Below are 114,316 nucleotides of genomic sequence, written 5' to 3'. Positions count from 1 at the left end.
TCCCGCACAGCGGCCGGTCGGCTGAGGCACGGTCCAGCTTTGAAAACCCGCCTCTCCAGCAGCACGATGGCTTGCTGGATGATCCAGTCCTCGTGTTGGGCAGCGGTGGCGGAAAGCGACTCCAGGCAGGAGTCGTTGACGACGAAAGACATGGCGAACCTCCAGACGGTGAGATCGGAGGGCGCGCGCCCTGGGAGGGCAAGCCCTCCTGGGGAACGAACAAGGTGCATCCATCACCGCGGCAGCGGTGATCGTTCGCGACCAGGATGCGAGGCGAACGGGTTGCGGTCAGCGCAGCGGACTGCGCCGTAGCCATGAAGACCGGGGCTACCTGGGCATGTCGCCGACGACGTCGGCAGGCATTTCGGATGGGGGTGTGCCGGTCGGACCATCAGCCGCCAGCATGTCCATGGCAGACAACAAGGCGTCGCCCTCGATCGGTCCCTGCAGCAGGATGGCCTGGCCCGTCTGGCGATCGAGCAGGCGCAGTGATGGAGTGGCGGTTACGCCGCTCTTGGTGGCTTCCGCAGCCTGGGCGCGGATAGCCGCACTGGGTCTTTCGCTTGACATGCACTGCTCGATGGCTGGCGTCGATTCGGGGTAGCGCAAGCCATCCGGCAAGCCCTGGCCGTCGCTGCGCGTGTGGGCATAGACCCATTCGACCGCCTGCCAGAACGCGGCATGCCCGCCAGATTCGGCTGCGCATTCGGCCAGACGTGCCTCGGCCGACGCAGCCGGCTCGTGCGCGGCCAGCGGCTGGTGGTGCCATTGCAGCGCCACGTCGGCGTTGGTGCCCACCCACCGCTTGAGCTGCGGGAAATACTCCCGGCAGAACGGGCACTCCAGGTCAGCATAGAGCGTCAGCGTGAAACGGCCTTTGGGGTTGCCCATTAGCCAGGGCGGCCCGGCCACCGGTGCCATGCTGACCGGCGTGGGCGGCTGCGGCGGGGATTCGCCGGGCGACCTCGACACAAGCCAGATCAGCAGCAGCGCGACCAGCACAGCAGCCAATGCCCAGGGCCAGCGGGGCCGCCCGTTGCGGCGGCGGAACGCCTGGACCTGCATCGGAATGGAAGGACGTTTCTGTTCCATGGCGTTCTCCGTCTTACGACAGTTCCAGGGCCGGCGACTCGATGCCGCGCGCCTGGTCGATCTTCTCGGCCACCTTGAAGGCCGCTTCCAGTTCGGTGCAGCCGTAGTGCTGCATGAGCTGGTAGCGCTCGGCCTTCTCTTCGGGTTCGGTCTGCGCCAACGCCAAGTACAGGCTGGGCGGCACGGCGCGGAACAGCACTTCCATGCTCTTGGAGAGGATGACGCCCTCGGTGAATTTCCCCGCCTCCTTGCGCGCAGAAAGCATCAGCGCTTTCTGCGCGGGTGAGAGTTCGCGGAAGCGTGCGATCTTCTCGACCTCATCGGGCGGCATCGACAGGCAGATCCACCACTCAATCATGTTGAGCATGGGCTCCGCGGCACGCGGCAGATCGTCGATATTTTGTGTAGCCAGCCAGAACCAGGCCCCTAGCTTGCGCCACATTTTTGTAATTTTTACGACGTAGGGCGCGAGTAGCGGGTTCTTCGTGATGATGTGGCCTTCGTCGGTCACATTGATGATCGGACGGCCCAGGTACTGGTCGCGCTCGGCGATGTTGTTCACCGTGCTGATCAGGCTGATGTAGGCGATGGAGAGCTGCGCGTTGTAGCCCTCCCGAGCATAGGTCGCGAGATCCACCAGCGTGATGTCGGCCTCGGGCCACGGCGTGCCATCGCGATCGAACATCTCGCCGTCCGTGCCTTGGCAGAACATGTCCATCGCGTCCGCCATCTCCAGCAGCCGCACGCGCCGCATCTCGGGCAGCGTCGGGTCCTGGCCGCGCGTGCGCAGCGCGTTGCGCACGTCGCGCGTGAGCACCGTGCGTTTCTCGGCCACGCAGTGCTCGGCGGCATCGAGGATGCACTGGCGGATCAGCGAGCGATCGGCCCGCGTCATCCGAGCTTCTTCCTTGTCCTCGCCGCCTGTGATCATCAGCCGTGCCGTGATCTCCAGTTCACCCAGCACGTCGCGCTGCTCGTCCTCCTCCATGACCGAGGAATCGGCTGGCAATTCTTCATCCAGTGCATCGGCATCAAGCGTCTGCACGTTGCTGGGCGTTTCGATCAGCCGGCGAGCGTCGGCGAACGGCGCCAGGCTGATGCCTGAGCCAGGAGCCAGCTTGACTCGGTTTACGGTCAGACCCAGGCGCTTGGCGAAGTCGCTGAACAAACCGAAGCTGTTGCCGGCTTCCACGATGAACAGCCGCGGCCGGTAGATGGCCGTGACCTGATTCAAGAGGTTGTTGAGCGTTGCGCTCTTGCCCGAGCCGGTGGGGCCGAATAGGAACAGATGGGCGTTCATCTGCCTGTCCAAGCGGTTCAGCGGATCAAACGTGATCGGCCCGCCACCGCGGTTGAAGAACGTGTTGCCCGGATGGCCCGTACCCTGGCTGCGACCCCACGCCGGCGAGAGATTCGCCACATGCTGGGCGAACATCAGTTGGGTGAACCAGTTCCGCCGATCCTGCGCAGGGTTGTAGCAGCACGGTAGCCAGCGCAGGTAGCTGTTGAGCGGCGCGACTTCATCGTCCTCGCGCACGGGCTGCAACCCCGCGTTGAGCATCACGTTGGCGAGGTCCAGGCCGCGCCTGTCAAGCTCGGCTTCGTCGCGTCCGCGCAGATAGAAGGCCAGCGTGCCGCGGTAGAGCTTGTGCGCGCTGCCGATGAGCGAGCGCGCCTCCTGCACATCCTTGAGCGTCTGCTCCGATGCCAGTGTTTCGCCGACAGCCTTCTTAGCCAGGTGATTCAGGTGCGATTCGAGGATGTCCTGGGGCGTCGCCACCATGGTCAGACACATCGTGGTGTCTTCGGGCATCTGATCGAAAAGCGTGTTGATCGCATCCCCCTTGCGGGTTTCGCCAGTCAGGTGTCCCGTACCGGGCGGCATGCGTAGTCGGTCGGTGACCAGCACACGGTGCGGCATGCCGTCGAAGTACCAGGTGCCGTGCCCGGCATCGGAGCGAGGCTGACCGAAGAACAGCCGTTGGCTGAAATCCCGACCACTCGCCAGCTCGATCTCGCCTTCCTCCACCTCGTCGGGATAGCGGGCCAGCGCATAGAAGCGCTCTCGATCCTCAGCGCTTGGCCCGAGCATCGTGGGGCGTGGGTTGAACCACCGCAGCAACCAGTCGTGAACATCGGCCGCGACCATGCGCCGGGCTTGGATGCCGGCGTTCGCCAGGCCGCCGCAAAGGCGATCGCAGACGATGTTCAGCATTTGCTCGGGTGTCTGGCCACGGCGGTTCGCCTGACCGGTGGCCCGGCGATAGACCACCATGCGCACGCGCCGCGTCTGGCCGCGCCAGCGCAACCGCGTGACCACCGTGTCCTCGAACAGGCCGCCGGGCTTGGCCACCGCGCGCAGGTGGTGGCCGAAGAAGCGAAGATAGAACTCGGTGAAGGCCGTGCCGCGAGCGCGCGGCTGCACGTAGTTGCGCAGGGTCTGCATGTACTGGTCGAAGCTGGGTTCGTCCTGGGCGTAGAGCTGGAGCACCCAGGGGTTCTCGTCCAGCTCATCGAACGAATCCTGGAGCGCGTTTTCGAGCGCGTCGCGGGCATGCGCGAGCCAGCCAGGCTCCCGACCTTCGGTGCCCAGCGGGACCAGCTCGTAGAAGGCTGCGACCGATTGCCCGTCCTCCAGCAGCATGGACTTCGACGGCGGCAGGAACTCCACCCACGGCAGCAGCTCCGCGAACGACTGCGCGACGTCGTACAGCGCCTGCTCGTCCGCCACGGTCGCCGGCTTGCGGCCCTGGATCGTCGCTCCGGGTTCGGCGATGCCGGCCTGGCGCAACGCCTCGACGTGGCGCTGCCAGCCGTCCGGCTGCTCGTCATTGCCACCATCGGATGCAGCCAGCTTCGGCCAAGGGAGTTTCCAGCGCATCAGTAGTCCTCCACGCGCTCGCCCGGCATGGCGTACTGCACGCGCTGGTACAGGGGGAAGACTGTCGTGTAGCCCGGAACCGGCACGGGGTCGGTACCCGCCAGGTGCGGGTACACATACATGACAAGGTCGGGGTTCGGCAGGCGGTGGAACTGGCGATAGACCTCGTTTCGCGCCGTGCGCGTGTAGCGCATCTGTTCGGCGGGTGCGGCCTCCACGTCGGCCTCGGTCAGCGGCCGGCGCAGGCTCTGGCGTGCATCGAGCAATTGCCTGCGCGCCACCTGGCCGGCGCCACCGCTGCCGTCGCCGGCGTTCTGCTGCCAGATGTCCATCATCGTGCTATCGCCGTGCGGGAGCAGCTTTTCCTTGCTGGTGGCACAGCCGCCGAGCACCGCGACGGCGAGGGCCAGCGCCAGGCCCTTATTCAAGTTCGAGAGCATGGCTTTCTCCTGCGCGGTGATCGACCTTGCGGCCTTCGGGATCGAAGTCGATGGCAAGCGGCTTTTCGAGGTGGACGGCGACCTTCGCGCCGGGCTGGACATAGACGGCGGCGAAGGCCTGGCCGTATAGCTTGTTCACCCAGTCGGCCATGTCGCGCACGCCACCGGCCAGGATGCGGCCCACGGCTTCATTGCCCGAGATGCCGACGCTGCCGATGGAGCCGTCGGCGCCGACGTAGGACATCTGGCCGCTGTCGCTGTCGATCAGCGAGGCGACGCCGGCACCGGCGGCGGTAATCAGGGCTTGCGAGCCAAGGTACTGCTGGGCGTTGCTGCGACGCTCCCCGCTGACGCAGGGAATGCCGTATGGGTCGCTGATCCAGCCCAGGCCTCCACTTTGAGAGTTCTGCTGCTGGTTGTTCTGCTGGTTGCCGTCGCGGTCTTCGGGGATGGTGCGGATCGTGCCGTCGTGGAAGACGAAGGTGATGCTGCGTACCTGGCCGCGCACGCACGAGAGCGTCCAGTCGCCCGATGCGGTGCCGCTGAACACGGCACCGGCCACGTCGGGAATGTCGATGCCATTGGCGGTCAGGTTGTCCGATCCGACCAACACCTTGAAGGGGTACGGATCGTTGACGGTTCCGTCGATCGGCACGCGGCCGATCAGCGCCGTCATCGCCACCGACCCCATCAGCGTCGAATTGGTCGGTACGGTATAGACCGCCTTGGCGCTCTTCACGCCTGCGGCGCGTGCGCCTGCGTTCGCCACGGTTTCCGCCGTGGTTTCCAACGTGCTCTGTGCGGGGCCGAAGCTCGTCGGGAAGCTCATGCCGCTACCCGTGCCACGACTGCTGTTGCGCCCCTCGACTTTCCTCGCATCGTCGGGTTCGACCCAGCGCACGCCGCCTTCCATGCCGGCCTCGTCGCCGTCACGCAGCCCCAGACCCACCGGCAGGTCGGCATGGCCGCCGCCACGTCCCCCGATACTGTCCAGGCGCCGTTGCAGGTCGGCAAGCAGCCCTTCGGTCTGCTGGCGCGCGCTGGCTGCCTGCTCTTGGTCGCGACGTAGGTTAGTGCGCTCGGAGTCGAGGGCCGAATTGATGCGCTGGTCAATGGAGTTCTCGCGCTGGCGCAGTCGCTGGTTTTCTTCGCGCTGGGATTTGTTGTCCGAGAGCGCGGTCTGAAGCTCGGTGCGCAACTGCTTCACTTGAGCAACGAGCGTCGCCACGGTGTCGCGCGGGGTATCGCCCTCGATGCCCAGCGCCTTCATTTCCGCTGGAGTGAGCTTGGCGCCGGCATCCGCGGTCGGTGGTGCCGAAGTGCTGCCACCCGAGAACAGCCGGATGGCGACGAACAGCACCAGCACGGCAACCGGGATCATCAGCCACTTCAGGAGTCCATTACTGCGCATGGCGGACCTCCTTGCGGTCGGTGCCATCCTGGGAACTGGCTTCCGGTTGTGGGAGATGCACGGCCGGGTCGAAGCGGTTGACCGCTGGTAGCAGCGATTGCGCCAGGCCACGCCCGCGCGTCACCAGGTACAGGACGGTCGTGTCCTCGGGCGTCCCGCGGGGACCAAGCGCCTCGTGTTGGAAGGTGGCGGTGAGGAAATCGCCTTGCAGCACGCGCGGGTCCAGGGTGATCCAGCCGCTGCTGCTGTTGGTCAGGCGCACGGCGGTCACCCACTGGTCTTCCAGACGCCACGACGCGAGCGCGACCGCGCGCACGGGCAGCGTCGGCATCAGCGTGCCGAGGTCGAGGTCACGGCGCAGGTTCACCCGCATGACGCTCGGCAGCGGCTCCACGGTGCGTAGCGGCGCGTAGAGGTTCTGTGCGGCGAAGCGCGTCAGGACAACCGGCACCGGGGTCTCGCGTCGCGCCGCTCGCGCGCCGGCCTGGTCCTGGGCGCGCGCCGGAGCTTCGTTGTCATCGCCGGGCTGATCGCCATAGCGCGCCGGGGTGCTGTTGCCCTCGACGATGCGCACTGGTTCCAGCTCGGCTTCCCCGTCCTTGGCTGGCTCCGCCGCAATGTCCAGCAGGATCAGCGCGCCCGTGTCGGCGTCCTGCAATTGCAGCCGCGTGGGTTCGATCGGCTCGCTGGCGCGCAGGTACACCGCACCGCCCGCGCTCTGCACCCGCAGGCGCTCGCCGACGCCCGCGGGCACGCCCACGCGGACGTTGCGGTCGATAAACACGACGCGCTCCTGGCCGACCTTCAGCGGCAACGCCAGCGGCATGCGTTCCCAGCGCAGGATCTCCACCGCCTGGACAGCGGGAGCCGCGGCCACTGCCAACAGCCCCAGCAACGTGAGTACAGGATGCTTCATGGGATTTCTCCTTGAGGCGCTTGCGGAGACAGGCCGCCAGACGCCGGGCGCGTCGGCTCCGGCGTGCTGATGCGCTGGGGCGCGCCCTCATAGCAGTCGAGCGCCAGGCCGAACGGGTTGCGGGCAGGATCGACGTCCACCCGCGTGACCTTCACGGGATAGCGCACCAGAGCGCGCTTGACTTGCTCGGCGCCGTAGTACTCGTCGGCGGTGATGTCCAGCGTCACTACCCAGTCGCGGTCGGAAACCACGCGCACGCGGGCCGTGGGGTCGTCGCCGTAGCCGCGGCCGGGGATTTCGTAGATACCGCGCACGCGCTGGCGCAGCTCGCCCGTGCTGCGGCGGTAGTCGTAGTCCGCGCGCAGGAAGGCCTGGCAGGACGGGGTGAGGTACGGCGAGAGCGTGTGGAGGTTGCGCGCGTAGTCCTCTTCGCCATTCGTCGGCCAGCGGTTGAGCGTCTGGAACACGTAGAACGTGAACGCATAGACCGATTCGGGCGGCACTTCCCACCACTTCCTGGTACTGCCGGAGCGCAGGTCAGGCGGAACGTGGATGGTCAGATCGCGCGGAGCGCTCCACCAGCCGCCACCCATGACCAGGGCGACGATGATCAGGGCACCAGTCCCCAGGCGAAGCGTCTTGATGTGCGCCTGCAGGTGGGTGATCTCGTTCTTGAAGCGGCTCATCGCGCGCTCCTTCGGGTGGTCCAGAAGCCGGAACGTGAGATCAGCACATGGCCGCCCACCCAACCCGCCATCAGTGGATGACGTGTCGCAATGCGCCATTGCAGTTGCCGATACAGCCAGGTGTCGGGACGCCCGCGCTTGAGGCGGCGGAGAATGCCGCCGCCGATAAACACGCCCAAGGCCACGCCCAGGACGACGAACGTGGGAGCTAGCGCGATCGTGCGGAACACCCACGACAGCGGCGCGCCGACCAGCAGGCCGGCGCCGCCGGACAAGCCGCAGCAGATCCACAGCTCGTCGGCGGTGAGGCCGCGCACGACAACGGGATGGCGGTTGAGCCGGTGCGGAAGGAACGTCACGGTCCCATCCGCACGGACGTGCTGCTGCTCGGACATACCAGCCTCGCTTACAGGATGCCGGTGGCTTCGGTGAGCAGCCAGATGCCGATCACGAGCAGGACGGCGCCGATGGCGACCGTGAGGCCGAACTGGCCCCACGTCTTGCGGCCGGTGTGGATTTCCGCGTAGGTCCCGTAGGCGTGGTAGCAGACGCCGATGAACATCGACGCCACGACCAGGAGGGCCACGAGCATGATGATGTCGTAGCCGTAGTTACGGATCGTTTCCATGATGCCGTTGCCCGTGCCGCGGGTCGGGTTCTCCAACTGCGGCAGACCCTGCGCGAACGACAGCGCGGGCAGCGCAGCGGCGCCCAAGGCCACGGCGGCGCGCTGGGCAAGACGGGAAGTGAGGATGCGGTTGTGCATGGTCATGCCTTTCAGGTCAGGAGAGGAGGAAGAAAGTCAGGACGAGGTACATCGCGACGAATCGGATGCAGACGCCGAGGAACTGGCGTTGGTTGAGGCGGCTCTCGGACCACCCCACGTAGGCCGTTCGCATGGCCCAAACGCCCCAGACGAGCAGGACCGCGAACACGACGCCGACCAGGACGGTCGCCATCGCTGAAGGTGCGATGCCGCTGTTGGCTTGAAATGCCGAGACCTGGGCGCCGTTCATGGCTTGCCCTCCGCGGTCGTCGGCGGTGATGGCGGGACGACCCGCTCCGTGCGGTAGTCGCCGGTCAATTCGGACGGGTCGCGCGGCTGGGCGCGCGACGGTGTGAGATGGGCCTGGATGCCGGCGCGCACGCGCGCCAGGTCAGCCAGCAGCCTCGGGTAGTCGAAGTGGTAGCGCTCGCCCGGCTGGATGGGGGCATGCGCGGCGCTGTCGGTGACCGTGTGCTCCAGCGCGTCGAGTTGGCGCAGCGCTGCGACCAGCTCCTGACGCTGCGCTGGGGACTCGGCCAACGCCATCGAGGACTGGCCCAACACAAGGACCGTCACGAGAAAAGTGGGCACGCCGCGATGCGCGGCGCGCAGCCAGATCGGAGCCAACATCGCGCCATTCCTGTGTGATCAGCAATGGCTAGATCGTGGAGATCAGGGCTGTTTCAGGCCGCAAACAATAGGAACCTGCGGATGACCGGATTGATCGGCTAGAGGTACTTCTTGAAGCTGCCCGCAGTCAGGCTCACGGCCAGTCCCAGCAAGGCGGCGCTCGGCAACAGGATCAGCAATGGATGCACCGAGATCGGCAGTGCCAGGTACGTGATCCACGGCAGCACGGCCAGGGGCATAAGGCTGGCTTTCGCGCGGTGGTAGATGAACCCGGATTCGCGGCCCGCGCCGAACCTGCGCACGTCGCGTCGTACCAGACCATCAATCAGACCGACGAAAGCGGCCGTGAAGATCAGCGGCAGCGTGAGCACCAGGACCAGCAGGCGCACTAGGAAGGTCAGCGTCGTGAAGGCCGCGGCGATCAGGTAGCTCTCGGCCCAGACATAGACTTGGCTGATGTAGTAGCGGAAGTTGCGCGCCTGCTCGTGGCTGGGTGCGCGGACGCGCTCGGCGGTCTGGCTCATGCGCGCCAGCAGCCCGGAGCGAACAAACACCCATTCGTAGCCTGTATCCACCAACTCGTGCGCTGTGCGCCCCGGCTCCTGCACGACCACGCTGCGCGTGAAGTGGCTGGACAGGTGTCCAAGCTCGTACTGCAACATCTGCTGGGAATGGCGCCAGCCCTGGTCCTTCCAGAACAGGTGCATGCCGACGCACTCCACCACGATCGAGAACAGCAGCGAGCCGATCAGCACTCCAAGCAAGCGAAACGGCAAGGTGACGGTGCCGACGATCAGGCCCTGGCGCTGGTTCTGCTCCCGCTGCGCGGTCGATGCGGCGTCCTTCATGGCGCGGCCTCGTCGGCATTGTGGTCGGTGGCGGTGGCCACCGCAGCAGACTCGGCTGGAGCCGCATCATCCAGCAGGTCATCGGGCAAGGCCGCATTCTGCAAGGTCGGGGAACTGGTGAACTCCCACCACTGCGTAGCCTCGCTGTAGCTCTGGCGCATGTACCCCGCCAGTTGTTGCAGGTCCGCCGGCATCACTTCATCCGGGTCTGGTATCGGCAGCGGCATGCGAACCTTCCAAAGCTGGCCGCCCTGCAGCAGCGCGAAGCACTGGCCTTTGGGCAGGCCGACTACGTGCGATGGCTCGATCATCGGCACGCTGGACATGCTGATGCGGTCCTGGGTGTTCGACGTGAAATCCGTCGCGCCGCGGATGTCCGAACTGTCGGTTGCCCCTGAGACGATGGTAGTGGTATAGACCTCGACCTTCGGCAACTGCCGCGTCAGCAGTTCGGCGGTGGCCGTCTCGCGCACGCGCAGCATGAACAGGTTGTTGAAGTTGCCGATCACCTGGCCAGCTTTCGCGCGGTTGCCGATGCGGGCCTCGATGTCCGAGAGGGTCTGCGTGTACGCGGTGACTTGCAGCCCGGCGCCGCCGCCTTTGTTGATAAGCGGCACGAATTCGTCACCCATGAGTTCATTGAATTCGTCCGCATGGACGTTGATCGGCACGCGCGCGCCAGCAGAGGCGTCCGGCAGGCCATCGTCGATCCCGTGCTTGTAGATATGGCCCGCCACCGAAACCAGGTCGGAGAACATGGAGTTCCCGACCGCTGCGGCAACCTCGGCGTCGGACAGCGCGTCCAGTCCCACATAGACGATGGCGCGCTTCCTGATGACTTGCATCCAATCGAAGATCGGGCGCGGGTCGGCCAGGTCGGAATAGTTCGGTGCCAGGAGCTGCGCGATCTTGCCGCTCGTGAGCTTTTCCAACAACGGCAGCAATGACGCGACGATCTTGTCGAAGTAGGTCTTGTCGTACCGAACTGCCGAGCGCAGTCCGTCGAGCACCGGGTCGTAGTTGCGCGCCTGGGAGAGATACTGCTCCAGCGCAACCACGCGCTTCTCGCGCCCGATCATGTTGCGCGGAATGTTCTTCTCGTTGAGCTTGGCCTCGATCTGGACGATCACCTCCCAGGCCTTGGGCTCGGTCTTGGCGAAGTAGTGCTGGGCGTACTCGATAAACAGCGCGTCGATGTTGATGACGTGCCGCTGGATCAGCATGTAGTCCGGGCGCTGTCCCAGTTCCACTAGGGCACGGGCAATGATGTTGACGAAGCGCCACGCGAACTCCCTGAAGGCCGCGCTATTGCCTTCACCGGAGAGTTGCCCTGCGATACGGGTGGCGACTTCCGAGATGCGACCGAATCGGCCCACCGCGTTGTAGCGGGCGCTAATCTCCGGCCAGCCCAAGTGGAAGATGTAAAACTCGCCTTCACGGCCCGCGCGCTTGGCCTCGACATACATGCGCTTCAAGAGGTCCGCATCCCCTTTGGGGTCGATGACGATCACGACTTCGTGTTCGCCGGCAGCGCTCTTGCGGCGGATGTCCTGGGTCACGAACAACTCGGCCAGTCGCGTCTTGCCCACGCGCGTGGTGCCCAGCACCAGCGAGTGCCCGACACGCTCGCCGAGCGGTAGGCTGACGTCCACCTCGTCCGGTTCGATGCCGTGCAGGCGTGGCAGGCCGCCCACAGGCGGCAGCGGACGCACCGGGTTGAAAGGCACATCCCAGCCCGTGAGCGCGGACAGCCGGGATAGCGGGAACGGCGCGAACTCCAGCCGCTCCTCCAGTCGCCGTGCCAGCCGGTAGGCAGGCGTCGGCTCGACGTATCGGCGGAACTCCGGCCGGTACGTCTGCATCAGCCTATGGGTGTGTTTTTGTTCCCACAGGAACCCGCGCCCGATGAAAAGCCGCTGCTGGCTGACGGGCACGTCCTTGCTCGTCATCACGTAGCGCGACAGGCGGCGGATGTTGCGCCGGTAGCGCAGGATCACGCGGGCATCGCGGTAGCGGATCGCGCCATAGGCGCCGAACGCCAAGGCGCTGCCGACGCCCATGGCCGGGCTCAGCGCGAGCGACCATGGGGCCACCAGGGACAGAAACGCGGCGCCTGCACACGCTGCGACGGTGTATAGCTCCACCGCTGGGCGTAGCAGAACCTCGACCGGCTGTTTCCCCGACATGGCTTCATTGCTCGATGCCGGTGGCCGTGATCAGCGCCGGGTAGTGCCGCAGGCCCAGGCGATCGGCCAGGTCGTCTCCGGCTACGGGCGCAAGCGGCACGCCCGGCACCAGGGCACGCAGCCGTGCCAGGCCCTGCGCGGTCTCGACATTGACCACCAAGCCGACCGCGCCGCGTTCGCGCAAAGCAACGCTGCGGCGCTGCAACCAGGCCCGGGAGGCGTCGTCGTCGCCGATGACCACGAACGGCCGCAGGCCGGGCGCTTCGATCACGCGCCGCGCGACGGTGCCGGGCGTGAGCTTGGCGCTGCGCACCGGCAGCATCGCTGTCTCGTCCGCGGGTGTGGCGGGAACCTGTGGCGTCGGAATGGGGGGACGGGCCGGGACATCGGCGCGCGGCTGGAGGTTGAGGGCCTCGTAGTACGGCAGCGCCGACGTGCCACCGCGATCTTCGACCACGATCAGCGGATCGCCGGCACGCGATGCCAGCGGCAGTCCTGCCAGCAGCACAAGCAGGCCCCGCAGGGCCAGATGGGATTTCGTCATGGGGAAGTCTCCTGGCGCGCGGCGAGCACCGCCGCGTTTGGACGTGCGCCCTGCACACGCGCGAGATGGCGCGACACGCTGCGCCGGTAGCGGGGGGGGGGGTGGCCGCCCCCAGGACGGTGGTAGCGGCCGATCGCGAGCAGCCAGTCTTCGCCGGACGTGTGCTGCTCGTTCAGGATTTCAGCGGCGATGGCGAGGTTGCGATACGGGTCCAGCAGGTCACACGCGCTGGTGAAGCGGTGCTTGTGGTAGCCGAGGTTGATCTGGCCCAGGCCTGCATCGATGCGCGTGTGAGGCGTGGCGCGCATTGCCTGTTGCAAGCCCGAGCAGGCATCGGCGCGCGTGGCAAAGCGGCGCGACTGGCCGGCGACATTGAGGGACCACGGCCACGGGACGATGCGCCCGTTGCGTCGAACTCCGCTCTCCTGCAAGGCCACGGCGTAGAGCACGGTCGAGGGGATGCCCGCCCGCTGGGCGGCGAGCTGGTAGGCGGGTGGCGGAATCTCCTGGGCATGGGCGGCGCAGGCGCACAGGCCGGTAGCGAGCACCAGTGCGCGCAAGAGCTGCGAGACGGAGGTGGCCGCTACGGCTGGCGCTGCCATTGGCCGTTCACCTCGCGCACAGTCGCGGGCAAGTCACCGGGCAGGCCCAGCGACAGCCAGCGGCCACCGTCGTGGTTGAGGGTAATGCTGCCGCTGCGCACGCGTGCCGGGTCGATCTGCGCGCGCTTGGCCCAGTCGCGGATGCGTGCGTCGTCCTGGCGGCTGCCCACCATATACAGGTCGAACTCGGCACCCGAGGATTGCAGCCGCTGCACGAGCTGCCCACAGACCGCGCAGCCGTCCTTGACGAACACCGCCATGCGACCGCTGCCGCGCGCGGTGCCGGTGCCCGGCCCGTCGTCGGGCAGGTTCACGCGCTGCATGCCGGGGTTCAGGCGCTGCCAGGCTTCGTCGTAGGCACGTTGGTAGGCGAGCAGCTTCTCGACGCGGCGTGCCTCGACTTGCACCTGCAGCTCTGCATAGCGCCGCCGTTCTTCGTCGGTGCGTGCCTCGATGCCTAGGGCAGACAGCGGGTCCAGGTTGGGCGAGTAGATGCCCAGCGGCCCATCCATCAGCTCGCGGTAGCGCGCCCATTCCTGGGGTTGGAGGCCCCAGTTGCTTGCTACTCGGTCGTCCAGGACGCGGGCGGCCAGCGGGCGCTCCTGGCTCTGCGCATTGCGGGCGGGAGCTGTGGCTGGCTGCTGCGCCCACGCGGGCCACTGGACTGAAGCCAGCAGGAGTGCGGAAAGGATGATCGACGGCTTCATGTCGTGTGCTCCGATCAGGGAATCGCCACGCGACGGGTCTGGTCGCCGGCTTGGAACACCGCGGCGCTGCCATCGATTGCCTGCAAGCGCCATGGACCGACCGCATCACCGGGCAGCAGCACCTGTAGCTGGTCGGGCGTAGAGTTTCCACTGCTCGGCACGACGGACACGCTGAGCTGGCCGGCGCGCAGTTCGGCGCCGACGATGCGGAACGGCAGTGGCGGCGGTTCAGGCTTGGCGGCGGGCTTGCTCGATGTGCGCGGCTGGGTGGGTGTTGCTGCACGCGCGGCGGTCTGGCGCGTCTTGATCTGCTCGATCTCCGCGCGCAGCGCCTGAAGGTCGTCGGCGGCTGCGTAGCTGCTCAATGTTTTCTCAACCTGGGAAGCGCGTGCTTCCAGGATTTGGCGGGTTTCTTTGAGGTCCGCCGCCGTTGCGACAGGCGGACGCTGCTGGATGGTTCCGATGGTCTCAGCCAGGGCCACCGTCTGCGCTTCGAGGCGTTGCAAACGGGAGTCGAGCCGTTTCTCGTCGGCCTGGTCGCTCATCGCCTGGTAGCCGAGGGCCACGATGACGCTGAGACCGAGCAGCCAGAGCCAGAGCAGGCTTTGCATCACCACGGCGACAGCCGGGCGCCGCGAAGATTGGGGAGTGTTCATGGCTGGCCGCCTGGAATGGAGGGCATCAGTGGGAAGGTCTGCACCGCATCGGCGGCGGCCGGTTCGGGCATTGGTTCGATGGCCACGCTGTCGCCGGGCCGCTCGAAGCAAATCTGTCGTGCGCGGTCATCCGCGTGCAGTTCCCAGGCCGGACCAGCCAGGGTGAGCAGCGCGTCGCGCAAAGTCATGGGACCGAGATGCAGGTGCGCCGCCGGCAGCGGCAGTGCATACAACTCGATCACGGCATGTGCTGTTTGACACAGGCTGTAGCCGCTGCGTTTGAGCACATGCCGCAGCCCATCGCCGACCGTGACGCGGGCATCCGCCGGCATCGAAACATCGATGGTCTGCAACAGCAGGTCGCGCTGCGCCGCCGTGGGGGCCAGCTCGACCAACGTGTAGCGCCCGTAGCGCACAACGGGGATGTACTCGGGTGCTTCGGGTTCGGGCGCGGTCGAGACTTCCTCGAAGGCATCGGGTGCGTGCGGTGCAGTCGTTGTCGCGCAGCCGCCAGCCAGTACCAACCAAAGCAGGCCGAGAAATCCCGCCAGCAGGCGGCGTTCGGGATGGTGAAACCACGGTGGAGAGGGGCACATGGCGCGTCGTCCTGAAACATCGAGCCCTCACCATCGCCGCTCGGGTCACGAGCAGCAGCAAACAATGCGAACCAGGCAGCGCCCGATTTCCCGACAGCCTCACTCCAAAGAAAAAGGCCCCCGAAGGGGCCAGTGAAAGCGCAGATCGGACTCTGCCGAATCAATCCCGAGCCAGCTTCAAGCCGGGATCGACCTGTGCCAGTTGGGCATGCGCCCAGCAGCGCACGAGCTGGCCGTTCTCGCCGAGCGGCCGGTCCGCCACCGCCGCCGAGTACTCGTCGGTGTCGCTGGTGTCGTAGCAGACGACCTTGATCTCGCCGGTGTCGCAGCGGATGGAGTGGATCTGGCCGTCGGTCATATCGACCACGACGACCTGCGGGGCAAGGCCCAGTTCGCGGGCGGCCGACAGGATGGGGCCATATTCGGCAGCGTCGAAGCAGACGAACGGCCCTTCGTACCGGGCTTCTTCGGCCAGATCCTTGGCTTTGTAGTAGTGGGCACCCTGATCGTATTCCTCCTGGGTGGTTCTGACCTTGAAGACCGGCATGTCGGGGGTGCCGGAAACATCGACGCAGGCAACAGCGACTTGCATCTCGATCTCGCCGCCGTCTGCGGGTTCGATCGAAGGGGTGTTGGTGTTCATGGAAATCTCCTTGAAATGAAAATGCGTAGCCATGCCCGCGAAGAACACGGGCATGGCTACGAGGTAGGAACAACAGAAAGCCGGCGGCACTAGGCCGGCGATGGCGTGGGGGTCAGGCGGCGACCAATTGCCGGGCCAGTGCGACCTCGACGGAATCACCGTCCTGGTTGAGCACATCCAGCCCCGATTCGGGCACGTCGCCCGAGGTGGACTGCGAGACCATGATCTTCTTGGCCATCAGCTCTAGGCAGGTCATCTGCGAGGAACCGGCGTAGCCGAGGTAGATCACGCGCACGGACAGCTTCTGCCCGATGCGCCAGGAGCGGCGTGCCGCCTGCTGCAGCGAGTACACGTTGTAGCCCGACTGCATGAACACGATCGTCGGAAACTCCAACAGGTCCAGTCCCGTTTTAACCAGCTCGGGGTTGGTGATGAGCACATCGATGCCACGGTCCAGTTGCTCGGCGATCCAGTCCTCGCGACGGCTGGCATCCACGCTTGCGCGCAGCACCGCCACCCGAAAACCTTCTTGCTCTAGCAGCACCTTCAACCGGCTGGTCGTGTCGCGTGTGCCGGTATAGACCGTGTAGGCCAGGACCTTGCGCCCCTGCGCCTTCTCCTCTTTGCAGATGTCGATCAGCTCGCGCTCTTTCGGCGTCAACTCGAACTCGTTGAACTGAGCCGGGACGAACGCCAAGGTGTTGCGCGTGCGCGGATGCACCACGGTTTCCGACCGGAAGCAGCAATCTGGCCAGGCCAGCAGCACGTTGAGCACCACACCCAGCAAAGTCGTATCGCGTCGTGCAAGAGCCTGTTTCAGCTCCGCGGTCAGCCGACCCGCCAGATCGCGGTAGGCCGCGGCTTGCGCCGTGTCCATCGCGACTTCTCGGAACTCCTCGTCATACGGCGGCAGGACGTTGCCGCCGATGTCCTTGAGCTTGAGGAAGATCGTGAACGGCAGGATGCAGCGCAAGACGCCCTTGGGGCCGAAGCCCGGGGCCTTGACCGTGCGCACCGATACCTTGGTGCCCTTGGCCGTCTTGTGCGCCGTGCCGGTGCTCTCGGAGTAGATGTCCTTCAAGACCCCGTGATCGCGCATGAACGCCATCGCGGCCGAGGTCATGCTGCCGCTCGTGGTCGGGCGGTAGCCGTCTTCGATCATCCGCCCCGGAAGGGCTCGGAACAGCAGGTAGAACAGGTCGTCCCCGTAGCCGCCCATCAGCGTGCCAGTCAGCAGCAAGGTCTTGCGAGCCTTCGCTGCCAGCACACCCATGGCCTGGCCTTGGGCACTGCCGCCGTTCTTGTACTCGTGCGCCTCGTCGGCGATGAGCAGGTCGAACGTGCCTTGCGGCAGGTAGTCGGGTAGGGACAGGCCATTGCTGGCCCATCCCCCCCTAAGAACCGTACGTGAGAGTTTCCCCTCATACGGCTCAAGCCTTTCAAAGCCCGCTTTCGCGGACCGGCTTCACCACCTTGAGACCATTGACGTGAATCTGGTTATGACAGTTTGGATGCACCATGATGAGATTGGTGTTCCCATCCTTTCCGCCATCGACCCGCCGAATGATGTGGTGGACATGCCACCCCGTCTCCTGCGTGATCAACTCTTGGCAGATCGGACAACGACGATCCTGTGCCAACCAGAGGTTGATGAGCTTCTTCCTGCCCCGCAGTGAGTTCTGCATCTTGAGGCTTACACGCTCCTCAAAGTACGTCTCCCACGTCGGGTCGAATGGATTGGCTTCCAACTTGATTGGCCGGTGTCGCCGAATGGGCGTATCCGTTGCCTTCCGCAGTGACGACAGGATGGGGTTCCCATCAGGGAACCTTTCACCCGTCGCCGCCGCAAACACCCAGTTACGGGTGCCTACGGAGTGGAAGTAGCGCTGCTTGATCCAGACGCTGCTTTTCTGCGGATGCCGACGAACGGCCCACTGCCACAACACACGCCAAATCTCATGATCGACACGCGCGAACGTCGCTTTGGACACGACGTGCTGGTGATAATTCGCCCAGCCTTGGATCATTGGGTTGAGCATCCGAATCAGCCGAGGCTGATCCAGCGCCTTATTGCCTTTGACCGCCGAGCGCACTTTCTCCAAAAAGGTCGCCACGTTCGCTTTCGACGGCTTGATCAACAGCTTGCCGTTGTACTTGCGCACGTTTTGCCCGAGGAAATCGAAGCCCTCGTCGATGTGCGTGATCTTGGTCTTCTCGGGTGAGAGCGTGAGCCCCCGTTCCCGCATGAAGTCCTCGATGATCGGCATGACCTCCTGTTCCAGTAGCTCTTTCGAGCGTCCTGTCACGATGAAGTCGTCCGCATACCGCACATAGTTGACCATCAAACGGGTCTGTACACCGTTGGCGTACCGCTTTCTTCCGAACGCAGCATCCAGTTTGGCTTCCAGCCCGTCGAGGACGAGATTCGCCAGAGTTGGCGAGATGATGCCCCCTTGCGGGGTACCAGCTTCTGTTGGAAAAAGTTGCCGATCTTCCATGTATCCGGCCTTGAGCCACTTCCTCAGAATCTCGCGATCCGTCGGTACATGACCCATGAGCCAGTCATGGCTGATGTTGTCGAAGCAGCCCTTGATGTCGCCTTCGAGAACCCACTGCGGTGCCACCTTCTTGGACAGTGCCGTGAAGCACTGTTCGATGGCGTCCGCCGTGGACCTCTCCGGTCGGAACCCAAACGAGCGTCCGTCCGCTGTGGTCTCGGCCACGGGTTCAAGAGCCAGCAGGTATAGCGCCTGCATCGCCCTGTCTCTCATGGTCGGGATACCCAGCGGCCGCATCTTCCCATTGGCTTTAGGAATATAGACACGCTTCAGCGGTTGGGGACGATACCCGCGCCGCTTGATTGACAACATGGCTTGAGACTTGGCTTCCGGGGTGGACCATGTGATGCCATCCACGCCCGGCGTCTTCTTACCTTGGTTCTCGGTGACTCGTCTGACGGCCAATGCTTTGCCGCTGAACGAGTGGGTCAGAATCCACTGCAGGGCTTTCACCTTGCCGTGTTTTCCTTCCCGAGTCGCCTTTACGATACGCGCCTGGAGCCTTCGCACTTCACGGTGACACGCAGCCCAGTCGATGCTGTGCCATGTGACCGATTCGTGTGAGGGCGCACCCGCGCAAGCAATTTCTTGCGTAGTCATCTGCAATTCCCTCTTGTAGAAGGTTGGACAAGTTTTCTCGTAGAGAAAGACCAAGTGGAAGTCTGCCCGCTTTCGCGTGGGATGATGTCGCCTTACGGCTCAACCCCTATCCGTCCCATTACAGGACGGCATTCGCTTTCTCCACATTCCTTTACCCGCACCACCAACAGCATTCCTTACGGTCTGCCTGCCCCGAAGGGCAGCGATACGGGCTTACCGTGTTTCGCTTGAGTAACGAGATGGGTTAGACCCTGCCTTTCCACCGGCGGTCATGATGTCCGTGTGCCCCCAAAACGGATAAAGAGCAACCGACCGCATACCTTTTGGTTCAAGCCTGTCAGCATCTTTGGCTTGTCATTCATAACGGTGTTTAACAGCAGTTCACTTGCGTTGGTCATACCACCCAGCCTAGCGCCGTACCCGCATTGATGCTCGCAGGTAACGCCTTGCCTCACGGCAGCGGCGCGGCCCGAAGGCCCAGCTACATTGTCCCGGCAGCTTCACACAAGACCGTTACCAGTCCTGCATGTGCCGGTAGGCTACTGATGACGGAACATCAGGTTCCTCGTCGGGGTTGCCCCCGTTGGAACAATTACTCAGGCGACTTCACGTCGCACGCGTTTGATGAACTCGGACGGCTGGTAGCCGCCTTCGCCAAAGCCGAACTCCATGTTGGCCATCGCACGTTCCATGCGGGTGGCCTGACGGTCGGAAAACACCAGCTCGCCGTTGCCGTCCATGAGATTGATGAACTCATGGATGTTGTCGCCGAGCATCGAGGCCAGGAAGCCGTCTCCGAACTTCTGCATCAGCTTCTGCGCGGTGACTGCCCCGATGGTCGGGATGCGCTTCAAGGCTTTCAGCACGGCCGAGGACTGGTCGTTGCCGGACAGGCTGCGTGGGCGGATCAGCGTCCACAGGGGCGCTGCGCAATGGCTGCACTTCCTGCGGTACTCCTCGGCTTCAAGCGCGACCGGGTTGACCGGCTCGCCGTCGAGGTCGGTGATGACCGTGCCGCAGTCCGGGCAGGCCGCCACGTCGCCGTGGCGGGTGCGCCGCTGGGTGAAGACAGGCTTCCAGTGGAACCCCATTCGCATCCTGACGCGCCCCAGGACAAAGAACTCCTGGCCGGTCGGCTGCACACCCAACTGCTCGCGCAGCTTGATGAGCTTGACCAAGGTATCGGGGCCGTTGAGCACCCAGACCTTCGCGCCCGCTACTGTCTCCTGGATCTCGCGCCGCCACTTGTAAACAAGGTGCGGGGGCGAGAGAACCAAGGTCCGGCGGTAGCCTTCGGCGTTGAGCACAGCGGCCGTGGCGATGCCGACGGTCGTCTTGCCGCAGCCCATCTCGCCATTGACGATCGCGGCGCGCTCGCCACGGTCAATCAGCAGCTCCGCGGCGGCGTGGACGACTTCGGCCTGGGCCTGGAATAGCTTGCGCTTGAGGCTGGCGACGATGAGCTGGCGATGTGCTTGCGGTTGGCCGGTATAGACCGGCGGGTTGGCGCTGTTGAGGGCGTCGAGCAGTTCGTCGCCGAACTCGCCGACGAAATCCTGAAGGCTCAGGGTCAGAGGGGAGGATTCCGCGTCGAGCAGTTCGCCCTGTACGGGCGCGGCTTCAGCGGCATTGGTTTCGAGATCGAGGGACATGGTGATGCTCCAAAGAAAAAGGGGCATGCACCACCCCCAGCGGGGCAGTGGCATGCCCCGTGGTGGGAAGTAAATCGACGCGTGGCCGACGGTGGTTGAAGGTGCTGGCCTGGGTGGCCAGCGGCTGAACCGTGCTCAGTCCTCGGACGGCAGAACGATGACGGTGGCGTGGCGCTCCGCGTCGGTAACGATGCGAATGGCCAGCCCCGGATGGATCACGTAGTGCGATGCCAGCGATGCGCCTGATTGAAGCGCGGTGCTGTTGGCCTGCCATTGCTGGACGTTGACGTCGCCCCAGTCGCCACGGGTGTGGCGCCTGAAGTACGGGATCGGGTCGAGGCGACCCGAGCGGACCAGGCGGTCAATGCCTTTGCTGAAGATAAGCGCCCCGATGGGGAACGCCAGGCTCTGACAGTAGGTTTCGATGCGATGTGATGCCATGGGCTCCTCCTTGATGAGTCATTGAGCCACGACACCCCTGCCGGAGTGAAGTGGCTCCGTCAGGAAAATGAGGATGACGATGTGGGGACGTCAGATCAGGTCCCGCTCTTCGGGAAGCTGGATCACCGTGGTCTCGTGGTCCTCGCTGGTCTTGACGATTAGCGCCAGGTCCGGCGTGATCCTGAACTGCGAGATCATCAGGTTGTCCTGTTGGATCGCCACGTCGTTGGCTTGGCGTGTGGCCTCATCGATCTCGCCCCAGTCCCCGCGCACATGGCGCTGGACATAGGCTAAGGGGTCGATCAGGCCTCTTCGGGCCAGCCAATGCACCTTCTCGCTCAACTTCAACGTACTCGGTGCGAACAACGGTTGCTTGTGCGGCGCTGGCCGCTTGAACGGATTGGGGAACATGGTGTTTCTCCTTCGATGTGGTACAGCAGGACGGCAGCGCGTCCGGTGGATCAGCGGATGGTTAACACCTCGCCCCGTGTCGCGGAGCCAGGCGTCATGTCCCACGCGCGGATGACGGGCACAAACTTGTCGGTGAGGATGCGGGTCTCGGCGATGGAGCCGTCTTCGCGTTCGGTGAATTCCCGCTGGAGCGTCTTGTCCTTGTGGGTGTCACCTTTGACGACGAGCACGCGCCCCGTCTGGGAGCGCACAACGCCGGAGATCGCGCCCGCGGCCAAGGCCAGGGCGAGATGCCAGTGGGACAAGGCTCGCGCCGGTGGACGCAGCGACTGCTGCGCGGCCCCCAAGTGCGTGTCCAGCGACGGCCAGAGGCCTTGCAGCCTGCCAACCTCGTCGGCGAACTGTTCGGGCTCCATCGTCACGCGGAAGAAATGCTCCGGCTCGGCCGGACTGGCGGGGATGATGTATGGCAAGAACGGCCACTCGCTCGGAAGTTCCTCGGCTTCGACTTCGCCAAGCCCAACCTGCAGCAGCAGGCTGCGCACGGCCTTGACGCCATCGGGGGCCTGCTCGCGCTGGCGCACCCTTCGGCCGAAGATCACCACTTGCTTGAACTGCGTCTCCACCGCTCGGTAGATCCGCAGATCGGTGTAGTGACGTGTCAGCCAGCCGACCAGCTCCGCGTCGAGCACGTAGCCGGGAACGATGAAGACCAGCACGCCGCCGTACTGCAACAGCGACAGCGAACGCTGATAGAACAGCTTTTCGAGGCGGGCACGGCCCTGGCCCTGGTATCCGATGTTGCCGTTGACGTCCTTGGACAGGTCGCCATACGGCGGGTTGAGCCAGAGCAACCCGAAGGACTGTTTGGAGACCATCGTGTCCATCAGGTCCGCGTGCAGGCAGTGATCGACCAGACCTCGGGCATGGCGTGCCCGCTCCGCGTCGAACTCGACGGCGAACGCCTTGGCCTGCTCGCGCCCGAGGGCATGGGCGGCTTCGGCGATCGCCACGCCTTCGCCGGCGCAGGGATCGAGGATGCACATCGGCCCGTCGCTGGGCATCAGTGCGTTGAGGGCTCTTTCGAGCGTGGGTTCGTCGGTCGGGTAGTACCCGTTCTTGGCGAAATTGCGGGCGAGCCGCGGGAACATGAGGGCCATGGAAGTCTCCTGGTTGGCGGGGATGAAACACGGAAGCACGCCAAGGCGTGCCTCCGTGGGTGGGTCAGGCCGCTACCACTTCCGGCGTCCAGATCTTGGCCGGGTATGGATAGGCGGTGAGCACGTCACTGCGGATCAGGGAACCCAGCGCCAAGGTCAGCGCCGGCACGTCGATGGCGAGCCGATGGCCTTCCAGCGGCCCGAGGGCGAACGGAAGGCGGGCCAGCATCTCGCGGCTTTGCAGCAGTTCCAGCACGGTCTCGCGCCAGTGGTCGAGCAGCGGCAACGGGCAGGTGTCCCGCACCAGCATCCACAGGCGGTCAAGCCGGTGGGCACTGTCGCGTGGCAGCAATGCCAATGCGCTGGCGTTGGCCTTGTCGGGCTTGACGCAGCGCCGGTCGAACAGCCACACGTTGGACAGCGAACCGAACAGCGTTCGCCGGTAAGCGCGGGTCATGCGCTTTTCCAGGCGATCGACGTTGCCGACGAACACCGGGACGCTGCCGCCCTGATCGGTGATGATGTGGAACTGGTCCAGTCCCTGCTCGTCGCGCCCGAGGGTCAGGCGAGCAAGGAACTGCTGGACGGCGGTGTCGCGCGCCCAGATGGACAGGAAGATCAGGTTGCCCTGGTCATCGCCGACACAGGCGTCGGCCATCACGTCCGGGCATTCGTCGATGCGGTACAGCGTGGAAGAAGTGTTTGCGGGCATGGTGGTGTCCTCGGATGAACGGGAACAGCACCGCCCCCTGGGGCAAGTACTGCCCCAGTGGGAAGAAAATCGCTCAGTCCGGCTCGAACTGCCGGGTGTGCGGGTTGAAGTGAAGCGCCTCGTCCACCGCCGTGATCGGCGTGAAGCCGTCCAGGTAGATGTTGTTGAGGTACTGGTCGCGGTAGGTCAGTGCCTGCCGTGCCTGTTCCTCGGTGAGGCCGTTGCTGATGAAGTACTCCAGCATCTCCTCGTCGGAGGACACTTCGTCGTTGGACAAACTTCCTTCAACGAGTGCCAGCAGCGAGGGTGAGAGCGCAGCCAGGATCGGGTCCATGTTGGTTCCTCCTGGCTCAGGCCATCAGCGTCGCGGCGGGAGCCGTGACAGCCGTGGGTGTGCGTCGCCGTGCGTGGTAGGCGCGAACGCCTGCACGCCAGTCGGCGGACTGCTCCGGTGCGAGGTCCAGATAGGACAGCGGGCACGAGTAGTAGTACGGGTGCATGGACTCTTCCAGCGGCTTGTAGCCCCACTGGTTGCCGCTGCGTTCCAGCAGATCGCAGCGGATGTAGCGCAGGGACTGGCCCGGCGCGAGATCACGATGCACACCCTCGACCTTGGCGGTCATTTCGACCACGGACCACAGCACGTTGCCGCGCAGTGCGTGAGCGATGACCTTCGCGCTGACGCGCTCGGTCTGCTGCGGTGCGATCAATTCCGCGATCAGCTCAGACCGCGATTGGGGAGAGAAATACCAGCCCATGAGAGGCCTCCTGGAAAAAGTAGAGTCGGAGGCCTCCCGCAGGGGGAGAACCCCGACGGGTGGTGAAAAGCCGATCAAGCGGCGATGACGTGTGCCGGACCTCAGTAGTCCGAATCGCAACCGGCCGGGCAATAACCCAGTTCGATTCCGTGCGAGCAATAGCCGTGTTCAGCGTTCCAGTCCTGGGCTTCCTGCCTTTCGGCCGGTGTCGCGTAGTCCCATTCCTGTGCGATCTGCAGCGCTTGTGCGCGTTGGTCTTCGGGCAATCGAGCAACTTGCTCGTCGATCGCGGAACTGAAGCGTTCGACGTAGTAGTCGTGAGACAGTCCGCACCCCTTGGTGGCTTGTGCGGCTTCCGTCTCGCAGAGAGCCCGCCAAGCGGGTTCATCCAGAGCGGAGCGAGGGGAATCGCAAGCGATGGTGGACATGATGGAGACCTCCAAAAAGGAGCCGAGGCCTCCCCCGCATGGGGAAGGAACCCCGGCGGGTGGATGAAGGACACCGCGGATGCGGCGCCCATGGTTACGCAGGTTGCAGTTCGGCCCGGCGGCTCCACTCCTGCGTCTTGAAGTCCAGCGCGTAGCCCAGTTCGTCCAGGCGGGCGATCTGCGCGCGCAGGGCGCGGCGGTCGATGGTCGAATCCAGCTTCACGGACTCGCCCAGCGGCCACAACAGGCCGAACAGTGCGGCGTCGCCATCCTCGGTGCTGCCGGGGGCAGCAGCCGTAGCAGGCGGCGGCGCGTCCACGCCGAAGGGCGTCGTATCGATCAGCGGGTCCGCGGAGGCCTGCACGGGTGCAGATTTGGCGGACCTGGATGCCTTGGAGGCCTTGACCGGCGTTGCCGCAGGCGGCGGCCCTTGCTCTTCATCGAGCGGATCGACTTCCTGTGGGGCGAAGCTATGTGCTTCGGCCTTGCTCAGCTTGTCGATGCCGAAAAGTGTCATGCCGTCCAGGTTGGCGCGCATCTCGAAACGCATGCTGCCGTCGCTGATCGGATAGCCTTTGAGGAAGATGTAGCGGAGGACGAATTCCCCTTGGTACTTGCCCTCGGGGTACTGCTCCAGTTCGGCATCTTTTATCGTGAACTTGCCGAGTTGGCATTCGAGCTTGCCAACGTTGAACTTTCCGTTGCGGCCGTGAATGGTGCGCAGCGCGAGCTGGCCCGGGACGATAATGGGCGTGGCCGATTTCTCGGGTGCCGATGTGACTGCCATGATGCTTCTCCTTGAGAAATAGGAAAAAGGCAAGGCCCCGTGAGGGGCCATGCCGGATCAGAACGAAGCAGCCAATGCCGGCTCCTGCTCCTCGACTTCACCTGCGGGCTCGCGCTCGGCGGACTCGGCAGGCTGCTCGGCAGCGGTGTCGGCAGCGTCCTCGGCTTCGGGCGCGGATGCGTCCTGGGCCTGCGGTGCCTCGGCTTGCGCCTGGCTCGTGGGATAGACCTGGGTGCCATCGATCTTGATCAGACCGATGTGGACCAGCGTCGATTCCAGACTCGCGGCCGGTTCCCCGGCGTGCTCGCCCTTGGTGCGGATGTACGGATCGATCTTCATGTCGTTCAGACGGAAGGCGACCAGCACTTTGCGATCCGCTTCGATGGCCTGCACGCACCGGCGAACCAGGTGCTCGGCTTCAGGGGTGGCGACGATCGTGTCGAAATACCGATACTCCGGTTCATCGACAGGGCCGGTCAGCGCTGCGATGCAGCACGACAGGAAGGGATCACCGTCTTTGGGAGTGACGTCCTTCGGGCGGCTGAGGTAGCCGATGCCGCGGGTGATCAGCTCGTGCTGCTTGATCGAGGCCAGTTCGGCCCGGTCAATCAGTTCGGTCTTGAGCAGCCGGGCCTTGAGAGACCCGCCTACTTCGCCCTTGCGTTCACCCTTGTCGCGGATGAAGGGATCGGCGCGCAGATCGCCAGTACGGAAGCGCACCAGTGGGCGCTGCTTGGGATCGTCAACGCCGATGTAGCGCTGGACGAGCTTCTTGGCCTCGGCACCCGAGACTTTGACGTCGAAGTAGCGGTAGCTGGGGTCCCTGGCAGGGCCGACCAGCGCGGCGATGGTGCATGCCAGGAAAGGCTGCGCTCGGCGGCCGCCCCTGACGGGCACTTCACGGACACGCTGGATGTAGCCGATGCCCGAAGTGTGGAGGTCGAAATACGATTTCTCGTTTGAAGTGGTGTTCATGGTGAATCTCCATAGGGATGAAGCGGAGACACACCAGCCCACGCATGCGGGGAGAGGTGCGTAACCCCGCGGTGGGTTGATAAGGCGAAAGCATCCGCCACCAGAGACTGGTGGCCGCTCGCGAATGGATGCGGTGCGAGCTGGCTCGGTCACGCAGTCGAAACTGCGCCGCAACCTCGAAGACCGATGGTTGCCTGGCATGTCGCTGACGACGTCAGCAGGCATGGGGGCAGCATCGCCGGGCCTCGCGCGTGCGACAGCAATCAATCGGCATCCGGGCGCTTCCCATTTTTTCCAGGCTGCCCAGTTCCGCCCAAAAAGAAGCCCCCAAAATGGGGGCTTCAAAGGGTATGCGGACATTTTTGACTACGCCGATTCCACCGCCGCCAGTGACAGATGCGTAGCGGTGGCGGACAGCTCCAGATCATCTGAGCTTTGCAGAATGCGAGTGAAAACGCTGTCTTTCGGGTCGAAGAACTCGCCGAAGTCGTCGCCTCCAAGTTCGGCGCGTGCCAGTTCCCACCAGTCATCGAACGGGTCGATATCCGGGTTGCAGCCGACGGCATAGGCCAGCAGCTTCACGCGGCCATCGGGGCGGCGCTCTCCGCGCTCGGCGAGGAAGTACACGCCCTGGTCCTTGGCCAGGGCGACGCGGCATTGGTTGGCGATGGCCTCGGCAAGCACGGGGCGCAGGTCGGAGCCTCTGAATCGCAGTGACATGGTTGAAATCTCCTGTATGGATTAAGAAAAAGCCCTCCACCCAAACGGATGGAAGGCTTGTGGGGCAGTCGCCGGTAGGCTATGGACTGGTCAGTCGTGCCGCTGGGCTTCCTGTCTGGCATGTCAGGCTGGAACCGCCTGACGTCGCCGAGGAGCTTTGGCGTCGATCACGCTGACGTCGATCAGGCGCCAGCGCCCGTCGTCGATGAGCCGCTCCAGCACGTCACCGAGCATGTCGAAATACACCTCGTCGTGCCGATCGATCAATTCACCGTCGCGATGCAGCTCCACCACGTAGGTGTCGCCGCCACGGTCGTAGAGGATCGTCACCTGACCCTCGAACTTGGTGGTTGAAACCGTGAAGCTGATCGCCGGCGGGGTCTCGATGATCTTGGAGGGCTTGGGATCGACCCAGACGAAGTCGCGGGCACCTGCATCGACCAGCATGTGGGTGATGCACCGGAACCCGTCGGGCGCGGGCATCTCCTCCAACTGCTCGATGAGTTGGCCCAGTTCCATGCACTGCGGCTCGGGAATGGGCAGCTTGGCGGGCGCTTTGCCGAGGATATGCCTCGTGATGGTGTAAGGCGTGCCATCCGAAGTCTTCTCGGTAACGACTTCCGGGGTGTCCGCGCGCAGGCCGTCGAAACGTCGCCGGGCGTAGGGTTGGACATGAACCTTGGCGCCCTCGCTCGGGACGGTGGTCACCAGGTTGGGGTCGAGCACCGCGAACTCGCTGGGCTTGAGCTTGACGACGATGGCATCGTCATTCGCCGCGACCACCTTGCCGTCGAAGGGTTGGGGATCGATGGCGAAGCCCAGCGTCGAGGATTGCGGCTGATCATCGAACACGCGGTACTTGAACGACCGCACGTTGCGGGGCACATGGCCTGCGACAAGCGAAGGCATCAGGGTCTTGATGAGAGAGCGATCCATGGGAATCTCCTTGAGAAAGAACAAGGGATTCCCCGCCCACAAGGGAGAGGTCCCTTGTGGGTGGATGGACGCGGTACGTCCGTAGGAAGAATCGACCAGCACGGTGTCCCGCACTTGCAGCCTTGAAGGCCTCGGCTGCCAGGGCATGTGTCGGCAACGCCGACGAACATGGAGCAAGGATGGCTCTGAAATGGGCGGCCTGCCCGCAAGAAATCGCACAGCGTCGCACCCGCTTTCCAGCGCTTCGGACAAGAAAAAGCCCCTCGAAAGGGGCTTGGTTGGGTCAGGCTTCGTACACGAAGTAGTGTTCTCGCTGACGTGGGAAGAAGACATGTTTCCATGTATCGCCGCTGGTGTTGCCACCGTCGAAGACGACCATTTCGTAGTCGTCAATGTCGGTGTCCACCAGTTCGACGCTGGCGACATGGCGCATGTGCAGCGTGCCGCTCATGCGCTCGAATACCAGGATCTGGCCGATGGCGTCGTCCTGGCCCATGGCATTGACGCAGGAACCGAGCTGGTACTCGAAGTCGGACGTGCTAGGGATGAGGTTGGGGAACATGAGGTTGCTCCTATGAAAATGAACCAGCCCGGCTCCGGGAGGGAGACGGGCTGGTATGGGGAGAACAAAGAGGAAGGATGTTGTGTCGCGTGGCTGCTAGGACTCGGCCAACGGCAGGCCCAACAGCACGGGTGCGTCGGCGTCGAGAATCAGGATGCGCACATCGGCCTGGCCGGCCAGTTCAATGACGTTCGCCAGGTCATCCGGCATGCCCTTGCTTCGGTGCTCCTGGCGAAGCTGCTCCGCACTGATCCCCTCGACGCGCTCCAGGTTCTTGTCCGTCCAGGGGGTGGAGATCAGCTTGATGCCGATCGCCGGGCTGTAAGGAACCCGGAACGCGATGAACAGGAATGCCTCCGGCGTGGCGAGGTCTGCCAGGTTGGCGAGGTATTGGCCGGTTTCCTCGCTTATGTGTGCACTGCTGATTTCCCAGCACCGGCTGTAGTAGCCGGTCTCGAAACTCAGGCGCTGCACGACTTCCCGTGCCGCTTCAGCCGAATAGGTATCGCCGACGTGGATGGGGCGGCCGTCGAAGTCGTCGCCATGGATGGCATAGACCACGGCGCCGATTACGCCTTCACCGCTGACACCTTCTCCGGCATCGCATTCGGCCAGTACCTCGGCATTCACGGGTTGGGGACCATTTTTGACCACGGCGAAATCGCTGGTGATGATGCACGAGGATGAAATCAGTTCCTCGTCGGAAAAGTGCTTTTGGCTCGCGTGGACGATTCGCCAAACATGCGGGCTTCCGTCCTCGTAGCTGATGCACAGCGTGCGGACGATTTTCAGATTCCAGTAGCCGCGGAGAAATGGATTGGGTTTCAGGGACATGGCAACTCTCCAGATTTGAATAATGGAGCCAATCCCCGCCACCGGGAATTGGACCCGGTGGGTTGAAAGTGGAAAATGCGTCAGTCGGCGCTGATCGTTGGCGTCTGGGCCAGCCGTTCGGCGATGCGATGGCGCACATTCAGGCGGAAATGCTCGTCGGTGATGCCGGCAAGCAGGTTGGCGGCCTCCAGCGCGATCAACGCCGAGGCCTCTTCGATGTCGGTGGCCACGATGGTCTTGCGCAGTTGGTCGCCGAGTTGGAGTGCCTGCGAGGACGTTCTGAAGACCTGGGCCTCGCGGCTCAGGTAGCAGCCGTTGCCGCCGAACTCGAACAGCCTCGGTTTGCTGCAATGCCAGCAACCCTCGAACTGGATGGCGGTCAGGTGATGACCGTCATCGAGGCAGGAGGCGATCAGAAACAAGGCTTCCAGGTCGGCGCTGTCCTCGAACTGGTGGTGCTCGATGAGGTTCTCCAGCTCCCAGTCCTGGTCAGCACCGAAGTGCGCGGCCAGCCGTTCAAGCAGAGGTGGAATCGACAGTTCTTCGTCGTCGGGCATGGGGATGCCGAGTTGTGTGGCCAGGTCTTCCAGGCCATCCAGCACATCCGTCCAGCGCGGGTCATTGGTCTCGGCGATCTGGGCGATGTAAGCCTGCCCATTGCCGGGATGGTTTTCATCCAGCGCAAAGGCGCCGAACAGCGCCTTGATGACGGGAGTAACGCGGTCGAGCACGAGAACGCCCGTGCCTTCGTAGTAGTTGTTTGCCATGGTGGCTCCTTTCGGGGAAGTGAGCGGAGCCAGCCCATGCGGACGATGGCATCCGCGGGAATAGCCCAAGGCCGTTGGCGCCGGGCGATGGGTAAGAAAAATTGAGGGACATGGCCTCATGGGCGCATGTCCCTCACGTGGGATCGAGAGGACAGTGGCGTGCCGGAGACCGGCTCACCAGCCGCTGTAGTTCACCAGCAGGTCGGCGATGACCTTGCGGCGTTCCAGGTCGAGACCGTCGAAGTCCGACAGCCCGTCGAAGTGGCAGCGCTTGAGCATGGCACCGCCCTCGCGCGCGTTGTAGAAGCTGACCATGGCGGACAGGAACATGCGTTCGCCGCTGCTCAGGACGCCGAGGGCATCGTTGAGCCGCAGCATGTCGGGACGCAAATCCCACTTGGTGTTGGCCTGGTTCAGGCCTTCGCGGGTGCCGTCGCCGAACCATTGCGGGCCGGCGATCTCGACACCACGCTTCCAGGCCTCGAAGAAGGCTTGGGGCGCGGCAGCGAAATGCTGCTCTTCCCGCATGATCTGATCGACGACTTCCTGTGGCAGAAGCTGGTTCATGACGTGATTCCTCCAGTTGGATCAGGGCGTGGCGAGCTGGGTCCAGCCGCCTCTTTCGAGCGCACGTTGAGCCGCGGCGTAGCTGCGGAAGTACTCGCGGGATTCCCGCGAAACGGGACCTTCGGTATCGCGCGTGCCGATGTAGTGACCGGCGGCGCTTTGCAGGACTTCGAGCGGCAGGAACTTGCCGCAGTAGGTCGAGGCCAGTTGGCCGAAAGAGGCTTGCTGGGACATGGACGGACTCCTTTGAAAAGCGGGGCCTTGTCCCTCACGGGATGGCAGCTCCCGCACGCGGTTGATAAAAGGCATCGACGTCACGAGGACGCGCGTCCGCAGACTTGATGCGATGCGGACTGGTGGGCAACGCGGGAGGGACCCGCGGCAGCCTGGAACCCTGGCTGCTGGCATGTGCTGACGAATCAGCGAACATGCGGGCAGCTTCGTGCGAGGGCCGCTCGGCGTCAGTGGGAAAACGGCATCCGACCCAGCCCCGATTGATGGGCGCAGAAAAGAAAAGCCCCGCATCGAGTGCGGGGCTGTCAGGAGGGTGCGGTGGCGCTGGGTCAATCGGGCTTGTCGCCCAGGACATGCTGCTTCCACAGGTCGAATGCCTGCTCGGGCGGAAGCTCGGCGAGGATGACGATGGGCTGGGCCTGCCGGGCGCGCAGCGAAGCGAAGTACGCCTTGCGGTCGGCGATGGCCTTGAGCTTGATGCCCTTGATGAACAGCAGTTTGCCGTCCTTGATGAACAGCACCTTGTTGCCGATGTCGCGGTTGAAAGCGGCTCGCACCTTGCGTTCCGCGTGCATGGCATCGGCCAGCTCATCGACCAGGAAGTCGAGCGTCATGTCGATGTAATGGGGGTCTTCACCCTCCTGGCCGAGATCGAGCGGCGCAGGCGGCAGTTCCTTGGCGAAGGCTTCGGCCTGAGCCAGCAGCGTCGTCTTGTTATTGAGCGCGCGGAGGAATGTCGAGCCGCCATGCCCGTCGTTGCGGGCCTCGGCGATGGGAGTGCCGTCGAACACGACGGTCGCGGTGAAGCACAGCGTTTCCTCGCTGGCGAAGTCGGCGACCTTGAGGTTCTTCAGCATGATGCGGTCTTGCTTGGTGATGGTGTCCATGGAAAGTCCTGAAATCGACCGGGTGGCGACATGCCCCTGACGGGACGTGGCGACCATCCCGTGGGTTAGAGAAAGGAGGCATCGATGCCCCGGTGGGCAGCGTTCGCCGGTGAGATGCCGAAGCGAACTGGCGGGTGGCGTGGGCGGAACCCACGGCAGCCTTGACACCCTGGCTGCGGGCTGCTGCCGATACATCGGCAATGCAGGGACGAGAATGGCGCGGCGCGCAGGCTGCGTCGTCGATCAATCCGAAGCGGTCGAGCCCGTCTTGTGCAGGCACTGCACCAGCCGGTTGCCCAGCCAAGCCATGCATGGGACGGCCATGGAGTTGCCGATCGCCTTGTAGCGCGGAGCGTCAGCGGCAGGCTTCCCGCGATACGGGATCAGCGTGTAGTCGTCGGGCATGCCCTGCAGCCGCTCGCACTCCATCGGCATCAGCCGCCGCACCCGCCATTGCGACCAGTCGCCGGGGCCGGGGTCGTTCCAGTCGTAGCGGAAATGGGCCTCGAAGTCGGGGGCCAGCACATGGGGCTTGTCAGCACCGCCGCCGCTGGTACGCAGCGCGGCCGCTACGCTGCCGCCCAGCTCGGCGGCAAGACCCTGCGGCCGTCCCCGGAGGGCAACGCAGGTCACCATGGGCACGCCGTAGCCCGGCTTGCCGTTGGACAGGACGGTGCAAGCTACCTGTCCATGGCCTGACTCGAAGCGCACTTCGCCGCGGTTGTTCTGCGCGAAGGCGATGGCGGGTACGACGCCGGCGTTTGCATGACTGTTGCGATGCCCGCCGGCACGCAGCGTTGGCGTCAGGTCGATCGTGGCATCCGCGCCGCTGCCCTGGGCGGTGAAGGCGATGATCGGCACGCCCTTGCCGGTGCCGTCCTCGCTGCTGCCCTTGCCGTTGTTGGCGGTGTCGAGGGTATGGGCGATGCTGCCGGCGACGGACTGCACCATGAACGTCTCGGTGCGGATGTCGTGCTTGGGACCCGCGGCCATCAGGCATGCCGCAACATCGACGGGGCCGGTGCCGCCGCTGAATCCGAACATCGTGGTGACCTTGCCGTAGGGCTGCGTCAGCCCGGCGAATCCTGCGTATCCGCCTGCTGCTGCAGCACCCGGTTCAGTAGCGCGGGCAGCTTCTTGCCACGGCGCGCGGCCCGCAGAAGAATCCCCGAGCAGGCCTGCGCGCTCAAAAAGTACTTCGGTGGGATCGAGACCATCTCCACCACTTGCCACAAGAAACACGCGCTTGCGGCGTTGGGCGACACCGAAATATTGAGCGTCGAGCACGCGCCAGGCGATGCGGCGGCGGGGTCCAGACACACAACCAGCGTGCGCCCATTTTTCCCCTGGCGGCTGGAGCGCACGGCCTTCGCCGGCCAGTGCGCCCAGGAAATGTCCGAAGGCATTGCTGCGGTCGTTGAGGACGCCGGGGACGTTTTCCCAGACGAGCGTTGCCGGCGGGCGGCGGTCTTGGTGGCGGGTTTGGTCGATGGCATTTGCAAGCTCCACATAGGCAAGGGTCAAGGCGCCGCGCGGGTCATCCAGTCCCTGGCGGGCGCCGGCAACGCTGAACGACTGGCATGGCGTGCCGCCGACCAGGATGTCGGGCGCCGGCACGGTGCCGGCGCGCACCTGACGGGCGATCGCGGTCATGTCGCCCAGGTTGGGCACGTGGGGGTAACGGTGAGCGAGCACGGCGCTCGGGAACGGGTCGATCTCGGCGAACCACGCGGCTTCAAGGCCGAGGGGTTGCCAGGCGAGGCTCGCGGCCTCGATGCCGCTGCACACGCTGCCATACAGCAGTGGCGCGGCCTGGGGCGCACCGCGAAGGGTGCAAGGTTGCGGGTTCATGTCGGGTCTCCTGTTCGTGTGGCCCGGGGCGGGCCGGGACGTTGATAGGCAGGAGAAAGGCGCCGAAGGCCTTGCGGCCTTCGGCTCGGGAGGAAAGAACCACCCGTGGGCTGGTGCAGGCCCGGTCGTCGCTAGAACCGTCTGCTCATCAGCAATCACACCCGGCGCATGTCGTGGTTCGCGCCGGCATCGTCTGGCGCACATCCGCGCACAAAGGGAGCCCGTTTTTGCGCCGGCGGGCACCGGCACCGAATACCGCTGACCACGAAGGGTCTCCGGGTGGCTCGCGCAGCCTGGCAAGCCATCGGGGGACCCTTCGCAGAGGCGGGAGAAATGCAGATCAGCAGAACGCGGGAGGCGGTTCGCGGAGAAGCTACCTTCAGGTCCCGCGGCCGGGGATGACCAAGCGGGACGCGCACACGGACAAGAAGGCGTTGCGCGCTGGGCGTCCCGCAGGGCATGCGGGACACAGGCCGCGCCGCCGATGGCGGGCACGGCTCACGGGGAACGGGGTCGGTCAGGAGCCTTTGCGGCCGCCACTGCGCGGACGCGAGGCACTACGCTTGGACGTGCCGGATTCGACCGGCAGAGTGCCTTTGCAGTCGGGGTAGCGGCTGCACGACCAGAACGGGCCGCTCTTGCCGGTGCGCTGGCGCGTGGGCGCGCCGCACTGCGGGCAAGCCGGCCCTTGGGGAACCTTGATGGACAGGGACGTGTTGCCGTACTGCGCGATCAACTGTGAGATCCATGCAGCCTGCTTGCTGATGAATACGTCCAGCGTGAGCTGCCCAGCTTCGATCATGTCCAGCGCCTGTTCCCAGACGGCGGTTGTCCCTGGGTCGGCAATCGCTGTGGGTACCGCGTCGATCAGGGTGAAGGCCGCATCCGAGGCACGGATGGCGCGGCCCTTCTTCACGAGGTAGCCCCGCGTCAGCAGGCCACTGATGATGTTGGCCCGCGTCGCTTCGGTTCCGATGCCGACCGTATCCTTGAGCTTCTGTTTCAGGCGCGGGTCCGAGACCAGTTTGGCGACGCCCTTCATGGACTTGACCAACTCGCCTTGCGTATAAGACCGAGGGGGCAGCGTCTTGAGCGCCTTCAGATCGACGTCGGCCACCTGACATGCCAGCCCCTCGCGCAGCGCGGGCAGTACCTGGCTGCGCGCCGCAGGGGCGCCATCCTCCTCAATTTGCGGTTCGGCCAGCACCAGGCGCCAACCCTTGACGACGACCTGCTTGCCGGTGGCCGCCAGCGTCTGCTGGCCGCAGGAGAGGTTCGCCACGGTGCGGTCGAACTCGTGGTGAGGAAGGAATTGCGCCAGGTAGTGCGCCCGGATCAGCCGATACACTGCCAGTTCCTTCTCACTCATGGTCGAGAGGTTCGCCGGTTCGAGCGTCGGGATGATGCCGTGGTGCGCGGATACCTTTGCGTCGTTCCAGGCGCGTGAGCGTTGAGTGCGGTCGAGCTGGTCCATGATCGGTCGCAGCGACGGATCGGTCTTGACCAGGCTGTCGAGAACCGTTGGCACCTCGGCGAACATGCTTTCGGGCAGGTATCCCGAATCGGAGCGCGGGTACGTCGTGGCCTTGTGCGTCTCGTACAGGGCCTGAGCAATGTCCAAGGTCTCCTGCACATCCAGCCCAAGCTGCTTGGAACACACCTCCTGCAAGGTCCCCAGGTCGAACGGCAGCGGCGGGCCTTCCCGCACGCGCTCAGTTTCGACCGACACCACCTGGGCGCTGTCCGCGACGCGGATCTGCTGCGCGGCGTGCTGCGCGATGGGCTGCTGCAGGCAGCGGCCGGCGTCGTCGGTGCATGCTTTCGGGGGAACCCATTGCGTGGTGAAAGTCTGGCCACCAGCGGACAGGGACACGTCGATGGCCCAGTACGGCACGGACACGAAGGCGGCGATCTCGCGGTCGCGGTCCACGACCAGTTTGAGCGTGGGGGTCTGGACGCGGCCGACCGACAGCACGCCGTCATAGCCGGCCTGTCGTCCCAGCACCGTGAACAAGCGGCTGAGGTTCATGCCGACGAGCCAGTCCGCCCGAGAGCGCGCCAGTGCCGAGTAGTACATCGGCAGGGTCTCGGCCGACGGCCGGAGCTTGCCGAGCGCGGCGCGGATGGACGCATCGTTGAGCGCCGACAGCCACAGCCGCTCGATGGGACCGCGGTAGCCGCACAGATCGATGATCTCGCGGGCGATCAACTCGCCTTCGCGGTCGGCATCAGTGGCGATGACAAGCTGGGTCGCCTTCGCCAGAAGCGCCTTGACGACCTTGAACTGCGTGGCGGTTTTCGGTTTGACCTCGACCCGCCAGTGCTGAGGAATGATGGGCAACTGCTCCAGCGACCAGCGCTTGAGCGCCGTGTCATAGACCTCGGGGGCTGCCGCTTCGACGAGATGGCCGATGCACCAGGTGACGGTGACGCCGGAACCGTTGAGGCAGCCTTCACCGCGCTGCGTGGCACCGAGAATCCGGCCAATGTCTTTGCCCTGGGAGGGCTTCTCGCACAAGAACAGCCGCATGTCCGTCCATCCCGATTCCCGTTGTTCATGGAGTTGCTGGAATCGAGGATGCCGAGCGCCGCCTGGGGCAGCAGCAAACAAGCCGCATGCGGCGGCGACCGCTTTCACGGGATGGAATCGCTTGTACGGGAGGCGCGCGTGGCCGCAGGTGTGCGGATCGGGAGCCGCGATTTGCGGGAGCGCGTGGAATTCAGTGGACGCTGGTGGAGCTATCCCCTGGGGATAGCTCCACCAGCGCATGGAGGGCGGCGAAGACGTGCCACCGCCCTCCAAGCTGGTTCACTTCCTGCGTTTGGATTCTTTCGGCGCAGCCGGTTCCTGCGCGGCCTGGGGCTTGGGCTCTGCCTCCTGCAGCTTTGGGCTGAGGGTCACGGATTCGATGCGGAACGGCAGGATGCCGACGCTGCGCGCATTGATCTGCCAGGTCTCGCGCGGCTGATCCTCGTTGTCCGTCCAGGGTTCGCGCTCCATGCGGCCGACGACCAGCACGCGCATGCCTTTCTGGTACAGGTCCTTCCAGTGCTCGGCGTCGCGGTGCCAGATTTCCACCGGCGCCCAGAAGCCGCCCCGATCCTCAAAGGTGCCATCCTTCTTGGGTACGGGGTTATCGAAATAGACGTTCAGGCGCAGCAGGCGGCTGGGTTCGTCGTTGCCGTTGGGGAATTCGCGGTACTCCGGTGGCGAGCCGATGTTGCCTTCGCCGGAAAAATGCGTGCTCATGGTGTGATCTCCGTGGTGGTTGAATACCCGTGCCTCGTCGGCGTCGGGAGCGTGCTGGATGCCCGGCGCAATCATCGATCGCGCATTGCGGCGGGAATGGGCGTGAGTCGGCGCAGGTAGGCGTCGTCCGCCTGGGCCGCCTTGCTGGCGCATTCCTGCGCCTGCCTGCCCAAGGTGTGCAGCAGGCTGATCTGCATGTTCAACGTGATGCGCTGCAGCTCGATCGCGTGCAGGTCGGCCAGCAGGTTGACGGGCGTGCTGGTGCTGGCGATCAGCTCCCGCCACAGCGCCACGCCCATGGCCGACCTGTCGTGCCTGCGCCAGCGCAAGAAGACGGTTCCTGCGCCGGTGGTCTGTTGGGCCAGTTCGATGGACAGCAGGTGGAAGGGGTGCCCGCATGCCTGCTCCAGCACCTGTCGCTGTGCCAGGGCAATCAACTCGTCGCGCATGGCGAAGCACTGGCTGGCCCAGGCCTCGAAGTCCCCTTTACCCTTAAAAGGCTTTAAAAGGCCTTTTAGAGAGGCTGCGTGTTCCAGCCGCATGAAGGCACCCTGTTGCAGGCCTCGGAAGTAGCGGGTCGGTTGGTTCGGATCGCTCATGCCGGCTCGTCCTCGTCGGCTGCGGTTTCGGGCGGCTCTGCGGTGGTGGCTTCATCTCCGGGCGGAGGTGCTTCGGCAGGACCGTCGCTGCGCTGCTGCAGGCCACGGCGCACGATGGGCGGCGCAAACTTCGAGCGGCGAGTGCCTTCCAGCACGTCCTGCGGCAGTTCGCCGTACTTCTCCAGCGCGGCCCGCGCTGCGGCATTCTTCGACGCGAAATCATCGCGTGTGCAGCCCGAATAGCGGTACTGCTGGGCCAGCGAGAACAGGCTGCGCAGTGAATGTGCGCCCTCGTTGAGCCAGCGTTCCAAGGTGCTGCGGTCAATGAGCGCGGTGTGATGGGCGAGGATCAGCTTGCGGGCGATGTCGTCGTAGTCGGCCAGAAGATAGACCGCGGCAAAGCCGAGCTGCGCGTTGACGAAGAGCGGCAGCTTGACCGGCTGCACGTTGAGGTTTTCGCCCAGGCTAAGCGCTGGCGGCACGCTCGCCAGCGCCTGGTCCACCTGCTCGCGCAGCGATTGCAGCGTGGCCTTGGTGTGGTCGAGCTTTTCCTCGATGCGCAGCATCCAGAAGTCGCTGTACGGGTCGTCCTGCTCCGAGCCCCGCCGCATCTTGTTCATCTGAGCGATGTAGCCGTTCAGGCCGACGATGCCCGGTCGCCCCTCGGTGGCGGCGCGGCCGTGCCAGATGCGGGAAGCGTGGTGGGTGTGCAGGGTCAGCGACATCGCACTGCGCAGGGAGCCGAGATTCAGTTGCAGAGGTTCATTGGTTGCCATGGTGTCCGCTCGTTGTTGGAAAAGGAGCGGCCAGCTTCGGCAGGAAGCGGAAGGCAGTCAGTCAAGAATCCGAATCCCGGCCGGCCCCGGTTTAGGGCGTGGCGGTTGCATGCGGCATGAGCTATCCCCTGGGGATAGCTCCATGGAGCGCCAACGAACGCTGCACGCCGGGATCAGGGGGGACAACACCGATGCTGCGGCAGAGGGTCGATCCCAGGCCTGCGACAGCCTGGTGTTGTGCCCAGCAGCGGAACTATCCCCAGGGGATAGCTCTACTGGCGGCCATGGACATCTACTTTCACCACCTTGCATGCCGACTCAATTGCTGGCGAGCAGATTGCGTAGCCGCTCGATGTGCTGCTTGGCGACTTCCGGTGGCACTGGCTTACCCTGCGGCTGAGGTGGCGGTGCTGGTGGTGGCCGCTCGTTTGGCGGGACGGATGCCGATGGCGCGTCTTTCTTGGCCCAGGCATTGAACTCGCCATGGATGGCGCGCTGGATGATGCCGAACAGATACCCCGCAGGATTGCGGATGCCATGATTGCTGCATCGTGTGGCCCATTCGTCCAGCACGGCCTGTCTCAGCGCGGCATCGACCTGCTGCAATGCCACCCTGGCACCTGTCTGCTGCTCTGCCTTCAGTTCCGTGAAGCGCTTGGGCCATTGCAAATCGCCCAGCGCGCGCGCCTGCGCGGTAGTACGTACTTCATTAATACGACTACTACGTACTGTACGGGCCTGCTTCGGATTCCGAAGAGAGGCGTCTGGCGCGGGTTTCGCCCCTGCTTCGGATTCCGAAGATGGGTCATCCGCATTCCGAAGAAGGCTCGATGCTCCTTCTTCGGATTCGTGGGCGGCATCCTCCTGTGGATAACTCTCGGCGGCCGTGATGCCTTGGCTGGCGAGGCGTTCTGCCAGGACTTGCAGCCGCGACGGCAGTGTGCGCCCAGAGAGCAGCGGATCTTCCGCGATCTCCTTGAGGGTGTTCAGGCCGACCATCTGGACGGCCTTGGCCGAATGGCCAAGGGACTGGCTGACCAGTGCCAGGTAGTCGGCGTCGAGCTGCATGGCCTCGAAGGGCGTCAGTGGTTCGTCGTGCAGAACATAGAGGTTGCCGAGGATGCGGCCGGTCTTGGGGTCACGCCGTCGCCGCACCAGGCTCAACCATCTGGTGAGGCGCAACAGTGTCAACGCTCGGGCCACGGTTTCATGCGAGGCCTGCCCGGCGCAGGGCATCGACGCCAGCCAGGGGCGAAGCTGCTCATAAGTCGGGAAGGCGGTCACGCCATCGTCGTTGAGCATCAGCCGGAACACCTGCCAGGCGTTGCGCTCCAGCGGCGTCAGGCGACGGTCGAGGAACAGCCGCCGCGGCACGGTCTCATGCCGGTTGCCGCTGAAGAGGAAGGCATCGCCGGACGTGGCGGGCGTCGGCGCAGGCATGGGTGCTGGCGCACTGGGGCTGGGCTTGGGCACGAGGTCTTTCAAGGCGGCGTCGAACAGGTCCGCGAGTGCGACGGGGCCACGGCGTGGTGTGGTGTTGTCCACGGCCATGGCTCAACCCAATCCCTGATCGACCCAGCTCTTGATCGAGGCCCAGACCACCGACAGAGGCAGCGACATGCCTTCGGCCAAGTCCATGGTGGCGTCGAGGATGGAGGTTTCGTCTTCGAGATCGACATTTCTGCTGCCGGTCACGGCCTTCCATTGCCGCCACAGCTCCGTGTCCTGTTTCTCATCCAGCACGGGGTGGCGGCCCTTGCGCTTCGGCAGGCCGAGGATTTCGCGGCGAAGCGCCACCTCCTGATGGGTCAGGCCATAGAACCGACTGACCATCTCGGTGCTCGCGCCCAGCCTGAGCATGCGATCGACCGTGGCGATTTCCTTCTCCACGTCCTGCGCCTGCTTGAGCAGTCGCCGGAGCACTTCGCGGTTGACCGTCACCGAGCACCAGGAGACGTTAGCGTTGGCGAGCACGCTGATCAGCGCGGGATGCTTGAGGGCGTCCAGTTCTTCCTCGCCAAACCCCATCAGTTTGCACCGGCGCAGTTGCCCATTACGCAAGTCATAGAGGGCCTGGGCGATGACGGCCTGGTTGAGTGGGTGTGGTGCGGACATGCTGGCCTCCCTCGCTCAAATTCCAACGCCTGCAGCGCCGGCTTCAAGGTCGAGCAGGTGCCGGGCCAACCGCAGCAGCCGGAACAGCTTGACCAGCGAGGTATCGCTCAATCGCTGGGCCGCATCACCCTGGCCGTGCAGCAGCGCCGGCAGTTCGATGACGATTTGCCCGTCGTGCAGGCCGACGTCGGCGGGCCGCTGACCGGCCAGGCACGCTAACAGCGCGAGGACGGCACGGCCCAGCGGCGCCGAGCTTTGGGTGCGGGCCCGGCAGACGAAACCGATACCCTCTGCACGGTCATCAATGCACTCGTCCAGGTCTGCCTCGCCCGCGATTTCGCGGGCGAACTGTGCGATGTGGATGCGCAGGCGCTCGGCTGTGTCCAGGCCGGGATCGATGTACCAGACATCGGAGATCGGATAGAGCCCGCCAGCCTGCACAGGGATGGACTGCAAGACGCTCACCGAGAAGTCTGGCGGCAGCGCATCACCCAACTGGTCGGCGACCATACGCTGAATGGACTGGAGCCGTTCGGTCGTCGGTGCCGGCGAGACGATGTGCTCCCGAAGCAGATCGCCACCCACCGCAGGGTTGGCCGGACTTGCCTGACTGGCATCCGTGTCGCTCTCGCGCGTCGAGGGCGTTGCCGCAGGTCGGCCTGCAGGCGGCGCTGCGGATGCAGCCCCTGCGATGGGTGGCGCAGTGTTGGCAGGTGGGCGCGCGATGGTTCCCGGCTCCGGCAACGCAGGCGGCGTCGAGGGCGGCGTTGGGTCGCTGACCAAGGCGCGCTGCCGGCTCTCGGATTCGGTCATGTCCAGGGCGAGCACGTCGTAATCGACACCAAGCATCTCGGCCATCTGGCCGATCAGCTCGTCCTGTACACGCTGCGCGGAGAACTCGTCGGCCTGGACGTCGAATTGCGACAGCACGTCCTGGAAAAATTCGTCGAAGTCCTGAACCAGTGGGTGGCCCTTGGCGTAGCGCTCCCACGCGAGCATGCAGGCTTTGCGCATGACCGACAGGCGTTCGACCTGATGGCGACCGAGACCGCCATAGAGCACGGTCGGGATCGCGGGCAGGAGATACTGCACCGCGTCGTTCATGCGGCTGATGTGCGACTGTTGTACCGGGAAGCCATCGGCGGCGAGGCGGCGGGCCAGCTCGGACTGGCTCAAGGCAGTGCCGCTTTCTTGCTCGTAGAACTCGCGCGCCTTCTCGACGCCGAGGGCGCGCTCGATGAACGTGAGGCCCCCGCGCAATTCGTTCTCGGCCAGGTGGCCGGTCAGCATGACGACTTCGCCGCGGCTGGGCCACGGCCGGAACAGGCACGATACACGGAAAAACCGCTCGTCCTTGGTCTCTGACCATAGTTCGCGCAGGATCGCCAGCCGCGTATTTCCGCCGTTGCGAATGATGTAGTGGTCCTCACCTGGTCGGCGAGTGATGGCCGGCGCCGCGTCCAGACCGCGCTCGCGGATGGACGCCTTGATTTCCTCGTAGGCCGGGTTGCGTTTTTTCCTGGGATCGTGGTCGTAGGGGCGCAACTGATCTAGGGTCACGACCATGGGTGTGTCGGCGATCGGGTCGCTCAAGGTCGAGGCTGACGGGCCGCTACGCTCGAACCCGGCCGCGAGCAGCTTGCCGGCCATCTGCTGGGAGGTGATCTCAGCCATGGCCGCCTCCCTGCGCTTGGTATCGGGCCTCGCGCTCGGCGCGGCGGATTTGCGCACGGGCATTCAGGGTCGCCCGGTGGTCGCTGGCCGTCGAGCTGGTGTAGATCGCGGCGCAGCCAGGCTTGGTGAACTTGAGGTGGCCGCCAGGCGTGCGTTTGACGTGCCAACCTTCGCCAACCGCGAACTCGATCAGGGCGCGAAGCCGCTTGTGGCCACGGGCAAGCTCATGTGCGTTCGCCATGGGACCTCCCGGCATCAAGAGGGTGTGGCGGACGGCCGGACACCATGGCAAATCGGTGCCGCCATTGCGGAAATAGTTCGTCTGCGAGGCCGCGCATGGTGTCGAGCGCGGCGGGGGCGACTCTGCCCGGCGGCTGGCGGTATTCGACCCGATGCACTGGCAATCCGCGCGTAGCTGCACGCGGATACGCCTCGATGGCCGGCACGTCGGTAGCCAGCACGCGGATGCCGGCGTGGTCCTGGAAAAGATCGCGCAGGGCCTGCTGGATCAGCCGTGCATTGGCTGACACAGGGTGGACACGATTGATGAGCAGATGCAGAGGTGGAGGCTCGATGCCCAGGTGCCGGTAGGGCGCAATGTCTTCGAGCAACTGCATGGTGCCGCGCCGCAGCTCGCGCGCCGCGAGAATTTCCGGGGTCACGGGCGACAGCGCGAGGTTGGAGGCGAGCACCGCCATCTCCAGCAGCACCGAGCGCGCACCTTGGGTGTCGATCAGCACCAGGTCATAGAGAGGCGCCAGGACCGGCAAGAGATGGCGCAACCGTAGGCGCCCATCCGGCGCGTGCAGCAGCAAAGTGTTCAGCTCGCCTCGGTGGTCGTTGGAGAGCACCAAGTCCAGGCCCTCGATGATCGTGCGGGACACAAGCAGCCCGAGGTCGCGCTCGTTGAAGGCCAGCAACTCGTAGATGCCACCAGGTGCGCGGTGGCCTAGCTCGTAGTACGAGGACAAGGTGGGCTGCACGTCGAGGTCGAGCAGCAGTACACGCAGCCCCGCGTCCGCGGCAAGCCCGCCGAGGTTCGCGGCCGTGGTGGTCTTGCCGACGCCACCTTTGGTTGAAATGATGGATACGACCTGCATGGCGTTCTCCGTGTGAGGATGGGAAGTCCGCTGGAGAACGGGTCAGGCCCGGTTGTTGACGCGCTCGGCGATCCACTGATCGATCTCGATGGAGTCCCAACCGACCGCGCGCACGCCCAGGCGCAGCGCCTTCGGGAACAGGCCTTTGCGCATCAGGTTGTAGATGTGGGCGCGTTTGAAACCCGACTTGGTTTCGACTTCATCAAGCCGCAGGATGCGGCGCTCGCTTGCGGGCAGTGCAGGTGTTTGCGACATGGCGGTCACTCCTGAACGCTCAGTGGCGTTTGTTGGCGTGACCTCCATTCAATAGACATGGATGGGAAAAGACATTGCAAATGCAATCTCCGCGATTGCACATACAAGATGGAAAACCTCAGACTGTTGCGCTACGCAGCCGGCGTCTGGCCGTGGCGAACTTGCCGTTTAGCGTCCGCTCCGCGATCCCCATTGCGCCGCTGTGATGGGCGACCAATGCACTGACCACCGCCTCCTGCGTCTTGAAGCTGGAGTACGGCACGCCCGAAGGCGACTGGCCGAGCATCAGGTCCAGCATGCTGCCGATAATGTTCAGGTAGGTGGCTTCGGCGCGATCACTGATCAGGCACTGTGCGCCAGTAGAGGGCGCCATCTGCTTGAGAAGCGCCCCGTGCTTTTCCTGCAACTCATGCAGTTGGCGTTTGTACTGGTCCAAGGTGGACTTCAGGGCCAGGCGCTCGACTAGCATCGCCTGCCCAGTTTCCACCGAGATGAAGGGATGGGCGATGCGCTCGCTCCGGGAGAAGAGGAAGCACGGTCGTTGCTCGGGATAGTGCTGGCGCATCCAGCTCTTCAGATCGACGTGGCGCACCGTCAGATCAGGGGAGTCGATCAGCGCGGAATCGCGCGTCGTGATGCCGTTCCGTCCGAAGGGCAGTTCTCCATTGAGGATGCCGTCGAAGATGCGTTCGGTGCAAAGCCGCAGCTCGTCACAACGTGGACAGTCCAACGACTGCGGCAGGCGCCTTGGCGACGAAATCGAAGCCAGGATCACCTGCTCGTATCGCAGCAGCCCGGCCCAGCGGATGGACGCTTCGATCGGGCGATAGAACACCTTTGATGTTGGTGCATCATTCTTGTTCTCGTGCATGCTCCGTCTCCTTCCAGGAGAAGAACTACATGACCGACTCCTTTGTCGCCGACCTCATGGTCGGCCTGTCGCTTGTGTAGGAAGTGGGTCCCGAAGGCCGCTTCGTCATGTGGTTTGAATACTTCTCACCAGTTCGCGCAACTGGTAGTCGTCGTGTGTTCGATGTGCAAAAATCATCGATTAGAAGGTCGAGCATCGGGACGTAGGCTCGACAGCGACGCTCACGCTATCAGGGTCGTGAGAAGTTACGGTTTCTGCAAAACCGTCTAGGTATGACCTGATATGCCAGCGGTCTTAGGAAGCGCGAGGGGGCCGCAATCGTCGCCCAATGTCCAGCCGGACGCAGCAAACCCGCACCTGTCATGCTTGCCCCGTCATCCTGATATATCGATAAAGAATCGTGTGTGGGAACGCGGTGGCCAGCGTGAGCGTTCTTCCAAAGGAGCTTGGACAGAAGGTCGCCTGTGAGTTGTGGTGCTGGCGCTTCCAGGTGGCATCCGACTTGTGCCATCACCAGAACCATCTACCTGGGTTGTCTTCGCGATGATGGATGCGGGCAGACAACCGGGCGTGGGTGATGAGTTCGAGGCAGTCGCCTACGACGATGTACCGATCGTGGGTGTGGTGTGCTGAGTGCAGCTCTATGGACGTCCGTGGAACTCTTTGGACGAATTTGTTGCCGAGGACGAAAAACAAGGCTACAATTGAGGTCTTCGCTGGCCAGCCCAACGAAGAAAGTGTTTGGGAAACAACGACTTACTGTCCTAGTACACGTCTCGTTTCCCGCTCCAAATAAAGATATACAGGTTTAATCAGAATCGGTATATCGTCGAAAAGGCCCTTAGGGGCCTTTTTTCGTTTCTGCAGTCTTCACCGAAAATCAGCGTTATCCCGGCATTTCAAAGGCAGCAACTAGTCCAGAATTGAAATCGCCCAACTCGTTTCTGCGGGGAGAGCTGCTCATGAATCCTCACATTCGCTAAAAGCCGCGCCCCCGCATTCGTAAAATGCCCTTTGAGCCCGCCAGGCTGTGAGTCTGGCCTGAATCCATTCAACATGGAGCTCAATCTGCTGCCGTGGCTAGGATTTCGAGCTCGGTCGCCCCGGGATATGGCTAAGTATCGACTTGGAAAAGCCGCCATCGACACAAATATCCTGCCCGGTAACAAAGCCGGCTAGCGGGCTAACGAGAAACTCGATCACGTTCGCGATATCCATTGGCTCACCAATTCTCCCCAGCGGAATAATCCCTTCCCGTGCTCTCTTGATCTGTGGGTCTGCGTACATTTTTTCAGACATGGGTGTATGCGTCATACCTGGCGACACGACATTCACTCGGATGCCATCAGGTGCCCACTCCAGCGCCAGCGTTTGCGCCAACATGGTTAATGCTGCCTTGGTGGGGCTGTAGGCGCCAGAGCCGGCGTGTGGAAGCTGGCCAGACATCGACGAGGTGAAGCACGCTGAGCCTCGGCTCTCGCGAAGGTGCGGGTGGGCCGCTTTGGCTAGCAGCCAGGCGCCGCGAAGATTCACGGCGAACATGTCGTCCCAATCCTTGATGGACAAGCTACAGATCGCGCCCGGGCTGGCGATGCCAGCATTCGCAACAAGCGCGTCAAGCCCCCCAAATTCGGCTACTGCAGCTGCCACAAGTTGGTCAGGTACTGCAGGGTCGCCGAGATCACCAGACAGCGAGATCGCGATGCCACCCATCGACTCTATGGTTCGAACGACGTCGTCCTGCGTCGCGTTTGACGTCTGCCCGCACACGGCAATTTTCGGCTGCGAGCCCCGGGCAAGTGCAGCCTCCGCGATCCTCAGGCATGTAGAAGCACCGATGCCGCTGCTACCGCCACTCACCAAAGCTCTCATTCAATTGCCCTCACACGTAGATTTTGTTTTAGGTGGAAGGCTCAAACTACAAAACTGGAAGGTACTTTGCAATCAAATTGACAATGGAATCCAGTTCCGTTATCGTTTTTTTCGTCATCAGGATGTCCTTGACAGCGCAGTGGCTGTCGCTCTCCAGGTGCATCCATCATCGCGTCTTCCTGCAGGCGATAGTGGTCACCCTACAAAATTCATAATATGAATGGCCCGTTTCACTTCGGTGAGTCCTCAACTGAAAGGATGTTTCGATATGATCATCAGCACGTTTTCTTATCTGTGGTCATCCACGGCAATCGATGCAATTGCGCAGTTGTCAGAGCATGGACACCGCGTGTTCGAGGTGCCCGTAAGCTCGCCCCATTGCTGGCCGGTGGAAATGTCTATCGCAGAGCGTTCTGCTGCAAGCGTGCGTCTGCGTCAGTACGACGCAAAGATCAGGTCGCTCAATGCCGGCGGCTATGACGTCAACCTGGCCAGTCCCGCCGCCAATATGCGTCAGAAGAGCATCGATCACATCAAGGCAGTGATTGACCTGGCAGTCGCTTGGGATACCCAAGAGGTGGTGATATCCCCGGGTACCCGGCGCCCGATGATTTCTCCACCGCTTGAAAAGACTTATGACTGGATGTACGAGAGCCTGGCGGTTTTAACGCCGCTTGCGAAACAGGCGGGTGTTCGCTTGCTGCTGGAAAATACCCCGTATTGCTTCACGCCTACGATGGGGGAGCTGGCAGAGGTTGTTGCCACTATCAATGATGATGTCGTCAGGGTCGTATATGACATCGCCAACGCTGCTTACATAGGTGAGGATCCGGTAGCCAGTCTGCTGACCTATCGCAGCGCTATCGACTTTGTGCATGTGTCCGACACCGGCATGGATGTTTGGGGCCATGATCCAGTGGGCACTGGAGTCGTGGATTTCGTCGGACTGGGTGAGGCCGTTCAGGCGACCTGCGGTATTGAAAACTGCGTGCTCGAAATCATCCGCGAAGAAAACGCCTTGTACGAGCTGAACAAAGGTGTGCAGGATCTGCGGGAGAAGGGTTGGAACATTCCGTAATTGCGTTTCAATCGCTCGTCATCACAGTAGCCCTGAGGCCCGCAATGGGCCCAGGTCCAAGTCAGAGCGTCAGCGTGCAGGTAGCGGGCTTTCACCGTTGACCGAAGTCCACAGCGACCAGCACTCGCCAACCTTGATGGCGGACTGTTTCAGATGTTCGATATGAGCATTCAGGGTTTCCTCTCGCATGCGGGTGATAGGGCCGGCGATGCTGAGGGTTGCCACCGGGGCTGAGTTGGCCGGGCGTGTTTTATCGAATACAGGCACTGCCACAACGCACACACCCACTTCACCTTCTTCTCTGACTACAGCATGCCCCTCTTTGCGGATCAGGGCGATGTCATCGAAAATATCGCGTATCGAAACGCGAGCGTTGGGCCCTGCGTACTCTCGGCTTTTCTCGATATCCCAGGCGGCGAGAATGCGCATGGCGCGCTCATCAGGCATGGTGGAGAGCCATGCTTTACCAGCCGCGGTGGTATGGGGGATGATTTTTTCGTCCAGGGCGCGGCGGTATTGAAGGCCCCTGGTGTTATTCGTGGCCTGCAGCACCCAACTCAGATGATCCTCAGCAACTTCCGCCAGGCGAACATGCTCGCCGGTTTCGCTGGCGAGTTCGTCGAGCAAAGGTTGCATTATTCTGGCAAAGCCGGTTTCACTGATGTAGTTCACGCCCATGCTGGGAATTTTAAGCGTCAGGCAGTAGTGGTCCTGCTCGTCTTGGTAAACGTAGCCTCTTTCCCGCAGGGCGCTCAATATACGGTGAGCTGTGGCCATAGCCACTTGAGTCTGTTCACTGATGTCAGACAGGGCGAGGCCGCCTGGATGGGAAAGGAGCAGTTCCAAAGTATTGAAGTAGCGGCCTATATGTGACAATTTTCTAATCCTTAATTTCGTGCCAGCGTTTTAGACCTTGATGGGAACACCACCCAGGCGATCTGACTCATAGGCCGCCTCGATGATACGCATGACGCGGTGCATGGTGGCGAGCCCGGCACCTGCATAAGCACTATCACGGTCAGGCGCGAGTATGTCGATTACGAAGTTGTCGTAATACACGTCAGAGTTCAAGCTCATGTGCAGGTCACTTGCCTGCCCGGACGCGTCCACCAGCCGCATGCCATCTGCGGTGGAGCGTGCGTAGAACTGATCCGTTGACATTGAAAATGAATACTCCCGTTGCTCGGGCGTATTGGCGGGATAATTGTACCCCGTTTCGATAGTGCAGATGCACCCACTCTCGGTCACCAGGGTCATCAACGAGCCGATCTCTACGGCTGTCAGTAGCGGGTCGCGATACATCACGGCTGACACGCTTCGAATCGCCTCGCCGGAAATTTCCTGAACCAGATCGACGAAATGAGGGGCGAGATTGATCGTGCATCCGCCACCCGAGCGTTTCGGCTCAAGCATCCAGGAGCAACTGTTGGTCAGGTAGCGTCCAGGCGGGCCAGCGTTGAATCGAAACGCCAGGGTTCTCCACTTGGCATCACTCTGCCTGGCTTGCTGTTTCAGGCGGTTCAATAACTCGCTGTGCCTCCATATCAACGGCACCGCCACGAACAGGCCGCTGGCCTGTGTGCGTTGGTAAAGATCCAGCACTTCGTGTTGGGTTAGCCCGCAAGGCTTTTCCATCGCGAAGGGGACCTTTTGCTCGATCAATGCCTCGCCCATGGCATGCAGCTCATCGTGCGGGCCAAAGGCGAAGGCAAAATCAGCTTCCTCGTTTTCCAGCAGGGTTTCCCAGTGATCGTAAAGTTTTGCTCCGAAACGCTGGGCGAGAGCAGGCCCCCGCGACCCCGTTGCGTCGGATACCGCCGTGACCGTTACATCAGGCAGACGCTCCAGAGCATCAAGATAGAGCGGGGTGTGCCAGTGACTGACTTCCAGGAGAACGACTTTCAAACATCCACCCTTTATTAATAAGTATGTTTGACAAACTTGGCGACGCTAACGGGGTTTCGGATCGGACCACCGACGAATAGCGCGCAAGCGACACTGCAGAGGTTGCCAGCAGGCTAGCATGACCCTGTTACGAACGGAAGTAAGTTACGTTCTATTGGGGTGCCAAACGCTGGGAAGGCATGGCGGCCAGCATCACGGAGGTGAGCGGGCCGAGAGCATGCGCATCGTGGAGGTTTTGATTGACGCAATGAAGAACCCTCGTGCTGGCTGCCGAGGGGAGGAGGGGTACTAAAGTCCCGTTGAGTAGCGACGCTCGATGTTTTTGAAGCCCAGAAAATCAAGTGCCAGCAAGGCCTGTCCTAAATGCATGGGCTCGCCATCAAGGGTTTTGCATCCGCGCGCTTGTGCCGTCAGTAACAACGCGGTTGGCTCGGATCGAGTGATGATGTCGACCACCACCATGGCGGGGGTTAAACGCTCTGCTTCTACTGGCATCGGATCATCGGGGTTCATGCCGAGAGGCGTCGCATTGATAACGATGTCATGACCTTCCGGGTCTGGTGGACCTGCATGCACATTGCACGAACCCTCTTTGCCAGCGCTTTGCGCCAGGTCAGCGGCGCGGTGCGGGTCCAGATCAGAAATGGTCAGTGAGTAGGCGCCAGCAGCGGCCACGGCAAAAGCGATAGCCCTTCCCGAGCCACCGGCTCCGACCAGCAGGACAGATTTCCCAAGCACAGAAACACCCTGACGCTGCATCCCCAGTACGCAGCCGAGCCCGTCGAACACAGCGCCCTCCCAGCGACCGTCCTTATCGCAGCGAACCACATTTATTGCCCCTACCTGGCGCGCGGAGGGGTGAAGGATGTCCACGACTTCAAGCATGGTCTGCTTGTGCGGCATGGTGACCAGAAGCCCGTCTAGGTTGCGCAAAGCGCGCGCGCCTTTGACGAACTCGGCCAGGGCCTGCGTACCGACCTCCAATGGAATGCACACGGCGTCAGTCTGTGCTTCGGCGAATAGCCTGTTCAGCAGCATCGGCGACCTGGCGCTCTTGAGCGGGTCACCTATCAGTCCATAGATGCGTGTTTTGCCGGTGATGTGGGGATGCATGTGAACCTACTGTAGGTGGCGAGTGCACGCAATTGCCAGCTCGCGGGTTGGATGCTTGCTGGCGGCGCACACGTTCATCGCCTTGGGGCTCAACGTGCTGCGCAGGGCAATTGCGCAACACGTTGAGCGTGATGGGTCTGGTTGTCAGGTGTGCGTCACAGCAGTTGATTTTTCAGCGCTTGATTGGGGGCGCTACTGCTCGATCTGGGATTGGACTTTTCCTGCAGCAGTTCGTACTCCTCCTTCGACATCGGCACCGCGTTGGGGTCGCCAAGTTCGCTCAGACGAATACGGAACGTTTCGCGGGTCGTGAACGCCGCAATTGCGCAGATCGCACAGATACCAAACGTCAGGGCGCCAATTTTCAGCGGGATATTTTCGGTGCCAGGCGGCGCAACCGATACGAACAGCGCTGGCAGAAACGCTGTGCATGCCACGCCGATGTTTTGACCGATAGCCATACCGGTGACGCGTACCCGGGTGCGGAACAACTCTGGGAACATGCTTGGGAAAACACCATTGAAGCCTTGGTAGGCCACACCCCACATGAGAAGCGACAGGATCAGAGACAGCCAGAGATTGTGGATGCTGATGGCATAGAGGTACCCAAACGACAACAGGCCGCCGCAGAGCACGCCCACGATCACTGGGGGGCGACGCCCAATTCTGTCAGAGAGTCTACCGACGAATGGGATAAGTATCACCGCGCACAAATTGCCCAGGACAGGAATCCACATGAACAAGCCTGAGGGGAAGCCAATACCGTAAGCAGGCTGGACTGCATAGGTGGCGCCGAACACGGAGGCGAGGATTGCAAGGACTGCAGAGAGTGCCATGCAGACGACGCGCAACACATCCTTCCAGCTTTCGGTGAGCACTTCGACCACTGGCAATTTGCGAGGCTTGTCCCCTGCTTGCGCCTCAGCGAAGACCGGGGCCTCATGGACTTCACGGCGGATGATCCAGCCGACCACAAGCACCACAGCGCTCAGCAGGAACGGAATTCGCCAGCCCCAGGACGCAAAAGCATCTGCGGGCATGAATTGGGCCAGTGGCAGGAACACCGCCGCCGCTAGCAGTTGCCCGGCTTGCACGCCTTGAAGGGTAAAGCTGGCGAAGTAACCACGGCGCCCGTCAGGTGCATGCTCCATGGTCATGGAGCTTGCGCAAGACACCTCGCCGGCAACCGCGAACCCTTGGATCAGACGCAAGGTAATCAGTATCGCGGGAGCCCACACGCCGATCTGGTCGTAGGTCGGGAGCAAGCCAATGCACATGGTCGAAAAGCCCATCAAGAACATGCAGTAGACCAGGACTGTCTTGCGCCCATGGCGGTCACCCAGGTGCCCCAGCACCACCGCGCCTATAGGTCGTGCGATGTACCCAACCCCGAAGCTGGCAAGTGAAACGATGATGCCGACGGTGGGATTGTCCGTTGGAAAAAACAGCTGCGGGAAAAGCAAGGCTGCGGCAGTGGCATAAATGAAAAAGTCGTAGTACTCCAACGCCGAGCCGATCCAGCCGCTAGCGGCGGCCTTCCTCGACTGACGCTTGGAGTGTGGATCGCTCGGGATGCCATGGCTCATGAAGTGTCTCCGGTACCGTGATTTTGTTATTGTAACGTCGTTCCATTTGTAATGTTGTTCCGGAGCATTGCCTTTGTCAAGGCTGCTGGCAGGTCTCAGGCCCCGGTCGTCGACCTGCAACAGGCTGGCAGCTCAAGCCCGGTTCAGTGTTGATGGCAGGCGTGCATTTGCGTTGACTTGACGAGGACACGGTGCTTACTATTGTAACTGTGTTCCAAATAGAACAGCGTGACATTTTGGTTGGCGCTGCTCATAACCAGCTGAGAAGAATTCCATGAGAGTCGTTAAAGGTGCTGTTGATCGCTGCCTTGAGGCTATCGAGCTGCTGGCTCGTGAGGCCCGCTGGATGCGAATGTCTGATATTGCAGGTGAACTGGGGATGGAAAAGGGGCCGGCCCACCGTGTGCTTGCGCAGTTGGTAGAACAAGGCTGGGCCGAGCAGGATGAGGCGACCTCCCAATACCGGCTGACACTCAAGCTGGCGCTTTTAGGGCAGCGTTACCTGAACGGCATCGGGCTGCCGGAGCTTGTGCAGCCGATTATCGAAAACGTAGCGTCTTTATCCCATGAGCTGGTACGCCTGACTGTCGTCTGCGAGGGCGGTTTGTCCTGGCTCGCCTCGGCTCAAGGCGCTGCACCTGGGTTGATGTACTCGCCAGCCATGGATCAGCCAATCAATCTGTACACCACTGCAAACGGCAAAGCCTGGCTTGCATCCATGCCTGACGAGCAAGCTGTCGAAATCGCTATCCGCGACGGTCTGGGCAAAGACCTGGGTGTAGGCAAAGGCCCTAAGGCTATCAATACCGTTGAACGCTTGCTTTCCGATTTGGCGGCGACCAGGTCACGAGGTTATGGCCTCGTTGTGGAAGAGGCTGAGGCCGGTGTGTGGGCTATCGCGGTGCCGGTGAAGATGATCCCGTCGGGAGTTGTGGTCGGGACCATGAGTATTGCCGGCCCGGTGTTACGGATGCATCCAGACCGCTATGACGAATTGCATGCACTGCTCGAGGATGCTGCGAACAAGCTCGGGACGGTATGGCCTCGGCAACCCAGCGTGCAGGGGTGAAGCTCATGGATCAGTGCAGTCAATCAGCTGATGCGCGTGAACCCACCCTTATGCAAGCCGCCGCGTACCTCGCGAAAGCACGCCAAACGGGTAATCGACTAGATGCTCTGCCCTGCAATGAGGCGTCACTGAGCCTGGAGCAAGGCTTCCAGATACAGCAGCATGTCGGTGTGCTGGCCGGGAAAAAAGTGGGCGGATGGAAATGCGCATTGCCCAAACCTGGCAAGTGGATAGTCGCGCCCATCTACACCGATAGCATCGTGAGTTGCGACCGATACCCCCTGGGCTTCGCAACTTCCACAGTGCGAATCGAACCCGAGCTTGCTTGCGTGTTGGGCGCCAGTCTTCCTGCCCGCGCGGCGCCGTACACGGCCGATGACATTGCGCGGGCCATCGGCCAGGTACACCTGGCACTCGAGGTAATCGACTGTCGGTACACCGATCCGCAGAAAGTCCCGTTCGAGCAGTTGCTGGCTGACGGGTTGTTCAACCATGGGTTAGTGCTGGGGCCACGTGCCATTTCGCTGAACGCGAACAATTTGCCCACTCACCTCGATGTAACCCTGAGTCATCCAGGTGTAGAGCCTGTGAGCATTGCCGGCACTCACCCGGATCAAGACCCCGTCTCACCGATTGTCTGGCTGGCAAATTTTCTTTCTGCACATGGCATCGATCTGCAAGCGGGTCAGGTCGTTATCACCGGGTCCTATGCAGGGCTGCTCGAAGTTCCCACCCACCAGCCGCTGGACATCCAGTTCGGCGAGGCAGGATCTCTGTCTGTCTTTTTTTCAACGCTTGAGGAGTAACGTATGCGCTTGGTTCGTTTCGGTTTGCCAGGACAAGAACTGCCTGGGATTTTGGATGCTCGAGGACAGGTCAGGGATCTTTCTGGCATCGTCGATGATATCGATGCCGCAGCGCTGGCACCGTCCAGTCTCGAAAAACTACGAGGCATCGACATTGAGCGCCTGCCACTGGTACCGGCCGGGACACGTTTGGGCCCGTGCGTGGGCAGCGTGCCGAACCTGATCTGTATCGGCCTCAATTATTCTGACCACGCCGCCGAAACCAACACGCCCATTCCGAGCCAACCTGTGGTGTTCAACAAGCACACCGGGGCGATCAGTGGTGCAAATGACCCTGTGATCCTGCCGGGTGATGCAAAGAAGCTCGACTGGGAGGTCGAACTGGCCATCGTGATTGGTTCACCTGCCTGGCACGTAGAGGAAAGCAAGGCGCTGGATCATATCGCCGGTTACTGCCTGGCAAACGATGTCTCCGAGCGCGCCTATCAGCTTGAGTACGAAGGGCAATGGACAAAGGGCAAGAGCAGCTTTTCCTTCGCGCCACTTGGCCCTTGGCTGGTGACTCGTGATGAAATCGCCGACCCGCAGAACCTCGACCTCTGGCTGGAAGTGAACGGCAAGCGTTATCAGAACGGTAACACTCGGACGATGATTTTCAGCGTGGCTCACATCGTGTCCTACCTCAGTCGTTTCATGCCCCTGCTGCCGGGTGACGTCATCATCACCGGCACACCGCCCGGCGTAGGCCTGGGCCAGAAGCCGCATGTGTTTCTCAAGGCCGGGGACGTCATGCGTGTAGGTGGAACGGGGTTGGGCGAGCAGTGCCAGACTGTAGTTCCCTATGTTTCGGAGATGGGCGCAGCCTGGGTTGACGGTCGCTACCCTAACGTTGATTGACCCCGGAGTAAAAGATATGAGTTTTGCAGGAACAGGCGTAGTCGCAATTTGGCATGATCTTTTGCCCGAGGCGCGGGATGAGTTCTACGAGTGGCATAACCGTGAGCACATGCCAGAGCGCGCGGCGATCCCTGGTTTTCAGCGGGGACGGCGATACATCGCGCTCGATGCGGGGCCTCTCTATTTCAATCTGTACGAGGCCGATACCGTCGGGGTGTTAGGGGGGGCAGATTACCTGGCTCGCCTCAATGCGCCGACACCCTGGACACAGAAAGTCGTGCAGTCGTATCGCAATGTTGCTCGATCGATCTGTGACGTGCACTACACCGCCGGCGTAGGAAATGGCGCCTACCTGGTCACCCTGCGCTTCAATGTAACCGCCGAACGCCACGCAGACGTTCTCCAGGCGTTGCGTGATCAGGTGCTGCCTCCACTGGCCGATGCTCAGGGGATCACGGGGATCCACCTTTGCACCGCCGATGAGGCCGTCAGCAAGGTTGAGACTGCGGAGAAAAAGGCCCGATCGGAGGGTACTGAAATCCCATCCTGGATCATCATCATCGAAGGCTGTGCCGCAGACTATGTCGGGCATGCCAGAGCGCAACTGGTCGAGGCCGTTGGCAACGTGCTGGACGAACCTGAACCGCAACTTGCCACGACGCTTTATCAACTGGAATACACCCGCTGCAAGACCCCTTCCAGCGCCGGGTGATAATTGCCGAGCTGCACTAAGCAAACAACGTTCCGCGTTTTGCTCCTTTGGGTGCGCCGCGCGTGCAGATAAGCACGCTGCGGGCGCGCTCTTTTTCGGCCAGCGTCCCGGCGCTGCAGTGCGTGCGAAAAAAAACGCTATTCAAGGGTGATGCGTCAAACGACAACAAGAATTAAAACCTCGTTGAATGAATGTTCGGCGTGAAGGGCTGCGTTTCAATTAACTATCTGTTGTGGAAAAATAAAAATGAAAATCCGCGCATCCGGCTCTATTTTCATTCACGCAAACGTGTTTATCGCCGTGCCGCTGCTGAGTACTGCAATCGGCGCACAGGCAGTCGAAACCGGGTTTGTAGAGGATTCAACGGCAGGATTGAACCTGCGTAATTATTATATTAACCGCAACTATGTCAGCGACTCCGCGACTCAAAGTAAGGCCGAGGCGTGGAGCCAGGCGTTCATCTTGAACTACAAGTCCGGCTTCACCCAAGGCTTGGTAGGTTTTGGACTGGACGCCATGGGTCTTTACGCTGTGAAACTGGACGGTGGCCGTGGCACGCCGGGGACCCAATTGCTGCCGATTCATGACGATGGCCAAGCGGCAGATGATTATGGGCGGCTGGCCATTGCAGGCAAAGTCAGGATCTCCGCTACGGAGCTCAAGGTCGGCGAATGGATGCCTACACTACCGATCTTGCGTTCCGATGACGGGCGTTCGTTGCCGCAGACGTTCAGAGGTGCGCAGGTCACTTCTCGAGAGATCGAAAATCTCACTTTGTATGGCGGCCAATTCCGAGCCAACAGCCCACGAAACGATGCCAGCATGGACGATATGTTCCTTGCCCAGAAGCCGGGCGTCTTTTCGGATCGGTTCAACTTTGTGGGTGGTGAGTACACGTTCAACGACAAGCGGACGTTGCTCGGTGGTTGGGGCGCTGAGTTGAAGGATATCTACCGCCAGCAGATGATCCAGATCACTCACAGCCAGCCCATTGGCACATGGACACTGGCTGCCAACGTCCAATGGTTCACGGGGAAGGATGACGGGCGATCATTGGCGGGTGGTCTCGACAACCGGACCTGGTCTGGATTGTTTTCCGCGATGCACGGTGCGAACACCTTTTACATAGGCCTGCAGAAGGTTTCCGGCCAGGACGGCTGGATGAAAGTCAACGGCACTTCAGGTGGCTCATTGGCCAACGACAGCTTTAGCTCCAGCTACGAAAATGCCAATGAGCGTTCCTGGCAGGTGCGCCACGATTATAATTTTGTGGCGTTGGGCGTTCCGGGCCTGGTGCTTATGAACCGCTATATCAAAGGTAGCGGTATTCATATTGGGGGTGAGACCGGTGTCAAGGAGTGGGGGCGGGAGACCGAACTGGCCTATGTGTTCCAGTCTGGCGCGCTCAAAGACTTGAATATCAAATGGCGGAACTCGACGTTACGTCGGGGTTGGGGCACCCATACAAGCTTCAATGAAAACCGATTGGTCCTCAACTATCCGTTTTCGCTGTTTTGATGCAGAGGGATGGGCGGCAGTCTGTATCAGGCCACGCAGCGTCCAGCCCGTAGGCAGGTAGCCCTGAATTTTAGGTACAAAGACCGCGACGCGTTGCTGAGCGCCGTACCGAACGTGGCTTACCTGGGCATCTCGCTTATCACGTCCGCAGGCATTTCGGAAAGTTCGGGTGCGCTCAACAGGTCCACTGCGGACAGCAGCGCATCGGGTTCGATGGGGCTTTCCAGGATCACGGTGTGTTGGGTGTGATTGTCGATCAGGCGCAGAGTCGGTGTGGCGTTCAATCCGTTCTGCGAGGCTTCCGTGTTTTGGCGGGCCGCGGTTTGAGCCACCGCTTCACCCGCCAGGCAGCGTTGCAGGCCTGGCGTCCCACCGGAAGAGGTGCTGACGGTGGCCAACCCCTGGCCGTTGCTTTGCGAGTGCAGGTAGACCCAGACACCTGCCCCCCACAGGCCCTCTGGGCCTTCGGGCTGGCCTACGCATTCGAGCAGCCGCGCTTCGCGACTGGATGCAGGCTCGTTTTGTGGCAACGGCAGATCGGGCCAGGCCAGGTTGACGTGATCGTTGGTGACGATCCAGCGCTGCAGTTGGGGCAGGTAGAACCGGCAATGGGGGCATTCAAGGTTGGTATAGAGCGTGACCGTAAAGCGTGCTTCGGGGTTGCCATAGATCCACGGTGGGCCGCTATCGGCAGCGGGGTGTAAGGGTAGCGGTAGCCACCAGCACAGAGCCAGACCCGCGACAGCGAGCCAACCGCAGGTCCATTTCAGGTTTTGCGCCGTTATCCGTTTGCGCATGGTGTCGCTCCTGACAGTTCCTGGTTAACCCGCTTTAAAGGCTCGTTGCCACGTGCACGGTCGATGTCATGAGCCGAGTTCGGTGATGCCGTGTCCCTGCATGAGGGTATGACGCGCGGTTTTTCCCCCCAGTTCCGTCATTGCCAACGGCAGGCACAGGCTGGCTCGCACGGCGCGAAACAGCAGGTCTATCGACTTGGACAGAATCCCACCCTCACAGGCTATTTCCCTCGGCCATTTAGCTATCCGACCGCCGAACGACCGGTTTCGGCCATATAAGCCAGTCTGGCTTCATCTCAAGGTACCGCCTAAAAAATATCAGATCTTTGCCTGATATTTTCGCCAGTAGTCAATTTGATGAAAGCGGATTCATATGATCAAGGGCAACGGGCTGGGTGAGTGTGATGAAGCCTATAGATAACGACGCCGGACCAAGGCTGCCAGATTTTGTCAGTACCAGAGTGAAGTCGTATGTACAAGAGCGTTTGAATGCAGTGTGGGGCGGGCGCCATCTGTTGCCGCGTTGGTTCGGCTTTCGATGAATAGTAGTATTTCAGATGATCAAGCGGAACGTATTGTCAAAGGATGCATTGCTGCCATTAGAACAATCCGCGGCTGAACGCGCTATACAAGGTCGCCGCCGTGAAGACCGGAAAACCACTACCTGTCAAAATTGCCAGTTTTTCATAGGTCCAATTCTATGTATGTTGTTCCTTCACACGGAATGTCGCATACAAGGAGTGGGACCTATGAACAGACTTGTCAAATCACTCGCAGTCGCGGGCCTGATGCTTCACCTGCAGAGCCCAAGCGCTGCTCCAGTTGGTATACCTGCTAAAGCTGTGCAGAATTATCTGGCCCCCTGTTTCACGGCCGGTAACGGTGTGAACTGTGAAGTTTCGGGTGTGGCGCGAGTCGGCGAAAATCTCATCCTTGCTAATGACAAGAAAATGCCTAGGCCTGGCGGTCCTGCAATTTTTACAATGGCACTTGATGATCATCGTATCGTCGGCACGCCCTCCTATCTAGAGGGAACGGTGCTGCTCAAGGCAGACAAGTTTGAAGGCCTTACAACCACGCTGGATGGGAAGTATGTCATCGCCATCACTGCGTTCAACAATCCTTCCAATGACGCCCTCAATACGTTGCTCTACTGGCCAGTGAGCGAACCAAAAAATGCTAAGGTCATCTCTGTATCAACGGGCACTCAGGTGACAAACTCGCAATCTTTGCGGGCGAAAATTAACGAAGCCGTAGGCTCGTCTTATTATCAGATTGAGGCGATTTCTACTTCGCCTGGCGACCGTTTGCTGATAGGTATTCGTAAGCATGGTAAAGAGAGCAAACAAGCAAAATTCTCGTTTTTATTGCTGTCAATTTCTTGCTCCATCAATGAGCAGGGCGTTCAGCTTGGCGACCAATTTGAGATTGTTTTGAGCCTGACGCCTGACCAACTGGTCGAAAAACTGGGTATGCAGGCAGGGGCGTATCCTGAGTTGGGGCTTTCTGGGCTCGAGTTTGACCGCTACAACCAAGACCGCCTTTACGCAGTTACCAGTTACGAGCGAGACGGTAAGGAGGTCGGCCAGAAAGAGATTGGCGGCTTCTTGTGGGTGTTGCCGTTTGAAGGCTCTAAGCTTGGTGAGCCTCAGCCTGTCAGGCTTGAAGAAGGGGCTGTGGTGGCCTTCAACCACAAGCCCGAGGGTGTGGAGGTACTTGACGACAGCCATGTGCTGATCGTGCATGACGACGACCGGGTAAGGGTGGAAGATCCCGAGACGCACACCAGGCGTCAAGAGCACGAATTTGGCTACAGTGTCGTAACCTTCGGCGCAGAGTAAGTTGGAACCTAGGTGCTGATCGGTCTCATTCGGGTAGCCAGCGATCACCGGCCACGGAAATCATCGGGCTGATTTACGCCAGCAGGCGGTAGTGAAGATCTATTTCTCCACTTTAAAGCCATTCAGTTGGACGGCTTCGGAGCTTGAAGCCGCTGGCGCAGGACTGACATTTTTACCAGTAGGCAGGCCTCGCCAAGCGATTTAGGGTCATGGTCAGCGAGGAGGCTGAGCTGCGCGAGTCACAAGAACAACCGTCGGGCACTTCCTCACAGCAACAGGGAAGTGGCAGAAATGAACGGACGAATGTTGTTAACGGCTTGGGCGGCGATCCTCCTGACCTGCGGCGCTGAAGCTTCCGACACGTTACGAATAGATGACCTCGCGCCTTATGGTCGTGGCGACACGGCCGGCTTTCAAAAATGGTGCGCGCAAGTGCGGGGTGTGAATCAGGCACCTCCAGCTGTGGTGGTCGATGGAGTTACTTTGCCCATATCGCGTGTCAAGCAGCAGCGGGATTCCCTGTGCTTCAACTTAGCTGAGGGGGTGAACAGTGGCCCGGTTTGGCTAAGTGCTGGCGGGTTTACGAGCAACGCGGTCTGGCTCAGCACAAGGCAAAGCTGGGTGCAATCTCCCAGCCAAGACCGTCTCGTGACTATCAATGACCGGGTGGTGACTGCTCTGGATTTGATCAGTTTGATCTTGCGTGAAAATACTAACGGCCTGCTGGAGACGCGAAGGATTGCGCTTCAGTACGACGTGGACATCGTTGGGGTGATACCGCCTTTGAATGTCGTTCAAGTGCGTCTGCGCGCTCGCACATTGGCAGCGCGTCACAGCATCGTGAGCAGCATGAAAAGCGACCCTGCCGTGCAGGGGATCGTAGTGGAGGATGACAACCCAGAGCGACCGGAAGATCCTGAACGAATCATCGAGCCGCCTGACCAGGCGGGGTGGATCGCCAACAAACTCGAGCAGGCAGTGGAGGCCTTCAAGCACAATGTTCGTGAGCAAGGGCGGAGTTTTCAGCCAACTAACGTGGTAGTCGGCGTGGTAGAGAAGGGTGTCAATTTTGAATCGACTGATTTCTCGGCGTTTGCAGCGCCGTGCAAAGGCGTCGGCACGTGCCTTTACGCCCGCCACAGTTCTGCGATAAACGGGCACGGCTCAGTGGTTGCCGGAATACTTGCGGCTCGCCTGTATCCGCGCGGCAATGTGGCTTTTCTAAGTCGGTTGGGTGCCGTGGGCGGGCGCTTCGACATCATTGTGGATCGCGGCGCAGCGTCAGGTGTTACGGCTCGCATCGCTGCTTCGGTGAACCTTGTTGAAGACGGTGCGCGGGTGCTCAATTGGAGCTGGGGGGTTCACCGGATAGGAACGCTCAACCTGAGGGGCGAACCTGTAGATATCAACGTCCGCACCGACGAGGCAATGGCCGGGTACGAATTGTTATTGAGGCGTTTCTTTGATTGGTTAGAACACCGGCATTCGAGCGTTGTGGTGGTCAATTCAGCGGGTAATAGCGCCTCCACTACCGATGATCATCTGCCTGCATCATTGTCATCAGCTCAGCTTGTAGTAGTGGGTGGGCATCAGCGAAGTCGCCAGGTTGTGGATGTGGCTGACCCTCGTTTCGCAGTGCCTCGTAGCAGTTCAAACGTTGGCCCTCGTATCGACATCAGTGCTGCCGCGTGTCCGAATCCCTCTCGATCGACTGCGGTGAGGGCCGGGCGGGGTGGAGGGTGTGGCACTTCGTATGCCGCAGCCCTGGTCACTGGCGTGGTCGCTGCGATGATTTCCATCAACCCTGATCTCACCCCACGACAAATCAAGCACTTGTTACGCCAGAGTGCATTGCCGATGATTGCCAGACCTGATCAGGCACGCCGCATTGGGCCGACGCGACCGATCAGAGCTGCCGCTTGCTCGAACAATGTTGCTTGCGCAGTTGAGCAGTTTGCACGGCTGGATATGCATCAAGCCTTGGCGCTTGCGGTCAAGACAAAGCGTCACCCGTCCATGGCTGAAGATGGTGGTGGTGAGTTACTTGAATAGCAGGAGTGGATGAGCACCAGCACGCGGGACGGCTGTTACATGTCGAGCCTCATCGAAACGCCGCTCATTGACACCTTCGCCCTTGTGGGGCCAGCGGGCGCTTCAACACGTTGTTCTGACTATCCCAGTCCCAGGGAAATTGACTTTGACCTGACAGCTGCATCGCGTCCGGCGGCAAGGTGCAGTCGTTCGGTCAACCACATGACGCCGGCAGCTTTCTCATAAAGCTCTGTAATAGACATGCTGACGTGGGGGCGTAGCAGGGCCAGGCAGCTGCGGATAACCCCTTGATGCACAGGCTGTAACCACCCATGACAAAGGCCCAGTTCCCGAGCCTGCGACCACAGAGCCGGGCCCTTGGCGAATGTTTTGGGTTCCCATAACAATGGGATGTCCGAGCTTTGAAGATAAGGGGGTCGAAAATCCAATGCCGCCTGGACGATCCTGCGTCCGCCGGGCAAGAGGTTTTCTGAGTGGAGCTCGTAGGGGGGGCTGGTGTATCTGAAGCTGTAGAAGGTAAATCCCAACCCTGCAGCGAGATGAGGGAGCTCCTTGAGCAATGCCGGTAACTCTCGCAATCGCTCCCAATCGTCTGTGGTCCTGTTGAGCATCTAACCTCCGTGTAGGAATACACGTAGCGGGACCTGCCACGTTCAACAAACTATAGGATTACAGTAAACCCCAGCTTGATAGTCAACTTTATCGTTGCGCCTGCTTGGCATAAATGAGCAAAATGTGTTGTCAGTCACTGCATATAGGGGAGGCAGTTCCCAGGTCAAACACGCTGGACTACAGTGCCTGGCAATTGATTTTTTCTTATCTACGCCCTCAGTCGCCTTGCTTTGGTTTTACCTTGAGTCTCATCCTCGATCTCGATCGTGCTTATAAACACCAGCCGCGCTTCACGGCTGGGTCGTGCTTGCCGAGGTTCTGCCTTTTTCGTAAACCAAGCAGGTTGGCGCAATGCCAATGCTGCCCGGCACGAGTTTGAACTGACCTGTCATTTTTGCTAGTGGACACAAAGCGTCACGCGATTCAAAGTCATTGCTCGAGAGGCGCGTAAGCGAGCGAATGTTGATGAGTTAAAAAACGTCGTCAGGGCGTGCGCTGACCCGCAGAGGTAATGTGTGAACCTGATGTGCCTTCATCAGTAGCCTACCCCCTATGCGGATCTACGGAGGGATTCCATGAGGGTGTCCATCTATCAACCTATACTGCTGGCGCTGCTGATACTTGTACTGCCGGGTAATGTTTGGGCAGGGCTGCCCGAATCGTTGAAGGTCATGTCATTCAATGTGCGCACACCGGTCGACGCTGCGCCTGGTAAGCGGTGGGAAGACCGTCGGGCCGCGATGGTCACGATGATTCTGGATGTCCAGCCCGCTGTTATCGGTACTCAGGAGCTCGTGCAGGAGCAGGCTGATTATCTGGCAGCTCACCTTCCCGGCTACCGTTGGTTCGGGGAGGGGCGACGCGGCGGCGACGGCGATGAACATATGGGTGTGTTCTACGACAGCACGCAGATGACGGCGGAACAATGGGGTGACTTTTGGCTGTCGGACACGCCTGACGTTGCAGGGAGCGTCAGCTGGGGCAATCTCTTTCCTCGCATGGTCAGTTGGGCGTTATTCCGTCGGATCGAGGACGGCCGCCGTTTCTATTTCCTGAATACTCATCTGCCTTATCGCGCAGAGGATGAGACGGCGCGGGTCAAGGGGGCAGAGCTGATCGCCGCTCGCGTCGACAAATTACCCATTGGCGTGCCCGTGGTGCTAACAGGTGATTTCAATGCTGAACCCGGCAGTTCGGCTTACCTGGCGCTTTCCCGCGTATTGCAGGATACCCGTCCTGTAGTGAAAACCCCGCGGGGGCCAAGCAATACCTTCCATGGTTTCACCGGCAAGGCCACAGTGCGCGTGGACTGGGTGCTGGAGCGCGGCTTCCATGCGCGCAGCTTCGTTACCGACGATCGCCTCATCAACGGCGTGCTTCCCTCGGATCACTTCCCAGTGGTGGTTGAGCTGGAGTGGACCAGCCCGTAGTCGATTATTGCTGCACAAGCTCGCGTGTCGCTCAGGTTCGGCGCCGCACGGGTGTTGCCTTAGGCAGCCATCCCGGCAAAAAAGCGCGAGGCATTTTCATCGAGGGTCGCAATGTCGTAGCCACCCTCCTGGATCACCACGCAAGGCAGGCCCAGCGCCTTGATCCGCTGCCCCAGAAGGTAAAACCCTTCATGGCTGACGTGGACCTTGGATTGGGGGTCGTTTTCGTAGATATCAAAGCCCAGCGACAGCACCAGCACGTCGGGAGCGAAGGCGTGCAGCGCTGTTGCCGCCTGGTCCATGCAGGCTAAGAAATCCGCTTCGCTGGCCCCGTGTGCCATGGGCAGGTTCAGGTTGAAGCCTGCTCCTGCACCCGCTCCGGTCTCATCATCGAACCCGGCGACCACGGGGTAGAAGTTGGTCGGGTCGCCATGAATCGACACGTACAGTACATCGTTGCGCTCGTAGAAAATTTCCTGGATGCCCTGGCCGTGGTGCATGTCGGTGTCGAGCATGGCCACTTTGTCGAACTTGCCACGCAGCACCTGGGCGGCGATTGCGGCATTGTTCAGATAGCAGAACCCACCCGCCGCTTCGGCGCGGGCATGGTGCCCTGGCGGCCGGCACAGCGCATAAGCGGCCTGGTCGCCTTCGATCACCGCATGTGCTGCGGCCACTGCGCTCTGCGCCGACCAGTAGGCGGCCTGCCAGGTGTGCTCGCCGATCGGGCAACTGCCATCGGCCAGGTAGCGGGCGGTCTTGCCGAGGATGCCGCGCAACGGGTTGCCTTCACGGATGTAGATGTTGGACATCACCTCATCGCCCCAGTCTTCCGGCACTTCATGCCACTGCTGGTAGGCGCTGCCCAGGTAGTCCAGATACGCCTGGCCATGCACCGCCGCCAGCGGCGCCAGGCCGTGGTCAGCGGGCTCGAACAGCGGGTAGCCTAGCTTATTGACCACTGCCAGCAGCGGTTCGATGCGTGCCGGCACTTCCTGTGGTTGGCGCATCTGCCCACGTGACAGATAGGAGCGGGGGTGGTGCAGGCGTTGAGCTGGATGGAAAAACGCTTTCATGGATCACCTCTTGGTAACGCGTGCGATCAATCGCCCAGTTCGGGGAGAACCCTCAGCACGGGTATGACAAAGGCACCTGGTGGTGCGTTGCCAGATATTGGGCCAGGTCCTATGCTAGGAAAAGCTTCTAATTCGAATACTCCAGTATAAGATCAACAAATAATGATGCCGACGACAACGCCCTTCACCAGGGACCCCGAAGCCAAGCGTTTCCTCAACGATCGCCTCGACTGGAACCTGTTGCGAACATTTCTGGTGATCGGCCAGGAGGGCAGTATCAGCCGCGCTGCGGCACGGCTGCACTTGAGCCAGCCGGCGGTAAGCCAGGCGCTGAGGCGTCTTGAGGAGCAGTTGGGCAGTGCCTTGGTGGTACGCCGCGGGCCACGCATCAACCTGTCGCAGGCGGGGGAGGAGGTAATGCAGATCGCTGCCGAGCTATACGGCACGGTCTCGCGGCTGGGGCCTGCGCTGGACCGCCCTGCCGAAACAGTGACGGGCAAGATCCGCCTGCTGAGCATCAGCCGTATCCAGTCCCGCGTGTATGATGAGTTTCTTGCACAATTCCACAGTGACTACCCCCAGGTGGAGGTGGAGATCGATGTGCTGCGTAGTTCGGATGTGGCCAGTGGCTTGTTGCAGAAGACCGCCTCGTTCGGCCTGAGCCTGTGCCGCACGCCCCAGCCCCGGCTTGAACAACGGGTGCTGTTAGAACAACGCTACGCGTTTTTCTGTGGCAAGCGCCATCGCTTGTTCGGTCGCAAGAACCTCACCCTGGCGGATCTGCAGGGCGAGAACTTTGTGAGCTTCACCAGTGACCAGATGGGCGGCAACCTGTCGCCGCTGACGGTGTTTCGTGATCAGCAGGGGTTTACCGGGCGTATTGTTGCATCGTCACCGAGCCTGGATGAAATTCTGCGGCTGGTGGGGGCCGGTTACGGCATCGGCTGCCTGCCGGAGCACATCGTCGCGGCGGATGTCCAGGCCAATGAGCTGTGGCGACTGCCGCCGTGGGACGGGGTGATCGATGTGAACGTGTACCTGCTGTGGAACCGGGAACAGAAGTTTACCCAAGCCGAGTCGATCTTTCTGGAGCGCTTCCAGCAGATGCTCATGACCACAGACCCGGCCGAGCGCTTTTGACCGACGTACGGGTGCGTAATCAGGCCCAGAGACCAAACACTACCAACGCCGCCACGCCAAGCCCGACCGCAATCGAGCACCCACCCAGCGACAGCGCCGCCCGGCCTTGCCGGTACCAGCCGTCATGGCCCAGTTGCCGTGCCGGGGCCAACAGGCTGCGCCAGCGCAGTTCGGTTTCGTGAAACGCTTGCAGGTTTGCCGTATCCGCATCCAGCCAGCGACGAAAGTCGATCCGTTCGCAAGCGGTCACCTGTGGGCTTTGCAAGCGCACATACCATTGCCCGGCAACACTCGACAGCACATCACGGCGTGAGCGCCCGGCCTGCAGCGCCTGGTCCATGTTTTGCTCGATGCTCGCCAGGGGCAAGTCGAGGCGGGCAGCGATGCTGGCAAAGTCCAGTTGGTCGAGGCGGTTGAGCAGGAACACTTGCTGCACACGCCGTGGCAGCCGCTTGAGCGCATGCAGCAAGGCGCGATCGGGATCGTGTTCGGTAACAGGCGTTGGGTGCTCAAGGGGCAGTAGCAGACGGGTCATGGACAGCTCCTTGCATGAAAGGGGGAGGGGTGGGGGCATCTTCCTTGATGCGGAACCAGCGTAGGCGAAACGAGATTGATTCTCAAGTGCTGATTCCGCAAAGTTTTGTAATGAGCGTTCACGCCCTGAAACACCTTTGCTATCATGCGCGCCATTACGATCTTCATTAGCCTGAAGAGCCAAAAAAAAGACCCGGCAAAAAGCCGGGTCAAAAACCGTGATTAGCCTGATGAGGAGATAATCTGAGAGCGACCTAAGCTCCAGGTTATCCAGCTGGTCTCGCGATCAGCTGAGTGCAATAATAATCGTTATCATTTGCCAGTCAAATGATTTTTATCCATTTCGGTAAAAAAGTTTTACCGATGCGCTTCCTTGTCCCGGCAATCGGGGCATTTGCCGTTCCAGGCCATCACGTTCTCTCCCTTTCTTTTTTACTTCAGAATTCCGGATCTGCGGCGCGATTGTGCTCCAGCAGGGCGCGGGCCATGTCCATCATGTGCATCAACGCGTAGGTCAGTTCGCGCTGGCTGCCATGCTGGTGGCTGGCAGTTTCCTGCGCGGTGGCGGCGGCGCAGCGCAGCAGGGCGATGGCATGTTCCTGGGCCTGGTCGCTCGTGACGCTCTCGTGCAGGGTCCAGATCTTGTTGTCCAGGGTAGGGCGCTGTGGCTTGGGATTGAGGTAGTAGTCGAGGGCGCGGCGGGCGGCTTCGCTGTCGAGATCTGTTTCGTCGTTTTTCGGTGGTTTCATCGCGATACCTTGTGATTTCCCTTTAAACACAATGGAATCAGAGGATAGGTCAATCTGTACTGATTATGATCAAATAAATAATTCAGATTGTGTATTGCTGCGGATAATACAGTCCGTATTGTTTCCGCTCATGGAAAACTGGAACGCATTTCTCAAGCGCTACAAGCGCGAACACAACCTCAGCCAGCTGAAGCTGGCCGAACGGCTGGGCATGACTCAGGGTGGCGTGGGTCATTGGCTACGTGGCACGCGGCGGCCGACGCTGGAAACCATAAACGAAAAGCTCGAGAAACTTGGCCTGGTGTTTCTGGAAGCACAAGTCATGGTGGTAGAGCGTGACATCTTGCGCGAAGCCCCTGGGCGCTATGCGGTCGAGCCCCCGGTATCAGCCCAAGCGCTGCTTTATGCAAGCTTCCGCTTCCCGGTTCTGACCTGGGCTGACTTGCAGGGGCCTTTGCCTGAAGCGGGCAAATGCCACGAACAGACGGATTACATGCCCGCAGGCAATGCGTTCTGGCTAGTGGTGGAAAACGACTCGATGAATGCAGCCAGTGGCAAGAGCGTGCCTGAGGGCATGCGAGTGCTGGTGGACACGGGCCTGCAGGCAGAACCCGGCAGGTTGGTGATTGCGCGGCAGCCGGGGCGGCCTGCAGTGTTGCGGCAGTTGGTCGAGGAGGGTGGCGACAAGATGCTCAAACCGTTGAATACGCGCTATCCGACAATCCTGTGTGAAGAGGGCTGCGAGTTCCTGGGGGTGGTCGTGCGGGTGCATGGGGCCTTCTAGATAGCCGGCGCTGCTGCGCAGCCCATCGCCAAGCGGGGCTCCCACAAGTACGGTGCCGATCTCAAGCATTGCGCTGGCCCTGTGGGAGCGGGTTCACCCGCGAAGAATCCAACGCGGTTTATGGCACCGGCTTTGCCGGTGTTCGCGGGCATGCCCGCTCCCACAGTGATCGCGCAAACTTTCGCCGTCCGAGCTAGGCGGTGGACCCCGCTTACCTCACTCAGCCAGCTCGACCAGCACCGTCCCTTCGCTGACCATATCCCCTTCCTGGCAGAACAACGCCTTCACCGTCCCGCCATGCGGCGCACGAATGCTGTGTTCCATCTTCATGGCCTCCAGCACCACCAGTGCCGTACCGGCTTCAACCACCTGCCCCGGCTCGACGAGCACCCGCACGATGCTACCGTTCATGGGCGCACCCAGGCCGCCTTGATGGCCATGGCTGGCCTCGGCTTCGGCAATCGGGTCGAAGGCCTGAATGGCGTGCATCTCGCCATCCCAGTGCAGGTACAGCGTGCCGTCGCGGCGAATCGCCAAATGCTGGCGGCGCACACCTGCCTCATCGTGCACCAGTTGCTCGCCCACTAACTGCCAGGTGGACGCAGCGCTGCGCTCCAGTGCAACCGCCTGGTCCTGCCCGCCGCTCAACAGGTGCAGGCTGCTGCGTGCCGGCAGGCCCAAGCGCAGGCCGTTGTGCGCACCCCATGGCGAACTGCGGTCGTCATCGCGCTGATGCCCGGGCTGGCTTTGCAGCCAGGCTTCGGCTGCCGCCTCCCAGAAGCCCGCCGGCAGCGCACCTGGCGCTGGCAGCAGCACGTCCTGGTGGCGTGGAATGAATCCGGTGTCCAGCTCTGCCGCCGCAAACGCAGGGTGGGCCAAAATGCGGCGCAGGAAGGCAATGTTGGTCTTCAACCCGCCAATCGCAAACTCGTCTAGCATGGCCAGCAAGCGCAGGCGTGCCTGTTCGCGGTTTTCACCCCAGGCAATCAGCTTGCCCAGCATCGGGTCATAGAACGGCGACACCACGTCGCCTTCGCTGACCCCGCTGTCCACCCGCCGACCCTCGCCAGGCGCCGATTCCCGGTACAGCGCCAGTTTGCCGGTAGCCGGCAGGAACTCGTTGGCCGGGTCCTCGGCGTACAACCGCACTTCGATGGCATGGCCGATCAACGGCACCTGCTCCTGGGTGATCGGCAGGGGCTCGCCGCAGGCCACGCGGATCTGCCAGGCCACCAGGTCCAGGCCGGTAATGGCCTCGGTGACCGGGTGTTCCACCTGCAGGCGGGTGTTCATCTCCATGAAGAAGAACTCGCCACGGGCATCCAGCAGGAACTCCACGGTGCCGGCACCCACGTAACCGATCGCCTGAGCCGCACGCACCGCTGCTTCGCCCATGGCCCGGCGCAGTTCGGGAGACAGACCAGGGGCAGGGGCCTCTTCTACCACTTTCTGGTGGCGGCGCTGAATGGAGCAGTCGCGTTCGTTGAGGTACAGGCAGTTGCCGTGCTGGTCGGCAAACACCTGAATTTCCACATGGCGCGGCTTGAGCACGTATTTTTCCACCAGCATGCGCGCATCGCCGAACGATGACTGCGCTTCACGCTGGGCTGAGGCCAGGGCGTCGGCCAGTTGGCTTTCTTCCTCGACCACTTTCATGCCCTTGCCGCCGCCGCCAGCGCTGGCCTTGAGCAGCACTGGGTAGCCGATGCGTTCGGCGGAGGCGCGGAAGGTGTCCAGGTCCTGGGCTTCGCCGTGGTAGCCCGGCACCAGCGGTACACCTGCGGCTTCCATCAGCGCTTTGGCCGCCGACTTGCTGCCCATGGCGTCGATGGCGCTGGCCGGTGGGCCGAGAAAGATCAGCCCGGCCTGTTCAATTGCCCGGGCGAAGCCTGCGTTCTCGGAAAGGAAACCATAGCCCGGGTGAATGGCTTGGGCACCGCTGGCCTTGGCAGCGGCCAGCAGCTTGTCGACCAGCAGGTAGCTTTCGGCGGCCTTGGTACCGCCCAGGTCAACGCGGATATCCGCTTCGCGGCTGTGCCGGGCGTCGCGGTCGGTTGCGCTGTGCACGGCGACAGTGGTCAGGCCCATGGCCTTGGCGGTGCGCATGATGCGGCAGGCGATTTCGCCACGGTTGGCGACCAGCAGGGTGGTCAAAGCGGGGCGGCTCATGGGCGCGGTTCCTTCTTGTCATCGGTTTGCCAGGCGGGGCGGCGTTTTTCCAGGAAAGCGCGCAGGCCCTCCTGGCCTTCGGCGCTGACGCGGATGCGGGCAATGGTGTTTTCGCAGTAGCGACGCAGGGCTGGGCTGAGTTCGCCGTCGTCCACTTCGCGCAGCAAGTCCTTGGTGGCGCGCAAGGCTTGCGGGCTGTTCTGCAGCAGGTTGTTCACCCACGCTTCGACCTGGGCGTCCAGCTCACTGGCCGGATACACCTCGGCCAGCAGCCCCAGCTCGCGGGCCCGTACGCCACTGAAACGCTCGGCGGTAAGGGCGTAGCGGCGCGCGGCACGCTCGCCAATGGCCTTGACCACAAACGGGCTGATGACTGCCGGGGCCAAGCCGATGCGAACTTCCGACAGGCACAATTGGGCATCTTCGGCGCCGATGGCCATGTCGCAGCAGCTGATCAGGCCCAGCGCGCCGCCAAAGGCGGCACCTTGCACCACGGCAAGGGTAGGGGCCTTGAGGCGGTGCAGGGCGTACATCAGTTCGCCCAGTTCGTGGGCGTCATCCAGGTTGGTGTTGAAGTCCAGCTGCGCCGACTGCTGCATCCAGGCCAGGTCGGCACCGGCGCTGAAGTGCCGGCCACGGCCGCGCAGCAGCACAAAGCGCAGGCTTGCGTCTTCGGCCAGTCGGTCGATGGCGACGATCAGCTCGCGGATCATCTGCGCGTTGAAGGCGTTGTTCTTGTCCTCGCGGCTCAGCCACAGGGTGGCGAAGCCGCGTGGGTCGCGGGTTACTTCAAGGGTGCTGAAATCGCTCATGGGTCACATCCGGAAAATGCCGAAGCGGCTCTGTTCGATCGGAGCGTTCAGTGCGGCAGACAATGCCAGGCCGAGCACATCGCGCGTTTGTGCCGGGTCGATAACGCCGTCGTCCCACAGGCGGGCGCTGGAATAGTAGGGGTGGCCCTGGTGCTCGTACTGGTCGAGGATCGGTTGCTTGAGCCGGGCCTCGTCCTCGGCACTGAAGGGCTGGCCGCTGCGCTCGCTTTGCTCGCGCTTGACCTGCGCCAGCACGCCAGCGGCCTGCTCGGCGCCCATCACGCCAATGCGTGCGTTGGGCCACATCCACAGAAAGCGCGGGTCGTAGGCGCGGCCGCACATGCCGTAGTTGCCGGCACCAAAGCTGCCACCGATGATCACCGTGAACTTTGGCACCTGGGCGCAGGCCACGGCGGTGACCAGCTTGGCGCCGTGCTTGGCGATGCCGCCTTCTTCGTACTTCTTGCCTACCATGAAGCCGGTGATGTTCTGCAGGAACAGCAGCGGAATACCACGCTGGCAGGCCAGCTCGATGAAGTGCGCGCCTTTTTGCGCGGCTTCGGCAAAGAGGATGCCGTTGTTGGCCAGGATCGCCACCGGGTAGCCGTGCAGGTGGGCGAAGCCGCACACCAGGGTGGTGCCGAACAGTGCCTTGAACTCATCGAATACCGAGCCATCGACCAGCCGCGCGATCACCTCGCGCACGTCGAACGGTTGCTTGGCATCCGCCGGTACCACCCCATACAGCTCGTCGGCGGCGTACAGCGGCGCCACCGGTGCCAGGCGCTGCAGCTTGCCCAGCTTGTGCCAGTTGAGGTTGGCCACACTGCGCCGGGCGATGGCCAGGGCGTGCTCGTCGTTATCCGCATAGTGGTCGGCCACGCCGCTGGTGCGGCAATGTACATCGGCGCCACCCAGGTCTTCGGCGCTCACCACTTCACCAGTGGCGGCTTTTACCAGCGGCGGGCCGGCGAGGAAGATGGTTGCCTGCTGGCGTACCATGATCGCTTCGTCGGCCATGGCCGGTACGTAGGCGCCGCCAGCTGTGCACGAGCCCATCACCACGGCGATCTGGGGGATGCCCTGGGCGCTCATGTTGGCCTGGTTGAAGAAGATCCGCCCGAAATGCTCGCGGTCGGGGAACACTTCGTCCTGGCGCGGCAGGTTGGCGCCGCCCGAATCCACCAGGTAGATGCACGGCAGGCGGTTCTGCTGGGCGATGGTTTGCGCACGCAGGTGCTTCTTGACCGTCAGTGGGTAGTACGAACCGCCTTTGACCGTGGCGTCGTTGGCCACGATCATGCATTCCACGCCTTCGACGCGGCCGATGCCGGCGATCACGCCAGCGGCGGGCACGTCTTCGCCGTATACCTCATGGGCAGCCAGTTGGCCGATTTCGAGGAATGGCGAGCCCGGGTCCAGCAGGCGGTCGATGCGCTCGCGCGGCAGCAGCTTGCCACGCGAGGTGTGCCGCTCCTGGGCTTTGGGCCCGCCGCCCTGGGCCACCTGGGCGAGCAGGCCGCGCAGGGCCTGGACCTGTTCGAGCATGGCCGCGCTGTTGTCGGCGAACTCCGTCGAACGCGGGTTGATCTGGGTGTGCAAGGTAGCCATGTGCGCCCGTCCTTTATGCTCAGCGGGTTTCGTTGAACAGCTCGCGGCCAATCAGCATCCGGCGGATTTCGCTGGTGCCGGCACCGATTTCGTACAGCTTGGCATCGCGCAGCAGGCGGCCCGCCGGGAACTCATTGATATAGCCATTGCCACCAAGAATCTGGACCGCCTCCAGGGCCATCTGCGTGGCGCGTTCGGCGGTGTACAAGATGACCCCGGCGGCGTCCTTGCGCGTGGTTTCGCCACGGTCGCAGGCTTGGGCAACGGCATACAGGTAGGCGCGGCTGGCGTTCAGTTGGGTGTACATGTCAGCGATCTTGCCCTGGATCAGCTGGAATTCGCCGATGCTCTGGCCGAACTGCTTGCGGTCGTGAATGTAGGGCACCACCAGGTCCATGCAGCTTTGCATGATGCCGGTCGGGCCACCGGACAGCACGACGCGCTCGTAATCCAGGCCGCTCATCAGCACGCGCACGCCGCCGTTGAGCTGGCCAAGGATGTTTTCTGCCGGCACTTGCACGTCATCGAAGAACAGTTCGCAGGTGTTGGACCCGCGCATGCCCAGCTTGTCGAACTTGTTGCTGCGGCTGAAACCTTTCCAGTCCCGTTCGACGATGAACGCGGTAATGCCGTGGGCGCCCTTGTCCAGGTCGGTCTTGGCGTAGATCACGTAGGTGTTGGCGTCGGGGCCGTTGGTGATCCAGGTCTTGCTGCCGTTGAGCACGTAGTGATCGCCGCGCTTTTCGGCGCGCAGCTTCATCGAGACTACGTCGGAGCCGGCGTTCGGCTCGCTCATGGCCAGCGCACCGATGTGCTCGCCGCTGATCAGCTTGGGCAGGTACTTGAGCTTCTGCTCATGGGTGCCGTTGCGGTTGATCTGGTTGACGCACAGGTTGGAGTGGGCGCCGTACGACAGTGCCACCGAGGCCGAGGCACGGCTGATTTCTTCCATCGACACTACATGGGCCAGGTAGCCCAGGCCGGCGCCGCCGTACTCTTCCGACACCGTGATGCCCAGCAGGCCCATGTCGCCAAACTTGCGCCACATATCGGCGGGGAACAGGTTGTCATGGTCGATTTGCGCAGCGCGTGGGGCCAGTTCGGCGGCGACGAAGGTGCGCACCTGGTCGCGGAGCATGTCGATGGTTTCGCCCAGGGCGAAGTTCAGGGAGGGGTAATGCATGCTGGGGCACCTTCTTGTTCTTGAAATTGGGTTACATCGGCGCTTATGGACTCACCGCCCGCTCCCACAAGGGTCGACGTCAAGCCATAGGTCAGATGTCGTTCATCACCTTTACGTTAACGTAAACCTGCCTGGTGTGACTGTCAATCTACTCATCACCTTTACGTAAACGTAAATCTGCGCCAGAGTATTCCCGCTTGCTTCAGTCGTGCCCAGAACAACCACAAGAAGGGACACCCATGAGTCAACCGAGCTATACCCGCGGTCGCCAGGACCAACCCTTGCTGACCCAGACCATCGGCCAGGCCTTCGATGCCACGGTGGCTCGCTGTGCCGATGGCGAGGCGCTGGTGTCGCGCCACCAGGGCTTGCGCTACAGCTGGCGGCAGTTGGCCGAACAGGTCGAAGTGCATGCCCGTGCGCTGATGGCCCTGGGCGTGAACACCGGCGACCGTGTCGGCATCTGGTCGCCCAACTGCGCCCAGTGGTGCATTCTGCAGTTGGCCAGTGCCAAGGTCGGCGCCATCCTGGTCAACATCAACCCGGCCTATCGCGTGGGCGAACTGGACTATGTGTTGCGTCAGTCCGGCTGTCGCTGGCTGGTGTGCGCCGATGCCTTCAAGGCGTCTGATTATCACGCCATGGTCCAGGAGCTGGTGCCAGAATTGGCCAGTACCACGCCCGGTGAACTGGCCAGTCCGCGCCTGCCTGAGTTGCGCGGCGTGATCAGCCTGGCCGCCAACCCGCCTGCCGGCTTCCTGCCTTGGCACGCATTGGCCGAGCGGGCAGGGCAGACATCGACCGATGCCTGTACTGCCCGCCAGCAAAGCCTGCAATTCGACCAGCCGGTGAATATCCAGTACACCTCCGGCACCACCGGTGCGCCCAAGGGCGCCACGCTCAGCCACTACAACATCCTCAACAACGGCTTCATGGTCGGCGAGAGCCTGGGCCTGACGGCCCGCGATCGCATGGTAATCCCGGTGCCGCTTTACCACTGCTTCGGCATGGTCATGGCCAACCTCGGCTGCATCACCCACGGCAGCACCATGATCTACCCCAACGACGCCTTCGACGCCGAGCTCACCCTGCGCGCCGTGGCCGAGGAGCGTGCCAGTATCCTGTACGGCGTGCCGACCATGTTCATCGCGATGCTCGATCACCCCTCGCGTGCGCAGATGGACCTGTCAAGCCTGCGCAGCGGCATCATGGCCGGTGCCACCTGCCCGATCGAAGTGATGCGTAGGGTCATCGACCAGATGCACATGGCAGAAGTGCAGATCGCCTACGGCATGACCGAAACCAGCCCGGTGTCGCTGCAGACCGGCCCGGACGATGACCTGGAGCTGCGCGTGACCACCGTCGGCCGTACCCAGCCGCAGCTGGAAAACAAGCTGGTAGCCGCCGATGGCTGCATCGTCGCGCGCGGTGAGATCGGCGAGTTGTGCACCCGCGGCTACAGTGTGATGCTTGGTTACTGGGACAACCCCCAAGCCACGGCGGACGCCATCGACCCGGCCGGGTGGATGCACTCGGGCGACCTGGCGGTGATGGATGAGCACGGTTATGTGCGTATCGTCGGGCGCAACAAGGACATGATCATTCGCGGCGGCGAGAATATTTACCCGCGTGAGCTGGAGGAGTTCTTCTACACCCACCCGGCAGTGGCTGATGCGCAGGTGATCGGCATTCCGTGCAGCCGCTATGGCGAGGAGATTGTGGCCTGGATCAAGCTGCATCCCGGGCACCACGCCACGGTCGAGGAACTGCAGGGTTGGTGCAAGGGACGCATCGCACATTTCAAAGTGCCGCGGCATATCCGCTTTGTTGACGAATACCCGATGACGGTGACGGGCAAGGTGCAAAAATTCCGCATGCGGGAGATCAGCGTGGCGGAGATCTCGGCGCTATCTGCAGGTTGATGCGTTGGCTTGGCTGGCCTCTCGGCAGATTTACCCGCCCACAGACCAGCCAATGCTGCATAAAAACCTTGTCTATCCTTAAGCCTTTACCGGTGGCTCCTGGCTCGGCGGGTCACCCACCGTCGGCGGCATGGTTGGCTTGATCGGCAGCTCGTCCGGCTCTTTTTCCGGCACGGGCGGTGGCAAGCTGGGGTCGTCGATGTTGGGATCGGGGGTTTCCGGTGGAATGGGAATGTTCATGGCCTGACCTCGCGTGGGTGGAATGAAGAGGTGCTGCAGGCTCTGACCGCTGGCAGCTGCCGTTCGCTCAATTTTTTTGAACCCCACGCCTGTGCCCGGCTCTGAACCCTTACCGCCACCAGCCTGAGGGAGCAAGGTCGATGTCACGTAACGAGCCCTTTGAAAGCGTGCCCATGGCGAACGATCACCCCGAACAGGCCATCAGCCTGTCCCAGGCGCTGTTGGCGCCGCGTGTCGTGATCGAAGACACCCAACCGGTGCTCGACGCCGGCACCTTTGCCGCCAAGGCCATCAGCGGCCAGCCTGTGGCGGTCAGCACCAAGGTGTACAGCGACGGCCACGACCGCCTGGCCGTGATGCTCAACTGGCGTCAGGCCAACAGCCGCCGCTGGCATTGCGTGCCCATGCACTCGCCGGGCAACGACCTGTGGCTGGCAGAATTCACCCCCACCGAGCTTGGCCCACACCTGTTCAGCATCGAGGCCTGGGTCGACCCGTTCGCCACTTATAGCCACGATCTGGAGAAAAAGTACAACGCCGGCGTCGAGGTACAGCTCGAACTGGAAGAGGGCCGCTTGATGCTGGGCAAAGGCATCGAACTGTGCAGCGGCGCCGTGCGTGAGGAGCTCGAAGCGGTACAGCAGCGCCTCGCGGAGCTGGATAGCGACGGGCAGGTGGCGCTGTTCCTGGGCCCTGATGTTGCACACCTGATGAGCGAAGCCGGGCACCGCAGCTACCTGGCCCGCAGCTGTGAATTCCCCATTGATGTCGACCGCCCGGCTGCGCAGTTCGCCAGTTGGTACGAGCTGTTCCCCCGCTCGATCACTGACGACCCACAGCGCCACGGCACCTTCAACGACGTGCACCAACGCCTGCCAATGATCCGTGACATGGGCTTCGACGTGCTGTACTTCCCGCCCATCCACCCCATCGGCATGCAGCACCGCAAGGGCCGCAACAACGCCCTCAAGGCCGAGCCCGGCGACCCTGGCAGCCCGTATGCGATTGGCAGTGCCGAAGGCGGCCATGACGCCATCCATCCGCAACTGGGCACCCGCGAAGACTTCCGTCGACTGGTGGCTGCCGCTGCCGAGCATGGCCTGGAAATCGCGCTGGATTTCGCCATTCAGTGCTCGCAGGACCACCCATGGCTCAAAGAGCACCCCGGCTGGTTCAGCTGGCGCCCCGACGGCACCATTCGCTACGCCGAGAACCCGCCGAAAAAGTACCAGGACATCGTCAACGTCGATTTCTACGCCCCGGACGCCGTCCCTTCGCTGTGGCTGGCGCTGCGCGACGTGGTGGTCGGCTGGGTAGAGGAGGGCGTGAAAACCTTCCGCGTCGACAACCCGCACACTAAACCACTGCCATTCTGGCAATGGCTGATTGCCAATGTGCGCAGCCAGCACCCCGACGTCATCTTCCTTGCCGAAGCGTTCACCCGGCCGGCGATGATGGCGCGCCTGGGTAAGGTTGGCTACGCGCAAAGCTATACCTACTTCACTTGGCGCAACCACAAGCAGGAACTGCGCGAGTATTTCGAGCAGCTAAACCAGCCGCCATGGAGCCAGTGCTACCGGCCGAACTTTTTCGTCAATACGCCGGATATCAACCCGTTCTTCCTGCACACTTCTGGTCGCGCCGGCTTCCTTATCCGCGCCGCGCTGGCAACCATGGGCTCGGGCCTGTGGGGCATGTACTCAGGCTTCGAACTGTGCGAAAGCGCGCCGTTGCCGGGCAAGGAGGAGTACCTGGATTCGGAGAAATACCAGATCCGCCCGCGCGATTTCACCCAGCCTGGCAACATCATTGCCGAGATCGCCCAGCTCAACCGTATTCGCCGGCAGAACCGCGCCTTGCAAACGCACCTGGGCGTGGCGTTTTTCAACTGCTGGAACGACAACATCCTGTACTTCGCCAAGCGTACGCCTGAGCGCGACAACTACATCCTGGTGGCTATCTGCCTCGACCCGCACAACGCCCAAGAGGCGCATTTCGAGCTGCCGCTTTGGGAGCTAGGCCTGGATGACGACGCCGACACCCAGGGCGAAGACCTGATGAACGGCCACCGCTGGACCTGGCATGGCAAGACCCAGTTCATGCGCATCGAACCCTGGCACCAGCCATTCGGGATCTGGCGCATCGAAAAAGCCCGTTAACAACGCTCAAACTGTGCCCCCTGTAGGAGCGGGTTTAGCCGCGAACACCGGCGAAGCCGGTGCCATGCACCGCGGCGTCATCTTCGCGGGTAAACCCGCCACAGGGATCGAGCAAGCTCGGATGTCTGTGCATGCAATTGAAAGGAGTCACCCATGGCCAAGCGTTCACGCCCGGCAGCCTTCATCGATGACCCGCTGTGGTACAAGGACGCCGTCATCTACCAGTTGCACATCAAGTCGTTCTTCGACTCGAACAACGACGGCATCGGCGATTTTGCAGGCCTGATCAGCAAGCTGGACTACATCGCCGAGCTGGGCGTCAATACCCTGTGGCTGCTGCCGTTCTACCCTTCGCCGCGGCGCGACGACGGCTATGACATCGCCGAATACAAGGCCGTGCATCCCGACTACGGCAGCATGGCCGATGCCCGGCGCTTTATCAGCGAGGCACACAAGCGCGGCTTGCGGGTAATTACCGAACTGGTGATCAACCACACCAGCGATCAGCACCCCTGGTTCCAGCGTGCCCGCCACGCCAAGCGCGGTAGCAAGACGCGCGACTTCTACGTGTGGTCGGACGACGACCAGAAATACGACGGCACGCGGATCATCTTCCTCGACACCGAAAAGTCCAACTGGACCTGGGATCCGGTCGCCGGCCAGTATTTCTGGCACCGCTTCTACTCGCACCAGCCAGACCTCAACTTCGACAACCCGCTGGTGCTCAAGGCGGTGATCGGGGTGATGCGCTTCTGGCTGGACCTGGGTGTGGATGGCTTGCGCCTGGATGCCATCCCTTACCTGATCGAACGCGACGGCACCAACAACGAGAACCTCGCCGAAACCCACGCTGTGCTCAAGGCAATCCGCGCTGAAATCGACGCCAATTACCCCGACCGCATGTTGCTTGCCGAGGCCAACCAGTGGCCGGAAGATACCCGGCCTTACTTTGGCGAAGGTGATGGCGACGAGTGCCACATGGCCTTCCATTTTCCGCTGATGCCGCGCATGTACATGGCCCTGGCCATGGAAGACCGTTTCCCGATCACCGACATCCTGCGCCAGACGCCGGAGATCCCGGCCAACTGCCAATGGGCAATTTTTCTGCGCAACCACGATGAGCTGACCCTGGAAATGGTCACCGACCGAGAGCGCGACTACCTGTGGAACTACTACGCCGAAGACCGCCGCGCGCGCATCAACCTGGGCATTCGGCGGCGCCTGGCGCCGCTGCTGCAGCGTGACCGTCGGCGTATAGAGCTGCTCACCAGCCTGTTGCTGTCGATGCCGGGCACGCCAACCCTGTACTACGGTGACGAGCTGGGCATGGGCGACAACATCTACCTCGGTGACCGCGACGGCGTGCGTACGCCCATGCAGTGGTCGCCCGACCGCAACGGTGGTTTCTCCCGCGCCGACCCGCAGCGCCTGGTGCTGCCGCCGATCATGGACCCGCTGTACGGCTACCAGACGGTAAACGTCGAGGCCCAGAGCCATGACCCGCACTCGCTGCTGAACTGGACCCGGCGCATGCTGGCCGTGCGCAAGCAGCAGAAGGCCTTTGGCCGCGGCAGCCTGCGAACCCTTACCCCCAGCAACCGGCGCATTCTTGCGTACATCCGCGAGTACACCGATGCCGATGGCAACACCGAGGTCATCCTGTGCGTGGCCAACGTGTCCCGCGCCGCCCAGGCTGCCGAACTGGAATTGTCACAATACGCCGACAAAGTACCGGTGGAGATGCTCGGCGGCAGCGCCTTCCCGCCCATTGGGCAACTGCCGTTCCTGTTGACGCTGCCACCCTATGCCTTTTACTGGTTCCTGCTGGCCTCCCACGACCGCATGCCCAGTTGGCACATCCAGGCCACCGAGGGGTTACCCGAATTGACTACACTGGTATTGCGCAAGCGCATGGAAGAACTGCTGGAAGCACCCGCCCGCGAAACCCTGCAAACCACCATCCTGCCGCAATACCTGCCCAAGCGGCGCTGGTTCGCCGGCAAGGAAGGGCCCATCGACCAGGTGCGCCTGTGCTACGGCGTGCGCTTCGCTACCGCCACCACGCCCGTACTGCTCAGCGAAATCGAGGTGCTTGGCGGGGGGACGGCCAACCACTACCAGCTGCCGTTTGGCCTGCTGCCCGAAGACCAGATCAACACAGCGCTGCCGCAGCAGCTGGCCTTGTCGCGGGTGCGCCGTGCCCATCAGGTTGGCCTGATTACCGATGCCTTCGTGCTCGAACCGTTTATCCGCGCGGTGCTGCACGCCTGCCAGAATGGCCTGCGCCTGCCCTGTGGCAGCGGCGCGGGCGAGCTGCGTTTCGAGTGCACCGACCTGCTGGCGGCCCTTGGGTTGAACGATGAAAGTGCAGTGCGCTACCTCAGCGCCGAGCAGTCCAACAGCTCGGTGGTGATCGGTGACAGCGTGGTGCTCAAGCTGATCCGCCGGGTCAACCCAGGCATTCACCCAGAACTGGAAATGAGTGCCTACCTGACCGCCGCCGGCTTTGCCAATATCTCGCCATTGCTTGCCTGGGTCAGCCGGGTGGACGAGCAGAATGCCCCCCACCTGCTGATGATCGCCCAGGGCTACCTGAGCAACCAGGGCGATGCCTGGGCCTGGACCCAGAACACCCTGGAGCGGGCCATCCGCGACCAGATGGCGCCGGCTGGCGGCGATGCCGAGGTACACACCGATGCGTTGGAGGAACTCACCGGCTTTGCCGCCTTGTTCGGCCAACGCCTGGGCGAGATGCACCTGTTGCTGGCCGCGCCGACCGACGATGAGGCCTTTCGCCCACGCCCCAGCGATGCTGACGACAGCCAGCGCTGGGGTGCGCAGATCAGCGCCGAACTGACCCACGCCCTCGACCTGTTGGCCCAGCACCGTGACGCTCTCGACAGCGACAGCCAGGCCCTGATCGACGACCTGCAGCAACAGCGCGATGGCCTGGCCCAGCACATCGCTAGCCTGGCGGACCAGGCTGAGGGCGGCCTGCTGATGCGGGTGCACGGCGACCTGCACCTGGGCCAGGTGCTGGTGGTGCAGGGTGACGCCTACCTGATCGATTTCGAGGGTGAACCGTCACGTCCACTGCAAGAGCGCCGGGCAAAACACAGCCCGTACAAGGATGTCAGCGGCGTGTTGCGTTCCTTCGACTATGCTGCTGCGATGATCCTGCGCAGCGCGTCTGCGGTCGACCTTTCCGGCCCAGCGCAGCAGGCGCGTCAGCGGGTCGCCCGGCAGTACCTGCACCAGTCGCGCCACGCCTTCGTCGAAGCCTACGGCCTGGCCACCGCCGCCATGCCCCATGCCTGGAAAATGGCCGACGGCGAGCGCGCGGCACTGGAATTGTTCTGCCTGGAAAAGGCCGCCTACGAGATCACATATGAAGCCGAAAACCGTCCGACCTGGCTGGCCGTGCCTTTGCATGGCCTGCATGGACTGATCAGTACCTGGGGAGAGTCATAGATGAATGCAACCACGCGTGAAAACGGCGGCCTTCGGCAACGGGACCTGGATGCCCTGGCCCGCGCCGAACACGCCGATCCTTTTGCAGTACTCGGCCCCCATGGCGATGGCAAGGGCGGTGTGTTTATCCGCGCCTTCCTGCCCAATGCCCTGAATGCACGGGTGCTGGCGCGCGATGATGGGCGCGTGCTGGCTGAAATGGTGCAAGGTGCAGTTCCGGGATTGTTCACGGCGCACCTGGATGATGCGCAGGCCTATCTGCTGCAAATCGGCTGGGCCGGCGGCGAGCAAATCACCGAAGACCCTTACAGCTTTGGCCCGCAATTGGGCGACATGGACTTGCACCTGTTCGCCGAGGGCAACCACCGCGACTTGTCCGGGCGCTTTGGTGCCCAGCCGATCCAGGTCGATGGCATCGATGGCGTGTGTTTCTCGGTGTGGGCGCCGAATGCCCGGCGGGTATCGGTGGTGGGTGATTTCAACAACTGGGACGGCCGCCGCCACCCCATGCGCCTGCGCCACGGCGCGGGGGTGTGGGAGCTGTTCGTGCCGCGCCTGGGCGTGGGCGAAACCTACAAGTTCGAGGTGCTGGGCAAGGACGGGATACTGCCACTCAAAGCAGACCCGCTGGCCCGCGCTACCGAATTGCCGCCCAGCACCGCGTCCAAGGTGGCCGGTGAGCTCAGCCATGCGTGGCAGGACCACGACTGGATGGCACAACGCGCCCAGCGCCATGGTTACAATGCCCCCCTGTCGATTTACGAACTGCACCCGGGGTCATGGCGCTGCGAGCTGGACGAGGCAGGCGAAGTCGGGCGCTACTACAACTGGCGCGAGCTGGCCGAGCGGCTGGTGCCCTACGTGCAGGAGCTGGGCTTTACCCATATCGAGTTGCTACCGATCATGGAGCACCCGTTTGGCGGCTCGTGGGGCTATCAGCCACTGTCGATGTTCGCGCCCACCTCGCGCTACGGCAGTGCCGAGGACTTTGCCGCGTTCATCGATGCCTGCCACCAAGGCGGCATAGGCGTGCTCCTGGACTGGGTGCCGGCGCATTTCCCCACCGACGAACACGGCCTGGCCCGCTTCGACGGCACCGCGCTGTACGAATACGACAACCCCCTGGAGGGCTACCACCAGGACTGGAACACGCTGATCTACAACCTGGGCCGCAACGAAGTGCGCGGCTTCATGATGGCCTCGGCGCTGCACTGGTTGAAGCACTTCCACATTGACGGCCTGCGGGTCGATGCGGTGGCCTCGATGCTGTACCGCGACTACTCGCGCAAGGCTGGCGAATGGGTGCCTAACCGCTACGGCGGGCGCGAGAACCTGGAGGCTATCGACTTCATTCGCCACCTCAACGGCGTGGCTGCCGTCGAGGCCCCTGGTGCACTGATCATTGCCGAAGAATCCACCGCCTGGCCCGGCGTCAGCCAGCCGACCCAGCAGGGCGGCCTGGGCTTTGCCTACAAGTGGAACATGGGCTGGATGCATGACACCCTGCATTACATCCAGAACGACCCGGTGCATCGCGCCCACCACCACAACGAGATGAGTTTCGGGCTGATCTATGCCTATTCCGAGCATTTCATCCTGCCCATCTCCCATGACGAAGTGGTGCATGGCAAGCACTCGCTGATCGACAAGATGCCCGGCGACCGCTGGCAGAAATTTGCCAACTTGCGTGCCTACCTCACCTTCATGTGGGCGCACCCTGGCAAGAAGTTGCTGTTCATGGGTTGCGAGTTCGGCCAGTGGCGTGAGTGGGACCATGACAGCGAACTGGACTGGTACCTGTTGCAGTACCCCGAGCACCAAGGTGTGCAACGCCTGGTGGGCGACCTCAATCGCCTGTACCGTGAGGTGCCGGCGCTGCATGAGCAGGATTGCCAGCCGCAGGGCTTCCAGTGGCTGATCGGTGACGACGCGCAAAACAGCGTGTACGCCTGGTTGCGCTGGAGCAGCAGTGGCGAGCCGGTGCTGGTGGTGGCCAACTTCACCCCGGTGCCGCGTGAGGGCTACCGCATTGGCGTGCCGTTTGGCGAGCGCTGGCAGGAGCTGCTGAACAGCGATGCCGAGCTGTATGCAGGGTCCAACGTGGGCAACTTGGGCGCTGTAACCAGTGAGGCAGTGGCCAGCCATGGGCAGCCATTGTCGCTGGCCCTTAATTTGCCGCCGCTTGGCGTGTTGATAATGAAACCGGCCTGACGTTTTGCCTGCACTGGCCTCTTCGCGGGCATGCCCGCTCCCACAGGGATTGCACAATGTTCGTTCCTGTGCTGTCGCTGTGGGAGCGGGCGTGCCCGCGAAAGGGCCGGGCTTGGCTACCAGCGCATCCGCACCCCAAGGCTGCCAATCAGCCCGTTCAGGTCATTGTCATCCACATCACTGCTGTAATCGGCGCTGACAAACAGGGCCACAGAAGGCGTGACACGCGCCACCAGCCCCAAGCCCAGCTCTACCGTGGTCGAGTAGCGCGAGCTGGAGATCTTGTCGACCTGGTCCAGCTTCACTTCATCGGCATTGCTGAAGTCGTACCACACGTTCGTCCGCACATAGGGTTCGATGGGCATGCCGCGCACTTCGTAGCGCCCGGACAATTTTGCACCCACCCGGCCGCTCCAGCTCGGCTGGCTGTCGAAGGCTTGCAGGGTTTCTTCCTGCACCTGGTTGCCGGGGAAGAACTGCTGGTTGATCAACTGTGCCTGGGGTTCGATTACCCAGTTGCCACTCAGGCGGATCGGGTAGCCGCCTTCCACCGAAAAGGTCATCGCATGGCCGCTTTCGTCAAGGCGTTGGCCGTTTTCGCCCCGGCCCAGCACATCGATCCGCGAACCCATGGCCACGGCATCCAGGTGCCAGCCCTGTTCATGGGTCATGCTCCAGTACACGCCCAGGCTTTCCCCGCTCAGGTTCACCGCATTGCGCTGCTTGTCGCCCAGCAGTGGGCGTATGCCGTTGAAGCTGCTCTGCAGGTTGTTGTGCCCTACGAAAACCCCTGCGCGGTGCACATTGCCCGCTGCAGTTTCACGCACGAACAGGTCCGGGCCGATCACCAGTTGCTGGCTGGGTGCCTCCAGCTGGTCTGGGGGTTGTGTACCCATGCGGGCGTTGGTCGGGAAAAACTGCGCCCACTGGCTGGCGATCATGTCCGGCGCCGCCTGCCCGTGCCGCGCGCTCATCGTTTGCGAAAACGCATTCAGGGTACCGATACTCAAACCACTGGCGCTGGCCGGGTCTAGCGACAGCTGCGGCATCGCTGGCTGTTGCAGAAAACCGGGCGAGGTGGGGTCACCCTGCAGTTCGTACGCGAAAGTTTCCACCGGGGTTGCCAGAAGCAGCGACGTGGAAACCGCGTAGAAAATGCTGTCGAAACGCACGGGGTTCGAGGTGCTTTTCATGGCGGATCTCCTTTGTTTTTGTGGTTTTACAGCCCAAGGACCTGGCCTGTTGTCACGAGCTGTACGGCAAAAACAGTGGGCGACCCAAACCAGCACGCCAGCCTTCTGAAGCGCGCACGAAGGCGCGAGCTAGAGGCCCGGCGCGAGATCTTTACTGCTAGATAATGTTCAGCTAAGGAGAGGACACCGCTTGCGTCAAGAAAGCGTGAAAGATCTGTTCAGGTTGTGTAACTCACCTTAAGCACCTGATTTCCCAAGACAATCACCCGGGTATAGCGGGGTTCGCTATTTCCCCCTGCGTGGCTATGACGAATGATTGCTAGAGCCTGACCTCCACCGCCAATGGCAGGTGAGCAGCGCATTGCCGTGGTGGCCGTCGGGATACACCGCGTTGCGGCCGTAGTCAAAGTCGCTCCACGTGTTGTCGGCAAGGAATTCGTACTGCGAGGTCTGCGGCCAGCCGGGATAGCGCGCGGCGTGGCGGTCGTGGCTACCAACTACTTCCTGGAGGAAGACGATGTCGCCCTGGGTGCTGCGTACCGCGCAGCTTCGGCAGAATGAAGCGCCGGTTGAAGGCGGTGAAGCCCTCGTGGGTTTTCACCGTCAGTACCCGCAGCCGCTTCACGGCCGGGGCCTGGTTGACGCTGGCAAAACCTGTGCTGCCGGCTTCGGGGTTCACAATTCCTCCTCGATCGCAGGTGCCTGTGTGTTGCATCTACCGGCTCTATCGCCGGCAAGCCAGCTCCCACAAGTTGGTGCAGGCCTTCAGGCGGTGCAGAACGTGTGGGAGGTGGCTTGCTGGCGGTAGGACCACCCCGGGTTCACTCCTCCTCGTGCTGCAACACCATCAGCAGCATCGACCGCCCTTTGACCTCGAACGTGCTGTCGAACTGCAGATGTTGGCCCTTGCGCAACTCCGGCCGGTCGGTATCGATCAGGCAGCTCCAGTAATCGCCTTCGGGTACCGCTGGCAACTTGAATGGCACAACGTCATGGTGGGCATTGACGATCAATAGCACTGTGGCCTCGGACCCTGGCCGGGCGATGCCGCTGACCTGCGCGCGGCCGTCGATCAGCATGCCCAGGCAGCGCCCGTGCGGGTCTTCCCACTGCGCCACGCTCATTTCGTTGCCATCCGGTGCCAGCCAGGTCACGTCCTTGACCCCGATTGCTTCATTGTAATCACCCACCAGGAAGCGTGAGCGGCGCAGCACCGGGTAGGCCAGGCGCAGGCGGGTCAAGCGTTTGACGAAGGCCAGCAGCTCTTTGCCCTCTTGGTCCAGGTCCCAGTTCACCCAACCGATTTCGCTGTCCTGGCAGTAGGCGTTGTTGTTGCCATGCTGGGTGCGGCTGAACTCGTCGCCGGCGACGATCATCGGCGTGCCTTGGGCCAACAGCAGGGTGGCGAAGTAGTTGCGCATCTGGCGCATGCGCAGCGCATTGATGTCCGGATCGTCGGTTGGCCCTTCGGCACCGCAGTTCCATGACAGGTTGTTGTCAGTACCGTCCTGGTTGTTCTCGTCGTTGTCTTCGTTGTGCTTGTGGTTGTACGACACGAGGTCGCGCAGGGTGAAACCATCATGGGCGGTGATGAAGTTGACCGAGGAATACGGCCTGCGCCCGCGGTTGTTGAACATGTCGCCCGAGGCGGTCAAGCGTGCGGCGAAGTCGGCCAGCTGGCCCTCGTCACCTTTCCAGAAGGCGCGGGCGGTATCGCGGAAGCGGTCGTTCCATTCCGCCCAGCCCGGCGCGAAGTTGCCCACTTGATAGCCACCGGGGCCGCAGTCCCAGGGTTCGGCAATCAGCTTGACCTGGCTGAGCATCGGGTCCTGGCGGCAGGCGACGAGGAAGCCGTGGCGCTCGCTGTAGCCATCGTGGTAGCGGCCAAGGATAGTCGCCAGGTCGAAGCGGAAGCCGTCCACGTGCATCTCGCCGGCCCAGTAGCGCAGCGAGTCGGTGACCAGCTGCAGTACGCAGGGGTGGCTCAGGTCCAGGGTGTTGCCGGTGCCGGAATCGTTGATGTAGTAGCGTTTGTCATCCGGCATCAGGCGGTAGTACGAGGCGTTGTCGATGCCGCGCATGGACAGGGTCGGGCCGCGTTCGTTGCCTTCAGCGGTGTGGTTGTAGACCACGTCGAGGATCACCTCCAGCCCGGCGTCGTGCAGGTGCGCGACCATTTCCTTGAACTCGGCAATCTTGCCGCTGGCCAGGTAGCGCGGGTGCGGCGCAAAAAAAGCGATGCTGTTGTAGCCCCAGTAGTTGTTCAGCCCCTTGTCCAGCAGGTGCTGGTCGTTGACGAAGGCGTGAATGGGTAACAGCTCGATGCTGGAGACGCCCAGGTCTTTGATGTGCTTGAGCAGCTCGTCGTTGGCAAGGCCGGCAAAGGTGCCCCGCAGTTCTTCCGGTACTGCCGGGTGGCGCATGCTGATGCCGCGCGTGTGCGCTTCATAGATGATCGTACGTTCCCAAGGAACAGACACGCGCTGGTCACGGCCCCAGGTGAACGCCGGGTCGATCACCTTGCACTTGGGCACGGAGGGCGCACTGTCGCGCTCATCGAACGACAAGTCGCCGTCGGGGTGGCCAATGGTGTAGCCGAACAGTGCCTCGGACCACTCCAGGCTGCCGACCAGTTGCTTGGCATAGGGGTCGATCAGCAATTTGTTGGGGTTGAAACGGTGGCCGTTTTCCGGCTCGTAGGGACCGTATACACGGTAGCCATAAACCAGGCCAGGATGAGCGTCGGGCAGGTAGCCGTGGTAGATCTCATCGGTGTATTCGGGCAGCTCAATGCGCTCGAGCTCCTGCTCGCCGGTGGAGTCGAACAGGCACAGCTCGACTTTGGTTGCGTTGGCCGAGAAGAGCGCGAAGTTGACCCCAAGGCCATCCCAGGTGGCGCCGAGGGGGAAGGGCATGCCTTCGCGGATACGCGATGGTGCGACCGAGCGGGTTTTCTTAGGGGTGCGGGGGCTCATGACGATCCTCAAATGGCCGTGATAGAAGGGGAATTGTGCTGTCCTGCATTGGCCTCTTCGCGGGTAAACCCGCGAAGAGGCCGGGACAGGCTTAACCGGCAGTAGGCTTTTTCACCGCCCGGGGCTTTTTCGCCGCAGCGGGTTTGACGCCTGGCAGCGCAGCCGCCTTGGGCTCGGCAGGCGCCTTCGGCTCAGTGGCTGCCTTGGGCTTGGCCGGCGCGCGCTTGCGCGGTTGCGCCTTGGGGGCCAACGCCTCGGCCTCGGCCAGCTTGCGGGCCATATCCCAGTGCCGTTCTTCCTCCCCTACAGGCTTACCTTCAGACTCCCAGATCTGGTAGGCAAATTCGCGAATACGTTTTTCATCGACACTCATCATGACGCTCCTGATGCTCAAGATTGTTGTATCAACACGTTGACCGGGAACTCCGCGAGCACGGTGCTCAACATCAACTCCTTGGAAGAGCTGACCGCCGCGCCACGGAAAAGTCCCGTCGAGTTGGCAGGCGACAAGGCAAACGGCAGTACCACCCGGGTGTCGTCCCAGTTCTGTGCCGGGATCAACGGTGTAGCAGCGCCACCGAGCAAGCCGCTGGCCAGGCGCGGGGCGACGACGACGGCGTGTTCACCTTCACCCACGCGCGCAAAGGCAATCACCTTGTCCGCATGCCTGCCCTGTACGGTCAGTGGCAGGTAGGCGCCACGGCGAAACAGTTCGGCGTGGGCCTGGCGGCAGTCCAGCACCCGTGCGATCAAGGCCTGCTTGATGCGGCCGTCGCGCCAGTGCGCCAGCAGCTCGGCTAGCGGCGTGGCGTCGTCCAGGGTGCGACGCCTCGAAGCGTAGTCCACGGGGCGGCGGTTGTCGGGGTCGACCAGGCTGAAGTCCCAGTATTCGTTACCCTGGTACAGGTCGGGCACACCGGGGGTAGTCATGCGCAGCAGGGCTTGGACCAAGCCATTGAGGGCGCCGGGGCAAGCCAGCAGTTGCGCGGCATCGGCCACGGATTTGCGCAGTTGCTGGTGTTCGCTGCCTAGCAGCAGGCTATCGATGTAGCGGGCACAGGCACTTTCGTAAGCCTCGTTCGGCGCGCTCCAGCTGCTGCGTAACTTGGCTTCGCGCAGTGCCTTCTGCTGCCACTGACGGATACGCTCGGCGTATTGGTGCAGGGCGGTTTCGTCGTGCAGGTCGAGCTCCAGCGGCCAACTGCCGAGCAGGGTTTGCAGCAGCATCAGCTCGTCGCCGGGGCTGGGTGCCAAGCCATCGTTCAGCTGCGCGCGCAGCGGTTCTGCCAGTTCACGCCAATGTTCCACTCGGCTGGCCAGCCACGGGGCGCGTTCGCTAAGCACGGCCAAGCGTGCGCGAGTGTCTTCGCCGCGCTTGTGATCATGGGTGGCGGTGGCCAGCAGGTTGTCGGGGAAGTCGCGCAGGCGCCGCTGGGCTTCGTTATGGAAGTGCATGGGCGGGGCGCTGAAGTGCTCGGCCTCGAAGCCTACGTCGTTGCGCGACAGCAGCCGGGCGCTGCGGTAGAAGGCAGTGTCTTCCACGGCTTTGGCCGCGCTCGGCGCGGTCAGCTGCTGGAAGCGCACGCAGGCGTGGCGCAGTTGCTTGCGGGCGCGGCCCGGTGGCAGCCGCTTCCAGGCTTGGCCCCCCAGCCATTGTTCAAGGTGGTCCAGTAGCGGCCAGTCGGCTTCGCCGAGGTCGTGCCGGGCGTTGGCCAGCGCCTGCTGGAAAAACCCTTCGTCTTCAGCGGGGCGCCCGCAGGCGTTGAAGTAGGTACGGTACACGGGGTAATGCGCTACCACTGCCTGCAAGGCCCGGCGAATGCCGCCCAAGGTCAGGTCGCGGGTCATCAGGTCGTTGCGCGCGACCTGCAGCAGCGCCTGGGCGACCGATTCGCAGTCACCGGCGAGGCTGGCATTGAGCACAAGGTAACGCGCCTGACGCACTTCTTCAGGGAAGTCGGGCCGTTCGGTGACGTTCGCCCATAGCTCGGTGAGTGGCGTTTCGCCGGCCGGGTCGTGCTGCAGCAGCGAGACCTGGTTCATGAATTCGTAGCCAGTGGTGCCGTCGGTGAGCCAGTCGCGGTGCAGGTGCTCGCCTGCACCGAGGATTTTTTCCACGTAGATCGGGAAGTGCTCCAACGCAGCCTGCAAAGGCCTTTGCGCCAACAGGCTATCGACCCGACGGCGCAGCTTGCGGCAATAGCCGCGCGGGTCGGCCAGGCCGTCGATATGGTCGATGCGCAGGCCATCCACCAGGCCGCGCTCGATCAGCTCGAACAGCTTGGCGTGGGTGGCCTCGAACACCACCGCGCGCTCCACGCGCAGGCCGCCCAGCTCGTTGATGTCGAAGAATCGCCGCCAGTTGATGTCATCGGCGGCGGTGCGCCAGCTGGCAAGGCGGTAGGTCTGGCGCTCCAGCAGCAGGTGCAAGCGTTTGAAGCCGGCCTCGCTGCGGCTGTCGAAGGCCACCAGGGCCGATTCAAGGTCAGCCCCTTCACGCACCAGGCGTGCCAGTTCGGTTTGTAGCGGGAGCGCTGCGGCCAGTGGTGTGGGTGACTCGTTCAACGCAGTGAAATGTTCGGCCAGGGCCTTGAGCGCAGGCTCCGGGCTGAGTGCGAGAATCCAGCCGTAATCGACTGGGCAGATCGGGAAACTATGCTCGTAATGGACCACGTGCAGCAGCCCCTGCTGCTGGTCGAACTGCAGTGGGATTTCGCCGTTCTTGAGTGCCACGCCATAGTCACTGCCAAGGAACGGCAACAACAGTTGCCCGGCCAGTAGCGGGTCGCTGGAGTGCCACTGGATATCGAAGAACTCGGCATACGGGCTACGCCGGCCCCAGGCCAGCAGGCTTTGCCACCAGGGGTTATCGGCACCGCCCACGGCCATGTGGTTGGATACGGTGTCGAGAATCAGCCCCATGCCATGCTGGCGCAGGGCCGCCACTAGCCGCTCCAGCGCCGCTTCGCCGCCCAGTTCGGGGTTGACGCAGGTCGGGTCGACCACATCGTAGCCGTGGCGGGAGCCGGCGCGGGCCTTGAGGATGGGCGAGGCATACAGGTGGCTGATACCCAGCTGGGCGAAGTACGGCACCAGCGGCACGGCGTGATCGAGGGTGAAATCACTGTGAAACTGTAGGCGCAGGGTCGCAGTCAGCGGCTTCATCGGTCACGCTCCCAGGCCTGTTCGCGGGCCTGGGCCAGCAGCTCCAGGCGCCGTGCGGCATCTTCGTCATCGAGCAGTTCTGCCACCGGTTGGGTGAAGCGCCGCCTCCAGTTAGGGTGCCCGGCTGTAGTGCCTGGCAGGTTCGGCTGCTCTTCGCAGCCCAACAGGTCTTCGAGCGGTACCAGCACCAGGGGCGCACGGGTGTGGCCAACGAAGCGAATGGCCGCGTCGATCACGGCGTCGTTGTCCTTCAGTTCGCCGTAGTTGGCCTCCAGGGTGCGGCGCAGGCCGTCGTGTTCTTTCTGGCGGTCTTGGCGCCAATGCAGTTCGGTGGCAGCGTCGATCAGTTGCAAGCGGTGGCTCCAGTCGATGTCGCGGTTTTCCAGCCAGCCGGCCAGCGGGGCCAGGTCGTGGGTGCCGGTTGTGGCAAGGGCGCTGTCTGGCCAGTCCAGAATGGGCTTGAACTGGCCTGGCTGGGTCTGTTCGAAGGGCAGCACGCGCATGCCCAACACTGCTTTCTCGGCAAGTGTTTCGCGCAGGCCGTCGGGCACGGTGCCCAGGTCTTCGCCAAGGATGACTGCCTGGTGGCGCACCGACTCCAGCGCCAGCAGGCGCAACAGGTCGTCCAGCGGGTAATTGAGGTAGGCGCCTTCGCTGGGCTTGGCCCCCTGCGGGATCAGCCACAGCCGGCGCAGGCCCATCACATGGTCGATGCGCAGGCCGCCGGCATGTGCCAGGTTCGCCCGCAGCATCTCGATAAAGGCGCGGTAGCCATTACGCTTGAGGCCCTCGGGCGAGAAGGCGCAGGTGCCCCAATCCTGGCCGGCGCGGTTGAGGATGTCGGGCGGCGCACCCACGGTCAGGCCGGCCAGCAATTCATCCTGGCGGCTCCATGCCTGGCTGCCGGCACCGTCGGCACCCACCGCCAGGTCGGCGATCAAGCCCACAGCCATACCGTTGCCGCGGGCTGCCTCCTGAGCACGTTGCAGGCCGCGTTCGGTCAGCCATTGGCAAAAGGCATGGAACTCGACCTTGGCCGGGTAAGCATTGGCGAAGGCCGCCACTTCCGGGTGATAGGGGTCGTGCCAGGCCTTTGGCCAGTTGCGCCAGTCGGCGCCCAGGCCGTGCTCTACAGCCTGTGCCTGCAACACCTCGAAGCGGCAGTGGTGCTCCAGGGCCTGGCCACCGGCCTCGCGGAAGCTATCGAAATCCCTGCGCAGCGGATGGTCGCCATGGCTGAACCCGTGGTACAGCGCTTCAAGCAAGCGCAGGCGGGCACTGGCGGCGCGTGGCCAATCAACCAGTGGGCGTTGCTCCAGCTCTTCCAGTTGTTGCTCCAGCCCGCAGGCTTCAATGGCCATGCGCACCTCCCGCTCACCCAGCAGGGCTGCGGGGCTGGCATACAGGGTGTTGAGCAGCAGGCGGCTGGAGGGTGAGTAGGGGCTGTAGTGCTCTTGGTCGATGGCCGACAGTGCATGAATGGGGCTGATGGCCAAGGCATCGGCACCGCGCTCGGCGGCCAGGCGGGCCAGCTGCTCCAGCGCCAGGCAGTCGCCGTAACCGCCATCGCCGGGCCTGCGCAGGCTGTACAGCTGCACTGCCAGGCCCCAGCAGCGTGGGGGGGGCTGCACGTTGTCTGCAAGGCTGTAGCAGCGCGGCGGGGCCACGGCCACGGTGAAGCGGCGGCTGTCTATTTCCACCTGGTGGTAGCCAATGGGCAGGTCACCTGGCAGGCGTGCCTGCTCGTCCAGGCTGAGGGTAACCGAGGTTTGGTCTTCCAAGGTGCAGCGGGCGACGCTGGCAGCGCTGAAATAGCGTGACAGCGCCAATGGCTGGCCTTGGTCGGCGGTCAGCAAGGGCGGCAAATGTTCGCTGTCTTCGGCGGCTTCTACCGCGCGCAGGCTGGCGGCAATGGCCGTGTCATCGCTGGCCGGGTGGCCAAGGCCTGCGAGTAGCTTGCACAGCACCTCGTCGCTGACGCGCTGGGGCCGGGCATTGGCGTCGATCCAGTCGCGGCTTAACCCGACGCGGTTTGCCAAGCGGTGCAGGGCGGTTTCGCTCATGGGCGCTCCTGGTCAGGGGGAAGCAGGCTGACCACGCAACTGTACGGGGCCAGTTGGCTATCAGGGTGTTGGGTGTCGCTGGTGTCGAACAGCCGGGTGGCGGCAGCGGGCAGTTCGACGGCCTGCGCAGTTGCCGCCAGGTTCAGGTCGATGCGCAGGGTATTGCCATCGCCCAGCCGCCAGCGTGCGGTCAGTGCTTTGTCGCCATGCACCTCGGCCCCCAGTGAGCGGCTACCGGGCAGGTGCGGGATGACGTGGCGGCGGCGCAGGGCTAGCAGTTGCTGATAAAGGCCGTGCCAGCCGGCGACCACTTCCTTGTTTTGCGGGCGGGAAGACTCGAAGGTCTGTTTGGCGTTGGGGTCGGGAATGTGCTCTCGCTGCTCGGGGTCGGCGAACGCGGTGAAATGGGCGAACTCGCCACGGCGGCCTTCGCGCACAGCGTCTGCCAACGCGTCATGGAAGTCGGTAAAGAACAGGAACGGCCGGCAACTGCCCTCGTCGTCGCCCATGAACAGCAGCGGGATCATTGGCGCCAGCAGCAACAGGCCAGTGGCTGCGCGCAGGGCCGGTGGCGGGCACAGGCGGGTCAGGCGTTCGCCCAAGGCGCGGTTGCCGACCTGGTCATGGTTCTGCAAGAACAACACAAAAGCGCTGGGCGGCAGGTGCCCGCTGGGTTCGCCGCGTGGCGTGCCATGGCGGTTTGCCTGGCCCTGGAACACGAAGCCCTCGGCCAGGCAGCGCGCCAGCTGGTCGATGGGGCGTTGCTTGTAGTCGGCGTAGTAGCCTTCGGTTTCGCCGGTCAGCAGCACATGCAGGGCATTGTGGCCGTCGTCGTTCCATTGCGCATCGAAACCCTGTTCCAGCAGGGCGGCCTGGTTGTGCTCGTTTTCCAGCACCAGCCACACGTGCCGCCCCGGTTCTACGGCGGCGCGTACACGCTGGGCCAGCTCAATCAGGAAATCGGGCTGGTCGATGGCATGCACGGCATCCAGGCGCAGGCCGTCGCAGCGGTAGTCGCACAGCCACATGAGCGCGTTCTGGATGAAGTACTCGCGCACCTGCGGGCGGCGGAAGTCGATGGCCGCGCCCCAGGGTGTCTGCCGGTCTTCGCGGAAGAACGCGCTGGCGTACTGGTGCAGGTAATTGCCATCGGGGCCAAAGTGGTTGTACACCACATCCACCAGCACCATCAGCCCTTCGCCGTGGGCCTGATCGACCAGTGCGCATAACTGCTCGGGGCTGCCGTAGGTATTTTGAGGCGCGTAGGGCAGCACGCCGTCGTAGCCCCAGTTGCGCTCGCCTGGGAACTGCCCCAGCGGCATCAGCTCGACAGCACTGATGCCCACCTCGGCCAGGCGCTGCAGGTGCCGGGCAACCCCGGCGTAGCCGTCGAGCAAACCGACATGCAGTTCCTGAATCACCGCTTCGTGCCACGGCCGGCCTTGCCACGGGTGTTGCCAGGGGTAACCGGCCACATCCACCACCTGGCTTGGGCCTTGTACGCCTTGGGGCTGATAACGCGAAGCCGGGTCAGCCACCTGGAGTTCGCCGTCGATACGGTAATGATAAAGGTCGCCAGCCTTGCACGGGGCAACGCCGGTGAACCAGCCATCGTCATCGGCCAGCAGCGCCACGGGCGGCTGCTGCTCCAGTTCCACGCTCACGCTGCGCGCATCCGGCGCCCAGAGGGCGAAGCGCGCCGACGTGGCGTCCATTAAGTGTGCGCCATGCCTGTGCATCTTCTGACCCTCGCTCAGTAATGGCTCAGCTGTGCCTGCTTGACCAGGTCCTCGTAAAGGCGGGCGTAGGGCTCAACCGCCTGGCACCAGTTGAAGGGTTGGGTCATCGACAGGCAGCGCATGGCGTTCAGCAAGTCCTTCTTGCCGTACACATAGAAGGCGCGGCTGAGTGCCTCGCGGTAGCTCTCCACGGTCGACTCGTTGAACAGAAAGCCCGTGACGCCGCACTCGATGGTGTCGGCCAGGCCACCGGTATTGCGCGCCACCGGCAGCGAGCCGAAGCGTTGCGCGTACATCTGGCTGAGGCCACAAGGTTCATAGCGTGATGGCATCAGCAAGAAGTCGCTGCCGGCGAACATGCGCCGGGCGTCGGTCTCGTTGAAGCCAATACGCACGCCGATGCGGCCCGGGTGGCGCAGCGCCAGCTCGCGCATGGCCTGTTCTTCTTCCGGCTCGCCACGGCCGATGATCGCGATCTGCCCACCTTGTTCGACGATGTAGTCGGCCACACCCAAGGTCAGGTCCAGGCCTTTCTGATAGACCAGCCGTGACACCACGGCGAACAACGGGCCTTCGGATTCCTCCAGGCCGAACAGCTCGCGTACCTCATGAGTGTTGCGCGCCTTGCCTTCCCAGTCGTTGATGCTGAAGTTGTGTTGCAGGTGTTTGTCGGTGGCCGAGTCCCAGCTTTCGTCGATGCCGTTGGGGATGCCGCCAAGCAGGCCTTGCTGGGCTTTGCTGGCGAGAAAACCGTCCAGGCCGCAGCCGAATTCCGGCGTGGTGATTTCCCGGGCATAGGTGGCGCTGACGGTGGTGATGTGGCTGGAGTAAGCCAGGCCAGCCTTGAGGAACGACAGCTTGCCGTAGAACTCCATGCCTTCCTGCTGCATGGCGTGATCGGGAATCGCCAGCTCCGGGCTGCAACCTCGGCTGTACACACCCTGGTAGGCCAGGTTGTGGATGGTGAACAGGGTGGGCGTGTTCAGCCCGCGCCAATGCATGTAGGCCGGGGCCAGGCCCGCGGGCCAGTCATGCGCGTGCACCACTTCTGGCGTCCAGTGGATCTTGCCTTCGCCAGCTGCGATTTCGGCAGCAGCCAGGCCCAGGCGTGCGAAGCGGATGTGGTTGTCGGGCCAGTCGCGGCCATTGTTGGCACCATAGGGTGTGCCGTCGCGCTGGTACAGCTCGGGGCAGATCAGCACATAGATGACCAGGCCGTCGGCCATGTCCATACGCCCGATCTTGCACGGCGGCAGGGCCGCGTGGCCGCCTAGCTCACCCACGATGTGGATCGGGTTGTCACTTTCCATCACCTGCCGGTAGCCAGGGATCAGCACCCGCACATCGTGCAGGTGGGCCAGGGCGCGGGGCAGGGCGGAGGACACGTCGCCCAGGCCGCCGGTCTTCACCAGGTCTGCGATTTCCGAGGTCACGAACAGAATCTTGCGCATGTTCGGGTTGTGCTGGCGCTGGGCGCCGGGTGCCTTGCCTGTCGTGGCGAAATCCGGGGTGAGCGGCTCGCGGTTGTCCGGTTTGAATGAATCTACGTGAGGCTCGACAGCGGCACTGATCATACTTCTCTCCGTCCCTATGCTTGACCGGGTGCTGGCACCCGTGACGATATTGCGTGTTGGTTCTCTCTGTTTCTGAATTCTGCGTAGTGCGTTCCATGCCCCAGGTTCGTGCGCGCAGGCACAACGCGATCAGCACTCCGGCCGAAGGCGATTGGACTGGTTGGGATGGGTGGGCCGAGCCAGGGAATGTCCCTTGCGTTTGGCCTACTTAGTTCCTGACCTGCCGGCGTTTGCGAAAGTTCGACTTTTTTTCGTCGCTCTTCCGTTGAGCAAATGGCGGGCCGAAACCCGAGTGTAGGAGAGAAAAAGATAAAAAGGTGACCCATTGGTCACTATTGCCATGCGCGGAATAGACGCAAACGTTGGCGTATGTGACCGGATGTGAAAAGAGGTGGGCGAAGGCAGTGCGGGGTGTTTGGAGGATGCGCCAAATTGTGGCTAGGGTGGGGTAACGCACCATGATGGTGCTAGCAGCAAGTCACTTCTTCATCGTGGACAACCCGGTCATCATGGCATTGGATTCTCTACGCGCAGTGAATCCCTTGGCTGGCATTTCTGACAGTTGTGTCATTCAGGGCTAGGGCACCACCATTGTGCCGATCTCCCCTAGGACGAAGGTCATGGAAAAAATTGATCAGCTGACCTCAGTGCATAAGCACTCTTCAGGCATCCCTTATGCACCCTATGGATACTCTGTGTGGCTCGACTCATCTCTGAGCTTCAACGCTCAACACAGGGATTTGCACTCAAAATTTTACCTGCTCGGTAACGGGTATCGGGGATATAAGCCCGAACTTATGCGGTTTAACTCACCCGATACGCTCAGTCCGTTCGGCAAAGGGGGGGCGAACGCATACGCCTACTGCGCTAACGACCCGGTGAATCGCCTGGACCCCTCAGGCCATTTCTTCAAATGGTTGAAACGGGGTGTAGCCAGCATTTTTGGCAACTCCGGCAGGTCGCCAGGACGCCGAACAGATTCAATCACCGCTACTACCCTAAGCGAACCCGGTTCAGTTAAGCGGAGTTCAGATCTCTCTTTTGGGGCGCCTTCGGGAGGTAGCGGTGCGAGTCACGTTCAAACAACGTTCGAGGAAATTCAGCGTCTTGAACGCGACATTATGGATGTGAGGGTTTTTTCGCCGCAAAATCCTCGTGAGGTCAATGCTCAGCTCGAAACCCTATCTGTTTTGCAGCATCGACTTGCTGATGCCCACAAGCGGATTAAACCGAGCGATCAGGTATGGCTAGCCTTGCATGTACGGGAAAGGATTCGTGAAACAAAAAATCACGGATTATCCGTCTCAGATTCAGCCAGCTGGCACAGCCATAGTGAGTTGCGATTGCGCATTACCAGAAACCTGATTTGAAGAAATCGATCAGAGGCTTACAGCCTTTTCGCCATCACGTTGTTGCGCCAGCAACAGGTTCAACTGGGCGACCTGTTGGCGCAACTGGTCACGTTCGTCTTTCAGTTTACGCAGCTCATCACGGCGCACGGAGACATAAAGTGTCTGGGTTGGGGTTGCAGGCATCAAGGTACCCATGAGCACACCTCGCGGTTTTGGCTGGTGACAAGTCAAAGCGTAGACGCTTCACGCGGGGCGCATTCTGAATTCTTTTGCAGTTGGTGGGAACTTTTTTGTTTATCGTGGTCTTGCCGTTCGTCGCTGAACCCTCGGGCGGCAGGCTGGACTAATCTGAAACGCTGGACTGTGTTGTCATCCATTTCGTAAGGGAGCATCGGCTCATGCAATTGGGAATCGTCGGGCTGGGCCGCATGGGCGGCAATATCGCAAGGCGCCTGATGCGCGCCGGCCACCGCACCGTGGTGCACGACCGCAACCGCGAGGCCATTACCGGGCTGGAGGGCGAGGGTGCCCAAGGCGCGCACGACCTTGGTGCGCTGGTACAAAAGTTGAAAGCCCCACGCGCAGTGTGGGTGATGCTGCCGGCCGGCGAGCCCACCGAGCAGACCATCGCGCAGTTGGCTGACCTGCTGGAACCGGGCGATGCGATCATCGACGGCGGCAATACCTTCTACAAGGACGACATGCGCCGTGCTGCCGAGCTGGCAAAACGCGGCCTGCATTACCTGGACGTCGGCACTTCTGGCGGCGTATGGGGCCTGGACCGTGGCTACTGCATGATGATCGGCGGCGAAAAGGACGTGTTCGAGCGCCTGGAGCCACTGTTCAAGGCGCTGGCCCCGGGCGTGGGTGACATCCCGCGTACTCATGGCCGCAGCGGCGAGCATCAGCGCGCCGAGCACGGCTATATCCACGCGGGCCCACCCGGCGCCGGGCACTACGTGAAAATGGTGCATAACGGTATCGAGTACGGCCTCATGCAGGCCTATGCCGAAGGCTTCGACCTGCTGCGCAGCAAAGGCGGCAACGAGCTGCCGCAAGACCAGCGCTTTGACCTGAACGTGGCCGAGATCGCCGAGGTGTGGCGGCGTGGCAGCGTGGTAACCTCATGGCTGCTCGACCTCACCGCCGATGCCTTGGTGGCCGACCCGCAGCTGTCGCAGTTCAGTGGCTCGGTATCCGACAGTGGCGAAGGCCGCTGGACCATCGATGCCGCCGTTGAGCAGGCGGTGCCGGTGCCGGTGCTGTCCAGCGCACTGTTTGCGCGCTTTCGCTCGCGCCAGCAGCAGGGCACGTATGGTGACAAGATCCTTTCGGCCATGCGCCTGGGCTTCGGTGGCCACGTCGAGAAGAAAGGCGAATGACCAAACAGACCATTCCAGCCGCACCTCCCTGTACCCTGTTCCTGTTTGGCGCCAATGGCGACCTGGTCAAGCGCCTGCTGATGCCGGCGCTGTACAACCTCAGCCGCGACGGTTTGCTGGACCGCAACTTGCGCATCGTTGGCGTGGACCACAACCCGGCCAGCGCCGAGGAATTTGCAGAGCGCCTGCATGCGTTCATGCTCGAGCGGGATAAAGGCGGCGAGGGCAGCGCCAAGTGCCTGGACGAAAAGCTCTGGGCACGCCTGGCCAAGCGCCTGGATTACCAGACGGGCGATTTCCTCGACCCGGCCACTTACCAGGCCCTCGCCAAGCGCATCGACAAAACCAGCCACGGCAATGCCATCTTCTACCTGGCCACCTCGCCGCGTTTCTTCCCCGAGGTGGCGCAGCGCCTGGGGCAGGCCGGCTTGCTCGACGAGTCTGGCGGCGGCTTTCGCCGCGTCGTGGTCGAGAAGCCATTCGGCACCGACCTGGCCAGCGCCGAGGCGCTCAACGCCTGCCTGTTGAAAGTGATGGGCGAACGGCAGATCTACCGTATCGACCATTACCTGGGCAAAGAGACGGTGCAGAACATTCTGGTCAGCCGCTTCTCCAACGGCCTGTTCGAATCCTTCTGGAACAACCACTACATCGACCACGTGCAGATCACCGCTGCGGAAACGGTCGGCGTCGAAACCCGTGGTGCGTTCTACGACAGCACCGGGGCCCTGCGCGACATGGTTCCCAACCACCTGTTCCAGTTGCTGGCGATGGTGGCCATGGAGCCGCCGGCTGCGTTCGGGGCTGACGCGGTGCGCGGCGAAAAGGCCAAGGTGGTCGGTGCTATTCGCCCATGGTCGGCGAAAATGGCCCTGAAGAACTCGGTACGCGGCCAGTACAGTGCCGGCAAGCAGGGGCGCAAGCCGCTGCCCGGTTATCGGCAGGAGCCCAATGTAGCGCCTGACAGCCAGACCGAAACCTACGTGGCGCTGAAGGTGATGATCGACAACTGGCGCTGGGCCGGCGTGCCGTTCTACTTGCGCACCGGCAAGCGCATGAGCGTGCGCGACACCGAAATTGCCATTTGCTTCAAGCCCGCGCCGTATGCGCAGTTCCGCGAGTCGGAGCTGGAGCGGCCCAAGCCCAACTACCTGAAAATCCAGATTCAGCCCAACGAAGGCATGTGGTTCGACCTGCAGGCCAAACGGCCAGGGCCGGAGCTGGTGATGGAGAATGTGGAGCTGGGCTTTGCCTATAAAGACTTCTTCAAGATGACCCCGGCGACCGGCTACGAGACGCTGATTTACGACTGCCTGACCGGTGACCAGACCCTGTTCCAGCGGGCTGACAACATCGAGAACGGCTGGCGAGCGGTGCAGCCGTTTCTCGATGCCTGGGCCCAGGATGGCGAGGTGCATCAGTACCCGGCCGGTGAAGACGGGCCTGACGCTGGCAATGAATTGCTGACCCGCGACAAGCGCGAGTGGCACCGCTTGGGCTGACCTGATCAAGCTGGGTTGCCTGTGCCGGCCGCTTCGCGGGGCAAGCCCGCTCCCACAGGGAACCCTACTGCACTTAAGCCGTGTGCAGTACCTGTGGGAGCGGGCTTGCCCCGCGAAGCGGCCGGCACAGGCAACAAACCGGTTCAACCGAAAGGAGACTCAATGCCTGCCCACATCGAAGACTATGCCCTGCTGGGCAATTGCCGCAGCGCCGCCCTGGTCAGCCGCGATGGCTCGCTCGACTGGCTCTGCCTGCCACGCTTCGACGCCCCCGCCGTGTTTGCGGCCCTGCTGGGCAACGAAGAAAACGGCCGCTGGCGCGTGGCCCCCTGCGACCCCGTCGAGCACAGCAGCCGCCAATACCTGGACGACACCCTCGTGCTGGAAACCACCTGGGTCACTGCCACCGGCCGTGCCCGGGTGCTCGACTTCATGCCGCTGGGCGAAGTCAATTCGGTGGTGCGGATCGTCGAGGGTCTCAGTGGCGAAACCAATTTTGAAATGGACCTGGTCATGCGCTTCGACTACGGTCGCAGTGTGCCATGGGTGGAACGGCTCGCCCCACTGACCCTCAGCGCCGTTGCCGGCCCTGACCGGCTGATCCTGTGCAGCACCGTCCCCCCGCATGCACTCGACCACCATACCGTCGCGCGCTTTCGTGTTGGCACGGGCGAGCGCCAAATCTTCAGCCTGCGTCACCAACCCTCGCACCTGCCCGTGCAGCCCGACTGCGATATCGACCAGGCTTTTGCCCAAACCGTCGAGCAGTGGCAGGCCTTCGCCACCCGCTGCCCGCAGGTAGGGCCATACACCGCCCTGGTGCGCCGCTCGTTGCTCACCCTCAAGGCCATGACCTACGCCCCCACCGGCGGTATCGTCGCCGCGGTCACCACCTCTCTGCCCGAGCGTGTGGGTGGGGAGCGCAACTGGGACTACCGCTTCTGCTGGCTGCGCGATGCCACCATGACACTGCTGGCCTTCATGAACCTCGGCTACTTTGACGAAGCCCAGGCCTGGCGCGAATGGCTGCTGCGCTCGGTGGCCGGCAACCCCGAGCAGATGCAGATCATGTATGGCCTGGCCGGCGAGCGTGACCTGCAGGAATACACTTTGCCGTGGCTGGCCGGTTACGAGCATTCGCAACCCGTGCGGGTAGGCAATGCCGCGTCGCAGCAGATGCAGCTGGACATCTATGGCGAACTGGCCGATGCCATGTCCCAGGCGATCAAGGGCGGCTTGCCGCGCCATCCGCGCAGCGCCGCCATCTCCCGCCTGATCATGCCTTACGTCGAAGGCATCTGGCGCGAGCCGGACGAAGGCATCTGGGAAGTGCGCGGCGGCCGGCAACAGTTCGTGCACTCCAAGGTGATGGCCTGGGTCGCCTTCGACCGTGCCGCAGGGTTGGCCGACACCACTGAAGAAGGCCGCGAGCGCGGGGACCATTACCGCCAGGTGGCTGACGACATTCACCGCGAAGTTTGCGAGAAAGGCCTGGACCCCAGTGGCCGGTTTTTTGTTCAGGCGTACGGCTCGTCCGAGATGGATGCCAGCCTGTTGCAGATCGCCCTGACTGGCTTCTTGCCCGCAGATGACCCACGCTTTTTGCGCACGCTGGAGCAGGTCGAACAGCGCCTGCTGAAGAACGGCCTGCTGATGCGCTACGACAGTGACAGCTGCAGCGACGGCCTGACGCCGGGGGAAGGCACCTTCCTGGTGTGCTCGTTCTGGCTGGCAGACGTTTATGTATTGTTGGGGCGCCAGGCTGAAGCCGAAGCGCTGTACCAGCACCTCACCGGCTTGAGCAACGACCTTGGCTTGCTGGCGGAACAGTACGACCCGGCCGGCCAGCGCATGCTCGGCAACTTCCCCCAGGCGTTCAGCCATATCGGCATCATCAACACCGCACTTAATCTTCATCGCGCACAGTGCCCGGTGCGGGACCGGGCGAGTTGCGGATAGACGTGCTTCTGATCGCAACCAATGGGTGACGCATCAAGCCATCGCCATCAGCCTGTAATCACACGGATGTTTCAGGCCGCCTGATATAAAAGTGTGAAACGACCGGAGTAGACTAGGCCAAACCCCTACGGCACGGAGCACACATGGGCATTCGCGGTACTGACCGGCAGATCGACAACATCGAGTTCAATGTCAGCGACATCGCAAGCAGCAAAGCCTTCTATGGCAGCGTGTTCGGCTGGGCGTTCACCGACTATGGGCCTGCCTATACCGAGTTCAGTGACGGCCGGCTGACCGGTGGCTTCACCACCGGCGAGCCAGTACGCCCGGGCGGGCCATTGGTCATCTTGTACGCCGACGACCTCGATGCCACACAGCAGCGGGTCGAGGCCGCCGGGGCGACAATCAGCCGGGCGACCTTTGCCTTTCCAGGCGGGCGTCGCTTCCATTTCATCGACCCGGATGGCTATGAACTGGCGGTGTGGACGGCCCAAGCCTGATGGCCAACCACAAGATCGAAATCCGCCGACGCAATATAGAGAAAATTTTGCAGGCGGCGGAAAAGGTGTTCGCCGACAAAGGTTATGGCGCCACGTCCATGGGCGATATCGCCGAGCAGGCCGAATTGCCGCGCTCCAACCTGCATTATTACTTCAGCACCAAGGACGAGCTGTTCCGCGCGGTGCTGCAGGACCTGCTGGATGTGTGGAAGCAGGACGCACTGTGCTTCGAGAACTTCGACGACCCGCGTGTGGTGCTGACCAGCTACATCAGGGCCAAGATGGGCCATTCGCGCTCGCGGCCACTGGGCTCGAAGATCTGGGCCGAAGAGATGCTGCACGGGGCGCCTGTGCTTGGGGTGAACCTGGATGACAGCCTGGTGCCCTGGGCGAAATTGAAAGAAGCCAAGATCCGCCGTTGGGTGGAGGAGGGGCGTATTCTGCCGGTTGAACCGTCGGCATTGCTGTACATGATCTGGGCGTCCACCCAGCACTATGCCGACTTCGGTTACCAGGTGCAGTTGCTCAATGGCGGCGAGATGCTGTCGGACATGGCGTTCGAGAGTGCGGTGCAAACGGTGACCAGCGTGATCTTGCGGGGGATCGGGCTGGAGCCTTGACCCGGCGATGGGGGGCCTCTGTGCGGCCCTTCCCGGGCTTGCCCGCTCCCACAGGGCCCGCGCAAAACCTGTGGGAGCGGGCAAGCCCGCGAAGGGCTGCACAGCAGCCCCCATTGCTTCAACTGGCCTCGCGGTAGGGGTTACGCGGGTCCTGTGTCCAGTTCAGGTACGGTTTGCCGGTATCCTGCGCCTGCATCTCGATGCAGTTTTCAACCGGGCAGGTGATCTGGCACAGGTTGCAGCCCACGCATTCCTCCTCGATCACGCTGTAGGCATGGGTGCCATCTGCCTTCAGCGTGCTGGCAATGGCCTGGTGTGAGGTGTCCTCACAGGCAATGTGGCAGCGCCCACAGCCAATGCAGGCGTCCTGGTCGATGTGCGCCACCGATTTGTAGTTGATGTCCAGGTACTTCCAGTCGGTGGTGTGCCCTACCGCCTGGCCACGGAACGCCTCGAGGGTGCGATGCCCATGCTGGTCCATCCAGCGCGCCAGGCCGTCCTTCATGTCCTCGACAATGCGAAAGCCATGCAGCATCGCTGCCGTGCACACCTGGACGGCGCCACTGCCCAGGGCCATGAACTCCGCCGCATCACGCCAGTTGCCGATGCCGCCAATGCCGCAGATCGGTAGGCCACGCGTCTGCGGGTCGCGGGCAATTTCTGCCACCATGTTCAGGGCAATCGGCTTTACGGCCGAGCCGCAGTAACCGCCATGGGTGCTTTGGTCGCCAACGATGGGGTGGGCCACCATACGGTCCAGGTCGACGCTGGTGATGGAGTTGATGGTGTTGATCAACGACACCGCATCGGCCCCGCCACGGTGGGCGGCGCGGGCCGACTGACGGATGTCGGTGATGTTGGGTGTAAGCTTCACGATCACCGGCAGCGAGCAGTAGGTCTTGCACCAGCGGGTGACCAGCTCCACATACTCAGGCACCTGGCCGACCGCCGCACCCATGCCGCGCTCCGGCATGCCGTGCGGGCAGCCGAAGTTCAGCTCGATGCCATCGGCACCGGTGGCCTCTACCAGCGGCAGGATGAACTTCCACGAGTCCTCGACGCACGGCACCATCAGCGACACGATCAATGCCCGGTCGGGCCAGTCCTTCTTTACCTGGGTGATTTCACGCAGGTTGATTTCCAGCGAACGGTCGGTAATCAGCTCGATGTTGTTGATGCCCTGCACCAGGCGGTTGGCGCCGTAGTGCGCCGAGTAGCGCGACGACACGTTGACCGCTGCCGGGTCCTCGCCCAGGGTTTTCCAGACCACGCCGCCCCAGCCAGCCTCAAAGGCGCGGACCACGTTGTAGGCCTTGTCGGTTGGCGGTGCGGAAGCCAGCCAGAAAGGGTTGGGTGCCTTGATGCCGGCAAATACGATAGACAAGTCGGCCATTTACGCTGCCTCCACGTTGAGCATGAGTTGGGCATGGATGGCTTCGGCGGCCAGCTTGCCGTGCTGCACAGCCTGGACAGTGAGGTCCTGGCCCAGGGCCGTGCAGTCGCCGCCGGCATATACGCCCGGCAAGCTGGTCTGCAGGGTGTGGTCAACGCGGATGCGCTCACCGTCCCGGGCCAGTTGTGCAGCCACCGGGTCGACGAGGCAGGCATCGTCGAAGCGCTGGCCGATGGCCTTGAAGATGGCATCGGCCTGCAGCTCGAAGGTTTCGCCAGTGTCGCGCAGTCGGCCGTCCATTAGTTCGGTGCGGGCAAAGCGCATGCCGCGCACCTTGCCGGCGTCATCCAGCAGCACGGCGTCGGGGCGCGCCCAGGTGTGCAGGCGCACCTGGTTAGCCTTGGCGATGTCCTGCTCGTGGCCGGTGGCGCCCATGTCGGCGTGGCCACGGCGGTACACCAGGTTGACGTCGCGGGCGCCCAGGCGGCTCATCTGCACCGCCATGTCGATGGCCGTGTTGCCGGCGCCGATGACCAGGCAGCGGTCGGCCAGCGGCAGCTGGCTCAGGTCGGCTGCCTGGCGCAGTTCACGGATGTACTCGGTGGCGGCGAGCAGGCCGGGTGCTTCCTCGTCTGGCAGGCCTAGCTGGCGCACGGCATTCAGGCCGAGGCCGAGGAACACCGCATCGTACTGGTCGCGCAGTTCGCCCAGGCTGAGGTTGCCGCCCAGGCGCTGGCCATGGCGTATTTCGATGCCGCCAATGCCCAGCAGGAACTCCACTTCCCGCTGGGCGTAGTCGTCGACCAGCTTGTAGCGGGCAATGCCGTACTCGTTGAGGCCGCCCGCCTTGTCGCGGGCCTCGAACACCACCACGTCATGCCCGTGCATGGCCAGGCGATGGGCGCAGGACAACCCGGCAGGCCCGGCGCCGACCACGGCGATGCGCTTGCCGGTAGCCGGTGAGCGCGTGAACGGGTGCTCGGTGAAATGCGCGTTGTCCAAGGCGTAGCGCTGCAACTGCCCGATCAATACGGGTGCACATTCCTGCGCGTTGTTGCGCACGCAGGCCTGCTGGCAGAGGATTTCGGTGGGGCACACGCGGGCGCAGCTGCCACCCAGGATGTTGGCCGAAAGGATGCGCTCGGCGGCGCCTTGCAGGTTTTCATCGCTGATGCGGTGGATGAACGACGGGATGTCGATGTCGCTTGGGCACGCATTGACGCAGGGGGCGTCATAGCAGTACAGGCAGCGCGCGCTTTCGACGGCGGCCTGGCGAGCGGTGAGGGGTGGGGCCAGGTCGCTGAAGCGCTCGGCCAGCTGGTCGGCGCCGGCCCGGGGGCGCGGCAAGTGGTTCAGGGCGTCGATCACGGTTGTAGCCTCTCTCTTTATTATATTTGGCTTGCCGGCGATGGGCTGCGCAGCAGCCCCAATGGCCTCAGCGCTGAACGGGCGTCGGGCGCTGCTGTTCGGCGCGTCGCCCCAGCACCTCGTACACCGACGGATACGCCGGCCGTTCCACATACCGCCCCGCCCCGGCCTCGGCGCGCAGGTCGCCATCGGCCCAGAGCACCTTGCCCTGGCTGATGGTGTGGCTGGGGACCCCGCGCACGGTGCGGCCTTCAAAGATATTGAAGTCCACCCGCTGGTGGTGGGTCTGGGCCGATAGAGTGCGAGTGCCCTGCGGGTCCCACAGCACCAGGTCGGCGTCAGCACCCACGCGGATGGCGCCCTTGCGTGGGAAAAGGTTGAAGATTTTTGCCGTGTTGGTGGAGGTCAGCGCAACGAACTCATGCATCGACAGGCGCCCGCTGTTGACACCGGCATCCCACAGCACCGCCATGCGGTCTTCGATGCCGGCGGTGCCGTTGGGGATGCGACTGAAGTCGTCGCGGCCCATGGCTTTCTGTTCGGCGCAGAAACAGCAGTGGTCGGTGGCCGTGGTGTGCAGGTTGCCCGACTGCAAGCCGCGCCACAGCGCCTCCTGGTGCTCGCGCGGGCGGAACGGCGGGCTCATCACGTAGCCAGCGGCAGTGGCCCAGTCCGGGTCACGGTAGACGCTGTCGTCCAGCAGCAGGTGGCCGGGCAAGACTTCGCCGTAAACCGGCTGGCCCTTGGCGCGTGCATAGGTGATTTCATCCAGTGCTTCACGGCTGGAAATGTGCACCACATACAGCGGCGTACCAATGGTTTCGGCAATACGGATGGCGCGGCTGGCCGCTTCACCTTCCACTTGTGAAGGGCGCGAAAGGGGGTGGGCCTCTGGTCCGGTCATGCCCTGGGCAAGCAGTTTTTTCTGCAGGTGGTACACCAGTTCGCCGTTCTCGGCATGCACGGTGGGCACCGCACCCAGTTGCAGGCAGCGCTCGAAGCTGGCCACCAGGGTGTCGTCGGCGGCCATGATTGCATTCTTGTAAGCCATGAAGTGCTTGAAGCTGTTCACCCCATGCTTGGCTACCAGTTCGCCCATTTCTTCAGCCACCTGTTCGCTCCACCAGGTGATGGCAACGTGGAAGCCGTAGTCGCTGGCGCTCTTCTGCGCCCAGCCGCGCCAGGTGTGGAAGGCCTCCAGCAATGACTGCTGCGGGTTGGGGATGACGAAGTCGATGATCGACGTGGTGCCGCCGGCAAGGCCCGCTGCGGTGCCGCTGAAGAAATCCTCGCTGGCCACGGTGCCCATGAATGGCAACTGCATGTGGGTATGCGGGTCGATGCCGCCGGGCATCAGGTACTGGCCGCTGCCGTCGAGGATTTCACAGTCGGTGGGCGGTTCGAGGTTTGGCCCGATGGCACGGATCAGGCCATCGACACACAGGACATCGGCGGGGTAACTCTCTTCGTGGGTGACCACGGTGGCGCCACGGATCAACAGGGACATGCCGTTTTTCCTCGCAGGCTGACCGGTCTGGGCCGGTTCTTGGAATTGTCTCGGGTGCAGGGCAGGCAGGGCGGTTAATCCTGTCAGACCTGACAAGATTCGAGGCTAGATGCTGATTTGGGAATCTTCAAGAAAACTTTCCTATTATTTTTGTGGTTTTTAACTGTTTGAAATTTAACACTTAATTTTTATTGACCTGCTGACTTCGGGGGTTTCAGGGGTTATTGACTGACTTGACAAGATGGAATTCTGGTCAAGATTTCTAAGCACCAATACGCGTGTGTACTCCGGCCATCGAATTAGCCCGATGAGCAAACAACTACAAGAAAATCTGGAGAAGGGCCCATGCAACAGAGCAGATCGGAAGTGGTCGAGCAGGATGGCCTGTTTGAGCTGTCCGAGGGCAGTGATGTCCTCGACAGCCCGCGCTACAACCACGACATCGCGCCGACCAAGGTGCACCAGCGCACCTGGAACAAATGGCACATCACTGCCCTGTGGGTGGGCATGTCCATTTGCGTACCCACCTACACCCTGGGTGGCGTGCTCACCGCCTACTTCGGCCTGAGCGTTGGCGAAGCGCTGCTGGCGATCCTGCTGGCCAACGTGATCGTGCTGATCCCGCTTACCCTCAACGCCTTCCCAGGCACCAAGTACGGCATCCCGTTCCCGGTGCTGCTGCGTTCGTCGTTCGGCATCCTGGGCTCCAACGTACCGTGCCTGATCCGCGCCGTGGTTGCCTGTGGCTGGTTTGGTATCCAGACCTTGTTCGGCGGCTTGGCCATTCACCTGTTCCTGGGTTCGGTGTTCGATGGCTGGAAGGCCTTGGCCGGTACTGGCGAGGTGATCGGCTTCATGATCTTCTGGTGCCTGAACCTGTGGGTGGTGCTGCGCGGCGCCGAGTCGATCAAGTGGCTGGAAACGCTCTCGGCACCGCTGCTGGTGGCGGTGGGTGTCGGGCTGCTGTTCTGGGCCCTGCCGCACATGTCGATGACCGAGCTGCTGGCGCAACCGCCCAAGCGGCCGGAAGGGGCGAGCGTGGTCAGTTACTTCTGCGCCGGGCTTACGGCCATGGTCGGCTTCTGGGCCACTTTGTCGCTGAATATTCCCGACTTCAGCCGTTACGCACGTAGCCAGAAAGACCAGATTCTTGGGCAGATCTTCGGCCTGCCGCTGACCATGTTCCTGTTCGCTTCGCTGGGTGTGGTGCTGACCGCCGCGTCGGCGTCTTTGGTGGGCGAGACGGTGTCCGACCCGGTCAGCCTGATCGGCAAAATCCACAGCCCGTTCTGGGTGGCCCTGGCCATGGCGCTGATCGTGATTGCCACATTGTCGACCAATACGGCGGCGAACATCGTGTCGCCGACCAACGACTTCCAGAACATTGCCCCACGCCTGATCGGGCGCAGCCGTGCGGTATGGCTGACCGGCTTTATCGGCCTGGCGCTGATGGGCCATGAACTGCTTAAGAAACTGGGCCTGATTGTCTCGGACCTGAGCCTGGAGAGCGTGTACTCCAACTGGCTGCTCGGTTACTCCAGCCTGCTCGGGCCGATTGCCGGGATCATGGTGGTGGACTACTTCCTGGTCCGTCGGCAGCAGCTGGACCTGGCCGGGTTGTACCGCGATGACGTCTACCCGGCGTGGAACTGGGCCGGGTTTGCCGCCTTTGCCTTGCCCGTGGGGCTGACGTTACTGGCGATTGGCAACAGCAGTTTCAGCTGGTTCTACGACTACGGCTGGTTTACCGGCTCGCTGCTGGGCGGCGCGCTGTACTACGTTCTCGCCGGTTTGGCTGTGGGAGCGGGTTCACCCGCGAAGAGGCCCGCACCGACCACAAAAAAAGCCTGAAGGAGAAACCCGTGACCCCAGTCAAAGAGATGCTTGAAACCACCGCCCGGCACGTCGACAGCAACCGCCTGTGGCAATCGCTGATGGACCTGGCCCGCCTCGGTGCCACCGCCAAGGGCGGTGTCTGCCGCCTGGCCCTGACCGACCTCGACCGCCAGGCCCGCGACCTGTTCGTGCAGTGGTGCGAGGCGGCCGGGTGTGAGGTCAGTGTCGACGGCGTCGGCAACATCTTCGCCCGCCGCCCGGGGCGTAACCCCAAGCTGCCCCCGGTGATGACCGGCAGCCATATCGACACCCAGCCCACGGGCGGCAAGTTCGATGGCTGCTTCGGGGTGATGGCCGGGCTGGAGGTGATCCGTACGCTGAACGATTTGGGCGTGGAAACCGAAGCACCGCTGGAAGTGGTGGTGTGGACCAACGAAGAGGGCTCGCGCTTTGCACCGTGCATGATGGGTTCAGGCGTGTTCGCCGGCAAGTTCAGCCTGGCGGAAACCCTGGCCAAGCGCGATGCCCAGGGTATCAGCGTGGGTGAAGCCTTGAACGCCATCGGCTACGCCGGTACGCGCGCGGTGCTGGGCCATCCGGTTGGGGCTTATTTCGAAGCCCATATCGAACAGGGCCCGATCCTTGAGGACCAGGCCAAAACCATCGGTGTGGTCCTCGGCGCCCTCGGCCAAAAGTGGTTCGATCTGACCCTGCGCGGCGTTGAAGCCCATGCGGGACCGACACCCATGCACCTGCGCAAGGACGCTTTGGTGGGGGCGGCCGCCGTGGTGGAGGCGGTCAACCGTACCGCCCTCGGCCACCAGCCCCATGCCTGTGGGACGGTGGGCTGCCTGCAGGCTTATCCGGGCTCGCGCAACGTCATTCCGGGTGAGGTGCGTATGACCCTGGACTTCCGCCATCTGCAAGGTGACCAGCTGAATGCGATGATTGCCGAGGTGCGTGGGGTGATCGAAGCGACCTGTGCCAAACATGGCTTGAGCCATGAACTGGTGCCTACGGCTGACTTCCCTGCGCTGTACTTCGACAAAGGCTGTGTCGATGCCGTGCGCGCTTCAGCGCAAGCGCTGGGGTTGCCGCACATGGACATTGTCAGTGGCGCGGGGCATGACGCAATCTTCCTGGCCGAACTGGGGCCGGCGGGGATGATTTTCGTGCCCTGTGAAAACGGCATCAGCCACAACGAAATCGAGAACGCCACGCCTGATGACCTGGCGGCGGGTTGTTCAGTGTTGCTGCGGGCGATGCTGGCGGCGTCGGAGGCGATTGCCAGCGGGCGCTTGGCGGCCTAGCACCTCGGGCATCAGGCGACCGCGCTTTTTGTGGGAGCGGCCTTGTGTCGCGATCGGGCTGCGCAGCAGCCCCAGGGTTTGGAAGTAAACGCTGATATCGCTGGGGCTGCTGTGCAGCCCGATCGCGACACAAGGCCGCTCCTACAGGGACCGCGCTGCTGGTGCTGGTTGTGTGAGGCCTTCCACAAACGCCGCAATCTGCCGGTCACCACGCAGATGCACAACCGGCACCTGCGGGCCGATTGCCTGGCGGTTGGCTTCGATACCTGGCCGATAGCCCCGGTCGAACGTCCACACAAACTTCAGGAAGGTCAGAAACGCCCGGTCCAGCCGCTCGGTACACCCAGCCGGCAGGTCTGGCCGTGGCTTGTTCAGCACACTGCGCAGGATGACCCGCTTCAGGCATGTCAACCGTGGTGTATCCAGCCAGATAACCAGGTCGGCCCGTGGCAAGCGCAGGTCGAAGGTGCGGCGGCTGTAGTTGCCCTCGCATACCCACGCTTGCCCGCTAACCGCATCGCGTACCCGGCTGCGAAAGGTCTCGGCATCCGGCTCTACCCAGCCGGCCTCCCAGAACAACGTGTCAAGGTGTACCACCGACGCCCCCAGGCGGGCGCCGATCTGCCGGGCCAGGGTCGATTTGCCACTGCCGGCGTTGCCCAGAATCACGATGCGTTGCATGACCAAGTCCTTTTGGAAAAACCGGCCATGTTAATTCATCCGGTCAGCTCAAGACAGCCATCCCGGCCAAGGTGATAGCGCTGCAGGTCCTGCGCCAGGGTCAGGTGCCCGCTGTAGTGGACGAGGGCTTCGTCACGCACGTTGTCGATATTCGGGCTGCGCCTTGGGTCGCTCTGGTAGCGGGCGCTGAAATGCGTCAGCACCAGGTTGCGCACGCCCGCCGCTTCGGCAAAGCGCGCCACCGCCGCTGCAGTACTATGGCCGAAGGTGATCCCGGTGCGTTCGACCACGGCCTGGGTGAACGTGGCTTCGTGCACCAGCACATCCGCGCCTTGGGCAGCGTCGGCCAGCAGCTCGGGGGTATCGTTGTCGCCGCACACGATCACCCGCCGCGGTGGCCGGGAAGGGCGCAGGTAGTCGTTGCCATTCAGCAACTGCTCGCCATGCTGCACCGCCAAACCCCTGGCCAGCTCGCCCCACAGCGGGCCACGCGGTATGCCTTCGGCTTCCAGGCGGGGGATGTCCAGGCGCGGTTCGGGGTTGAGTTCGGTGAATATGAACCCGACGCTCGGAACGCGGTGTGACAGCTGAACGGTGGTTACCTGCAGAGTATCGTTGCGCCATTCGACCAGATCTTCCACGGCCAGCAGGCGCAGTTCGAACGGCAGGAAGGTATCGCTGGCGGCCAGGCCCTGGCGTACCCAGTCATGCAGCGCGGCGGGCAGGATCAGTTCCAGCGGCTGCGTACGCCCGCTCATGCCGGCACTGGCCAGCAGGCCGGGCAGGCCGAAGCAATGATCGCCGTGCACGTGGGTGATGAAAATGGCGCGCAGGTCGCGGATCGACAGCGGGGTGCGCAGCAGCTGGTGCTGGGTGCCTTCGCCGCAGTCGACCAGGTACCAGCCGCTGCCACTGGCTTCGATCACCGCCGTGGCGCTGACATTGCGTGCCTTGGTGGGCACCCCGGCGCAGGTGCCGAGGAACAGCAGGTCCATGTGCAACCTCCTTGATTCAGCCCAGCAGCGGTTTCAGGAAGCTGCGCTCGTAGCTGAGGATGAAGCGTTGCTCTGTAGCTGTGGCTACTGCAGCGATGCATTCCGGGTCGGTTTCAGCCTGTCTGCGGTACTGCTCGTAGGCCGCCAGGCTGGGGAAGCTGAACAGGCAGTACGCGATGTTGTTAGCGCCCTCAGCAGGCAGGAAGTAGCCGTGATGCTGGCCGCCCATGCGCGTGACGAGGCCTATCCACTGGCGTGAATAGGCCTCGAACGCAGGCAGCTGGTAAGGGTCGACGATGTATTTGACGTGGCAGGTGATCAATGTGCTCGCTCCTTCGAGGTATGACGGGCGCACACCTTAGCCGCATTGCGGCCTGCCGTCGACGGCCTGCTAGTCTCCCTGCCGCCAAATGAGCTTGCTGGTGTCATAACCTTGCTCCCGGGCGATGGTCAGCAGTTGCTCGCGCTGCTGGTCGGTGACCGCAGGCGTGCGTGAAAGCAGCCACAGGTACTCGCGGTTGGGGTGGCCCACCAGCGCCACCCGGTAATCCTTGTCGTGATACAGCACCCAGTACTCGCCCTTGGTCAGGCCCGGTGCCAGGCGGCTGAACCAGTTGTCGAAGCGCACCCACAGCTTGTCGGTGCTGCCCGGCTGCTGGGCCTCGGCGATGCCCTTGGCTTCGTTCCACTGGCCGTCCTTTTCCTTGCAGCGGTTGGTCACGTCGATCCGGCCATCCGGGCGCAGGCCATAGTGCGCCTCGGACTGCACGCAGTTGCGCTGGAAGAACATCGGCAGCCGGCCCAGTTCATACCAGGTGCCCTGGTAGCGTTGCAGGTCGACCTGCTGGGTGCGCGGCGGTGCCGGTTGATCGTTGCCGGCGCAGCCGAGCAGCGCCAGGGTCATGCAGGAAAGCAGCAGCGTAGTGCGCAGCGCCATGGTTGACCTCCTTGGAGCGGATAGGGGCTTCCTGTGTTTCGATGCCTGCGCGGGGCAAAAGTTGTATGGGATTACACCGTGTCGAATGAACCGGTCTGCACCTGGCCTGCGCGCACGTAGCGGCTGATGATCACGCCCTTGGGCGAGACTTGCGACTGCTGCAAGGTAAAGGCCGCTGCTGCTGCGTCATGACCGAACAGGCGTTTGCCTTGGCCGAGCAGCAGCGGGTGGATCAGCAGTTGCAGTTCATCTACCAGGTCTGCCGCCAGCAGTTGCTGCACCAGTTCGGCGCTGCCCTGGGTCAGCAGGTTGGCGCCGTCCCGTTGCTTGAGCGAGCGTACTGCAGCGGCGATGTCCGCGCCGAGGGCGTGGCTGTTGTGCCAGTCGAGGGTGGCAGGGGTGTGGGTGGCCACATGTTTGGGCACGCTGTTGAACAGGTTGGCGATGGAGAAGTCTTCGGCGTTGTCTTTGATGTTTGGCCAATAGCCGGCAAAAATGTCGTAGGTGCGCCGGCCCAGCAGCAGCTCAAAGGGCTGGCTGAACAATGCCTGCATGGCCTGGCCAAACACTTCCTCGGCGTAGGGCACGATCCAGCCGCCGTAGGCGAAACCGCCGCTGGTGTCTTCCTGCGGGCCGCCGGGAGCTTGCATCACGCCGTCGAGGCTGATGAAGGCGGCTACGATGAGTTTGCGCATGGGGACTCTCCTGTTGGCAGCCCGGTGGCTGCTTTCATGGGTAGTCGAATGGCACCAGGCAGAATCGACACAGGTCTCGAAAGCGATGCAGTTCCTGTGTAGGAGCGGCCTTGTGTCGCGAACGGGCTGCGAAGCAG

General features: G+C 62.7%; 102 protein-coding genes and 3 pseudogenes (1 of these 105 cut by a window edge). 23 read left to right on the top strand and 82 right to left on the bottom strand.

Features of this window, described 5'->3' with window-relative positions; translation table 11 throughout:
* The 52 genes and pseudogenes from AC07XM_RS07170 to AC07XM_RS06915 all read right to left on the bottom strand — a co-directional run.
* Nucleotides 1–152, bottom strand: the start of a protein-coding gene (locus AC07XM_RS07170; protein ID WP_023093430.1) for a JAB domain-containing protein. 343 nt of this gene lie to the left of the window's left edge; the window shows 152 of its 495 coding nt (coding positions 1–152); its start codon is at nt 150–152; its stop codon lies off the left edge, out of view.
* Between the two features lie 175 nt (nt 153–327).
* Nucleotides 328–1,092, bottom strand: coding sequence for a DsbA family protein (locus tag AC07XM_RS07165; protein ID WP_023093431.1), 765 nt, complete (start codon nt 1,090–1,092; stop codon nt 328–330).
* 13 nt (nt 1,093–1,105) lie between these two features.
* Nucleotides 1,106–3,973 carry a conjugative transfer ATPase gene (locus tag AC07XM_RS07160; RefSeq protein WP_023093432.1) on the bottom strand — a complete coding sequence of 956 codons (2,868 nt, stop codon included), beginning with the start codon at nt 3,971–3,973 and terminating at the stop codon, nt 1,106–1,108.
* On the bottom strand, nt 3,973–4,413 hold the full coding sequence (locus AC07XM_RS07155; RefSeq protein WP_009459662.1) for a TIGR03751 family conjugal transfer lipoprotein: 441 nt from the start codon (nt 4,411–4,413) through the stop codon (nt 3,973–3,975). Before AC07XM_RS07155 ends, AC07XM_RS07160 begins: the two co-directional genes overlap by 1 nt.
* The gene (locus tag AC07XM_RS07150; RefSeq protein WP_023657222.1) at nt 4,394–5,824 is read right to left on the bottom strand and encodes a TIGR03752 family integrating conjugative element protein; all 1,431 of its coding nucleotides are present in this window, start codon (nt 5,822–5,824) and stop codon (nt 4,394–4,396) included. The genes AC07XM_RS07155 and AC07XM_RS07150 overlap by 20 nt, the downstream gene beginning before the upstream one ends.
* Nucleotides 5,814–6,740, bottom strand: a complete 927-nt coding sequence (locus AC07XM_RS07145; protein WP_023093434.1) for a TIGR03749 family integrating conjugative element protein — start codon at nt 6,738–6,740, stop codon at nt 5,814–5,816. Before AC07XM_RS07145 ends, AC07XM_RS07150 begins: the two co-directional genes overlap by 11 nt.
* Complete coding sequence (locus tag AC07XM_RS07140) at nt 6,737–7,426, bottom strand: PFL_4703 family integrating conjugative element protein (protein ID WP_023093435.1); 690 nt, start codon at nt 7,424–7,426, stop codon at nt 6,737–6,739. Before AC07XM_RS07140 ends, AC07XM_RS07145 begins: the two co-directional genes overlap by 4 nt.
* Nucleotides 7,423–7,821 carry a TIGR03750 family conjugal transfer protein gene (locus AC07XM_RS07135; RefSeq protein WP_023093436.1) on the bottom strand — a complete coding sequence of 133 codons (399 nt, stop codon included), beginning with the start codon at nt 7,819–7,821 and terminating at the stop codon, nt 7,423–7,425. The genes AC07XM_RS07140 and AC07XM_RS07135 overlap by 4 nt, the downstream gene beginning before the upstream one ends.
* Nucleotides 7,822–7,832: 11 nt before the next feature.
* On the bottom strand, nt 7,833–8,192 hold the full coding sequence (locus AC07XM_RS07130) for a TIGR03745 family integrating conjugative element membrane protein (RefSeq protein WP_023093437.1): 360 nt from the start codon (nt 8,190–8,192) through the stop codon (nt 7,833–7,835).
* Between the two features lie 16 nt (nt 8,193–8,208).
* Nucleotides 8,209–8,442 carry a TIGR03758 family integrating conjugative element protein gene (locus tag AC07XM_RS07125; RefSeq protein ID WP_009459672.1) on the bottom strand — a complete coding sequence of 78 codons (234 nt, stop codon included), beginning with the start codon at nt 8,440–8,442 and terminating at the stop codon, nt 8,209–8,211.
* Nucleotides 8,439–8,822 carry an integrative conjugative element protein, RAQPRD family gene (locus tag AC07XM_RS07120; protein WP_023093438.1) on the bottom strand — a complete coding sequence of 128 codons (384 nt, stop codon included), beginning with the start codon at nt 8,820–8,822 and terminating at the stop codon, nt 8,439–8,441. Before AC07XM_RS07120 ends, AC07XM_RS07125 begins: the two co-directional genes overlap by 4 nt.
* A gap of 98 nt (nt 8,823–8,920) precedes the next feature.
* On the bottom strand, nt 8,921–9,670 hold the full coding sequence (locus AC07XM_RS07115; RefSeq protein ID WP_023093439.1) for a TIGR03747 family integrating conjugative element membrane protein: 750 nt from the start codon (nt 9,668–9,670) through the stop codon (nt 8,921–8,923).
* A complete protein-coding gene (gene traD, locus AC07XM_RS07110) occupies nt 9,667–11,856 on the bottom strand; it encodes a type IV conjugative transfer system coupling protein TraD (protein ID WP_023093440.1) in 2,190 nt (729 codons plus the stop codon). Before traD ends, AC07XM_RS07115 begins: the two co-directional genes overlap by 4 nt.
* A gap of 4 nt (nt 11,857–11,860) precedes the next feature.
* Complete coding sequence (locus AC07XM_RS07105) at nt 11,861–12,400, bottom strand: integrating conjugative element protein (protein WP_023093441.1); 540 nt, start codon at nt 12,398–12,400, stop codon at nt 11,861–11,863.
* On the bottom strand, nt 12,397–13,002 hold the full coding sequence (locus AC07XM_RS07100; RefSeq protein ID WP_102690322.1) for a transglycosylase SLT domain-containing protein: 606 nt from the start codon (nt 13,000–13,002) through the stop codon (nt 12,397–12,399). Before AC07XM_RS07100 ends, AC07XM_RS07105 begins: the two co-directional genes overlap by 4 nt.
* Entirely contained in the window at nt 12,984–13,709 is a 726-nt protein-coding gene (locus AC07XM_RS07095) for a TIGR03759 family integrating conjugative element protein (RefSeq protein ID WP_023093443.1), read from the bottom strand. Before AC07XM_RS07095 ends, AC07XM_RS07100 begins: the two co-directional genes overlap by 19 nt.
* A 14-nt stretch (nt 13,710–13,723) precedes the next feature.
* The gene (locus tag AC07XM_RS07090) at nt 13,724–14,365 is read right to left on the bottom strand and encodes a hypothetical protein (protein WP_023093444.1); all 642 of its coding nucleotides are present in this window, start codon (nt 14,363–14,365) and stop codon (nt 13,724–13,726) included.
* On the bottom strand, nt 14,362–14,961 hold the full coding sequence (pilL2, locus tag AC07XM_RS07085) for a PFGI-1 class ICE element type IV pilus protein PilL2 (protein ID WP_023093445.1): 600 nt from the start codon (nt 14,959–14,961) through the stop codon (nt 14,362–14,364). The genes AC07XM_RS07090 and pilL2 overlap by 4 nt, the downstream gene beginning before the upstream one ends.
* A 160-nt stretch (nt 14,962–15,121) precedes the next feature.
* Entirely contained in the window at nt 15,122–15,604 is a 483-nt protein-coding gene (locus AC07XM_RS07080) for a hypothetical protein (RefSeq protein ID WP_023093446.1), read from the bottom strand.
* Nucleotides 15,605–15,716: 112 nt separating this feature from the next.
* A pseudogene (locus AC07XM_RS07075) lies at nt 15,717–16,961 on the bottom strand (helicase-related protein); the annotation flags it as partial.
* An 82-nt stretch (nt 16,962–17,043) separates the two neighbouring features.
* The gene (gene ltrA, locus AC07XM_RS07070; RefSeq protein ID WP_033955702.1) at nt 17,044–18,762 is read right to left on the bottom strand and encodes a group II intron reverse transcriptase/maturase; all 1,719 of its coding nucleotides are present in this window, start codon (nt 18,760–18,762) and stop codon (nt 17,044–17,046) included.
* Between the two features lie 617 nt (nt 18,763–19,379).
* Nucleotides 19,380–20,414 (bottom strand): annotated as a pseudogene (locus tag AC07XM_RS07065) (DEAD/DEAH box helicase); the annotation flags it as partial.
* Between the two features lie 135 nt (nt 20,415–20,549).
* Nucleotides 20,550–20,855 (bottom strand): hypothetical protein, encoded by a 306-nt coding sequence (locus tag AC07XM_RS07060; protein ID WP_023093452.1) that lies wholly within the window; start codon nt 20,853–20,855, stop codon nt 20,550–20,552.
* A gap of 90 nt (nt 20,856–20,945) precedes the next feature.
* The gene (locus AC07XM_RS07055; RefSeq protein WP_023093453.1) at nt 20,946–21,266 is read right to left on the bottom strand and encodes a hypothetical protein; all 321 of its coding nucleotides are present in this window, start codon (nt 21,264–21,266) and stop codon (nt 20,946–20,948) included.
* A 50-nt stretch (nt 21,267–21,316) separates the two neighbouring features.
* The gene (locus AC07XM_RS07050) at nt 21,317–22,426 is read right to left on the bottom strand and encodes a DUF6094 domain-containing protein (protein WP_023093454.1); all 1,110 of its coding nucleotides are present in this window, start codon (nt 22,424–22,426) and stop codon (nt 21,317–21,319) included.
* A gap of 64 nt (nt 22,427–22,490) precedes the next feature.
* On the bottom strand, nt 22,491–23,138 hold the full coding sequence (locus tag AC07XM_RS07045) for a hypothetical protein (protein WP_023093455.1): 648 nt from the start codon (nt 23,136–23,138) through the stop codon (nt 22,491–22,493).
* Between the two features lie 73 nt (nt 23,139–23,211).
* Complete coding sequence (locus AC07XM_RS07040) at nt 23,212–23,472, bottom strand: hypothetical protein (RefSeq protein ID WP_003050326.1); 261 nt, start codon at nt 23,470–23,472, stop codon at nt 23,212–23,214.
* Nucleotides 23,473–23,488: 16 nt separating this feature from the next.
* Nucleotides 23,489–23,896 carry a hypothetical protein gene (locus AC07XM_RS07035; RefSeq protein ID WP_023093456.1) on the bottom strand — a complete coding sequence of 136 codons (408 nt, stop codon included), beginning with the start codon at nt 23,894–23,896 and terminating at the stop codon, nt 23,489–23,491.
* 101 nt (nt 23,897–23,997) lie between these two features.
* Nucleotides 23,998–24,324, bottom strand: coding sequence for a hypothetical protein (locus AC07XM_RS07030; protein WP_023093457.1), 327 nt, complete (start codon nt 24,322–24,324; stop codon nt 23,998–24,000).
* Between the two features lie 94 nt (nt 24,325–24,418).
* Entirely contained in the window at nt 24,419–25,111 is a 693-nt protein-coding gene (locus AC07XM_RS07025) for a DUF3275 family protein (RefSeq protein ID WP_023093458.1), read from the bottom strand.
* A gap of 57 nt (nt 25,112–25,168) precedes the next feature.
* Nucleotides 25,169–26,086, bottom strand: coding sequence for a DUF3577 domain-containing protein (locus tag AC07XM_RS07020; protein WP_023093459.1), 918 nt, complete (start codon nt 26,084–26,086; stop codon nt 25,169–25,171).
* A gap of 366 nt (nt 26,087–26,452) precedes the next feature.
* Nucleotides 26,453–26,806 carry a DUF3085 domain-containing protein gene (locus tag AC07XM_RS07015; protein WP_023093460.1) on the bottom strand — a complete coding sequence of 118 codons (354 nt, stop codon included), beginning with the start codon at nt 26,804–26,806 and terminating at the stop codon, nt 26,453–26,455.
* Between the two features lie 123 nt (nt 26,807–26,929).
* The gene (locus tag AC07XM_RS07010) at nt 26,930–27,742 is read right to left on the bottom strand and encodes a hypothetical protein (protein ID WP_023093461.1); all 813 of its coding nucleotides are present in this window, start codon (nt 27,740–27,742) and stop codon (nt 26,930–26,932) included.
* 283 nt (nt 27,743–28,025) lie between these two features.
* Complete coding sequence (locus AC07XM_RS07005; RefSeq protein WP_023093462.1) at nt 28,026–28,304, bottom strand: hypothetical protein; 279 nt, start codon at nt 28,302–28,304, stop codon at nt 28,026–28,028.
* Nucleotides 28,305–28,400: 96 nt separating this feature from the next.
* Nucleotides 28,401–29,138, bottom strand: coding sequence for a DUF5983 family protein (locus AC07XM_RS07000; protein WP_023093463.1), 738 nt, complete (start codon nt 29,136–29,138; stop codon nt 28,401–28,403).
* 80 nt (nt 29,139–29,218) lie between these two features.
* Nucleotides 29,219–29,905, bottom strand: a complete 687-nt coding sequence (locus AC07XM_RS06995) for a hypothetical protein (protein ID WP_023093464.1) — start codon at nt 29,903–29,905, stop codon at nt 29,219–29,221.
* Between the two features lie 174 nt (nt 29,906–30,079).
* Nucleotides 30,080–30,472, bottom strand: a complete 393-nt coding sequence (locus AC07XM_RS06990; protein ID WP_023093465.1) for a hypothetical protein — start codon at nt 30,470–30,472, stop codon at nt 30,080–30,082.
* A gap of 21 nt (nt 30,473–30,493) precedes the next feature.
* Nucleotides 30,494–30,706: a hypothetical protein gene (locus tag AC07XM_RS06985; protein ID WP_023093466.1), complete on the bottom strand. Its 213-nt coding sequence runs from the start codon at nt 30,704–30,706 to the stop codon at nt 30,494–30,496.
* 329 nt (nt 30,707–31,035) lie between these two features.
* A complete protein-coding gene (locus tag AC07XM_RS06980; protein WP_034084950.1) occupies nt 31,036–31,593 on the bottom strand; it encodes a hypothetical protein in 558 nt (185 codons plus the stop codon).
* Between the two features lie 243 nt (nt 31,594–31,836).
* A complete protein-coding gene (locus AC07XM_RS06975) occupies nt 31,837–33,444 on the bottom strand; it encodes a DNA cytosine methyltransferase (protein WP_023093468.1) in 1,608 nt (535 codons plus the stop codon).
* Nucleotides 33,445–33,961: 517 nt separating this feature from the next.
* Nucleotides 33,962–35,974, bottom strand: a complete 2,013-nt coding sequence (locus tag AC07XM_RS06970) for a DNA topoisomerase III (RefSeq protein ID WP_023093469.1) — start codon at nt 35,972–35,974, stop codon at nt 33,962–33,964.
* Nucleotides 35,975–36,253: 279 nt separating this feature from the next.
* Nucleotides 36,254–36,694, bottom strand: coding sequence for a single-stranded DNA-binding protein (locus tag AC07XM_RS06965; protein WP_031684101.1), 441 nt, complete (start codon nt 36,692–36,694; stop codon nt 36,254–36,256).
* Between the two features lie 71 nt (nt 36,695–36,765).
* A complete protein-coding gene (locus AC07XM_RS06960; RefSeq protein WP_034084952.1) occupies nt 36,766–37,293 on the bottom strand; it encodes a DUF3158 family protein in 528 nt (175 codons plus the stop codon).
* Nucleotides 37,290–38,069: a PFL_4669 family integrating conjugative element protein gene (locus tag AC07XM_RS06955; protein ID WP_023093472.1), complete on the bottom strand. Its 780-nt coding sequence runs from the start codon at nt 38,067–38,069 to the stop codon at nt 37,290–37,292. The genes AC07XM_RS06960 and AC07XM_RS06955 overlap by 4 nt, the downstream gene beginning before the upstream one ends.
* Before the next feature lie 318 nt (nt 38,070–38,387).
* Complete coding sequence (locus AC07XM_RS06950; protein WP_023093473.1) at nt 38,388–39,620, bottom strand: STY4528 family pathogenicity island replication protein; 1,233 nt, start codon at nt 39,618–39,620, stop codon at nt 38,388–38,390.
* A gap of 3 nt (nt 39,621–39,623) precedes the next feature.
* Nucleotides 39,624–40,184: a DUF2857 domain-containing protein gene (locus AC07XM_RS06945; protein WP_023093474.1), complete on the bottom strand. Its 561-nt coding sequence runs from the start codon at nt 40,182–40,184 to the stop codon at nt 39,624–39,626.
* 15 nt (nt 40,185–40,199) lie between these two features.
* The gene (locus tag AC07XM_RS06940; RefSeq protein WP_023093475.1) at nt 40,200–41,858 is read right to left on the bottom strand and encodes a ParB family protein; all 1,659 of its coding nucleotides are present in this window, start codon (nt 41,856–41,858) and stop codon (nt 40,200–40,202) included.
* Entirely contained in the window at nt 41,851–42,099 is a 249-nt protein-coding gene (locus AC07XM_RS06935; protein WP_019726333.1) for a hypothetical protein, read from the bottom strand. Before AC07XM_RS06935 ends, AC07XM_RS06940 begins: the two co-directional genes overlap by 8 nt.
* A complete protein-coding gene (locus tag AC07XM_RS06930) occupies nt 42,083–42,958 on the bottom strand; it encodes a ParA family protein (protein WP_023093476.1) in 876 nt (291 codons plus the stop codon). Before AC07XM_RS06930 ends, AC07XM_RS06935 begins: the two co-directional genes overlap by 17 nt.
* A 42-nt stretch (nt 42,959–43,000) precedes the next feature.
* The gene (locus tag AC07XM_RS06925) at nt 43,001–43,213 is read right to left on the bottom strand and encodes an AlpA family transcriptional regulator (protein WP_009459729.1); all 213 of its coding nucleotides are present in this window, start codon (nt 43,211–43,213) and stop codon (nt 43,001–43,003) included.
* Between the two features lie 118 nt (nt 43,214–43,331).
* The gene (locus AC07XM_RS06920) at nt 43,332–44,084 is read right to left on the bottom strand and encodes a hypothetical protein (RefSeq protein ID WP_023093477.1); all 753 of its coding nucleotides are present in this window, start codon (nt 44,082–44,084) and stop codon (nt 43,332–43,334) included.
* Nucleotides 44,085–45,164: 1,080 nt separating this feature from the next.
* A complete protein-coding gene (locus AC07XM_RS06915; RefSeq protein WP_256596918.1) occupies nt 45,165–45,944 on the bottom strand; it encodes an SDR family NAD(P)-dependent oxidoreductase in 780 nt (259 codons plus the stop codon).
* Nucleotides 45,945–46,224: 280 nt separating this feature from the next.
* Here AC07XM_RS06915 and AC07XM_RS06910 point away from each other — a divergent pair, with 280 nt between their 5' ends.
* Nucleotides 46,225–47,034, top strand: a complete 810-nt coding sequence (locus AC07XM_RS06910; protein WP_095115666.1) for a sugar phosphate isomerase/epimerase family protein — start codon at nt 46,225–46,227, stop codon at nt 47,032–47,034.
* A gap of 69 nt (nt 47,035–47,103) precedes the next feature.
* On the opposite strand, the gene AC07XM_RS06905 is transcribed toward AC07XM_RS06910, so the two are convergent.
* From AC07XM_RS06905 to AC07XM_RS06890, 4 genes are all read right to left on the bottom strand, one after another.
* Entirely contained in the window at nt 47,104–47,910 is an 807-nt protein-coding gene (locus tag AC07XM_RS06905; protein ID WP_102688960.1) for an IclR family transcriptional regulator, read from the bottom strand.
* Nucleotides 47,911–47,940: 30 nt separating this feature from the next.
* On the bottom strand, nt 47,941–48,939 hold the full coding sequence (locus AC07XM_RS06900) for a Gfo/Idh/MocA family protein (RefSeq protein WP_102688959.1): 999 nt from the start codon (nt 48,937–48,939) through the stop codon (nt 47,941–47,943).
* A gap of 288 nt (nt 48,940–49,227) precedes the next feature.
* Nucleotides 49,228–50,052 carry a shikimate dehydrogenase family protein gene (locus AC07XM_RS06895; protein ID WP_102688958.1) on the bottom strand — a complete coding sequence of 275 codons (825 nt, stop codon included), beginning with the start codon at nt 50,050–50,052 and terminating at the stop codon, nt 49,228–49,230.
* 155 nt (nt 50,053–50,207) lie between these two features.
* Nucleotides 50,208–51,638 (bottom strand): MFS transporter, encoded by a 1,431-nt coding sequence (locus AC07XM_RS06890; RefSeq protein ID WP_016488188.1) that lies wholly within the window; start codon nt 51,636–51,638, stop codon nt 50,208–50,210.
* Nucleotides 51,639–51,912: 274 nt separating this feature from the next.
* On the opposite strand from AC07XM_RS06890, the gene AC07XM_RS06885 reads away from it, so the two are divergent.
* From AC07XM_RS06885 to AC07XM_RS06865, 5 genes are all read left to right on the top strand, one after another.
* Complete coding sequence (locus AC07XM_RS06885) at nt 51,913–52,707, top strand: IclR family transcriptional regulator (RefSeq protein WP_016488187.1); 795 nt, start codon at nt 51,913–51,915, stop codon at nt 52,705–52,707.
* Nucleotides 52,708–52,712: 5 nt separating this feature from the next.
* Nucleotides 52,713–53,513 (top strand): 2-keto-4-pentenoate hydratase, encoded by an 801-nt coding sequence (locus AC07XM_RS06880; protein WP_172455916.1) that lies wholly within the window; start codon nt 52,713–52,715, stop codon nt 53,511–53,513.
* Between the two features lie 3 nt (nt 53,514–53,516).
* Nucleotides 53,517–54,410 carry a fumarylacetoacetate hydrolase family protein gene (locus tag AC07XM_RS06875; protein WP_060516994.1) on the top strand — a complete coding sequence of 298 codons (894 nt, stop codon included), beginning with the start codon at nt 53,517–53,519 and terminating at the stop codon, nt 54,408–54,410.
* A gap of 16 nt (nt 54,411–54,426) precedes the next feature.
* Nucleotides 54,427–55,122: a hypothetical protein gene (locus AC07XM_RS06870; protein WP_016488184.1), complete on the top strand. Its 696-nt coding sequence runs from the start codon at nt 54,427–54,429 to the stop codon at nt 55,120–55,122.
* A gap of 246 nt (nt 55,123–55,368) precedes the next feature.
* A complete protein-coding gene (locus AC07XM_RS06865) occupies nt 55,369–56,640 on the top strand; it encodes an OprD family porin (RefSeq protein ID WP_102688957.1) in 1,272 nt (423 codons plus the stop codon).
* A 119-nt stretch (nt 56,641–56,759) separates the two neighbouring features.
* Here AC07XM_RS06865 and AC07XM_RS06860 read toward each other — a convergent pair whose 3' ends face one another.
* On the bottom strand, nt 56,760–57,437 hold the full coding sequence (locus AC07XM_RS06860; protein ID WP_060516998.1) for a DsbA family protein: 678 nt from the start codon (nt 57,435–57,437) through the stop codon (nt 56,760–56,762).
* Nucleotides 57,438–58,186: 749 nt separating this feature from the next.
* Between AC07XM_RS06860 and AC07XM_RS06855 the strand changes: the two genes are divergently transcribed.
* The 3 genes from AC07XM_RS06855 to AC07XM_RS06845 all read left to right on the top strand — a co-directional run bounded on the left by AC07XM_RS06855 (nt 58,187) and on the right by AC07XM_RS06845 (nt 63,372).
* Nucleotides 58,187–59,278 carry a hypothetical protein gene (locus AC07XM_RS06855; protein ID WP_102688956.1) on the top strand — a complete coding sequence of 364 codons (1,092 nt, stop codon included), beginning with the start codon at nt 58,187–58,189 and terminating at the stop codon, nt 59,276–59,278.
* Nucleotides 59,279–59,569: 291 nt separating this feature from the next.
* Nucleotides 59,570–61,330, top strand: coding sequence for a S8/S53 family peptidase (locus AC07XM_RS06850; protein WP_256596917.1), 1,761 nt, complete (start codon nt 59,570–59,572; stop codon nt 61,328–61,330).
* Between the two features lie 1,187 nt (nt 61,331–62,517).
* On the top strand, nt 62,518–63,372 hold the full coding sequence (locus AC07XM_RS06845) for an endonuclease/exonuclease/phosphatase family protein (RefSeq protein WP_023047563.1): 855 nt from the start codon (nt 62,518–62,520) through the stop codon (nt 63,370–63,372).
* Nucleotides 63,373–63,431: 59 nt separating this feature from the next.
* On the opposite strand, the gene AC07XM_RS06840 is transcribed toward AC07XM_RS06845, so the two are convergent.
* Nucleotides 63,432–64,448: a histone deacetylase family protein gene (locus tag AC07XM_RS06840; RefSeq protein WP_016488177.1), complete on the bottom strand. Its 1,017-nt coding sequence runs from the start codon at nt 64,446–64,448 to the stop codon at nt 63,432–63,434.
* Nucleotides 64,449–64,610: 162 nt separating this feature from the next.
* Here AC07XM_RS06840 and AC07XM_RS06835 point away from each other — a divergent pair, with 162 nt between their 5' ends.
* The gene (locus AC07XM_RS06835) at nt 64,611–65,588 is read left to right on the top strand and encodes a LysR family transcriptional regulator (RefSeq protein WP_016488176.1); all 978 of its coding nucleotides are present in this window, start codon (nt 64,611–64,613) and stop codon (nt 65,586–65,588) included.
* Nucleotides 65,589–65,607: 19 nt separating this feature from the next.
* Here AC07XM_RS06835 and AC07XM_RS06830 read toward each other — a convergent pair whose 3' ends face one another.
* Nucleotides 65,608–66,123, bottom strand: coding sequence for a DUF4880 domain-containing protein (locus AC07XM_RS06830; protein WP_016488175.1), 516 nt, complete (start codon nt 66,121–66,123; stop codon nt 65,608–65,610).
* A 436-nt stretch (nt 66,124–66,559) separates the two neighbouring features.
* Nucleotides 66,560–66,871, bottom strand: a complete 312-nt coding sequence (locus AC07XM_RS06825; protein ID WP_016488174.1) for a DUF6124 family protein — start codon at nt 66,869–66,871, stop codon at nt 66,560–66,562.
* A 130-nt stretch (nt 66,872–67,001) separates the two neighbouring features.
* On the opposite strand from AC07XM_RS06825, the gene AC07XM_RS06820 reads away from it, so the two are divergent.
* Entirely contained in the window at nt 67,002–67,655 is a 654-nt protein-coding gene (locus AC07XM_RS06820) for a LexA family protein (RefSeq protein ID WP_016488173.1), read from the top strand.
* A 216-nt stretch (nt 67,656–67,871) separates the two neighbouring features.
* On the opposite strand, the gene AC07XM_RS06815 is transcribed toward AC07XM_RS06820, so the two are convergent.
* The 4 genes from AC07XM_RS06815 to AC07XM_RS06800 are packed head-to-tail and all read right to left on the bottom strand — an operon-like array spanning nt 67,872 to nt 73,430.
* Nucleotides 67,872–69,824: an acetyl/propionyl/methylcrotonyl-CoA carboxylase subunit alpha gene (locus AC07XM_RS06815; protein ID WP_102688954.1), complete on the bottom strand. Its 1,953-nt coding sequence runs from the start codon at nt 69,822–69,824 to the stop codon at nt 67,872–67,874.
* On the bottom strand, nt 69,821–70,636 hold the full coding sequence (locus AC07XM_RS06810; protein ID WP_016488171.1) for a gamma-carboxygeranoyl-CoA hydratase: 816 nt from the start codon (nt 70,634–70,636) through the stop codon (nt 69,821–69,823). The genes AC07XM_RS06815 and AC07XM_RS06810 overlap by 4 nt, the downstream gene beginning before the upstream one ends.
* Nucleotides 70,637–70,639: 3 nt before the next feature.
* Entirely contained in the window at nt 70,640–72,247 is a 1,608-nt protein-coding gene (locus tag AC07XM_RS06805) for a carboxyl transferase domain-containing protein (RefSeq protein WP_102688953.1), read from the bottom strand.
* 19 nt (nt 72,248–72,266) lie between these two features.
* The gene (locus tag AC07XM_RS06800) at nt 72,267–73,430 is read right to left on the bottom strand and encodes an isovaleryl-CoA dehydrogenase (RefSeq protein WP_102688952.1); all 1,164 of its coding nucleotides are present in this window, start codon (nt 73,428–73,430) and stop codon (nt 72,267–72,269) included.
* 239 nt (nt 73,431–73,669) lie between these two features.
* Here AC07XM_RS06800 and AC07XM_RS06795 point away from each other — a divergent pair, with 239 nt between their 5' ends.
* Nucleotides 73,670–75,352 (top strand): AMP-binding protein, encoded by a 1,683-nt coding sequence (locus AC07XM_RS06795; RefSeq protein WP_023048822.1) that lies wholly within the window; start codon nt 73,670–73,672, stop codon nt 75,350–75,352.
* A gap of 78 nt (nt 75,353–75,430) precedes the next feature.
* On the opposite strand, the gene AC07XM_RS06790 is transcribed toward AC07XM_RS06795, so the two are convergent.
* Nucleotides 75,431–75,592, bottom strand: coding sequence for a hypothetical protein (locus AC07XM_RS06790; protein ID WP_016488167.1), 162 nt, complete (start codon nt 75,590–75,592; stop codon nt 75,431–75,433).
* 140 nt (nt 75,593–75,732) lie between these two features.
* Between AC07XM_RS06790 and AC07XM_RS06785 the strand changes: the two genes are divergently transcribed.
* The 3 genes from AC07XM_RS06785 (at nt 75,733) to glgB (ending at nt 83,433) form a co-directional block, all read left to right on the top strand.
* On the top strand, nt 75,733–77,751 hold the full coding sequence (locus AC07XM_RS06785; RefSeq protein ID WP_102688951.1) for an alpha-1,4-glucan--maltose-1-phosphate maltosyltransferase: 2,019 nt from the start codon (nt 75,733–75,735) through the stop codon (nt 77,749–77,751).
* 153 nt (nt 77,752–77,904) lie between these two features.
* Nucleotides 77,905–81,222 carry a maltose alpha-D-glucosyltransferase gene (treS, locus tag AC07XM_RS06780; protein ID WP_016488165.1) on the top strand — a complete coding sequence of 1,106 codons (3,318 nt, stop codon included), beginning with the start codon at nt 77,905–77,907 and terminating at the stop codon, nt 81,220–81,222.
* Nucleotides 81,223–83,433, top strand: a complete 2,211-nt coding sequence (gene glgB / locus AC07XM_RS06775; protein ID WP_102688950.1) for a 1,4-alpha-glucan branching protein GlgB — start codon at nt 81,223–81,225, stop codon at nt 83,431–83,433.
* Between the two features lie 116 nt (nt 83,434–83,549).
* On the opposite strand, the gene AC07XM_RS06770 is transcribed toward glgB, so the two are convergent.
* The 8 genes and pseudogenes from AC07XM_RS06770 to glgA form a co-directional block, all read right to left on the bottom strand.
* Nucleotides 83,550–84,626: an autotransporter domain-containing protein gene (locus AC07XM_RS06770; RefSeq protein ID WP_016488163.1), complete on the bottom strand. Its 1,077-nt coding sequence runs from the start codon at nt 84,624–84,626 to the stop codon at nt 83,550–83,552.
* A 348-nt stretch (nt 84,627–84,974) separates the two neighbouring features.
* A pseudogene (locus AC07XM_RS06765) lies at nt 84,975–85,305 on the bottom strand (endonuclease/exonuclease/phosphatase family protein); the annotation flags it as partial.
* A gap of 142 nt (nt 85,306–85,447) precedes the next feature.
* Complete coding sequence (gene glgX / locus AC07XM_RS06760; protein ID WP_102688949.1) at nt 85,448–87,601, bottom strand: glycogen debranching protein GlgX; 2,154 nt, start codon at nt 87,599–87,601, stop codon at nt 85,448–85,450.
* Nucleotides 87,602–87,692: 91 nt separating this feature from the next.
* Entirely contained in the window at nt 87,693–87,977 is a 285-nt protein-coding gene (locus AC07XM_RS06755; protein ID WP_016488160.1) for a DUF2934 domain-containing protein, read from the bottom strand.
* A gap of 14 nt (nt 87,978–87,991) precedes the next feature.
* Nucleotides 87,992–90,766 (bottom strand): malto-oligosyltrehalose synthase, encoded by a 2,775-nt coding sequence (locus AC07XM_RS06750; protein WP_070086564.1) that lies wholly within the window; start codon nt 90,764–90,766, stop codon nt 87,992–87,994.
* Complete coding sequence (malQ, locus tag AC07XM_RS06745) at nt 90,763–92,829, bottom strand: 4-alpha-glucanotransferase (RefSeq protein WP_102688948.1); 2,067 nt, start codon at nt 92,827–92,829, stop codon at nt 90,763–90,765. The genes AC07XM_RS06750 and malQ overlap by 4 nt, the downstream gene beginning before the upstream one ends.
* Nucleotides 92,826–94,568, bottom strand: coding sequence for a malto-oligosyltrehalose trehalohydrolase (gene treZ / locus AC07XM_RS06740; protein ID WP_102688947.1), 1,743 nt, complete (start codon nt 94,566–94,568; stop codon nt 92,826–92,828). The genes malQ and treZ overlap by 4 nt, the downstream gene beginning before the upstream one ends.
* Before the next feature lie 14 nt (nt 94,569–94,582).
* Nucleotides 94,583–96,142 carry a glycogen synthase GlgA gene (glgA, locus tag AC07XM_RS06735; protein ID WP_016488156.1) on the bottom strand — a complete coding sequence of 520 codons (1,560 nt, stop codon included), beginning with the start codon at nt 96,140–96,142 and terminating at the stop codon, nt 94,583–94,585.
* A gap of 620 nt (nt 96,143–96,762) precedes the next feature.
* Here glgA and AC07XM_RS06730 point away from each other — a divergent pair.
* A complete protein-coding gene (locus AC07XM_RS06730; protein WP_231995278.1) occupies nt 96,763–97,512 on the top strand; it encodes an RHS repeat-associated core domain-containing protein in 750 nt (249 codons plus the stop codon).
* A 9-nt stretch (nt 97,513–97,521) separates the two neighbouring features.
* Here the strand turns inward: AC07XM_RS06730 and AC07XM_RS06725 are convergent, their stop codons facing one another.
* Complete coding sequence (locus AC07XM_RS06725; protein ID WP_016488155.1) at nt 97,522–97,689, bottom strand: DUF6026 family protein; 168 nt, start codon at nt 97,687–97,689, stop codon at nt 97,522–97,524.
* A 203-nt stretch (nt 97,690–97,892) separates the two neighbouring features.
* Here AC07XM_RS06725 and gnd point away from each other — a divergent pair, with 203 nt between their 5' ends.
* The 5 genes from gnd (at nt 97,893) to AC07XM_RS06700 (ending at nt 103,457) form a co-directional block, all read left to right on the top strand.
* Nucleotides 97,893–98,876 carry a phosphogluconate dehydrogenase (NAD(+)-dependent, decarboxylating) gene (gnd, locus tag AC07XM_RS06720; protein WP_016488154.1) on the top strand — a complete coding sequence of 328 codons (984 nt, stop codon included), beginning with the start codon at nt 97,893–97,895 and terminating at the stop codon, nt 98,874–98,876.
* Nucleotides 98,873–100,378 (top strand): glucose-6-phosphate dehydrogenase, encoded by a 1,506-nt coding sequence (gene zwf / locus AC07XM_RS06715; RefSeq protein ID WP_095115628.1) that lies wholly within the window; start codon nt 98,873–98,875, stop codon nt 100,376–100,378. Before gnd ends, zwf begins: the two co-directional genes overlap by 4 nt.
* 162 nt (nt 100,379–100,540) lie before the next feature.
* Nucleotides 100,541–102,337, top strand: a complete 1,797-nt coding sequence (locus AC07XM_RS06710) for a glycoside hydrolase family 15 protein (protein ID WP_070086567.1) — start codon at nt 100,541–100,543, stop codon at nt 102,335–102,337.
* Between the two features lie 143 nt (nt 102,338–102,480).
* Complete coding sequence (locus tag AC07XM_RS06705; protein WP_023047436.1) at nt 102,481–102,837, top strand: VOC family protein; 357 nt, start codon at nt 102,481–102,483, stop codon at nt 102,835–102,837.
* Nucleotides 102,837–103,457: a TetR/AcrR family transcriptional regulator gene (locus tag AC07XM_RS06700; protein WP_024717560.1), complete on the top strand. Its 621-nt coding sequence runs from the start codon at nt 102,837–102,839 to the stop codon at nt 103,455–103,457. Before AC07XM_RS06705 ends, AC07XM_RS06700 begins: the two co-directional genes overlap by 1 nt.
* A gap of 118 nt (nt 103,458–103,575) precedes the next feature.
* On the opposite strand, the gene preA is transcribed toward AC07XM_RS06700, so the two are convergent.
* From preA to hydA, 3 genes are all read right to left on the bottom strand, one after another.
* Nucleotides 103,576–104,850: an NAD-dependent dihydropyrimidine dehydrogenase subunit PreA gene (gene preA / locus AC07XM_RS06695; RefSeq protein WP_023047434.1), complete on the bottom strand. Its 1,275-nt coding sequence runs from the start codon at nt 104,848–104,850 to the stop codon at nt 103,576–103,578.
* Nucleotides 104,851–106,218, bottom strand: a complete 1,368-nt coding sequence (locus AC07XM_RS06690) for an NAD(P)-dependent oxidoreductase (protein WP_102688946.1) — start codon at nt 106,216–106,218, stop codon at nt 104,851–104,853. It abuts the gene before it with no gap.
* 67 nt (nt 106,219–106,285) lie between these two features.
* Complete coding sequence (hydA, locus tag AC07XM_RS06685) at nt 106,286–107,725, bottom strand: dihydropyrimidinase (RefSeq protein WP_096426534.1); 1,440 nt, start codon at nt 107,723–107,725, stop codon at nt 106,286–106,288.
* A gap of 345 nt (nt 107,726–108,070) precedes the next feature.
* Between hydA and AC07XM_RS06680 the strand changes: the two genes are divergently transcribed.
* Both AC07XM_RS06680 and AC07XM_RS06675 read left to right on the top strand, forming a co-directional pair.
* Entirely contained in the window at nt 108,071–109,576 is a 1,506-nt protein-coding gene (locus AC07XM_RS06680; protein WP_016488146.1) for an NCS1 family nucleobase:cation symporter-1, read from the top strand.
* 29 nt (nt 109,577–109,605) lie between these two features.
* Complete coding sequence (locus AC07XM_RS06675; protein ID WP_219735890.1) at nt 109,606–110,871, top strand: Zn-dependent hydrolase; 1,266 nt, start codon at nt 109,606–109,608, stop codon at nt 110,869–110,871.
* Between the two features lie 141 nt (nt 110,872–111,012).
* On the opposite strand, the gene AC07XM_RS06670 is transcribed toward AC07XM_RS06675, so the two are convergent.
* From AC07XM_RS06670 to AC07XM_RS06650, 5 genes are all read right to left on the bottom strand, one after another.
* Nucleotides 111,013–111,552 (bottom strand): P-loop NTPase family protein, encoded by a 540-nt coding sequence (locus tag AC07XM_RS06670; RefSeq protein WP_016488144.1) that lies wholly within the window; start codon nt 111,550–111,552, stop codon nt 111,013–111,015.
* A gap of 35 nt (nt 111,553–111,587) precedes the next feature.
* On the bottom strand, nt 111,588–112,547 hold the full coding sequence (locus AC07XM_RS06665) for an MBL fold metallo-hydrolase (protein WP_102688944.1): 960 nt from the start codon (nt 112,545–112,547) through the stop codon (nt 111,588–111,590).
* A gap of 16 nt (nt 112,548–112,563) precedes the next feature.
* Nucleotides 112,564–112,869, bottom strand: a complete 306-nt coding sequence (locus tag AC07XM_RS06660; protein WP_016488142.1) for an NIPSNAP family protein — start codon at nt 112,867–112,869, stop codon at nt 112,564–112,566.
* Nucleotides 112,870–112,938: 69 nt separating this feature from the next.
* Nucleotides 112,939–113,484, bottom strand: a complete 546-nt coding sequence (locus AC07XM_RS06655) for a lipocalin family protein (RefSeq protein ID WP_016488141.1) — start codon at nt 113,482–113,484, stop codon at nt 112,939–112,941.
* Nucleotides 113,485–113,555: 71 nt separating this feature from the next.
* On the bottom strand, nt 113,556–114,179 hold the full coding sequence (locus tag AC07XM_RS06650; RefSeq protein WP_016488140.1) for a dihydrofolate reductase family protein: 624 nt from the start codon (nt 114,177–114,179) through the stop codon (nt 113,556–113,558).
* Nucleotides 114,180–114,316: the final 137 nt, after the last annotated feature.

The organism is Pseudomonas sp. GW460-LB5 (genome assembly GCF_059423245.1).
Note: the sequence above shows the minus strand (reverse complement) of the source record. Positions and strands in the feature narration are given on the sequence as shown.

Coding starts and splice junctions, on each gene's coding strand:
- AC07XM_RS07165 (WP_023093431.1), bottom strand. CDS start 1,092: ATGGAACAGAAACGTCCTTCCATTCCGATGCAGGTCCAGGCGTTCCGC.
- AC07XM_RS07160 (WP_023093432.1), bottom strand. CDS start 3,973: ATGCGCTGGAAACTCCCTTGGCCGAAGCTGGCTGCATCCGATGGTGGC.
- AC07XM_RS07155 (WP_009459662.1), bottom strand. CDS start 4,413: ATGCTCTCGAACTTGAATAAGGGCCTGGCGCTGGCCCTCGCCGTCGCG.
- AC07XM_RS07150 (WP_023657222.1), bottom strand. CDS start 5,824: ATGCGCAGTAATGGACTCCTGAAGTGGCTGATGATCCCGGTTGCCGTG.
- AC07XM_RS07145 (WP_023093434.1), bottom strand. CDS start 6,740: ATGAAGCATCCTGTACTCACGTTGCTGGGGCTGTTGGCAGTGGCCGCG.
- AC07XM_RS07140 (WP_023093435.1), bottom strand. CDS start 7,426: ATGAGCCGCTTCAAGAACGAGATCACCCACCTGCAGGCGCACATCAAG.
- AC07XM_RS07135 (WP_023093436.1), bottom strand. CDS start 7,821: ATGTCCGAGCAGCAGCACGTCCGTGCGGATGGGACCGTGACGTTCCTT.
- AC07XM_RS07130 (WP_023093437.1), bottom strand. CDS start 8,192: ATGCACAACCGCATCCTCACTTCCCGTCTTGCCCAGCGCGCCGCCGTG.
- AC07XM_RS07125 (WP_009459672.1), bottom strand. CDS start 8,442: ATGAACGGCGCCCAGGTCTCGGCATTTCAAGCCAACAGCGGCATCGCA.
- AC07XM_RS07120 (WP_023093438.1), bottom strand. CDS start 8,822: ATGTTGGCTCCGATCTGGCTGCGCGCCGCGCATCGCGGCGTGCCCACT.
- AC07XM_RS07115 (WP_023093439.1), bottom strand. CDS start 9,670: ATGAAGGACGCCGCATCGACCGCGCAGCGGGAGCAGAACCAGCGCCAG.
- traD (WP_023093440.1), bottom strand. CDS start 11,856: ATGTCGGGGAAACAGCCGGTCGAGGTTCTGCTACGCCCAGCGGTGGAG.
- AC07XM_RS07105 (WP_023093441.1), bottom strand. CDS start 12,400: ATGACGAAATCCCATCTGGCCCTGCGGGGCCTGCTTGTGCTGCTGGCA.
- AC07XM_RS07100 (WP_102690322.1), bottom strand. CDS start 13,002: ATGGCAGCGCCAGCCGTAGCGGCCACCTCCGTCTCGCAGCTCTTGCGC.
- AC07XM_RS07095 (WP_023093443.1), bottom strand. CDS start 13,709: ATGAAGCCGTCGATCATCCTTTCCGCACTCCTGCTGGCTTCAGTCCAG.
- AC07XM_RS07090 (WP_023093444.1), bottom strand. CDS start 14,365: ATGAACACTCCCCAATCTTCGCGGCGCCCGGCTGTCGCCGTGGTGATG.
- pilL2 (WP_023093445.1), bottom strand. CDS start 14,961: ATGTGCCCCTCTCCACCGTGGTTTCACCATCCCGAACGCCGCCTGCTG.
- AC07XM_RS07080 (WP_023093446.1), bottom strand. CDS start 15,604: ATGAACACCAACACCCCTTCGATCGAACCCGCAGACGGCGGCGAGATC.
- ltrA (WP_033955702.1), bottom strand. CDS start 18,762: ATGACTACGCAAGAAATTGCTTGCGCGGGTGCGCCCTCACACGAATCG.
- AC07XM_RS07060 (WP_023093452.1), bottom strand. CDS start 20,855: ATGGCATCACATCGCATCGAAACCTACTGTCAGAGCCTGGCGTTCCCC.
- AC07XM_RS07055 (WP_023093453.1), bottom strand. CDS start 21,266: ATGTTCCCCAATCCGTTCAAGCGGCCAGCGCCGCACAAGCAACCGTTG.
- AC07XM_RS07050 (WP_023093454.1), bottom strand. CDS start 22,426: ATGGCCCTCATGTTCCCGCGGCTCGCCCGCAATTTCGCCAAGAACGGG.
- AC07XM_RS07045 (WP_023093455.1), bottom strand. CDS start 23,138: ATGCCCGCAAACACTTCTTCCACGCTGTACCGCATCGACGAATGCCCG.
- AC07XM_RS07040 (WP_003050326.1), bottom strand. CDS start 23,472: ATGGACCCGATCCTGGCTGCGCTCTCACCCTCGCTGCTGGCACTCGTT.
- AC07XM_RS07035 (WP_023093456.1), bottom strand. CDS start 23,896: ATGGGCTGGTATTTCTCTCCCCAATCGCGGTCTGAGCTGATCGCGGAA.
- AC07XM_RS07030 (WP_023093457.1), bottom strand. CDS start 24,324: ATGTCCACCATCGCTTGCGATTCCCCTCGCTCCGCTCTGGATGAACCC.
- AC07XM_RS07025 (WP_023093458.1), bottom strand. CDS start 25,111: ATGGCAGTCACATCGGCACCCGAGAAATCGGCCACGCCCATTATCGTC.
- AC07XM_RS07020 (WP_023093459.1), bottom strand. CDS start 26,086: ATGAACACCACTTCAAACGAGAAATCGTATTTCGACCTCCACACTTCG.
- AC07XM_RS07015 (WP_023093460.1), bottom strand. CDS start 26,806: ATGTCACTGCGATTCAGAGGCTCCGACCTGCGCCCCGTGCTTGCCGAG.
- AC07XM_RS07010 (WP_023093461.1), bottom strand. CDS start 27,742: ATGGATCGCTCTCTCATCAAGACCCTGATGCCTTCGCTTGTCGCAGGC.
- AC07XM_RS07005 (WP_023093462.1), bottom strand. CDS start 28,304: ATGTTCCCCAACCTCATCCCTAGCACGTCCGACTTCGAGTACCAGCTC.
- AC07XM_RS07000 (WP_023093463.1), bottom strand. CDS start 29,138: ATGTCCCTGAAACCCAATCCATTTCTCCGCGGCTACTGGAATCTGAAA.
- AC07XM_RS06995 (WP_023093464.1), bottom strand. CDS start 29,905: ATGGCAAACAACTACTACGAAGGCACGGGCGTTCTCGTGCTCGACCGC.
- AC07XM_RS06990 (WP_023093465.1), bottom strand. CDS start 30,472: ATGAACCAGCTTCTGCCACAGGAAGTCGTCGATCAGATCATGCGGGAA.
- AC07XM_RS06985 (WP_023093466.1), bottom strand. CDS start 30,706: ATGTCCCAGCAAGCCTCTTTCGGCCAACTGGCCTCGACCTACTGCGGC.
- AC07XM_RS06980 (WP_034084950.1), bottom strand. CDS start 31,593: ATGGACACCATCACCAAGCAAGACCGCATCATGCTGAAGAACCTCAAG.
- AC07XM_RS06975 (WP_023093468.1), bottom strand. CDS start 33,444: ATGAACCCGCAACCTTGCACCCTTCGCGGTGCGCCCCAGGCCGCGCCA.
- AC07XM_RS06970 (WP_023093469.1), bottom strand. CDS start 35,974: ATGCGGCTGTTCTTGTGCGAGAAGCCCTCCCAGGGCAAAGACATTGGC.
- AC07XM_RS06965 (WP_031684101.1), bottom strand. CDS start 36,694: ATGAGCACGCATTTTTCCGGCGAAGGCAACATCGGCTCGCCACCGGAG.
- AC07XM_RS06960 (WP_034084952.1), bottom strand. CDS start 37,293: ATGAGCGATCCGAACCAACCGACCCGCTACTTCCGAGGCCTGCAACAG.
- AC07XM_RS06955 (WP_023093472.1), bottom strand. CDS start 38,069: ATGGCAACCAATGAACCTCTGCAACTGAATCTCGGCTCCCTGCGCAGT.
- AC07XM_RS06950 (WP_023093473.1), bottom strand. CDS start 39,620: ATGGCCGTGGACAACACCACACCACGCCGTGGCCCCGTCGCACTCGCG.
- AC07XM_RS06945 (WP_023093474.1), bottom strand. CDS start 40,184: ATGTCCGCACCACACCCACTCAACCAGGCCGTCATCGCCCAGGCCCTC.
- AC07XM_RS06940 (WP_023093475.1), bottom strand. CDS start 41,858: ATGGCTGAGATCACCTCCCAGCAGATGGCCGGCAAGCTGCTCGCGGCC.
- AC07XM_RS06935 (WP_019726333.1), bottom strand. CDS start 42,099: ATGGCGAACGCACATGAGCTTGCCCGTGGCCACAAGCGGCTTCGCGCC.
- AC07XM_RS06930 (WP_023093476.1), bottom strand. CDS start 42,958: ATGCAGGTCGTATCCATCATTTCAACCAAAGGTGGCGTCGGCAAGACC.
- AC07XM_RS06925 (WP_009459729.1), bottom strand. CDS start 43,213: ATGTCGCAAACACCTGCACTGCCCGCAAGCGAGCGCCGCATCCTGCGG.
- AC07XM_RS06920 (WP_023093477.1), bottom strand. CDS start 44,084: ATGCACGAGAACAAGAATGATGCACCAACATCAAAGGTGTTCTATCGC.
- AC07XM_RS06910 (WP_095115666.1), top strand. CDS start 46,225: ATGATCATCAGCACGTTTTCTTATCTGTGGTCATCCACGGCAATCGAT.
- AC07XM_RS06895 (WP_102688958.1), bottom strand. CDS start 50,052: ATGCATCCCCACATCACCGGCAAAACACGCATCTATGGACTGATAGGT.
- AC07XM_RS06890 (WP_016488188.1), bottom strand. CDS start 51,638: ATGAGCCATGGCATCCCGAGCGATCCACACTCCAAGCGTCAGTCGAGG.
- AC07XM_RS06885 (WP_016488187.1), top strand. CDS start 51,913: ATGAGAGTCGTTAAAGGTGCTGTTGATCGCTGCCTTGAGGCTATCGAG.
- AC07XM_RS06880 (WP_172455916.1), top strand. CDS start 52,713: ATGGATCAGTGCAGTCAATCAGCTGATGCGCGTGAACCCACCCTTATG.
- AC07XM_RS06875 (WP_060516994.1), top strand. CDS start 53,517: ATGCGCTTGGTTCGTTTCGGTTTGCCAGGACAAGAACTGCCTGGGATT.
- AC07XM_RS06870 (WP_016488184.1), top strand. CDS start 54,427: ATGAGTTTTGCAGGAACAGGCGTAGTCGCAATTTGGCATGATCTTTTG.
- AC07XM_RS06865 (WP_102688957.1), top strand. CDS start 55,369: ATGAAAATCCGCGCATCCGGCTCTATTTTCATTCACGCAAACGTGTTT.
- AC07XM_RS06860 (WP_060516998.1), bottom strand. CDS start 57,437: ATGCGCAAACGGATAACGGCGCAAAACCTGAAATGGACCTGCGGTTGG.
- AC07XM_RS06855 (WP_102688956.1), top strand. CDS start 58,187: ATGAACAGACTTGTCAAATCACTCGCAGTCGCGGGCCTGATGCTTCAC.
- AC07XM_RS06850 (WP_256596917.1), top strand. CDS start 59,570: ATGAACGGACGAATGTTGTTAACGGCTTGGGCGGCGATCCTCCTGACC.
- AC07XM_RS06845 (WP_023047563.1), top strand. CDS start 62,518: ATGAGGGTGTCCATCTATCAACCTATACTGCTGGCGCTGCTGATACTT.
- AC07XM_RS06840 (WP_016488177.1), bottom strand. CDS start 64,448: ATGAAAGCGTTTTTCCATCCAGCTCAACGCCTGCACCACCCCCGCTCC.
- AC07XM_RS06835 (WP_016488176.1), top strand. CDS start 64,611: ATGATGCCGACGACAACGCCCTTCACCAGGGACCCCGAAGCCAAGCGT.
- AC07XM_RS06830 (WP_016488175.1), bottom strand. CDS start 66,123: ATGACCCGTCTGCTACTGCCCCTTGAGCACCCAACGCCTGTTACCGAA.
- AC07XM_RS06825 (WP_016488174.1), bottom strand. CDS start 66,871: ATGAAACCACCGAAAAACGACGAAACAGATCTCGACAGCGAAGCCGCC.
- AC07XM_RS06820 (WP_016488173.1), top strand. CDS start 67,002: ATGGAAAACTGGAACGCATTTCTCAAGCGCTACAAGCGCGAACACAAC.
- AC07XM_RS06815 (WP_102688954.1), bottom strand. CDS start 69,824: ATGAGCCGCCCCGCTTTGACCACCCTGCTGGTCGCCAACCGTGGCGAA.
- AC07XM_RS06810 (WP_016488171.1), bottom strand. CDS start 70,636: ATGAGCGATTTCAGCACCCTTGAAGTAACCCGCGACCCACGCGGCTTC.
- AC07XM_RS06805 (WP_102688953.1), bottom strand. CDS start 72,247: ATGGCTACCTTGCACACCCAGATCAACCCGCGTTCGACGGAGTTCGCC.
- AC07XM_RS06800 (WP_102688952.1), bottom strand. CDS start 73,430: ATGCATTACCCCTCCCTGAACTTCGCCCTGGGCGAAACCATCGACATG.
- AC07XM_RS06795 (WP_023048822.1), top strand. CDS start 73,670: ATGAGTCAACCGAGCTATACCCGCGGTCGCCAGGACCAACCCTTGCTG.
- AC07XM_RS06790 (WP_016488167.1), bottom strand. CDS start 75,592: ATGAACATTCCCATTCCACCGGAAACCCCCGATCCCAACATCGACGAC.
- AC07XM_RS06785 (WP_102688951.1), top strand. CDS start 75,733: ATGTCACGTAACGAGCCCTTTGAAAGCGTGCCCATGGCGAACGATCAC.
- treS (WP_016488165.1), top strand. CDS start 77,905: ATGGCCAAGCGTTCACGCCCGGCAGCCTTCATCGATGACCCGCTGTGG.
- glgB (WP_102688950.1), top strand. CDS start 81,223: ATGAATGCAACCACGCGTGAAAACGGCGGCCTTCGGCAACGGGACCTG.
- AC07XM_RS06770 (WP_016488163.1), bottom strand. CDS start 84,626: ATGAAAAGCACCTCGAACCCCGTGCGTTTCGACAGCATTTTCTACGCG.
- glgX (WP_102688949.1), bottom strand. CDS start 87,601: ATGAGCCCCCGCACCCCTAAGAAAACCCGCTCGGTCGCACCATCGCGT.
- AC07XM_RS06755 (WP_016488160.1), bottom strand. CDS start 87,977: ATGATGAGTGTCGATGAAAAACGTATTCGCGAATTTGCCTACCAGATC.
- AC07XM_RS06750 (WP_070086564.1), bottom strand. CDS start 90,766: ATGAAGCCGCTGACTGCGACCCTGCGCCTACAGTTTCACAGTGATTTC.
- malQ (WP_102688948.1), bottom strand. CDS start 92,829: ATGAGCGAAACCGCCCTGCACCGCTTGGCAAACCGCGTCGGGTTAAGC.
- treZ (WP_102688947.1), bottom strand. CDS start 94,568: ATGCACAGGCATGGCGCACACTTAATGGACGCCACGTCGGCGCGCTTC.
- glgA (WP_016488156.1), bottom strand. CDS start 96,142: ATGATCAGTGCCGCTGTCGAGCCTCACGTAGATTCATTCAAACCGGAC.
- AC07XM_RS06730 (WP_231995278.1), top strand. CDS start 96,763: ATGGAAAAAATTGATCAGCTGACCTCAGTGCATAAGCACTCTTCAGGC.
- AC07XM_RS06725 (WP_016488155.1), bottom strand. CDS start 97,689: ATGGGTACCTTGATGCCTGCAACCCCAACCCAGACACTTTATGTCTCC.
- gnd (WP_016488154.1), top strand. CDS start 97,893: ATGCAATTGGGAATCGTCGGGCTGGGCCGCATGGGCGGCAATATCGCA.
- zwf (WP_095115628.1), top strand. CDS start 98,873: ATGACCAAACAGACCATTCCAGCCGCACCTCCCTGTACCCTGTTCCTG.
- AC07XM_RS06710 (WP_070086567.1), top strand. CDS start 100,541: ATGCCTGCCCACATCGAAGACTATGCCCTGCTGGGCAATTGCCGCAGC.
- AC07XM_RS06705 (WP_023047436.1), top strand. CDS start 102,481: ATGGGCATTCGCGGTACTGACCGGCAGATCGACAACATCGAGTTCAAT.
- AC07XM_RS06700 (WP_024717560.1), top strand. CDS start 102,837: ATGGCCAACCACAAGATCGAAATCCGCCGACGCAATATAGAGAAAATT.
- preA (WP_023047434.1), bottom strand. CDS start 104,850: ATGGCCGACTTGTCTATCGTATTTGCCGGCATCAAGGCACCCAACCCT.
- hydA (WP_096426534.1), bottom strand. CDS start 107,725: ATGTCCCTGTTGATCCGTGGCGCCACCGTGGTCACCCACGAAGAGAGT.
- AC07XM_RS06680 (WP_016488146.1), top strand. CDS start 108,071: ATGCAACAGAGCAGATCGGAAGTGGTCGAGCAGGATGGCCTGTTTGAG.
- AC07XM_RS06675 (WP_219735890.1), top strand. CDS start 109,606: ATGCTTGAAACCACCGCCCGGCACGTCGACAGCAACCGCCTGTGGCAA.
- AC07XM_RS06670 (WP_016488144.1), bottom strand. CDS start 111,552: ATGCAACGCATCGTGATTCTGGGCAACGCCGGCAGTGGCAAATCGACC.
- AC07XM_RS06665 (WP_102688944.1), bottom strand. CDS start 112,547: ATGGACCTGCTGTTCCTCGGCACCTGCGCCGGGGTGCCCACCAAGGCA.
- AC07XM_RS06655 (WP_016488141.1), bottom strand. CDS start 113,484: ATGGCGCTGCGCACTACGCTGCTGCTTTCCTGCATGACCCTGGCGCTG.
- AC07XM_RS06650 (WP_016488140.1), bottom strand. CDS start 114,179: ATGCGCAAACTCATCGTAGCCGCCTTCATCAGCCTCGACGGCGTGATG.